At 60.9% G+C, this 115,343-nt stretch carries 96 protein-coding genes (2 of these 96 cut by a window edge); 47 read left to right on the forward strand and 49 right to left on the reverse strand.

All coding sequences use genetic code 11. The features are described 5' to 3' along the window. From EJ076_RS12565 to EJ076_RS12575, 3 genes are all read left to right on the forward strand, one after another. A protein-coding gene (locus EJ076_RS12565; protein ID WP_164548618.1) for a GMC oxidoreductase crosses the window boundary here: on the forward strand, positions 1–348 show its final stretch. It extends 969 nt beyond the left edge of the window; the window shows 348 of its 1,317 coding nt (coding positions 970–1,317); its start codon lies beyond the left edge, outside the window; the stop codon is at positions 346–348. Positions 349–850: 502 nt separating this feature from the next. Beyond that, entirely contained in the window at positions 851–1,624 is a 774-nt protein-coding gene (locus EJ076_RS12570; protein WP_126068050.1) for a response regulator transcription factor, read from the forward strand. 128 nt (positions 1,625–1,752) lie between these two features. Next, positions 1,753–2,517: a Crp/Fnr family transcriptional regulator gene (locus EJ076_RS12575; RefSeq protein ID WP_126068051.1), complete on the forward strand. Its 765-nt coding sequence runs from the start codon at positions 1,753–1,755 to the stop codon at positions 2,515–2,517. Positions 2,518–2,549: 32 nt separating this feature from the next. Here the strand turns inward: EJ076_RS12575 and EJ076_RS12580 are convergent, their stop codons facing one another. Then, the gene (locus EJ076_RS12580; protein ID WP_109672163.1) at positions 2,550–3,734 is read right to left on the reverse strand and encodes an acyltransferase; all 1,185 of its coding nucleotides are present in this window, start codon (positions 3,732–3,734) and stop codon (positions 2,550–2,552) included. Between the two features lie 464 nt (positions 3,735–4,198). On the opposite strand from EJ076_RS12580, the gene EJ076_RS12585 reads away from it, so the two are divergent. Beyond that, positions 4,199–6,169, forward strand: coding sequence for an acyltransferase family protein (locus tag EJ076_RS12585; RefSeq protein WP_164548619.1), 1,971 nt, complete (start codon positions 4,199–4,201; stop codon positions 6,167–6,169). 14 nt (positions 6,170–6,183) lie between these two features. Here the strand turns inward: EJ076_RS12585 and EJ076_RS12590 are convergent, their stop codons facing one another. The 7 genes from EJ076_RS12590 to EJ076_RS12620 are packed head-to-tail and all read right to left on the reverse strand — an operon-like array spanning position 6,184 to position 13,123. After that, a complete protein-coding gene (locus EJ076_RS12590) occupies positions 6,184–7,233 on the reverse strand; it encodes a NeuD/PglB/VioB family sugar acetyltransferase (RefSeq protein WP_164548620.1) in 1,050 nt (349 codons plus the stop codon). Between the two features lie 60 nt (positions 7,234–7,293). Further along, positions 7,294–8,226 carry a transketolase C-terminal domain-containing protein gene (locus EJ076_RS12595; protein WP_126068054.1) on the reverse strand — a complete coding sequence of 311 codons (933 nt, stop codon included), beginning with the start codon at positions 8,224–8,226 and terminating at the stop codon, positions 7,294–7,296. 3 nt (positions 8,227–8,229) lie between these two features. After that, positions 8,230–9,237: a thiamine pyrophosphate-dependent dehydrogenase E1 component subunit alpha gene (locus EJ076_RS12600; RefSeq protein ID WP_126068055.1), complete on the reverse strand. Its 1,008-nt coding sequence runs from the start codon at positions 9,235–9,237 to the stop codon at positions 8,230–8,232. Beyond that, entirely contained in the window at positions 9,237–10,412 is a 1,176-nt protein-coding gene (locus EJ076_RS12605; RefSeq protein ID WP_126068056.1) for a DegT/DnrJ/EryC1/StrS family aminotransferase, read from the reverse strand. The genes EJ076_RS12600 and EJ076_RS12605 overlap by 1 nt, the downstream gene beginning before the upstream one ends. Before the next feature lie 19 nt (positions 10,413–10,431). Further along, the gene (locus EJ076_RS12610) at positions 10,432–11,109 is read right to left on the reverse strand and encodes a PIG-L deacetylase family protein (protein WP_109672179.1); all 678 of its coding nucleotides are present in this window, start codon (positions 11,107–11,109) and stop codon (positions 10,432–10,434) included. Beyond that, positions 11,106–11,768 (reverse strand): sugar transferase, encoded by a 663-nt coding sequence (locus tag EJ076_RS12615; RefSeq protein ID WP_126068057.1) that lies wholly within the window; start codon positions 11,766–11,768, stop codon positions 11,106–11,108. The genes EJ076_RS12610 and EJ076_RS12615 overlap by 4 nt, the downstream gene beginning before the upstream one ends. Continuing rightward, entirely contained in the window at positions 11,765–13,123 is a 1,359-nt protein-coding gene (locus tag EJ076_RS12620) for a polysaccharide biosynthesis/export family protein (protein ID WP_126068058.1), read from the reverse strand. The genes EJ076_RS12615 and EJ076_RS12620 overlap by 4 nt, the downstream gene beginning before the upstream one ends. 219 nt (positions 13,124–13,342) lie before the next feature. Here EJ076_RS12620 and EJ076_RS12625 point away from each other — a divergent pair, with 219 nt between their 5' ends. Then, positions 13,343–14,494, forward strand: coding sequence for a glycosyltransferase (locus EJ076_RS12625; RefSeq protein ID WP_281038499.1), 1,152 nt, complete (start codon positions 13,343–13,345; stop codon positions 14,492–14,494). Between the two features lie 9 nt (positions 14,495–14,503). Further along, positions 14,504–15,691 (forward strand): glycosyltransferase family 4 protein, encoded by a 1,188-nt coding sequence (locus EJ076_RS12630; protein ID WP_245463032.1) that lies wholly within the window; start codon positions 14,504–14,506, stop codon positions 15,689–15,691. A 21-nt stretch (positions 15,692–15,712) separates the two neighbouring features. Here EJ076_RS12630 and EJ076_RS12635 read toward each other — a convergent pair whose 3' ends face one another. After that, positions 15,713–18,016 (reverse strand): polysaccharide biosynthesis tyrosine autokinase, encoded by a 2,304-nt coding sequence (locus EJ076_RS12635; RefSeq protein ID WP_126068060.1) that lies wholly within the window; start codon positions 18,014–18,016, stop codon positions 15,713–15,715. A gap of 199 nt (positions 18,017–18,215) precedes the next feature. On the opposite strand from EJ076_RS12635, the gene EJ076_RS12640 reads away from it, so the two are divergent. Then, positions 18,216–19,556: an O-antigen ligase family protein gene (locus tag EJ076_RS12640; RefSeq protein WP_126068061.1), complete on the forward strand. Its 1,341-nt coding sequence runs from the start codon at positions 18,216–18,218 to the stop codon at positions 19,554–19,556. 95 nt (positions 19,557–19,651) lie between these two features. Here EJ076_RS12640 and EJ076_RS12645 read toward each other — a convergent pair whose 3' ends face one another. The 9 genes from EJ076_RS12645 to EJ076_RS12685 form a co-directional block, all read right to left on the reverse strand. Continuing rightward, a complete protein-coding gene (locus EJ076_RS12645; RefSeq protein WP_126068062.1) occupies positions 19,652–21,100 on the reverse strand; it encodes a hypothetical protein in 1,449 nt (482 codons plus the stop codon). 19 nt (positions 21,101–21,119) lie between these two features. Beyond that, on the reverse strand, positions 21,120–23,216 hold the full coding sequence (locus EJ076_RS12650; RefSeq protein WP_245463033.1) for a nucleoside-diphosphate sugar epimerase/dehydratase: 2,097 nt from the start codon (positions 23,214–23,216) through the stop codon (positions 21,120–21,122). A 309-nt stretch (positions 23,217–23,525) separates the two neighbouring features. Next, positions 23,526–24,374 (reverse strand): sulfotransferase, encoded by an 849-nt coding sequence (locus tag EJ076_RS12655; protein WP_126068064.1) that lies wholly within the window; start codon positions 24,372–24,374, stop codon positions 23,526–23,528. A gap of 17 nt (positions 24,375–24,391) precedes the next feature. Next, entirely contained in the window at positions 24,392–25,606 is a 1,215-nt protein-coding gene (locus EJ076_RS12660) for a glycosyltransferase family 4 protein (protein WP_126068065.1), read from the reverse strand. Positions 25,607–25,612: 6 nt separating this feature from the next. Further along, the gene (gene cysN / locus EJ076_RS12665; RefSeq protein WP_126068066.1) at positions 25,613–27,544 is read right to left on the reverse strand and encodes a sulfate adenylyltransferase subunit CysN; all 1,932 of its coding nucleotides are present in this window, start codon (positions 27,542–27,544) and stop codon (positions 25,613–25,615) included. Continuing rightward, entirely contained in the window at positions 27,544–28,509 is a 966-nt protein-coding gene (gene cysD / locus EJ076_RS12670) for a sulfate adenylyltransferase subunit CysD (protein ID WP_245463034.1), read from the reverse strand. The genes cysN and cysD overlap by 1 nt, the downstream gene beginning before the upstream one ends. Beyond that, positions 28,510–29,931 carry a lipopolysaccharide biosynthesis protein gene (locus EJ076_RS12675; protein ID WP_126068067.1) on the reverse strand — a complete coding sequence of 474 codons (1,422 nt, stop codon included), beginning with the start codon at positions 29,929–29,931 and terminating at the stop codon, positions 28,510–28,512. A gap of 333 nt (positions 29,932–30,264) precedes the next feature. Then, positions 30,265–31,131 (reverse strand): sulfotransferase domain-containing protein, encoded by an 867-nt coding sequence (locus EJ076_RS12680; RefSeq protein ID WP_245463035.1) that lies wholly within the window; start codon positions 31,129–31,131, stop codon positions 30,265–30,267. After that, a complete protein-coding gene (locus EJ076_RS12685) occupies positions 31,125–32,330 on the reverse strand; it encodes a glycosyltransferase family 4 protein (RefSeq protein WP_126068068.1) in 1,206 nt (401 codons plus the stop codon). Before EJ076_RS12685 ends, EJ076_RS12680 begins: the two co-directional genes overlap by 7 nt. A 194-nt stretch (positions 32,331–32,524) precedes the next feature. Between EJ076_RS12685 and EJ076_RS12690 the strand changes: the two genes are divergently transcribed. Next, the gene (locus EJ076_RS12690) at positions 32,525–33,424 is read left to right on the forward strand and encodes a formyltransferase family protein (RefSeq protein WP_126068069.1); all 900 of its coding nucleotides are present in this window, start codon (positions 32,525–32,527) and stop codon (positions 33,422–33,424) included. A gap of 107 nt (positions 33,425–33,531) precedes the next feature. Here the strand turns inward: EJ076_RS12690 and EJ076_RS12695 are convergent, their stop codons facing one another. From EJ076_RS12695 to EJ076_RS12710, 4 genes are all read right to left on the reverse strand, one after another. Then, positions 33,532–34,563, reverse strand: coding sequence for an NAD-dependent epimerase/dehydratase family protein (locus EJ076_RS12695; protein WP_126068070.1), 1,032 nt, complete (start codon positions 34,561–34,563; stop codon positions 33,532–33,534). Next, positions 34,560–35,909: a UDP-glucose/GDP-mannose dehydrogenase family protein gene (locus EJ076_RS12700; RefSeq protein ID WP_126071039.1), complete on the reverse strand. Its 1,350-nt coding sequence runs from the start codon at positions 35,907–35,909 to the stop codon at positions 34,560–34,562. Before EJ076_RS12700 ends, EJ076_RS12695 begins: the two co-directional genes overlap by 4 nt. Before the next feature lie 252 nt (positions 35,910–36,161). After that, positions 36,162–36,791: a peptidoglycan-binding domain-containing protein gene (locus EJ076_RS12705; protein WP_164548621.1), complete on the reverse strand. Its 630-nt coding sequence runs from the start codon at positions 36,789–36,791 to the stop codon at positions 36,162–36,164. 85 nt (positions 36,792–36,876) lie between these two features. Continuing rightward, positions 36,877–37,554 (reverse strand): hypothetical protein, encoded by a 678-nt coding sequence (locus tag EJ076_RS12710; protein ID WP_109672220.1) that lies wholly within the window; start codon positions 37,552–37,554, stop codon positions 36,877–36,879. A gap of 164 nt (positions 37,555–37,718) precedes the next feature. Between EJ076_RS12710 and EJ076_RS36025 the strand changes: the two genes are divergently transcribed. From EJ076_RS36025 to EJ076_RS12725, 4 genes are all read left to right on the forward strand, one after another. After that, on the forward strand, positions 37,719–37,850 hold the full coding sequence (locus EJ076_RS36025; RefSeq protein ID WP_281038507.1) for a hypothetical protein: 132 nt from the start codon (positions 37,719–37,721) through the stop codon (positions 37,848–37,850). A 226-nt stretch (positions 37,851–38,076) separates the two neighbouring features. Beyond that, the gene (gene cysT, locus EJ076_RS12715) at positions 38,077–38,943 is read left to right on the forward strand and encodes a sulfate ABC transporter permease subunit CysT (RefSeq protein ID WP_126068072.1); all 867 of its coding nucleotides are present in this window, start codon (positions 38,077–38,079) and stop codon (positions 38,941–38,943) included. After that, positions 38,936–39,820 carry a sulfate ABC transporter permease subunit CysW gene (cysW, locus tag EJ076_RS12720; protein ID WP_109672947.1) on the forward strand — a complete coding sequence of 295 codons (885 nt, stop codon included), beginning with the start codon at positions 38,936–38,938 and terminating at the stop codon, positions 39,818–39,820. The genes cysT and cysW overlap by 8 nt, the downstream gene beginning before the upstream one ends. A gap of 68 nt (positions 39,821–39,888) precedes the next feature. Then, positions 39,889–41,025 carry a sulfate/molybdate ABC transporter ATP-binding protein gene (locus EJ076_RS12725; protein WP_126068073.1) on the forward strand — a complete coding sequence of 379 codons (1,137 nt, stop codon included), beginning with the start codon at positions 39,889–39,891 and terminating at the stop codon, positions 41,023–41,025. A 24-nt stretch (positions 41,026–41,049) separates the two neighbouring features. Here the strand turns inward: EJ076_RS12725 and EJ076_RS12730 are convergent, their stop codons facing one another. From EJ076_RS12730 to EJ076_RS12740, 3 genes are all read right to left on the reverse strand, one after another. Continuing rightward, positions 41,050–41,283: a hypothetical protein gene (locus EJ076_RS12730; protein WP_126068074.1), complete on the reverse strand. Its 234-nt coding sequence runs from the start codon at positions 41,281–41,283 to the stop codon at positions 41,050–41,052. A 169-nt stretch (positions 41,284–41,452) separates the two neighbouring features. Further along, a complete protein-coding gene (locus EJ076_RS12735) occupies positions 41,453–42,478 on the reverse strand; it encodes a sulfate ABC transporter substrate-binding protein (RefSeq protein ID WP_126068075.1) in 1,026 nt (341 codons plus the stop codon). Positions 42,479–43,100: 622 nt separating this feature from the next. Then, positions 43,101–43,607, reverse strand: a complete 507-nt coding sequence (locus EJ076_RS12740) for a transglutaminase-like cysteine peptidase (protein WP_245463085.1) — start codon at positions 43,605–43,607, stop codon at positions 43,101–43,103. Positions 43,608–43,954: 347 nt separating this feature from the next. Here EJ076_RS12740 and EJ076_RS12745 point away from each other — a divergent pair, with 347 nt between their 5' ends. The 4 genes from EJ076_RS12745 to EJ076_RS12760 all read left to right on the forward strand — a co-directional run bounded on the left by EJ076_RS12745 (position 43,955) and on the right by EJ076_RS12760 (position 51,486). Further along, entirely contained in the window at positions 43,955–44,347 is a 393-nt protein-coding gene (locus EJ076_RS12745; protein ID WP_126068077.1) for a hypothetical protein, read from the forward strand. A 216-nt stretch (positions 44,348–44,563) separates the two neighbouring features. Beyond that, complete coding sequence (locus EJ076_RS12750; RefSeq protein WP_109661470.1) at positions 44,564–44,935, forward strand: metalloregulator ArsR/SmtB family transcription factor; 372 nt, start codon at positions 44,564–44,566, stop codon at positions 44,933–44,935. A 406-nt stretch (positions 44,936–45,341) separates the two neighbouring features. Continuing rightward, positions 45,342–47,114, forward strand: coding sequence for an adenylate/guanylate cyclase domain-containing protein (locus EJ076_RS12755; protein WP_126068078.1), 1,773 nt, complete (start codon positions 45,342–45,344; stop codon positions 47,112–47,114). Positions 47,115–47,253: 139 nt separating this feature from the next. Continuing rightward, positions 47,254–51,486 (forward strand): cytochrome P450, encoded by a 4,233-nt coding sequence (locus EJ076_RS12760; RefSeq protein WP_126068079.1) that lies wholly within the window; start codon positions 47,254–47,256, stop codon positions 51,484–51,486. Positions 51,487–51,508: 22 nt separating this feature from the next. Here EJ076_RS12760 and EJ076_RS12765 read toward each other — a convergent pair whose 3' ends face one another. The 8 genes from EJ076_RS12765 to EJ076_RS12795 form a co-directional block, all read right to left on the reverse strand. Next, a complete protein-coding gene (locus tag EJ076_RS12765; protein ID WP_109661476.1) occupies positions 51,509–52,195 on the reverse strand; it encodes a Crp/Fnr family transcriptional regulator in 687 nt (228 codons plus the stop codon). A 376-nt stretch (positions 52,196–52,571) separates the two neighbouring features. Then, a complete protein-coding gene (locus EJ076_RS35195) occupies positions 52,572–52,757 on the reverse strand; it encodes a hypothetical protein (protein ID WP_109661478.1) in 186 nt (61 codons plus the stop codon). A 1,339-nt stretch (positions 52,758–54,096) separates the two neighbouring features. Next, positions 54,097–54,375 (reverse strand): hypothetical protein, encoded by a 279-nt coding sequence (locus EJ076_RS12770; RefSeq protein WP_109661480.1) that lies wholly within the window; start codon positions 54,373–54,375, stop codon positions 54,097–54,099. A 471-nt stretch (positions 54,376–54,846) separates the two neighbouring features. Next, positions 54,847–55,539 carry an N-acyl homoserine lactonase family protein gene (locus tag EJ076_RS12775; RefSeq protein ID WP_245463036.1) on the reverse strand — a complete coding sequence of 231 codons (693 nt, stop codon included), beginning with the start codon at positions 55,537–55,539 and terminating at the stop codon, positions 54,847–54,849. Positions 55,540–55,643: 104 nt separating this feature from the next. Then, complete coding sequence (locus EJ076_RS12780) at positions 55,644–56,567, reverse strand: NAD(P)-dependent oxidoreductase (protein ID WP_126068080.1); 924 nt, start codon at positions 56,565–56,567, stop codon at positions 55,644–55,646. A gap of 69 nt (positions 56,568–56,636) precedes the next feature. Then, positions 56,637–58,592, reverse strand: coding sequence for a (Fe-S)-binding protein (locus EJ076_RS12785; RefSeq protein WP_126068081.1), 1,956 nt, complete (start codon positions 58,590–58,592; stop codon positions 56,637–56,639). Between the two features lies 1 nt (position 58,593). Further along, positions 58,594–59,562, reverse strand: coding sequence for an electron transfer flavoprotein subunit alpha/FixB family protein (locus EJ076_RS12790; RefSeq protein ID WP_126068082.1), 969 nt, complete (start codon positions 59,560–59,562; stop codon positions 58,594–58,596). 3 nt (positions 59,563–59,565) lie between these two features. Then, the gene (locus tag EJ076_RS12795; RefSeq protein ID WP_126068083.1) at positions 59,566–60,330 is read right to left on the reverse strand and encodes an electron transfer flavoprotein subunit beta/FixA family protein; all 765 of its coding nucleotides are present in this window, start codon (positions 60,328–60,330) and stop codon (positions 59,566–59,568) included. A 315-nt stretch (positions 60,331–60,645) separates the two neighbouring features. Here EJ076_RS12795 and EJ076_RS12800 point away from each other — a divergent pair, with 315 nt between their 5' ends. The 11 genes from EJ076_RS12800 to EJ076_RS12850 all read left to right on the forward strand — a co-directional run bounded on the left by EJ076_RS12800 (position 60,646) and on the right by EJ076_RS12850 (position 72,857). Then, positions 60,646–61,857, forward strand: coding sequence for a substrate-binding domain-containing protein (locus EJ076_RS12800; RefSeq protein WP_126068084.1), 1,212 nt, complete (start codon positions 60,646–60,648; stop codon positions 61,855–61,857). Positions 61,858–61,932: 75 nt separating this feature from the next. After that, a complete protein-coding gene (locus EJ076_RS12805; RefSeq protein WP_109661492.1) occupies positions 61,933–63,474 on the forward strand; it encodes a sugar ABC transporter ATP-binding protein in 1,542 nt (513 codons plus the stop codon). After that, positions 63,471–64,421 (forward strand): ABC transporter permease, encoded by a 951-nt coding sequence (locus EJ076_RS12810; protein ID WP_126068085.1) that lies wholly within the window; start codon positions 63,471–63,473, stop codon positions 64,419–64,421. Before EJ076_RS12805 ends, EJ076_RS12810 begins: the two co-directional genes overlap by 4 nt. A 47-nt stretch (positions 64,422–64,468) precedes the next feature. Continuing rightward, positions 64,469–65,392 carry an ABC transporter permease gene (locus tag EJ076_RS12815; protein WP_245463037.1) on the forward strand — a complete coding sequence of 308 codons (924 nt, stop codon included), beginning with the start codon at positions 64,469–64,471 and terminating at the stop codon, positions 65,390–65,392. Between the two features lie 36 nt (positions 65,393–65,428). Then, on the forward strand, positions 65,429–67,102 hold the full coding sequence (locus EJ076_RS12820; protein WP_109661497.1) for a GMC family oxidoreductase: 1,674 nt from the start codon (positions 65,429–65,431) through the stop codon (positions 67,100–67,102). Position 67,103: 1 nt separating this feature from the next. Then, the gene (locus tag EJ076_RS12825; RefSeq protein WP_126068086.1) at positions 67,104–67,511 is read left to right on the forward strand and encodes a hypothetical protein; all 408 of its coding nucleotides are present in this window, start codon (positions 67,104–67,106) and stop codon (positions 67,509–67,511) included. A 29-nt stretch (positions 67,512–67,540) separates the two neighbouring features. Next, positions 67,541–67,918 carry a carboxymuconolactone decarboxylase family protein gene (locus EJ076_RS12830; protein WP_109661499.1) on the forward strand — a complete coding sequence of 126 codons (378 nt, stop codon included), beginning with the start codon at positions 67,541–67,543 and terminating at the stop codon, positions 67,916–67,918. A gap of 35 nt (positions 67,919–67,953) precedes the next feature. Further along, the gene (locus tag EJ076_RS12835; protein ID WP_126071041.1) at positions 67,954–69,414 is read left to right on the forward strand and encodes an aldehyde dehydrogenase; all 1,461 of its coding nucleotides are present in this window, start codon (positions 67,954–67,956) and stop codon (positions 69,412–69,414) included. 25 nt (positions 69,415–69,439) lie between these two features. Then, complete coding sequence (locus EJ076_RS12840) at positions 69,440–70,942, forward strand: aldehyde dehydrogenase family protein (RefSeq protein ID WP_126068087.1); 1,503 nt, start codon at positions 69,440–69,442, stop codon at positions 70,940–70,942. 12 nt (positions 70,943–70,954) lie between these two features. Continuing rightward, a complete protein-coding gene (locus EJ076_RS12845; protein WP_126068088.1) occupies positions 70,955–71,869 on the forward strand; it encodes an SMP-30/gluconolactonase/LRE family protein in 915 nt (304 codons plus the stop codon). A gap of 58 nt (positions 71,870–71,927) precedes the next feature. Further along, positions 71,928–72,857 (forward strand): LysR substrate-binding domain-containing protein, encoded by a 930-nt coding sequence (locus EJ076_RS12850; protein WP_109661505.1) that lies wholly within the window; start codon positions 71,928–71,930, stop codon positions 72,855–72,857. A gap of 194 nt (positions 72,858–73,051) precedes the next feature. On the opposite strand, the gene EJ076_RS12855 is transcribed toward EJ076_RS12850, so the two are convergent. Next, positions 73,052–73,909, reverse strand: a complete 858-nt coding sequence (locus tag EJ076_RS12855; protein ID WP_126068089.1) for a LysR family transcriptional regulator — start codon at positions 73,907–73,909, stop codon at positions 73,052–73,054. Between the two features lie 97 nt (positions 73,910–74,006). On the opposite strand from EJ076_RS12855, the gene EJ076_RS12860 reads away from it, so the two are divergent. From EJ076_RS12860 to EJ076_RS12915, 12 genes are all read left to right on the forward strand, one after another. Next, complete coding sequence (locus EJ076_RS12860) at positions 74,007–75,344, forward strand: aspartate aminotransferase family protein (RefSeq protein WP_126068090.1); 1,338 nt, start codon at positions 74,007–74,009, stop codon at positions 75,342–75,344. Continuing rightward, on the forward strand, positions 75,341–75,826 hold the full coding sequence (locus EJ076_RS12865) for a cobalamin B12-binding domain-containing protein (protein WP_245463038.1): 486 nt from the start codon (positions 75,341–75,343) through the stop codon (positions 75,824–75,826). Before EJ076_RS12860 ends, EJ076_RS12865 begins: the two co-directional genes overlap by 4 nt. Then, on the forward strand, positions 75,823–76,824 hold the full coding sequence (gene meaB / locus EJ076_RS12870) for a methylmalonyl Co-A mutase-associated GTPase MeaB (RefSeq protein WP_109661514.1): 1,002 nt from the start codon (positions 75,823–75,825) through the stop codon (positions 76,822–76,824). The genes EJ076_RS12865 and meaB overlap by 4 nt, the downstream gene beginning before the upstream one ends. After that, positions 76,821–78,512, forward strand: a complete 1,692-nt coding sequence (locus EJ076_RS12875; protein WP_164548622.1) for a methylmalonyl-CoA mutase family protein — start codon at positions 76,821–76,823, stop codon at positions 78,510–78,512. Before meaB ends, EJ076_RS12875 begins: the two co-directional genes overlap by 4 nt. 10 nt (positions 78,513–78,522) lie before the next feature. Beyond that, entirely contained in the window at positions 78,523–79,272 is a 750-nt protein-coding gene (locus EJ076_RS12880) for an enoyl-CoA hydratase/isomerase family protein (protein WP_126068091.1), read from the forward strand. An 8-nt stretch (positions 79,273–79,280) separates the two neighbouring features. Beyond that, entirely contained in the window at positions 79,281–80,909 is a 1,629-nt protein-coding gene (locus tag EJ076_RS12885; RefSeq protein WP_126068092.1) for an AMP-binding protein, read from the forward strand. Positions 80,910–80,928: 19 nt separating this feature from the next. Further along, complete coding sequence (locus EJ076_RS12890; RefSeq protein WP_126068093.1) at positions 80,929–82,014, forward strand: AraC family transcriptional regulator; 1,086 nt, start codon at positions 80,929–80,931, stop codon at positions 82,012–82,014. Between the two features lie 75 nt (positions 82,015–82,089). After that, entirely contained in the window at positions 82,090–82,845 is a 756-nt protein-coding gene (locus EJ076_RS12895) for a 3-hydroxyacyl-CoA dehydrogenase (protein ID WP_126068094.1), read from the forward strand. Between the two features lie 110 nt (positions 82,846–82,955). Next, on the forward strand, positions 82,956–84,551 hold the full coding sequence (locus EJ076_RS12900; protein WP_164548623.1) for an ABC transporter substrate-binding protein: 1,596 nt from the start codon (positions 82,956–82,958) through the stop codon (positions 84,549–84,551). A 9-nt stretch (positions 84,552–84,560) separates the two neighbouring features. Then, positions 84,561–85,670, forward strand: a complete 1,110-nt coding sequence (locus tag EJ076_RS12905) for a serine hydrolase domain-containing protein (RefSeq protein ID WP_126068095.1) — start codon at positions 84,561–84,563, stop codon at positions 85,668–85,670. A gap of 11 nt (positions 85,671–85,681) precedes the next feature. Continuing rightward, a complete protein-coding gene (locus EJ076_RS12910; protein WP_109663199.1) occupies positions 85,682–86,872 on the forward strand; it encodes an acetyl-CoA C-acyltransferase in 1,191 nt (396 codons plus the stop codon). 136 nt (positions 86,873–87,008) lie between these two features. Then, positions 87,009–88,127 (forward strand): branched-chain amino acid ABC transporter substrate-binding protein, encoded by a 1,119-nt coding sequence (locus EJ076_RS12915; RefSeq protein WP_109661524.1) that lies wholly within the window; start codon positions 87,009–87,011, stop codon positions 88,125–88,127. A gap of 114 nt (positions 88,128–88,241) precedes the next feature. On the opposite strand, the gene EJ076_RS12920 is transcribed toward EJ076_RS12915, so the two are convergent. The 7 genes from EJ076_RS12920 to EJ076_RS12950 all read right to left on the reverse strand — a co-directional run bounded on the left by EJ076_RS12920 (position 88,242) and on the right by EJ076_RS12950 (position 96,044). Next, positions 88,242–89,720, reverse strand: coding sequence for a M81 family metallopeptidase (locus EJ076_RS12920; protein ID WP_126068096.1), 1,479 nt, complete (start codon positions 89,718–89,720; stop codon positions 88,242–88,244). A gap of 67 nt (positions 89,721–89,787) precedes the next feature. Next, entirely contained in the window at positions 89,788–90,747 is a 960-nt protein-coding gene (locus tag EJ076_RS12925; protein WP_126068097.1) for an oligopeptide/dipeptide ABC transporter ATP-binding protein, read from the reverse strand. Next, entirely contained in the window at positions 90,744–91,703 is a 960-nt protein-coding gene (locus tag EJ076_RS12930) for an ABC transporter ATP-binding protein (RefSeq protein WP_164548625.1), read from the reverse strand. Before EJ076_RS12930 ends, EJ076_RS12925 begins: the two co-directional genes overlap by 4 nt. Further along, positions 91,700–92,551, reverse strand: coding sequence for an ABC transporter permease (locus EJ076_RS12935; RefSeq protein ID WP_109661533.1), 852 nt, complete (start codon positions 92,549–92,551; stop codon positions 91,700–91,702). Before EJ076_RS12935 ends, EJ076_RS12930 begins: the two co-directional genes overlap by 4 nt. Beyond that, on the reverse strand, positions 92,548–93,477 hold the full coding sequence (locus EJ076_RS12940) for an ABC transporter permease (protein ID WP_109661535.1): 930 nt from the start codon (positions 93,475–93,477) through the stop codon (positions 92,548–92,550). The genes EJ076_RS12935 and EJ076_RS12940 overlap by 4 nt, the downstream gene beginning before the upstream one ends. A 48-nt stretch (positions 93,478–93,525) precedes the next feature. After that, positions 93,526–95,112, reverse strand: a complete 1,587-nt coding sequence (locus EJ076_RS12945; RefSeq protein ID WP_126068098.1) for an ABC transporter substrate-binding protein — start codon at positions 95,110–95,112, stop codon at positions 93,526–93,528. 47 nt (positions 95,113–95,159) lie between these two features. Next, positions 95,160–96,044 (reverse strand): MurR/RpiR family transcriptional regulator, encoded by an 885-nt coding sequence (locus EJ076_RS12950; RefSeq protein WP_109661539.1) that lies wholly within the window; start codon positions 96,042–96,044, stop codon positions 95,160–95,162. A gap of 213 nt (positions 96,045–96,257) precedes the next feature. On the opposite strand from EJ076_RS12950, the gene EJ076_RS12955 reads away from it, so the two are divergent. Together EJ076_RS12955 and EJ076_RS12960 are read left to right on the forward strand one after the other, a co-directional pair. After that, complete coding sequence (locus EJ076_RS12955; protein ID WP_109661541.1) at positions 96,258–97,376, forward strand: FAD-binding oxidoreductase; 1,119 nt, start codon at positions 96,258–96,260, stop codon at positions 97,374–97,376. Between the two features lie 277 nt (positions 97,377–97,653). Beyond that, positions 97,654–99,216 carry a GMC family oxidoreductase N-terminal domain-containing protein gene (locus EJ076_RS12960; RefSeq protein ID WP_126068099.1) on the forward strand — a complete coding sequence of 521 codons (1,563 nt, stop codon included), beginning with the start codon at positions 97,654–97,656 and terminating at the stop codon, positions 99,214–99,216. Positions 99,217–99,336: 120 nt separating this feature from the next. On the opposite strand, the gene EJ076_RS12965 is transcribed toward EJ076_RS12960, so the two are convergent. The 8 genes from EJ076_RS12965 to EJ076_RS13000 all read right to left on the reverse strand — a co-directional run bounded on the left by EJ076_RS12965 (position 99,337) and on the right by EJ076_RS13000 (position 109,543). Next, a complete protein-coding gene (locus EJ076_RS12965; RefSeq protein WP_109663202.1) occupies positions 99,337–100,863 on the reverse strand; it encodes an aldehyde dehydrogenase family protein in 1,527 nt (508 codons plus the stop codon). Further along, positions 100,863–101,669, reverse strand: coding sequence for a creatininase family protein (locus EJ076_RS12970; RefSeq protein ID WP_126068100.1), 807 nt, complete (start codon positions 101,667–101,669; stop codon positions 100,863–100,865). Before EJ076_RS12970 ends, EJ076_RS12965 begins: the two co-directional genes overlap by 1 nt. Continuing rightward, positions 101,666–102,640 carry an ABC transporter permease gene (locus EJ076_RS12975; protein WP_126068101.1) on the reverse strand — a complete coding sequence of 325 codons (975 nt, stop codon included), beginning with the start codon at positions 102,638–102,640 and terminating at the stop codon, positions 101,666–101,668. Before EJ076_RS12975 ends, EJ076_RS12970 begins: the two co-directional genes overlap by 4 nt. A gap of 13 nt (positions 102,641–102,653) precedes the next feature. Further along, the gene (locus EJ076_RS12980) at positions 102,654–103,673 is read right to left on the reverse strand and encodes a Gfo/Idh/MocA family oxidoreductase (RefSeq protein ID WP_126068102.1); all 1,020 of its coding nucleotides are present in this window, start codon (positions 103,671–103,673) and stop codon (positions 102,654–102,656) included. Then, positions 103,670–106,228 carry an ATP-binding cassette domain-containing protein gene (locus tag EJ076_RS12985; RefSeq protein WP_164548626.1) on the reverse strand — a complete coding sequence of 853 codons (2,559 nt, stop codon included), beginning with the start codon at positions 106,226–106,228 and terminating at the stop codon, positions 103,670–103,672. The genes EJ076_RS12980 and EJ076_RS12985 overlap by 4 nt, the downstream gene beginning before the upstream one ends. 116 nt (positions 106,229–106,344) lie before the next feature. Continuing rightward, entirely contained in the window at positions 106,345–107,364 is a 1,020-nt protein-coding gene (locus tag EJ076_RS12990) for a sugar ABC transporter substrate-binding protein (protein ID WP_126068103.1), read from the reverse strand. Positions 107,365–107,523: 159 nt separating this feature from the next. Next, the gene (locus EJ076_RS12995; RefSeq protein WP_126068104.1) at positions 107,524–108,462 is read right to left on the reverse strand and encodes a threonine/serine dehydratase; all 939 of its coding nucleotides are present in this window, start codon (positions 108,460–108,462) and stop codon (positions 107,524–107,526) included. Continuing rightward, complete coding sequence (locus tag EJ076_RS13000) at positions 108,452–109,543, reverse strand: succinylglutamate desuccinylase/aspartoacylase family protein (protein ID WP_245463039.1); 1,092 nt, start codon at positions 109,541–109,543, stop codon at positions 108,452–108,454. Before EJ076_RS13000 ends, EJ076_RS12995 begins: the two co-directional genes overlap by 11 nt. A 107-nt stretch (positions 109,544–109,650) precedes the next feature. Between EJ076_RS13000 and EJ076_RS13005 the strand changes: the two genes are divergently transcribed. The 6 genes from EJ076_RS13005 to EJ076_RS13030 form a co-directional block, all read left to right on the forward strand. Next, positions 109,651–110,436 carry an IclR family transcriptional regulator gene (locus EJ076_RS13005; RefSeq protein ID WP_126068105.1) on the forward strand — a complete coding sequence of 262 codons (786 nt, stop codon included), beginning with the start codon at positions 109,651–109,653 and terminating at the stop codon, positions 110,434–110,436. A gap of 130 nt (positions 110,437–110,566) precedes the next feature. Next, positions 110,567–111,316, forward strand: a complete 750-nt coding sequence (locus tag EJ076_RS13010) for a GntR family transcriptional regulator (RefSeq protein WP_126068106.1) — start codon at positions 110,567–110,569, stop codon at positions 111,314–111,316. 68 nt (positions 111,317–111,384) lie between these two features. Further along, on the forward strand, positions 111,385–112,932 hold the full coding sequence (locus tag EJ076_RS13015) for a putative N-acetylmannosamine-6-phosphate 2-epimerase (RefSeq protein WP_126068107.1): 1,548 nt from the start codon (positions 111,385–111,387) through the stop codon (positions 112,930–112,932). A 53-nt stretch (positions 112,933–112,985) separates the two neighbouring features. Continuing rightward, positions 112,986–114,311: a sugar ABC transporter substrate-binding protein gene (locus tag EJ076_RS13020; protein WP_126068108.1), complete on the forward strand. Its 1,326-nt coding sequence runs from the start codon at positions 112,986–112,988 to the stop codon at positions 114,309–114,311. A 56-nt stretch (positions 114,312–114,367) separates the two neighbouring features. Continuing rightward, on the forward strand, positions 114,368–115,234 hold the full coding sequence (locus EJ076_RS13025) for a sugar ABC transporter permease (RefSeq protein ID WP_126068109.1): 867 nt from the start codon (positions 114,368–114,370) through the stop codon (positions 115,232–115,234). Positions 115,235–115,236: 2 nt separating this feature from the next. Next, positions 115,237–115,343: the 5' portion of a carbohydrate ABC transporter permease gene (locus tag EJ076_RS13030; protein WP_126068110.1), read on the forward strand. Its footprint extends 715 nt past the window's final position; the window shows 107 of its 822 coding nt (coding positions 1–107); the start codon lies at positions 115,237–115,239; its stop codon lies off the right edge, out of view.

The following is a 115,343-nucleotide window of genomic DNA, read 5'->3' on the forward strand; positions in this document are numbered from 1 at the left end:
AGGGTGGGACCTCTCGTTCGGCGCACACTTCAGCGAGTGCAGACGATCGTCACCGACGAGATGCGGATGTTGGGGCACAGAAGCGATGTCCTAGCTTGCGCCCACGGGACCCCAGCCTACGGGGACGATATCCCATACCGATGGGTCAGGCACCACATGGGCACAACGAGGATGAGCAACGACCCGCGGACTGGCGTGGTCGATGCCACGTGCCAGGTGCACGGCCTCGCGAACCTTTTCGTCGCCGGGAGTTCCGTCTTTCCCACCGGGGGGAATGACATGCCCACCCTGACGATTGTTGCACTCGCCATTAAGTTGGGCCGGCACCTTCAGCAGTGGCTCGAGTAGGGATCAATTTCGCGTTCGCAGAGCCAAATTGACGGAGGCTGCGCGCGGAGGCGTCACCCGTCTCTCGGCTCGTTGCTTGAAAATCGAATGCACGCGATTCCAAGGATAAACTTTCGTATCACAATGATACAACTGCAAGTTTACTTGATATACTTTGAAGGCAGATGCGAGCGTTTACAACTCTGAAACTCGCTTCGAGTGAGATTCCTGCCGGCAGTTGGTTACAGACAGCATCGGGTGCAGCCCGGTACCCTTCGGGTTGATGGTACACCTTTTGGTGGAGCCGGCCACAACCTCACGACATCTGCCTTTCTCCGGTCTAATCCTATCAAAAATATGCGATTATATTCATGCTGTGCGTTTTGTCACACCGCCTCTGGAATCTGCAAGTTATTACTAATGCATTAAGGAGGTCATTAAGGAGGTGGGTTTTCGAAGGCGGATTCTCCGTTGGGGTGAATTCCGCTCGTGTTGAGTTGAACCTTTGGGTTGGGGATAAGCCATGACAATTCTGTCCAATACCGATCAGCCGGTCAAAATCGATCTGGCTGCTTATTCACCTGTTGCCAATGTCAATCATGTCGGACCTGCCCCCTTCCGGGGGGAGTTGGAGATCGCGATTATCGATGACAGGCCGCTGATGTGCGACTGCTTCGCCAGTAGTCTTGAGCTCATCGAGCCATCCTTTCGCATCCAGCGCTATCCGACCGTCGAAGCGTTCGACGCCGCCAGTCAAGAGGAGACCGAACGCGTTTCCACCGTCCTGCTCTGTGTCATGTGGTCGAACTCTCAAGCAGACTATCATCTTTCGCGGATTGCCCATCTCAAGGCGACGAGACCATCTCTGGGAATCGTGATGCTGTCGGATATCGAAAGCCTTGATGATATTCTCAAAGCAGTAGAAAGCGGCTCGCGCGGCTACATCCCAACGAGCGTCAGCTTGCAGGTTGCGGCAAAGGCGATTCAGCTTGTCGCCGCCGGTGGCACTTTCATACCGCCCAGTGTTCTCTTTAATTCGGGCCAGGCGATCAAGGACAGCCAACCAGCCAAGCAGCCGCAAGGCGACAATGTTTTCACGTCACGCCAGATGGCGGTGATCGAAGCGTTGCGTCGAGGCAAGGCCAACAAGGTGATCGCGTACGAGCTCAACATGTGCGAAAGCACAGTTAAGGTGCACATTCGCAATGTCATGAAAAAGCTTCGCGCGAGGAACCGGACCGAGGTAGCCTACATCCTTAACACAACGCCTTATGAGGGTGTGAGCATACGGAATTGAGGCATGGCTGCGCCTCGGTCAAGAAGTGATGAGTTTTTTGCCCGCGGCAACGATGCCGGTTGGCGTCAGCAGGCCCTCGATCTAGAGGGCCTGCGTACGACTCGACATTTTGCAGGGGGCAAGAAGAAGTGAAACAACCGTCCGATCGTTTTTCGGCTTCGCAGACGGAGAGGGAGACCACTCCCGCAGCCGACAGAAACACGTCACAAAATCCGGATCTGAGCGATATCGAGCATTTCCACGCTGTTCGTCCTTCCACGCTGGCCGAGATGAACCGCCGCTGTCACTGGTTCCACCTTGAAGACGGTGATGTCTTGATCCCGGCCGGTGAAAGGGTCGATCGAGTCTTTTTTCTTTTGACGGGCGAGCTTCGCTTCCCTGTCTATACCCGTACAGGCAAAATAGTCTGGCTCCCGTCAGCGCACCAGGGATCACTCGTCAATGGAGTGGCGTTGAGCGGTGATCTTCTTGTGGTGCCTTATTCGATTGAAGCCGCGGGACCGTGCACCATCGCCTCCATCGGAAATCGGGCCTTCCTGGATATTGTCAAGAACGATCCCGAGGCGCTTCAGGCCATCGTCCAAATGTTGGTCGAACGCCAGCATGCGCTTGTCGAGCATATCGTCGAGCTCTCGACGCTCAGCGTTCGATCGCGCGTGCACAGCGAATTGCTGCGCTTATGTGTCGAACATATCGACAATGACGGTTCGGCTGTGATTTCTCCTATTCCCACGCATACGGATTTGGCCAATCGCATCGGCACGCATCGCGAAGCCGTAGCCCGCGAACTCAGCTACCTGCAGAGTGTCGGGATAGTGCTGCGCCGCGCAAAAGAGCTTTATGTGCCCGATTTGTCCCGGTTGACGGATTTGCTGTCCAAGTCTGACGATTAATCAGTTGTGCCATGGACTGCGCAGCGACGGCGTTACCCTCGCGGCCATGCGAATCGTTTGGTCCCTAAGCCAAGCCACGACCGGACTGCATTCGGCTGCGATGTCGAGCGGTAGATCTTCTGACGATAGACGAACTCATAGGGCCATAGCTCCAGGGTGCGGTTCGCGAAATGCGTGAGTATCCACGTGATCGCGCTCGCCACCACAACGAAGGCGCCCATCGAGACGACGACGTTGGCGGTGAAGAGGTGAGCGTGCGAAAAGATGGAGCGGGTCAGAAAATAGGTATAGGGGTGCACTAGGTACAGGCTGTAGCTGACCGTTCCGAAGTAGCGAAGAAGCCGATTGCCGAGAACCAGCGCCGTCAAGCTGTTTCGCGACACCGCAAGGCAGAAGTACAGCGCTGTCGCGGCGACCAGCACTGGCACTTCGGCATTCTGGAAATCGGACCAGTGATAATCGTAGTGGCCGCGGGCGGATAGAAGGACACAAGTTGCCAGGGCCGCGCTCTCGGCGAGCCGATGGTGACCAACACGCACCCATTCATATCGATCGAAGGCGAGTCGGATCAGCCCGCCCGCGACGAAATACAAGGCAATCGGGTATCTGGCGATAAAGAACGCTGCAAGCAGACTCAAAACGGCGATGCCGAGCTTGCTGGGGCGATGAATCGCGAGGAACACGAAGGCGCCGGTAAACACATAGAACCAGACCTCGAAGGTCAGGCTCCAGGCATTCGGCGTCAGCTGCTCTGTGTGGGTGAAAAGATTCAGGAACGTCAGTCCCGCGACAATTGCGGTGAAATTGTTGGTGTCGGGATAAAGGTTCGTTGCGGCGTTCAGCGCGACGTACAGCACGCTGAGAACGAAGAACAGCGGATAGACGCGCAGGAACCGTCGGGCAGCAAACTCACGCGGACTGTAGTGCAGCGCACTAGGAAGGATAACGAAGCCGCTGATGGCGAAGAAAAGGCACACCCCGAAGGTGCCGAAATTCCAGAAGGGGCCAATGGCAGCGACATAGGCCGAATTCGAGGCGTAGATGTGCTCCGCCGTGCCCCCTAGGAGATGCGCGAAGAACACCATCAGCGAAGCAACACCGCGAAGCCCGTGCGCAGCCACATTGAATGACTTGTCGGAAGTTGGCTTCTCGGAGGCTTCGCGCAGAAAATGCTGCGCATCCGATGAATTCCGAGGATGGGGATGCACAACAGCCATTTGAGCCTCAAATTGGACCCCGCAGACCGCTACACCCTACATCAATCCAGGTTTCGCACTGCTTGGGAATTCGAAGGACACCCCTGCCCAAAAGTAGTGGGCTGCCACAGAAACCTTCACCGGATGATCAAATAGCGGCCTGCGGCACCCGACGCCGACGCAGGCGTCATCCTCGTTGCTGGAGAGAGCCGAACCGCAACCCAGGCACCCTGATTGCCTCGAACAGTTGCGCGCGGGGGAAATTCTTCGATCTGCTCGCATCCTGCTGTTCCAGGCGCAATTTAGACTGCAAACCTAGTACGATTTAAGCCGCAGGCTACCCCTTATGGCGGGCGCACATCGGCGCAAGAGTGCCGTTATACAGGATCGGTATGTCACACTCTCAGGCTCATCCGCGCAGCCTCGCTGCAGGCGTGATGTTGGACTGTCGAAAACCCTCGCGCCCAGCACCGCACCATACAGCATTGGCGACACCAACCTATCGACCCGACATCGATGGTTTGCGCGCCATCGCCGTCGTTTCGGTTGTGCTGTTCCACGCCGGTTTCACCATGTTCAGCGGCGGGTATGTCGGTGTCGACATTTTCTTTGTCATCTCCGGCTATCTGATCGCCCAAATGATCGCCAGGGATCTGCAAGCGGGCGAGTTCTCGGTCTGGCACTTCTATGAGCGGCGTATACGCCGCATTTTTCCCGCGTTGTTCGTCATGCTGGCAGTCTGTACGCTCGCATGCGCCTTCATCTTCTTGCCCGACGACTTCAGACGCTTCGGTCGCAACTCCGTCGCGACGGCTCTCTTCTCGTCCAACATCGGGTTTTGGCTGAAGACGGGCTATTTTGACGGGGAAACCTACGACCAGCCACTCATCCACACCTGGTCACTGGCGGTGGAGGAGCAGTTCTACATCCTGTTTCCTCTGTTTCTGGCGTCCATTTGGTGGTTGGGCCTTCGCAATGTCCGCTTTCTCCTGGCGAGCGCTGCAGGAATTTCGTTTCTCGCAACTGTAGCGGTGATGCAGTACGACGCCGCTGCTGCCTTTTACCTCACTCCGTTCAGGGCGTGGGAGCTGCTGTCGGGCAGCCTTCTGGCACTTGGAGTCTTCCCACGCCTCACCAAGCGTTGGCAGTGCGAAATGGCGACCGCGGCCGGATTGCTGCTGATCACGATTGCCGCGCTGAGCTATTCCGATGTGACTTCATTCCCCGGCGTCGCGGCACTCCTTCCATGTGTTGGCGCTGCCCTTGTCATTCACGGAGGCAGTGACGCGAGTTGCTCGCTCACACGGCTGATTTCAACGAAGCCATTCGTCGGTGTGGGGCTGATAAGCTATTCCCTGTATCTTTGGCATTGGCCCCTGATTGTCCTGGTTGGTTATCTGGCAATCAATGAGCTCAGTTCTCTTCAGTCAGCCGCTCTGGTGGCTGTCTCGTTCATGATGGCGCTCATATCCTGGCGATACATCGAACTCCCGGCGCGGGCAGCCCGCCGGCTACCAGTCCTGGCTGGGGGTGCTTTGGCCATCGTCGCCGTGGCGATCACCGGCGCAGTCATCTACTTTGATAACGGCTGGCCGACGCGCTTTTCCAAAGATGTGAATGTGTTGTCCAGCTACGCTTTGTCCGCCAACCCTGAAGCGGATGAATGCGCGAATGTGTCGCTTCAGCTCGCTGCAAATTCCCCCTGTACGATAGGCTCATCCGCAAATGCCCGGATCTTTCTATGGGGAGATTCTCACGCGGGGGCGATGTTCGGTGCGATGTCCGACCTGGCCGCACACGGCGCAAGCACGGTCTATGGCGCGACCCCCCGCTGTCCTCCTCTCCTAGGCGTCGGAACGGACCGAGATTGCATCCGAGGAAACGATCTGCGGCTTAGGTACGCACTCAGCCGTCCCGAGCTGAAGACGGTCATAATCGCTGCCAGATGGTCTCTCTACCTCGAGGGGCGCGCGATCGAACTTGGACCAGCAGAACGAAACGGCAATCTGCCGCAGTTGCAGGATCGGGATGGCGTTCAATTCGACCGATTCTCCACCGAGGCGCGCCACGCGTTCGAAACATCTCTAAGGAGAACCGTGGGTCGGCTGCTGCAGGCCGGGAAAAAGGTGGTCATCGTCTATCCTGTCCCGGAGGTGGGTTATGACGTCCCCTCTACGGCTGCCCGGCTCGTTGCGCAGGGCCATGACCTGTCCAGCTTCAATATGCCCGAGGGCCTCTATCGGGAACGACAGCAGATCGCATTTGGCATCTTGAACAGACTCGGCCGGCATGTCGGCCTCATTCGCATATATCCGACACAGGCACTTTGTCCGCACAATCGGTGCGTTGCCATGATGGATGGGAAACCGCTGTACTTTGACAGCCATCACCTTAGCATTCCGGGTTCCATGACACTCGTGCCGTTGCTCGCAAGAGCTCTGCGACAAGGCACCTGATGCCTCAATGGGATCTAGCGGAGATGTCGGCGGCCCTGAGCGTCAACGATGGTATTGTCTCCGACATTTGCGCTGATGTGCGCGCCATTGTGGATCAGGCAGCCGGAGCCGATCTGGACGCCCAGCAGCACCGTAGCGCCCATTCCCACGACAGTCATGGCTCCGACGCTCACCGCGCCGGCGAGGATGGCGCCGGGAGTCAGGTGTGCATTGTCCTGCACAATGCTGTCGTGGCAGACGATACTCCCCTGATTGACGATGACGTTGTTGCCGATCGTACAGCGCGGACCGATGCTGGCGCCGGCCAGAATATGGCAGCCATGTCCGATACTGGTCGCCCTGGAGACGATCGCGGATGGGTGGATCACAGGCGGCAGAACGAAGCCCATGGCCGAGGCGCGTTCAAACATTGCCCGCCTCGCCTCACTTGACTGGGCTCCCCCGATGCCGATGAAGGCGTAGCGCGTGCCTTCGGCAAGCAGACGCTCCAGGCTCTCTTCCGTACCGATCACCGAAATGCCACCGCAGACCTGGTGGCCAACGGGCAGAGCCTGATCGGTACAACCGAGGATGTCGTATCCGGACCCATCGAGAGCATCGATCAAACAGGCGGCGTGGCCGCCGCCGCCGATGATAACAGCCCGCCGCATGGACGCGGATGGGACGACGGACTGCGCTCCGTCCGATCCTGCGGCTATGGCCCCGGATCGGCGGCTGGCCGCCGCGCGCACCTCGGCTTCGCCGATGCGGCCGTTGGAGGGACTGACATCCGCCAGGTCGACGCCGAGTTCGGACGCGGCCTTGCGGGCCTTGGCCGTAATCGCGATCTCGTTGACCGCGATGTCGGCCGGGCTGGCCATTCCGGATGCGGCGTCCGCATTTTCGTTGACGATTTCGCACAGTGTTGAGCCGACAGCGACGAAATCGCCGACGTTGACGTCGAGCCGGCCGATAACCCCTGCCTGGGGGGCCTCAACCTCGACGGCAGCCTTCGTGGTCTCAACGACAAAGAGAATAGCTCCTTGCTCTACGCTCTCACCCTGCACGACCCTGATCTCGATCAACTGAAGATTGTCCTCGTTGGCGTTAACCCGCGGGGCTTCGACAAGCACACTCATGAAAGCTTAGCCCTTCTTGAACAGATCGATGCAGGCCGCCTGGATGGCGTCCACGCCTGGCAGCAGATCATCCTCCCATTCGCGGCTCGAGGGAATGGGGTGGTCCGGTCCGGCCAATGCGCTGAAGTGCCTGACCCGACCGATCAGAGCGCGAGCGCATTCGGACGCGAAGCCCCAGCCGGGAGAGCCTTCCTCCACGGCGACAACGCGGCTGCAGCGGCCGACCTGGCTTAGGACATCCTCGCAAGGAAAGGGCGACAGCTGTTCAACGGCCACCACGGTGGTCGCAATTTCCTCCTCTTCGACGAGCTTTTTTGCGGCGGCAACCGCGTGCTCGACGCAACCCCCATATGTCAGGATCACGATGTCCGCATCCGGCGGGCGTGGAAGGGCGGCTGCGCCGAAAACAGGCCTCGAATACATGACCTTGTTTTCGATAATCAGGTGAGGGGACCGAGACGCGAGGGCCCGATGCAGAAGCGCACCCGGATCCGCATACTCGTGCGTTGCAGACACCGTGAGGCCTGGCACGCCGCAAAAATGCTTTTCCAGACTTTGCGAGTGCGTCGGCCCGTAGCCGCGCCGTCCACCCATGGGCGCGCGAATAATGACGGGCACCTCAACCTGATCGTTGTACATCCAGCGAAACTTGGCTGCGTGGTTGATGATCTGGTCGGCAGCAAGGGCGATGAAATCTCCGAACATGAGTTCGACGATAACAGGCCTGCCCTTGAGGGCCATGCCCGTCGCCATGCCTACAATGCCGCCCTCGCTGATCGGTGTGGTCCAGACACGATCCTGATAGGCCGTGGACAGGCCCTTGGTGACTTTGAAGGCACCGCCATAGGGATCGAGGACGTCCTCACCCATGACCACCAGCCGGAGATCGGCTTCCATAAGATCGTGTAGCGCGCGATTGATCGATTCGACGACGCGCATGGGTCAGCCTCTCGCCATGGCAGCCGCAGCTGCCGATTCGACTGCGCGGTCCACGGTAGATCGACAAAAGGCGTCGATCTCCTTGAAATCCGCGACGCGCTGGCGCATCGGGGGGATCGGATCCCGGGCTCGAGCCTGCTCAAGCCGCAAGGCCGGCCGGGTGTCATCTCCCTTGCTGTGGGGACCAATCCGTTCGGTCCGCAAATAGAGCCAGCACGGGCGGCCCTCGGCGCGGACATAGCCCACAGCCTCTTGGGCAAGCTCACATATTTCGACTGGATCATTGCCGTCATAAGCGAACGTGCGGATGCCGAAAGGTTCAGCTCTGGCGATGATCGACCCGGAAACGGTGAGATTCTTTGGGGTGGTTTGGGCGATTTCGTTGTCCTCGACCACAAAAAGCACGGGGGCACCGAAAACCGACGCGAGGTTCAAGCTCTCGTAAACGGCTCCCTCTCCCATCGTGCCGTCGCCAAGGAAAACCACTGCCACGGCGCCTTCATCCTTTCGTGCCAGCGCGCAGCCAACCGCCACGGGTGCTATGCCTCCCTGGATCCCATTCGAGTGGAAGTTGCGGAAACACAGATGCTGACTGCCGCCGCGTCCTCCGCAAATACCGGTTACACGCCCCATGATCTCGGCGATCAGGCCTTCGACTTCACCCGAGTAGGCAATGAAATGACCGTGGCAGCGGTGGTTGCTCCAGACAATGTCGCGATCCCGGTCAAGAGCGTTGATCACCCCCACCGCATTGGCTTCCTGTCCAATGGATGTGTGCGTCGTGCCGAACAGGAGACCTTGGGAAAAAAGCTCGAGCAGGCGCTCCTCGACGAGCCGGATGAGGATCATCTGCTGATAGAGTCGGGCCACAGTCGGCAATTCGAACCCGAGCAGCGTCCTTTCTGCTTGAGGGAGGGTAAGGTTCTGTAGTGCTGAAGGCGGCACCAATTTCAGCTCTCCAAAAGAAGACGCTGGAATGTCTCCATCTTTCCGGATCGCAAGCTCGTTCATCAAGCCGCCTCGAGCTGGCGCGAAGCCGCAACAAGGATGGAGCGCGTCGTCGACGCTGCCGCCGTAGTCTCCTCGATCGTCCAGGACGGGTCGACCAGGAACGCGATGCTCGTTTCACCCATCTGCCGCGCGACTGGCAGTCGTTCGGGCGGCGCTACGCCGGCATCCGCGAAGGCATGCTCCAGATAAATCTCGGAGCAGCTACCCGAGAAGCATGGAACGCCGGCCGCATTGACGGCCGCAATCAGCTCGTCCCGCGACCATCCCGAAGACAACATCTCCGGCTTGATATAGAAATAGCATCGGTACCAGGCATGCCTGTGAGCCGGATCGAGCCGGGGCGTGTGTAGCATCGGCAAATCGGCAAGCGTCCTTATCCAGATGTTGGCGTTGCGCTCGCGTTGGCGAACCCAGTCTGGCAGACGTTCGAGCTGCCGCAAACCAAGCACGGCCTGGATGGACGTCATGCGCCAGTTCGTGCCGACGCTGTCGTGCAACCAGCGGAACCCGGTCGGCCGATGAGGGGCAAAGACCACATTGTAGTTCTTGCCGTGGTCCTTCAGGCTCCATGCGGCGAGCCACAATTTCCTGTCGTCCATGGCGACAAGTCCGCCCTCGCCGCCGGTCGTGATGATCTTGTCCTGGCAGAACGAAAACGCCGCGATATCACCGAAGGAGCCGATCGGTCGTCCGTTGTATTCGGCTCCATGCGCCTGAGCGCAATCCTCGATGACCTTGATGCCAGTGCGCTTTGCAAGCTCCATGATCGGCGCCATGTCGCACGGCCATCCGGCGATATGGACGACAATGACCGCCCTTGTTCGCGCTGTTATCTTCGGCGCGATCGTTTCAGCGGAAAGATTGCCCGATGTCGGGTCGACATCCGCGAAGACAGGTGTTGCGCCGGCGAACATGACGCAAGCGGCTGATGCGACGAAACTGCGGGGCGTTACGATGACCTCGTCGCCGGCGCCGATATGGAGGATCTTCATTGCAAGATCGAGCGCGAGGGAACCATTGGCCAGCGCCACCGCATGGCGTCGGCCGAGGCTGCGCGCGTAGGCTCGTTCGAATGTCTTCACATGGTCGCCGGTCCAGGCGTTCACCCGGCCAGACCGCAGAACATCCACAACGTCGGCTATCTGTTCTTCATCGTAAATCGGCCAGCGTTTCATCTTGGAGCACTCCTAGAATTCACATGACATTTCTCAGAAGGACAAAGGCCTCGGCCGCCCTCAGATGGACAGCGGTGCCCCTGACAATCGCCAGCGCCCGTAATGTTTCGATCGAACGCTCGTGCGGGAAATTCTTCATCTGCGAACCGAACATCGACGCAGCTTCGAGTTTGCGGTCGAGTGTCGATTCGATGTCTATGAACACATTCGGCACGAAGGTCGGCGTGACATAGGGTGCATTCCAGTTCGTTTCCGACACCGTCTCGTAGGCCATGATCGTCCGTGGGTAGTGAGCCTGGGTGGGACGAGCCGCGACCAGCGACGACAGGAAGATCAGTTGGTGATCCATATGCACATCGCCGACGAAGGGGATCAGCAGCGTGTCCGGCTTGACCTCCTGCAGCAGAGCCTGCAACGCCGCGTTGACGGTCGAGTGTGGTGTCTGGGCGATCTGCGCCGCAGGCAGATCAAGCCAATGCGTCTGTCGCACGCCCAAACAGGCATGGGCCGTTTTTGCCTCACAGCGAACCCGTTGCGTCATCTCTTCCGTGAAGGCAGGTGGGCAGCCTCGTGTAACCACTGCAACATGGGCTTCCCCGCCTTCGGCAGCGATCCGGGCTATCGTGCCGCCACACCCCAGGACCTCATCGTCAGGATGCGGCGCGATCACCAGGATTCGACCAAGGGCTGGGCTCATGACCGAACCGTCCCGGCGGGCATCGCCTTCAGAGCGTGATCGACATGGCGGCGGTCAACATGTTCGCCCAACAGTGCCACCATGACGGTCAGAACCAGTATCTGCAGATCAAGCCACAGGCTGCGGTTGCGCACATACCAGAGGTCAAGCGCCAGCTTTTCATTGTTGGTGAGGCGAGTGTTGCCGTTCACCTGTGCCCAGCCGGACAGGCCGGGCCGGACCGTACTGCGAATGCGCCCCAGCTCGCCGAACTCGGCGACGGTGGCCGGAAGCAACGGGCGCGGTCCTATGAACGCCATATCGCCTGTGGCTATGGAGAGAAGTTGAGGCAGTTCATCGATACGGATGGCGCGCATCAACCGAGTGGCAGATGTCTCACGCAAAGTGTCAGGGAGCAGCGCGCCATCTGCATCTCGCCTCTCGTGCATCGTTCGAAACTTGCAGATGACAAAGGGACGAGTTCCCAGCCCGCTGCGAGTCTGCCGGAAGAATAGCGGACGGCCCACACTCAGCCAGACAACCGCGGCAGCCACGATCCATAGCGGCAGGCTGAGAACCAAAAGCACTACCGATGCGATCCTGCTGGGCATCGCCCGGCCGATCGGCACTCGAGCAGTCCACTCGCTGGTGCGAGCGATCGGGTTGCTGAGGCCGATCATTGCGACGGTCCGACCTGGACGGAAGGGGGAGCCGCCAAAGGAGCGTCCAGACGGCTTGCCAGATCCAGGGCATTGTCCAGGCGGTTTATCGACACCAAGATCGTATCGCCGGCCACAACCGCATCGTCGAGGGTCGCCACTTTGGTGGCGACCTGGCCGTTTAGCTTGCGGCGGATCTGGTAAGTGAACGCGATGGTGTTGTTGGTCCGTGTCTGCTCCGCAGCCAGTGAGCTCAGCAGCAGGATCTGCTCCTCGGTCGACTCGCGGACTGCGATCAGGCGTTCGATTTCAGAGTTGTGGGCTTGGAGGTCAGTCAGCGCGGTGTGCGTCCAGGTCTGAGTGGCGTCATCAAGGTCGCGCTGCAACTGGCTCAATTCTCGGCGCACTGTCGACGCCTGATTGTAGATTTCAAGCAGATGCGATTGCTGCGTGGTCGCCTCGCGCTCGGCGTTCGAGAGGTCTGTAAGCGTGACCAGACCTTTTTTGTTGAGGGCCCTGATGCGCTCGAGATCGGCTTGCGACGAAGCGATCACCGTCTTCTGTATCTCCGAAAGCTGTTGAATATTGGCGAGGGCGACATTCACTTCGTCGATCCCCGCCGAGAGCTGCTTGCGACGTGTGGTCAGCGCGTGTTGATCTGTCTCAAGGATGCGCTGTTCCGTCGGGAGCAGCGTTGCGATCAGATTGGCGTTCATGAGGCCCTTGACCTTGGCGGGCATATCCAGTTCCGAAATCTTGTCGTTGTTTGCCAACTGGGCCTTGATGCGCGCAGCGGCGATTGCTTCCTTGGCAATCTGGACCACGCTTTCGTCAAGCGTTCCGCGCAACCGGGCGCGCGTCACGACGCGGTCCTCGGCAGTGGCTCCGCCAGTCGATTGGCCGCCGGCAAGCGCCACTGCCTGCTCCACAGTCAGTGCTGGTTGATATGGAAACGAGCCCGGCGCCTTGACGTCCCCAAGGACGAAAATTGGACGGAAGCTGACCACCGCCAAGGCTATATGCGGGTCATTGAAGAACTCGCGATCGATGAACGCCTTACGGATATGGTTCAAGGCGTCGGGGATCGTCAGGCCGCCAACCTCGAAGCTGCCGATCAGCGGAATGTTGACTGCGCCATCACTGGCTACCGTCAGCTGTTCGGCAGGAAGCGAATCGTCGATGAAGTCGAACGACACCACATCGCCGACCGAGAGCTTGTAGTCATCGTTCGCCGCGGCCCAGGCAGCACTATGGCAAGCCAGGATCGTTGCAATCGCGGTAACCGCAATCCCTGCAGGCCCTAACGCCTTCACAAGGATACCGACCCAGGCGCCTATCGATCGCCCGCTCCGCGCCGCATTGCAACAAGACGCCATGGAAGCCCACCACAGTAATTTCCTGTGAAGACCCTAGCGACACCTGCGCGAGGACCATGAGTCATACCTTTGGTGGAGCAGTGATAACCTTCGGTCTCGTGCCCACCCAATTTGGCTAACTGGATGTCGGCCGCAACCAACGTATGGTGCGGCTGGATACTGTCGGCCGATTGAACGCTTCCTCGTGACGGAGCGCCGCAGGCAGCTGGGAAGCTTTGCGTGCACACAAGTGTTCTACACACAATCACCAGTCTCGACGTTGGCGGCGCCCAGGTCATGCTCGCCCGCTTTCTTGGCCGGGTCGACCAAAACCGCTTCTCGTCTTCGGTTCTATCGCTGCTTTCACCCGGGCCGTTGGCCGCACAGGTGGAGCATACAAAATCGGGGCTCGTGTCGCTCAGCATGACGGAACGACCGCGGCCGCGCGATGTCGTTCGGCTGACGCGATCAGTAAGCAGGGCCGCCCCTGATCTTCTTCATGGATGGATGTATCACGGCAACCTCGCGGCAACGCTCGGCTCGGTGCTGGGGCTCAATTTCTCGCCGGTAATCTGGAGCATCCATCACACAGTTCGCGATCTCGCCGACGAGAAGCCGTTAACGCGCCATCTGATCCGGCTCTCTGCCCGTCTGTCGGGTCGCGCCAGCGCGATTTCATATTGCTCACGCGTGGCCGCCGACGATCACGAGCGTCTGGGCTTTGATCCGCGTCGGAGGGTGGTCATCCCGAATGGCACGGACTGTGATCAATTCTCTCCCTCGGCCGATGCCGGTTCGAAATTGCGCCGCCTGTTTGGCTTGCCGGCCGAACGGCTGATCATCGGCCACGTGGCCCGGTTTCATCCCATGAAGGACCAGATCAGCCTGGTCCGGGCCATCAGCCGTGTCCTGGCGCAGGGGTACGATGTTCAGGGCGTGTTTATCGGGGAGGGGCATGTCGACGGCCCGGTGCGGGTTGCTGCCCGCGAGCTCGGCATAGACGACCGGATTACAACGCCGGGCATCCGCAGTGACGTTGCCGACCTCATGCCGGGCTTCGATGTCTACGCGCTTTGTTCAGCCTGGGGCGAGGCCTTTTCCCTTGCCGTCGGCGAGGCGATGGCAAGTGGCGTACCGGCGGTGGTCACGGCAGTCGGCGACTCCGGCTGGCTGGTCGGTGACAGCGGAGTGGTCGTCCCACCGGGGGATAGTGATGCACTGGCCGCCGGGCTGATCAGCCTTGTCCGCCTTGAGCCGGCCGAGCGCCGCGCTCTGGGCCAACAGGCGCGTCGCCGGGTCATGGAGAACTTCTCGCTGTCGCTTTACGTCGATAGGCACCTGGAACTCTACGGAACGGCTCTGGGCCGTCGTCGCCATATCTCGGTCCGATAGGAGCGACTGGTGGTTGTTACGCATGCGAATGGAAGAGATCATTTTCCTGCTGCCGGGGATGGTGCGATGCGCCGCAAGCGGATCGTCGTCATCGCCAGTCTGACGCGTTCGCTCGTCAATTTTCGCCTCGAATTGTTGAAAGCCATGGTCGCCGCCGGGCACGAGGTCATCACACTCGCCCCCGATAATGACGAACAAGCCATCGCCAGGCTGGGTGCTATTGGCGTGAGCTTCCAACAGATTCCAATGGCCAGGACAGGCACCAATCCGCTGGCAGATCTGCAAACGCTCAAGGCGCTTTACAGGCTAATGCGCCGCCTGGCTCCGGACATCGTCCTGCCGTACACGATGAAGCCTATCATCTATGGTGGACTGGCGGCCCGGCTCGCAGGAGTACCTCGGCGGTTTGCACTCTTTACAGGGTTCGGCTTCATATTCAGCGGCAGCGTCACCGGATTGCGCGCAACTGTTCTGCGCCGGTTGAGCATTGCTCTCTACCGCTCGGCCTTGATCGGTTGCGAAGCTGTTTTCGCCTACAACGAAGCCGACGCTTCCGACATCCGACTCCATAGGATGGTTTCTGCGAAAACGCCGGTGATCAAGGTTGCAGGTTCCGGGGTCGATCTGACGCTGTTTGCCGCCAGCCGTCCACCGCCGGGGCCGCCCGTCTTCCTTCTGATTGCCCGCTTGCTTCGTGAAAAGGGGATTGCCGAGTTTGCCGCCGCCGCTCGCATCCTGAAGACCAAGCACCGTGCCGCGCGGTTCCAGATTCTCGGGCCATTCGATCCCAGTCCTCTCTCCATCTCGAAAGCCGAAATGGACCAGTGGACCAGGGAAGGAGCCGTGGAGTATCTCGGCGAAACGCACGATGTCAGCCCCTATCTGACCGCATCGACGGTGTTTGTACTGCCTTCCTACTATCGCGAGGGCATTCCTCGCAGCGCGCTGGAGGCCTTGTCGACAGGGCGGCCGATAATTACGACCAACGCACCTGGCTGCCAAGAAACCGTCATCGACGGGGAGAACGGTTTCCAGGTCAATCCGCGAGATGTAGATGCTCTGGCCTCGGCGCAGCGCGCCTTTCTTGAAGATGAGGAGCTCGCCGTGAAAATGGGCGCCAACTCAAGAAAGCTCGCGGAAGAACGCTTCGACGTTCACAAGGTAAACCATACCCTGCTCGAGGCGATGGGACTATAGCCGGTCGGGCCTTCACGACAGTCAAACGGGGAAATAGCGCCGGATCTGCTGCCGTCTCAGATAGGCTTTCCGGAACGCACCATGAGCCTGTTGGAAAGGGTCCACCCGGTTGAACACCCAGCCGATCGATGGGCCGCCGGTGAACCGCAGACGCTCGACGACCTGGGAGAGAGCCTCTTGCGTTGTGCTGTCGCACGCGGCCACGACCACGACAGTGTCCACAGAGGCAGCAATCCTGACTGCGTCCTCCAGAACGAGCATAGGCGGTGCGTCGATGATCACCACGTCGTACTCCAGCCGGAACGCTTCCAGTAATTTGGCAAGCTGGCTGGAGTTGAGGAATTCCGGCGAGGTCTGGTCGTCGGTACGCGGCGCCATCACATCGAGCTGCGGAATTTCAGGCAGGGTTTGGACGATTTCCGCCAGACCGCAATCTCCACGCAAATAGTCATCGAGTGTCTTGCTGGCGGAGCCGAGCCCCATGGAGGTGTGGAGGTGGCGGGTTCGCAAATCCAGATCGATCAGCGCAGTCAAGGCGCCATCCATTCCAGCGGCCATGGCAAGGCCCATCGCTGTCGTTGTCTTGCCTTCCTGGGGCAGGCCGGAAGTGACCAGAACAACATGTTTGACCCGCCCGCCGTTCATCCTGGTGCAGGCACTGTAAAGCGATCGGAAAGCGTCGGAAAAAGCCGACCGTGGTTTTGACAACAGGGTTTCGAGAGGGGGCAGGGCGGGACGCAGGAACTTCCGGGGCAATCGCGGGATCGACGCTAGCAGGGGCGCGCGGATCAGCTTCGATGCCCGTCGCAAATCTCGTATCCGAACATCCATGCTTTCAAGTGTCAGCACCAGAATCAACGCCAGCACAAGTGATGTGGCGAAACCGCCCGCAACCATCAAACGAAGCTTGGGAAAGGAAGGGCTGGTCGGGATCTCAGCCATGGAGACGGTTCGCACGCCGGGCTCGACCGCGTCCGAAAACGGGTCGAGGCTGCCAAGTTTGCCGGACACGAGGTCGTAGAGCTTCTGCTCGGTCGTCAGATTGTTGTTCAGTTCACGCAGCTTGGCTTCCGCCAGGCTCCGTTGCCGCAGTTCCTCGTTGGAAGCCTGCAAGGTCCTGGTGAGTTGGTCCACCCGGCCCTCGTCGACGCGTACGTCATTTTCCAGAATTGCAATCGTTCGCAGCATCTCTTGAGAAATCATCGCACGGACGGCAGCTACTTTTGCATCGGCCTCTTGGACCAGAGGATGATTTCGACCGTAGTTGCCGGCCAATTGCGCGCGATCCCTCATCGCCGTCGCTTCGTCGTTGCGCAGGGAGGTCAGGAAGTCCGATGAGAGGAGAGGATCGACGTCGGCGCCCGCGTCGCCGGTCTTGGCCGCCAGCTTGACCTGGGCGAGGCGCGCCTGCGCTTGCGTGTATTCACCTCTAGCGGTGCTGAGTTGTTCGTTGGCCTGCTGGATCGAGGCGCGCAGCAGATCATCGCGCGGATCGCTGGATACGCCGTGTTCTCTCGCATATTTGGCGATCTCGCCTTCTATCGCCGCAATCCGCGACGCAAGCTCGGTCGACTGCTGTCTCAAAAAGCCGACGGCGTCCTTGATGTCCTGCCGCTTGTTGTCACGAGACCATTCCACGAACAGTCTGGCCGTTGCATTGGCTATCCCGGCCGCGGTTGCTGCGTCGTCGTTGAAGAACGAGATCGTCATCGCCGCGCTTTCGCCGGAGCGATCGACTGACAGGCTTGCCAGATACGACGATATCGCTCGATCCTGTTGAACATTCGTGGGCGGCAGAGACGCATCCTGTGCGTTGGCGCCGACAACCAGCGCCAAAATCTTTTGCGGTATCGAGAGGATTGAAGTTCCGCCCACGGCTGCTGGCGGCAGGTAGGTGTTGAAGTCCGGATCCTTGATGAGGTCGAGCCTGTCGACGACCAGGCTGGCAAACACGCGAGAGGTGATCAAATCCGCCTCGGTGTCCATCCGCGACTTGTCAGGCTGCTGGTTCGGCTGCGCCTGGGTGGTGTCGAGAGGATTAGGATCGTCGGTTTCGACAACGATCATGGAACGAGCCGTATATGTCTTGGGAAGCTCCACGGAGGCGATGAATGCCAATGCGGTGCCAACAATGACGATCGCAACGATCAAGAGGAGGCGTCTACGGAAAAGACTGTAAAGTTCGCGCGCGCCGAAAGTCCGCTCCTCCACCGGCTCGAGCGGCTCTTGAAGGAATGGTCCCAGCCGATTCCATACGCTGTTTTCGTCTACCAAGCTCACCGATCGCGCCCCTGAGGTTTGTTTGTCGTTCTCATAGGTCTTCAAGCCGAGTTCGAGACCCAACCCAAGCGACAAGTTTTTAGCACGGTTGCACAGACGCCAGCCCGCTCAAGAGGCTTAGTCGCAGCAACGGCAATTATCCGAAAGGATAGCGTAAGTGGCCGGGGGCCTATCTTGGCAGATGCACCGAACTGCATGTCCATGATGGCGGTGAAAAGAACTCAAGTAGATTTCAGGAGTGGGGATGAATCACGCCGGGGTCCCTCGCGGGTATTGGGCAAAGCCCGACCGCAGGCCGGCTGCAGCGTCGTTGCCAAGGGCGACCGAAAAGATCGGGCTCTGGTTGGCTGCGGCCTCTGTTTTCCTCACGCCCTGCAACATCCTTCGCGTCGACACATTCTACTTCACCGCCAGTGATGCCTTTGCTCTAGCGGCCGTTTTGGCGATGGTCCTGGGGAAATCCTTTTCGCCGGCCCCCTTGGGAGCCGGGACGTTTCTGTGGAACGCCGGCGTGGCGCTTCTGTGTGGCATGCTGCTGCTCAGCAGCCTGATTAATGGGGATCCGCAAAGAGGGTTCATCATTTCTGCACAATATCTGTATGCCTACTTTCTCCTGGCCTTCATGCTGGCGTCGAGGCCCTGGAGTGAAACAGTTCTCCTCATAAAGGCGCTTATCTGCTCGATCGGCTTGATGTGCCTGCATGGCATACTGGTCATCGACATCCTCAGGCAACAAGGCTCAAACCTGACCAGCGGCAATGGCCGCTTTATCGGCTGGGTCGAACGTGAAAACGAGTGCGCGACGCTGATTGCACTCGCGGTTCCGCTGTTGTTGTGGCTGGTCGCATCGGGGTGTGCGCGGCCCCGCTGGGCCTGGATCGGAGTGCCGCTCTTGGCGTACGGCATTGTTCTGACGGGTTCCAATACCGGCCTGATTGGCCTTGTCTTCGCGCTCACCATCTTCGTTGTCATGACGGGCTCGTGGCGCCGTATCATCTTGTTGACTGTGTCGTCGCTCGCCACGTTCTTTATCATCGTTACATGGGGCCGCGACTTCCTGCCGCCCATCTTCCAGCGCCGTGTGCTGAACGCGTTGCAGAATGGCGACATCGATGAGGCTGGTACGTTCGCCGACCGCATGCGGCTTATCCACGAGGCCATCGGCAAGGCGGACAGCAGTTCGCTGCTTGGCATCGGTGCGGACCAGTATCGACATTTCAGCGAGCTGCATGCTCCGGTCCACAACGTTTATCTTCTGATATGGGTCGAGGCAGGGCTGCCTGGGTTGATAGGCTTTCTGCTCCTGCTGGTAGCCGGCATAGTCATCGGCATGCTTGCTGCCCGGCTTCGCGAAGGACGAGTGTCCGCCATTTGCACGCTGGCGACGGTTCTCCTCTTCGCTGCGTTGGCCAATGCGCTGCCGCATCTCTACAGTCGTTTCTTTGTTGTGCCTCTCATGCTGGGGATAGCGCCCAGTGTTGCGATCTTGCGCGAGGGTCCGGTTCCAAGAACGGTCGCACGCTTCCTTCGTGGTGCTCGCTCCGAGCGAAGGCGTTTGCGGTCGCTACAACGCGGACCGGTCTAGGGCACATCAGCTGAGCCTGCCGGCTTCCCAAGGCCAATCGGCGCCTCCAGAAACCCGGTCAGGATCTTCCTGTAGCAAGATAGCGACGTGCGGAACTACTTTGCCAATTCCGATGCTTCCGGGGAGATAAAACGAGCGAGAGCGAACACGCCGTCGACAAAGTCTTCTCCTTGGATAAACCGATCCTCAACCCAGCGTCCCTGGTCATCCTGGCTATCGATGAGTTGACGCACCTTCGAACTCAGTTCGTCAGCGCTCAACTCATCCGCGGCACTGATCCACAGCTGCTGATGGGAAACTGTCGAGCCGTGCTTGGCAAGCTCCAGCCGGGCGAACACCGGCTCGATCTCGGCACCAGTTTTCATGCCGTAATGTTGCCAGAGGTTCTTGTAATCGAAGGTCACCTGGCCACCATCATCAATGTAAAGCGGCCGATTGGTGTTGAGTTCGTAGAAACGTGCCCATCTGCCGTCGGGCAGGCGCGCCGCTTTCAGCCAAATGGCCGCGGACACCGCCGCGTCAAGCAATCGCGCATCCTTGTCTTGTTCGTTCAACTCGATCAGGTAATCGATATTGCCGGCGGTTTCGCGCGAGACGACGCCTGGCGGCTCGAACTTGCGGCCCCAAACCGGCTGCATGGAACGATCGTACTCCTGAGCCCAACCCTGTTGTGGCGCGGGCAACTGGGCTGCAAGGAGAAAATCACCGACCTTCTCCGCCGCCTTGAGATATGCGGGATCATGATATGTGCGGTAGGCGTTGAGAAAGAGACGACCCATATCGCGGGGGAGATTGTCGTTGACGATGAAGTAGGGCGGGCGATCAGGCTTCTGCCACTCGTGCGACCAACTGGCGGGGATACTCGCCTTGGCTGCTGTCTCTACGTCCGCACCAGGCGCGGATCCTGTGAAGAAGACTGGAAAGGCCCCATTCGGGTACTGCACTTTCATCAGTCGATGGAGCGCCTTGTCGATGCAGGTACGGACGTCCGGATCCGAACCGCCGCTCGCCTGGTCGAACCACATCAGGAAATTGAGCACGCTCTGTGTGTTGTTGTCGTCGAGTACGGTCTCGTTGCGATGCGGATTGTCCTTGATATCGTGACAAGACTTCCCGCTCACCTTCAGTGCGCGGTAGCACCATGTCGCCGCCTTTTGCGGGTCGGTCTCGATCTTGTAAAACCATCCGCCGGACTCCAGCTGCGTATTCACCAGGGCCGTTGCCACAAGCTGGGCAGACTGAAGCCATTGCTTGTCGCCGGTAACCTCGAAAATGCGCAGGAAGGCAGCTCCGACTGCCGGTGTGCCGGGCGGCTGCACCCAGCCGATGCTTGCGGGCACGGCCCCGCCTTCGCCCACCCTCTTTTGGCCATCAAGCGAATATTTCCATACATAGGTTCCTGCCACACCGAGGTGATCGCGGAAGTAGGCGCCCGCGCGCTCGATCGCGCCTCGTGCCTCGACCACGGTCGGTTGAGGTCCGCCAGCCAGTGCAGTACCGCACGACAGCGCGACAAACAGAACCGGGGCAAGATGTTTTAGCACCACAGCGCCTCCACCGGCATCAAGCGGCCGCCTCGCGTGGAGGCGGGGTTGCCTTGGGCGAACCGACTATCACATGAGGCACGAATGGCGCTGACGTCGCCACCACAGGCCTTGCTTCTTCTCTGCGGTAACTGGGAAGCAGCTCGGCAATAAGGCTCAGCACGCCCCCAGTGTCGCCAGCTCTCGCCAGGCGGCGCAATTGCGAAAATGCCTTGCGAAGCGTGTCAAGCGGCACCGGGTTGGGCACAGCACCCAAGACCCCGGAAATCGGGACGTCGACACGCCTTTCCCTTTCGTCGAAAAGTTCCTCGAACAGCTTTTCTCCGGGCCGGCATCCCACAATCTTGATCTTGATGTCTTCATCCGGCCGAAACCCCGCGAGCTTGATCATGCGGCGCGCCATGTCGATGATCTTGATTGGCGCTCCCATGTCGAGAACGAAGATTTCGCCCTGTCCCAGGCTCTTTTCCAGGCCATGGGCCGATGCCTGCAAGGTGAGCTCGACCGCCTCCCTTATCGTCATGAAGAAGCGCTTCATCTCCATGTCGGTTACAGTCAGCGGGCCGCCGTGGGCGAGTTGGCGCTTGAACAGCGGGATCAGCGATCCACTTGAGCCCAGAACATTGCCGAAACGAACGGTCATGAAGCGGGCGGGGGTGTCGCTGGCGACAAAAGCGAGGTCCAGGGACTGGCAATAGAGTTCAGCCAGACGCTTGGTGGCGCCCATGACGTTGGTCGTGTTCACAACCTTGTCCGTAGATATCTGGACCATTGCCTTTGCACCGCAAAGGCGCGCCGCCTCTGCGACGTTCATTGTCCCGATGACATTGGTAAGAACTCCCTCACAGGGATTCAGTTCGACCATCGGCACATGTTTGAGTGCCGCCGCATGGAAGACCAGGTCGACGCCATGCCGTTGGAAGATCTCGCCCAGGCGAACAGGGTCGCGCACGTCACAGATATATGGCTTCCGGCGCACATTCGGGAATTTCTCCGCCAACTCCAGATCGATGGCGTATAAATTGTATTCGCTGTTATCGATCAGGATCACTTCAGCCGGACCAAGCGCGGCAATCTGCTGTGTAAGTTCGCCGCCGATCGAGCCGCCGGCGCCAGTCACAACGATGCGACTGTTTTCGATCATGCGCGACAACGCACCCTTATCAAGCACCGCCTGCGGCCTTTCCAGCAGGTCGGTAAGTTCGATCGGGCGCAATTCGAAGCGACTCTCGTGTTTGGGATTGCGCAGTTCCAGGACGGGGGCAGGGCGAGAGACAGCGATGCCCAGACGTTCGGCCCGGTCGATCAGCGCTTCGAGCGTCGGATCGACAAGACCAGGCACTCGTTCAGTGAAGATCACGTGCCGGGGCTTGATACCGCGGCCCTCCAGATCGCTAATCACCGCGTCGAAATCAGCGATGTCGCCCAAGATCGGCACGCCACGTAGAAAATAGCCCTCCGTGGCCGCACCTTTTTCGAGCAGGCCGACTGGCCAATGGCGTGCATCCGGGTCCCGCTGCAGCGCGCGAATGTAAAGATCAGCCGCATCGCCTGCACCGATCAGCAGGACAGGGACCATGTCGCGTCCATTCTTTGCTCTGCTCGCGGCCGGGCCAAAGCGGCTTACTTCAAGGAGCTTGGATCGGATTCGAACCGAGATGAGCAGCGGCACGAGCAATAGAACCTCGATCACCATCACCGAGCGCGGGATCGAATCGAGCCGTGTTGCCACAAACATCACAAACACGAAGGCGAGCGATGCGACTATTACCGCGCGAAGGATACCGAGCATGTCGTCGACGGATGCATATCGCCAGTTGCGGGTGTAGAGGCAAGTCACCGGGAAGATCACGGCGCATGTAAGCAGGAAACAGGGGAGGGCGAAAAGCAGCGAATGGTAGCTTTCCGGACTGGTCGCTTCTCCGTCAAGGCCCAGTCGCATGAATGAAGCAAACGACAGGGCCGCGACCGCCATCGCCAGATCAAAGACATAGAGATGAAGATTCTTGCCAACGGCCTTGGCGCGCGCGATTACCCGTCGACGCAAGTACGACAGGACATGAACAATTGTGCGCGGTTTGCTGACAAGACGGCCGAGAGCGATTGCAGTGGCCATCAAAAGGGATTGGCCTCCGAGTGGACCGACTGCCTCAAACGGCTGATCTAACTGGCTCATCCTAGGACCTCGACAAAGCTTAGCCGCCGCGCACCAAGAGGGCGCGTCAAGATACGCGGCTGTTTGAACTCGTAGACATAGATCCACGCCTGCCGATCCCTTGTTCATTCAAGAACAGGTTGGCCTGCGATCGTTCGGACTAGAGGCTACGATGTTATGGTTGCTATGGAGCGCTTTGCTCGCTTTTGACGCAACACATGCTTTTGTGCATGGAGTACCTATCAGAACCGCAAGCGGAACTTTTCCGAGTTAATCCAAAGAGGTACTTCCGCCAGTCTGGACCAGCCAGCCGGACAAGTCCCGCCGCACCAGTGTGCCAAGCTGCTCGACATCGGCTGCATAAAAGTCAACGAGCTGGGATCGCAGCTTTGGGGTGAAAGGCGGATAAGCAATCCTTCCGGCCAGGGCACCCCGTGCTGCTCCGAAGAGCGAACTGTTCCGGAAGGGGCGAACCAGAGGTTTCAACGGCCTCATCATCTTGCGCAGTTGCGGGCCAACCATAGCTTCGCTGCGATCCTTCACCTTCTTGGCCACAGGCAGGGCAATTTCGCTCGCCGGGAGGCCTAAAAACTCCCTAACCCTGCTTAACTGCTCAGCAGGCTTTGCGACCGTTTCCTCGAAAAACAAAACAAGGAGCCGATCCTTCGGATAAAGGTCCAAATACGCCTGCAACTGTGCGCAGTAGAGGCCGCCGGCGAGAAAACGCCCAGGCGAACTCCTCCCCACGTCAAGGTAAGAGTCTATGTCGCGGTCCACCTCGCCGCGGCGGAAGAGCATGCAGTAGTCCGAGTATGCACGTTCGACCGGATTGCGAAGCTGCACGATCAGCCTGACATGAGGGAGCAGTCGGTGAACCCGTTGCGGTGCCGATGGCGTATCCAGGTAGGAGTTCGACTTTTCGCCGATCAACTGTCCAGGACCAGTTTTGTCAAACTGGCGGAAATACCAGTCGTCACCACGGTCGTAGTGGCGACTGAAGTAGTGCAACTCTGGGTCCGGCATGCTGACGGCCGGATCGGCCTGCAGCGACTGCTGCAGCCAGGTCGTGGCGCATTTTGCAGCGCCGATAATTAGGAAGTCGATATCCTCTGCCTGCATTGTCGAACCCTCTTGGATCACTTCTCACCTATCGTACCGCACGCCAACCTGGCCGTTGCCCGGGCGTTGAGCGCTTCCCCGTAGACTTCCATGACCCTTTCGACGTGTTGCTGCGTGCCATAGGAAAAGCAGGCTTTCTTCCGGGCTGCCTGGCTGATGCGTGCCCACAGTGGCGGGTCCGAGAGCAACCGCCACAGCGGCTCCATGAAAGCTTTGGTGTCTTCCGGAGCGACCAGAAATCCTGTCCGCCCATTCTCGATGGCTTCCGGATTGCCGCCATGATTGGTCGCAACCACCGGCGTGCCAAGAAACATCGCTTCGATCAGCGTTCTTCCAAAGGGCTCCCCCATCGCGGGAACGACCAGGACATCCGTTGCCGCCAAGAACGGCTCGATAGGGCTACGAAAACCCATGAAACGCACGGTTTGATCCAGCCCGCGCTCGACGCAAAGCGTGCGAGCGGCCGATTCAAGATCAGGCGAACCTGCCGGCGAGTTGCCGAACACGCAGCCGACGATCGGAATTTGCGGATGCTCGCGTAGGAAACGTTCAATGATGCTGATGAAGAGAAGTGGCCGCTTTCGTTCGATCAGACCGCCAATGAAACTGAGAACCCGTGTGCCTGGTGCGAGGCCTAGCTCTTCCAGAAGCGTGGCCTTGGCTGCGGCCCTGTCAGGAATGACCGATGGATGATCGAAGGGACTATGGATAACGCTGAGGCGCCCATTGAAGGATCTGATCGGATGCTTCGGCCGCGAGAATCGCGACACTGTCACCATTTGATCTGCAATCAATGGCCCAAGAATATTGGCACCCTTTGCATCGGGATCGCCGCGATGATGCCAAACCAGTCGGGCGCCCGCAAGCCGTGCGGCAATTCCCCAGTTGATATGCGTTCTCCCATCATTGGTATGGATGATGTCGAACCTCTGCTCTCTGATAAAACGGCTCAAGTGCGGTAGCGTGCTGGTCAGATAGGTGGCGACACCGCCCAAGGTTGTTCCTTTCGCGGGCAATGTTGTCAAAGGAGGTAGACCTATGAAGGGTTGGCTCTCCCGTTTCAGAAAGGCTGCGAGCGGCCCCATGGTTTCCTGCAGCACCAAAACCGGAACGACCCTTGAGGTGTCGAGATTCTGGACGAGCTTAAGTGCTGAGATGTGACTTCCGCCGACATCGTCACCAACAAATGGAAAGCAAACCCGTATCGGCTCTTGGCCAGTGCCGTCACTCATCGCCCACTACCCGGTTGCGCTTCCAAGATAGCTGCCGCGATCGAGATAGCTGACGATCAGTTCCGCAGCCTCCTCGGCGCTCAAATCTGGAGTGATCGTGACATGAGCAGCCTCGGGACGCTCATAGGGACTGCCAATGCCAGTGAAATTCTGGATCAGTCCGTTTCGGGCGCGTTGATACAGACCCTTCGGGTCACGACCTTCTGCCACCTCCAGCGGCGTATCGATAAAGATTTCGATAAACTGCCCCTCGGCAAAGAGGTCGCGCGCCATCCGGCGTTCCGCCCGGAATGGTGAAATGAAGGAGGCCAGCGCAATCAACCCCGCATCGACCATCAGCCTGGCGGCTTCAGCCACACGACGGATGTTCTCGACGCGATCAGCGTCAGTAAAGCCGAGGTCCCTGTTCAGGCCGTGGCGGACATTATCGCCATCCAGAAGGTATGTGTGCTTGCCGATTGCGTGAAGGCGCTTCTCCACGAGATTTGCGATCGTCGACTTACCGGCACCTGAGAGGCCTGTGAACCACAGCACCGCCGGCTTTTGGCCTTTGGCGATCGCTCGCGCGTTCATGTCCACGTCCAGCGCTTGCCAATGAATGTTGCTTGCCCTGCGCAGACTGAAGTCGATCATTCCGGCACCAACCGTGTGATTGGTCATTCGGTCGATGATGATGAACGCACCGGTTTCATGCACCCGGGAGTAGGGATCGAAAGCAAGAGGCGCCTGTGTCATCAGGTTGATGAAGCCAACCTCATTCTTTTCGAGAGTTTTTGTGGCGAGCTTTGCAAAATTATTGATATCCAGCCTGTGTTTTATGTGGGTGATGCTTGCACCGACGACGCTGGTGGCAAGCTTGATCAGATAGGGACGACCGGGGATCAATGGCTCGTCATGCATCCAGAGCACATGCGCCGCAAACTGATCGGAGACTTCCGGTCGCTCGGCTGCGGCTGCCAGAACATCGCCGCGGGAGACGTCAATCTCGTCTTCGAGCGTTAGCGTGATCGCCTCGCCGGCCCCGGCTTCGGGCAAGTCTCCATCAGCGGTGACAATTCGCTTCACCAAGGTTGTGACGCCTGAGCGCGCCACCGCCACGCGGTCGCCCGGTCTCACCACCCCGGCTGCGATTGTGCCGGCAAATCCGCGAAAGTCGAGATTGGGACGATTGACCCATTGCACCGGCATGCGGAAGGGGGCCGCACGGCGGTCACTCTCCACCTCGATAGACTCCAGATACTCGATGAGTGTCGGGCCTTGATACCAGGGGAGTTTCGCGCTTCTGGAACGGACATTGTCGCCATAACGGGCAGACAAGGGAATGGCCTGTAACGAAACGAAGCCGAGCGGTTCCGCAAAACTTCGATAGGACGCCTCGATCTGATCGAACACCGCTTGCGAATAGCCAGTCAGGTCGATCTTGTTGATCGCGAGAACGACATGTCGGATTCCAAGCAGGGAAACGATGAAGGAATGCCGGCGGGTCTGAGTGAGGATGCCCTGCCGTGCATCGACAAGAATGACCGCGAGGTCGGCGTTGGATGCGCCGGTGGCCATGTTGCGGGTGTATTGCTCATGGCCGGGCGTGTCGGCGACGATGAACTTGCGTTGCTCGGTGGCGAAGAAGCGATAGGCCACATCGATCGTAATGCCTTGTTCGCGCTCACTGGCGAGGCCGTCGACCAGAAGCGCGAAGTCGAGATCGTCGCCAGTCGTGCCGTGTCGCCGTGAATCGGCCGCCAGGGCCGCAAGTTGATCTTCCATCAGCAACTGGGTGTCGTAGAGCAACCTGCCGATCAGTGTCGACTTGCCGTCGTCCACGCTGCCGCAGGTAAGAAACCGCAACAGGCTTTTCCGCTCATGCGCATTAAGGTACTGCGAAGTGGTCTCGCGCTCCAAGGAAGCTTCGAGGTCCGCGGTTTGAGCAAAACCCAGCATCAGAAGTACCCCTCACGCTTTTTCTTTTCCATTGACGCCGCCTCGTCATGATCAATCAGGCGGCCCGATCGCTCGGAAGTCCGAGTGGCAAGCATTTCCTGGAGCACTTCGGGAAGAGTTGCAGCCGTGCTCTCGGTGGCCGCGGTTAGTGGATAGCAACCAAGGGTACGGAAGCGGACCGAACGCATTTCGGGCACTTCACCCGGGCGTAGCGGCAGACGATCGTCATCCACCATGATCCACTGTCCGTCGCGCTCCACCACTGGGCGCTTTGCGGCAAAGTAGAGCGACACAATGGGGATTTGCTCCCTCATGATGTATTGCCAGATATCGGTTTCGGTCCAATTCGAGAGCGGGAAGACGCGAACGGATTCTCCGGGCCTCAGCCGGCCATTATAGAGGTTCCACAACTCCGGACGCTGGTTCTTCGGATCCCAGCCATGGTTCTCGCTGCGAAGCGAAAACACCCGTTCTTTCGCGCGGCTTTTTTCTTCATCTCGCCGCGCCCCGCCAAAAGCGGCATCGAAGCCGAACGAGGACAGTGCCGATTTCAACGCCTCCGTCTTCATGATCTGTGTGTAGATCGATGAGCTGTGCGTAAACGGTGTGATGCCCTCGGCAAGACCAGCTTCGTTGCGGCGCACCAGAAGATTCAAACCAAGCCGCGCAACGGTTTCATCGCGGAAGCGGATCATTTCCTTGAACTTCCAGGTGGTATCGATGTGGAGCAGGGGAAACGGCAGTGGCGATGGATGGAAGGCCTTCATCGCGAGATGCAACATCACCGCCGAGTCCTTGCCCACGGAATACAACATCACAGGGTTACGCAATTCGGCTGCGACTTCTCGAATGATATGGATCGATTCAGCCTCGAGCCGCTGCAGATGAGTAAGGGACGGCGATGAGGGACCGGGGCGTCGCGACGCTATGGGCACGGTGGCTAGAGCTTGGGGTGCAAGGGTCATCTAAATTGCCTTTGAAGGGGAAAGACTTGCCTGATCGAGGCAGTCCACTGGCCGTGTCTGCCTGTCGGGCTGGGTGGTCTTCAACGCTTGTTTCAATGAAAACGCCAAGCCTGCGGTCCACAATATGCCCAGCACGATGTGGGCGATGTTGCCGCCCATTGCGCCGATCCGCGGGATGAGCAGAAGTGCCGTCACGTGGAAGGCGGCTGTCGCAACGACAACAATTCGCAACACCTCGCGTTGTTTGCCCATGGCCAGCAGTGCGGAGCGGGCAGCAGAGCCCGAAAGCACGAACGCGACCGCCACCATCTGCACGATGACGAGGTTGGCCGCGCCGAGAAAATCGGGCCCTGCGGTCCAGATGAGCAGCGGCCGAATGAACGCGGCGACAATCAATATGCAAAGGATGCCAAAGCCGAGCAGCATGGCTTCGGCTTGAAAGATCGCCCGTTTGAATTTTCTAACGCTTCCCTGCGCCCAAAGCCGGGCCACATCAGGATAGAGGACATTCTGCACCTGGGGACCGACCTGCTGGCCGACGCGTCCTATGCGCTTGGCGATTTGATACAAGCCCGCTGAAGCCGGGTCGGCGAGCAATCCGACCAGCAGCGTATCGAGTTCCTGCGCACTCACACGCAATGTAAGCGAAATGTTTGAAGACCAGGCGAAATTCCAGATGCCGGGAAAGCGGCTTGTGATTCCAGCCAGAGGCGCGCGCAGGATATTGCGGACGCCCTGCCTGTGCAGCGCCCGCATAGTCAACGTCAGAAGTGTCAGCGACCCGAGTATCTGCGTTCCTGCCCAAACCAGCGTGAAATAGGCCAGATCAGCCTTGAGCAGCACCCCGAGAAGGCACAGCAATACCCGCAGAACCGCATTGAGCAGCTGCCCGTAGGCGAGGAGGCGGAAGTTGCCGGCCATGCGCTGCACCGCGACCGGAACGCCTGAGATCTGGAACAGCAGGACGCTGGAATACAGAACAAGAAGTTGCACGATCTCCGCGGACCAGCCGAAGAATGGCGCCACGAGAAGTGCTGCACCCATGGCGATGACCCAGGCGCAAACGGCGGCGCCAACATCGATAAGCAGGCCAAATTTCATGAGCATGCGCAGGGCATCGCGGTCCGAGGACGCGTTCAGGCCCGCCGCATATTTGATGATTGGCTGCCACGACTGGAAACTGACAACGCGCTCGACGACCCGCGTGAACGCGATGATCAATGCAAGCTGGCCATAGTTGGCCACGCCAAGGGCTCGCGCCGAAAGCGCAAAGGCTACAAGCCCAAGCAATGACCCGAGGAAATTGCCCGTCACAAGGTGTGCGATGTTGGCCAGGCGCGTGCGGCCGGCGCTCCTGCGTTTGAGGGCCTCCATCGCACGTCTGGTCAGTCCTCTGGTCATCGCAATGGTTGCCAAACTCACACCACTCCCGGTCCTTGCGGAGCAATACAGATCCGTATCCGCGCCAGATCACTGCTGACGTCATCCATCATCGGCGGAAAAGAAGAGCCCGCCACAACCAAGTTTGGCTCTGTTGCAACCTCAATCAGTCAGGATCTGATTGCTGCTACAACTGATGGCCTAGCCCATTAGCGGTAAGGAGTTCACGGCGCGCCGGGCCTGGCCACGCATCTGCCTTCGATCGCGTCTGTCACCCGCGCGGCAGTCTGCCTGCGCGCCGCTTCAAGAACAAAAGAAGTGTTTGCATGATGCGCGCACGATGCTCCCTCGGAGCTTAACTGCGATGGCAGATCTTTAATTGTAACGCGAGAAGTGGGTTCCGCCGCGGCAAAGCAACTCCTTGGCAGCCGGCGTCAACCACTCGGAGCAGGTCCGCTCGATCAGTTCAGCTTGCGCGTCACTGAGATAGTCGGCGAAGCCACCGACCTTGCCACGACGCATGCGACGGCTTTCCGCATCCGCCCGATCATATGAATGCGCCGGCAGGCCCCCCGCCACCTCATGTTCGCGCATCGCTTCAAAACGAGAAGCTTCGATAGCCCCCTCAAGATCTCGCACCGATGGGGCGTGCCCCAGAAATCTCAAAATACGCGAGGACGTACCGACTGGGTCGTCGGTCAGTTCTTCATAGCTCAAAACTTCATGCCGGTGATGCGTCAGGCCTTTCGCCCAGCTGTTCAGATGCATGATAAGGGCCGGCAGGCCTTGATGATAATCGTAGATGAACGCATCCATATCGCCTTCGAAGCGATGCTTGTGGCGTGTCGCGTGGAAGTACGCCGACACGACCACGTCGCGCGGATCGCGAACCATGAAAATGACCGGCCGGTGCAAGAACAGCATTTGTCGGTAGCCAAGGTGCGAAACGAGGATAAGCGGCACCTGAGGGCGCTGTTCCGCGTAACGGAAAGCAGGAATCCCACGTTCGGGATCAAGGTCGAAGTTTGGAAGAACACCGAACATGCGGAAGAGATCGACATTTCCGTCGTGAGCCGTCCGACTGAAGTAATCCGCCAGGATATGCCTGAACCAGGTTCGCCCCGACTTCGGATAGGAAACCAGGAACGCATCTGCCCCGGAGGCGGCCCAGGTCATCTTGATGCGTGTTTCCATTTTGCGCAAAGCGCGATGGGTGGTCAGCATGGGATGGGTGGTCAGCATGGCAAGAGCTCTTCATTGTCGCGCGCCGCCAGGGCAGCATGAATGACTTGGTCCCAGTTTTGCATCACATATTCAGGCGTGAACCTCGCGGCACTCACCCCTGCGGCCGCGCCCAGCCTCTTGCGGAGATTTTCATCGCCGAGCAGTCGCCGCAGGCCTGCCGCGAGCGCATCGACATTCCCGTCTTCGACGAGAAGTCCATCCTTCTCATCTTCGACCATCTCCCGAGGGCCCCACTGACAATCGAAGGATATGACGGGCAGGCTGGCTGCCATGGCCTCCAGCAGCACAATCCCCCAACCTTCGTAGCGGGACGAAAGTACAAAGGCGTCGGCGGTCTCCACCCAGATGCCGGGCTGGCTGGTTATCCCGGGCATTTCAACGCAACCGTGCAGGCCCAGGCGATCCCGCTCGGCTTCCAGCTCGGCACGATCGGGACCCTCGCCCCAGATGACCAACTTCCATTCGGGGAAATCGCGGCGGACACTGGCGAATGCCTTTAGCAGAAGGTCGAAACCTTTCTGCGGGACCAGCCTGCCGACGGCGACAAGTACGTTGCCGCCCCGGCGCGGTTTGCCTTTTGCGGGAAGATCGACCGCGGGAAGATCGACCGGGTTGGGGATAACCCAGCTTCGCCTGCGCATGGCAGGGCTGAAGTAATTCAGCGCTCCGTTGGTCATGGTGACCAATCCGAAGGCGAATGGATAAAGCTTGGCCCGAAGAAACCGCCAGATCGGGCCTACGTCCTGCAGAGCAGGATTGTTGCGCTCCGAAACCACAACGTTGAGGCCGAGCCCTCGACTTGCCGCCAGCGACATCACGTTGGTGCGCGTAAGAAAGCTCAGGGTCACATCCGGAGCCAATATCTTGAGCGTTCGACGCAGAAGAAATATCCGACGCACGCCTGCAACAATTGCCCTTGTTCTGGACCTTTTCACCTGCGGCAATCCCAATCGCACGATCCTGACCGCAGGATCGAAATGGTAGTAGGGCGGGGGCCCCGGTGCCTCGAATGTAACCAGGGTCACCAGCCAGCCTCTTGCGGCCCACTGGTTGGCGAGGACATTGACGACATGTTCGGTGCCACCGGCGCCCAGTCCAGGCAGCACGATCAACACATGCGGCCGGCGCGAGCCAATGCGCGGATGTTCAGCCGTAATGGCATCGCGATCCAGAAGTGCCAAGCCGACGCCATCCATCGACCGTTCCAATCCCACAGCCCCGATCCGTTAACTATCCAGCTTTTTGCCGCTCGGAAGAACTGCACATTTGGGATGCATCGAAGACGATCGATTACCTCTAAAGGTGGACTTGGGCGTAGAATTGAACCGAACAATAGAAAAGGTCCGCGTCTCGCTGTCGCTTGCGGCACTTAAGCTGGAGTTCGAATTTGATGCGCATAGCCTTTGTCGGTGCGGTGGAAGGATCCCGTGTTGCTTTCGACGCCCTCGTCGAAGCGGGTATGACGCCGTCGCTGCTTGTCACCCTTGCGGCCGACGCCTCCACACGCCATTCCGATTTTGTCGATTTATCGGGTCCGGCGCACGCTGCGGGCGTTTCGGTCCATCTGACCAAGAACATCAACGCGCCTGATACAGTCGCCTGGCTCGAACAAGGCCGCCCCGATTTGACGCTGGTGATCGGCTGGTCGCAGATCTGCCGAACTGAATTTCGTTCGGTCGCCCGCCTTGGGTCGGTAGGCTTCCATCCGGCGCCGTTGCCGCGCTTTCGGGGCAGGGCGGTGATCCCTTGGACGATCATCGCGAACGAAAAGGAGACTGGATCGACATTCTTTCGGCTCGATGAAGGTGTCGACAGTGGCCCGGTTATCCTGCAGAAGCTTTTTGCCGTGGCGCAGGACGAGACCGCGCGTTCGCTTTACGAAAAGCACAAGCAGGCCCTGCGGGAAATGACACCCCTCGTTGTGTCAGCGATCGCCCGCGACAACAGCGTGGGCGTTGCGCAGGACGACTCCCTCGCCAGCTACTGCGCCAAGCGCTCGGCGGATGACGGATCGATAGGCTGGACGCAGCCGGCTGAGACCATTCTTCGCTTTGTCCGCGCTGTCGGCGATCCCTATCCAGGCGCCTTCACTGTAGGCGAGGGCAGCAAAATCGTCGTCGACAAGGCACGCATGTTTGCGGAGCGAGGGCGCTACATAGGGCTGACTGGCCAGGTCCAAGCGCATACCGACAGTGGTTTTGCCGTGCTTTGCGGCGACGGAGCAACCATTGAGGTGACATCCTGGCGCGGCGCCAGGCCCAAGATACACGCCAAGCTGGTGTCGGCCTGAGAGGGCTATGCTGGCCCGCTCTGTGCCACGGTCAGGGGCGTTGGCTTGCTTGGAAAGGGATCTGCCGCTTCAGCTATTTGTTTGGCCGCGTTTGAACGAAAGAATGCTCAGGCGGCGATTGTCGGCCGCGATGAGGGTCGTTCTTGCAGATACCAGCGTACGAAGGCAGCCACCCCGTCCTGGATGCTGGTCTTGGGGCGAAAGCCTGTAAGGGTCTCCAGGAGACGAGGATCAGCATAAGTCGCCGGCATGTCGCCTGATTGCATCGGCAAAATCTTCCGGATGGCACGTTTGCCGAGGCAATTCTCGATTGTCTCGATGAAAGACAACAGCTCCACCGGCTGACCGACGCCTATATTGACCACACGCCAGGGCGCCACGGGTGACAGCGTATCAAGGACACCTGGGCCAGACACCGGCCGGCCGGCCCCGGGCACGCATCCGATGAGCCGAACGATGGCTTCAACAAGGTCATCGACATAGGTGAAATCGCGTTTCATCAAGCCTTCGCCATAGACTTCAATTGGACGCTCGTTCTGGATGGCGTCGACGAACTTGAAGAGCGCCATGTCGGGTCGGCCCCATGGGCCATACACGGTGAAGAACCGGAAGGATGTCGTTGGAATCTGGAAAAGATGCGAATACGAGTGTGACATCGCCTCCGCCGCCTTCTTGGTGGCCGCGTAGAACGTTAGTGGCCAATCGGCCTTGTCAGTCTCAACGAACGGGATCGTTTCATTCGCGCCGTAGACCGAACTGGTGGAAGCAAGCAGCAGATGTCTGGGCTTCAGGTCACGGGCAAGTTCAAGGACGTTGAAAGAACCGACCAGGTTGCTGTCGGTGTAGCTTCGCGGATTGTCGATCGAGTACCGCACACCGGCCTGCGCGGCCAGATGGACAATCGCATCGGGCATGGCCGATTCTGCCGCCCGCCGGAGCGCGTCCATGTTTTCCAGCTGTCCGATGTGGAAGCGAAAGGTGTCGTATCGCTGAAGCAAGGCATTTCGGGATTGCTTCAAGGCAACATCGTAGTACGGCGTCATGCCGTCGAAGCCGGTCACGGAGTGACCGTCGTCCAGCAGGCGGCGCGCCAGATGAAATCCGATAAATCCGGCGGTTCCGGTGATGAAATACCTCATTCGGCGGCCGCTGCAAAAACAGATCTCTCCGCTGTCACGCCCTCGCCGACATTCACATACTCAAAACCGTGCTTGCAGACCTCTTCGCGCCTGTAGATGTTACGAAGGTCGACTACTACCTGCTTCGACATGCAGCGTGACAGCCGTTCAAAATCGAGAGCGCGAAACTGGTTCCACTCGGTGACAATCACCAAGGCATCGGCGCCCTTGGCGCATTCGTATACGCCCCTCGCATAGTCGACGCTGGCGCCAAGCATGAGCTTGGCCTGTTCCATGCCTTCAGGGTCATACACTCGAACAGACGCCCCAAAATCGATCAAAGCCTGGATGATCGAGAGGGAAGGCGCGTCACGGACATCATCCGTGTTGGGTTTGAATGTGAGACCCAGTACGGCTATCGTTTTTGCTCGCACATTGCCGCCGCAGGCGAGCACGATCCTGCGGGCCATGGTGCGTTTTCGCTGGTCGTTCACGGCGACCGTCGTTTCGACCAGCCGCAGCGGCGCGCCGCTATCTTGCGCCGTCTTGACGAGAGCCAGTGTATCCTTCGGAAAACAGGATCCCCCATACCCGGGGCCTGCATGCAGGAATTTCGAACCAATGCGGTTGTCGAGCCCGATGCCTCGCGCCACCTCCTGCACGTTCGCACCTACGTTCTCGCAAAGATCCGCAATCTCGTTGATGAATGTAATCTTGAGCGCCAGGAAGGCATTGGCTGCGTACTTTATCAGTTCTGACGTGCGACGTCCGGTAAACATGATCGGCGCTTGGTTGAGATAGAGTGGCCGGTAGACTTCCGCCATCACTTCGCGGCTGCGTTCGTCCGACGGTAGACCGATAACGATCCTGTCGGGACGTTTGAAGTCGTCGATGGCTGCCCCTTCGCGAAGGAATTCCGGGTTCGACACAACTGCTACATCTGCCGCCGGGTTGCAGCTGCGAATAATCCGTTCGACTTCATCTCCGGTCCCCACTGGCACCGTGGATTTGACAGAGACCACCGTGAAACCGCGAACCGCAGCCGCGATTTCCCGCGCCGCCTCGTAAATATAAGAAAGGTCTGCATGACCGTCGCCTCGCCTCGAAGGCGTCCCGACAGCAATGAACACCACATCCGCGTCTGCGACTGCTGGCCCAAGCTCGGTGCTAAAGGCGAGCTGCCCCGTCGCAGAATTCTTGCAGACAAGGTCTTCGAGACCTGGCTCATAAATCGGCATTCTCCCAGCTTGAAGATCGACGATTTTTGCCTCTGTCTTGTCGATGCAGACGACTTTGTGACCAAAGTCAGCCAAGCATGCCCCAGACACGAGACCGACGTAACCTGACCCAACAACCGCAATGCGCATGATCTCGCCACTCTGATGATGATTTTGTTCGATTAAGCCAGCGGCGATCAAGAAATTGGAGCGCGAAATCGGACATGGCATTACCTCTTCCGAGACCCGCCGCGTTCTGAACACCTCAGCCGGCGCCATTTGACTACTCTAAATGTTGATAGCCTCCCCACGGGATTAGACCTGAGCGATACCTCCTCGCCAAAACGACGGCGAAGGATCGGTTGCCTTCGGCACCCGTTGGCAAACGCTATTGGAACGGATTCACTGCCGTCCGTTTCCGTCCAGTGCCTTTACGAGCGTGCATTGAGACGAGCGGAACTTCGCGGTTGATGCGGCGGCGAACGCTTGGTCTATGGCTGCTTTCCGGCTCAAGCCATTGTGCAGGAACATCTGACCTTTCCTTCGAAACAGACCTCGCTGCTCGCAAAAGACGGCAGCTGACCACCCTGGGCCGCTCCGATCGACGGAATTGGACACGTACGAACAATCGTCGGGCCGAGACGATTTCTTCTGGCATCCAGCCAAAGCCTTTTTTGCTGCGTCTACCCCAGAACTATGTCCCCAAACCGCAATCCAGGTCCCGTCTATTGATCCGGAGATGGCTTCCCAAGCGTGTTTGCCAGGATCAAACCGCATCAACTGATCGAACTCCTTCTTCGTCAATTCTCCGGTCTGCGGCCGCTTCGTTTGTCGTTGCCAGGCTCTTAAAGCGTCCAATGTCCGCTGACCAATCCTGCCATCCGGAATGCGTGTCAGGAAATTACTCTCGAATAGCCTTGACTGGGCTTGATAGACTTCTGTTTGACTCAACTGGGACTGCGCAACGGAGTGTTCCGACATCATCATTAGGGCCAAGCACAGCGCGCCGACCCCAGCACGGTGACTTTCCATCGCTCTCTCCGCTCTGGCTGTAGCTACCCTCATTTCCGGTGGCCGCAATGGAGACCTGCCGTCAGGTGCGGCTCAGGCATCGAAATCAAAGCGCGTAATTGGGCGCCCGGTTTGTCTTCGGACCACGACCTGCAGCGGTGGCTGGTTTTGCGAAGAGGAAAGCTCCATCCTGGGAGAACAGATCCGCAGGCATCATTTGGAATTCGCGCTGCGAATGCGGTACGTCCAATTCCCTGTCGACGATACGCCAGAGGTTGTCGAAGAACGACCCGTCGGCAAGCCGTACACTTCCCCCCTTTAGCGGCTTCGTGGAACAGAAAACTGTTGCGGGATTGGCCCACATGTCGGCAATCGCCACGTCGTAGTAACCAGGATAGGCGGCGTTGGGCTTGATGATGGCAAAGGGCGTGTTCTTTTCAGGCCAGCCTATCCGTCCCACAGTCAGGCATTCGCCTGGCTCGGGCAATCTTGCCTTCACCAGATAGGCCAGTGCCGCATCGATGCCACCGATTTGCGAAACGACGTGTGCCGTCAATCCCGCGCGGGCCAGGTGCATCAATTCTTGGGCCTGTCGCTCATAGATATCAGCCAATGTCAGGAAAGCCTGCCATTGCTGGTTTGGGCAGTCATTCTTGGCCTGGCAGAGAAGCCGCCCCGCCTCCAAAGCGGCTTCGATCCTCCTTTTATCCGCTTCTGCGAACGCTTCGCGCGCAGGACGGATGTGTTCGGCCAGTTTCATCAGCTCTCTTGAAATGGTCTCCATATCTTCTACTCCCCGATCGATATCCGGCCAGCATCTTATTGTTACGCCGGTTTGGCCCCACGCAGAACTCCCCCAAGGGTATTGCACGAGATGCTATTGAGACTCATCACACCTATTCTGTTGGGGATGGCTCTACTTTCGGCTGCATCTGCCTGTTGGCTTTCATGCTGACATTCGACAGCGGAGCGCTGCATATCGAGCATGGTGAGGTCCACGGCAGGACGTTTCTTGAGACATCGCACCTGCATATGCAGGCACTTGTTCCAGCGGCGGAGTATGAGCTGATTGAAAAATGAGGCGACCTCATCATTTCGGGGAGGGTGCTTACCCGACCTGATCCAAAGTCCGCCCTCTAAGTGGTAGCTGCACGACCGCAGAATTCCCGAGTGGCGACGAAGGATGAAATTCCACTGAGCGAATAGACGTAGTGGGAGGGATCGTTCAACCAACTTGCGCACTCAGACCTCTTCGCGCCATAGCGGAGGCAAGCTTGGTTGAGTGGGAGGGACTCCCCTGAACTCCATGACCGCAACATTCGCGACCACAGCACCCGCGCAGGCTGGGTGGCGGTTCAGACAGCCGAGTGTCATTCCGGGTTTCGGATTGACGCTCGGCTTCTCGCTTGCCTACCTCACCCTCATCATCCTCATCCCGCTGTCGGGGCTGATCTGGCGCTCGGCCGCCTTGGGCTGGCCCGAGTTCTGGGCGATAGCAACCGACCGTCGCACCATCAACGCGCTTGAAATCAGCTTCGGCACCGCCTTCATCGCGGCTGGCGTCAACGTCGTCTTCGGCACGCTCGTCGCCTGGGTGCTGGTGCGCTACCGCTTTCCCGGCCGCCGCATCGTCGATGCCATGGTCGACCTGCCCTTCGCGCTGCCGACGGCGGTGGCCGGCATTGCGCTGACCACGCTCTATGCGCCGAACGGCTGGATCGGCAAATTGCTGATGCCGCTTGGCATCAAGGTCGCCTATACGCCGCTCGGCATCGTCATCGCGCTGATCTTCATCGGCCTGCCCTTTGTCGTGCGCACCGTGCAGCCGATCATGGAGGAGATCGACAAGGAGGTGGAGGAAGCCGCCGCCACGCTTGGCGCCAGCCGCTTCCAGATCATCACCCGCATCCTGTTTCCGGGCCTGGCGCCGGCCATCACTACCGGCTTTTCGCTGGCCTTCGCGCGCGGCGTCGGCGAATACGGCTCAGTCATCTTCATCGCCGGCAATTTGCCCTACAAATCCGAGATCGCGCCGCTTCTGATCGTCATCCGGCTGGAGGAGTACAATTATCCGGCAGCGACCGCGATCGCGGCGATCATGCTGTTTTTGTCGTTCCTGATGCTTTTGATCGTCAATCTCGCACAGTCATGGAGCCGCAAGCGCTATGGCTGATCCCGAGATCAAATCCTACGCACCGCATCACGAGAGCCGCTCGGCGGCGGTGACCGAGAGCCGGCCGGCGCAAGCCGTCCTGATGGCCATCGTCTTCGCCTTCCTTGGCGTCTTCCTGCTCTTGCCGCTGATCATCGTCTTCCACGAAGCGCTGGCCAAAGGCGTTGGTGCCTATACGCAATCGCTCAGTGACGCCGACACGCGCTCGGCAATCCGGCTGACGCTGCTGGTGGCGGCGATCTCGGTGCCGCTCAACATTGTCTTCGGCATCTCCGCCGCCTGGGCGATCGCCAAGTTCGAGTTCAAGGGCAAGGCCTTCCTGACCACGCTGATCGACCTGCCTTTCTCGGTCTCGCCGGTCATATCGGGCCTGGTCTATGTGCTTTTGTTCGGCGCCCAGGGGCTGCTCGGCGGCTGGCTGAAAGCGCATGGCATCGTCATCCTGTTTGCCGTGCCGGGCATCGTCCTGGCCACCGTCTTCGTCACCTTCCCCTTCGTTGCCCGCGAGTTGATCCCGCTGATGCAGGAACAGGGCAATGGCGACGAGGAGGCAGCACTCTCGCTTGGCGCCAATGGCTGGCAGACCTTCTGGTTCGTGACCTTGCCCAACGTCAAATGGGGGCTGCTCTACGGCGTGCTGCTGTGCAATGCGCGCGCCATGGGCGAGTTCGGCGCGGTCTCGGTGGTGTCGGGCCACATACGCGGCCTGACCAACACCATGCCGCTGCATGTCGAGATCCTCTACAACGAGTACAACGCCGTCGGCGCCTTCGCCGTCGCCTCATTGCTTGCCGGCCTCGCGCTCGTCACGCTGGTCTTGAAAACACTTCTCGAGATGCGCTACGGCGCCGAGATCGCCGCATCGCGCGGGCATTAATGCATGTCGCCCAAAAGTGGGACCCGGTTTTGGGACAACGACATGCATCGAATGAAAAGGTTCTGTCGATGGAAGTTCGCGTTGCCAACGTGCGCAAGGAATTTGACCGGTTTCCGGCCCTCCACGACGTGTCGCTCGACATCAAGTCGGGCGAGCTGATCGCGTTGCTGGGGCCGTCCGGCTCCGGCAAGACGACGCTGCTCAGGCTGATCGCCGGACTGGAGCGGCCGACGCGGGGAAACATCTTCTTCGGCGACGAGGACGCCTCGCACAAGTCGATCCAGGATCGCAATGTCGGCTTTGTCTTCCAGCACTATGCGCTGTTCCGGCACATGACGGTGGCCGACAATATCGGCTTCGGCCTGAAGGTTAGGCACGGGCCGTCACGCCCGCCGGCGCAGGAGATCCGCCGCCGCGCCTCCGAGCTTCTCGACCTTGTCCAGCTTTCGGGGCTGGAGAAGCGCTATCCGGCGCAGCTTTCCGGCGGCCAGCGGCAGCGCGTGGCGCTGGCGCGCGCCATGGCCATCGAACCCAAGGTGCTGCTGCTCGACGAGCCGTTCGGCGCGCTTGACGCGCAGGTGCGCCGGGAATTGCGCCGCTGGCTGCGCGAAATCCATGACACCACCGGCCACACCACCGTCTTCGTCACCCACGACCAGGAAGAGGCGCTGGAGCTTGCCGACCGCGTCGTGGTGATGAGCCAGGGCCGCATCGAGCAGGTCGGCACTGCCGACGATATCTACGACACGCCGAACTCGCCCTTCGTCTACGGCTTCATCGGTGAATCGAGCTCGCTTCCCGTCAAGGTCGAGAATGGTGAGATCTGGCTCGCCGACCGTCCGATCGGGCTTGCCGCGCCCCACGAACCGTCGGGCGATGCGACGCTCTACTTCCGCCCGCACGATGTCGAACTGCCGGACGGCTGCAGCGGCTGCATTGCCGGCACGGTGACCGCCAGCCGCCGCGTCGCCGGCACGCGCCGGGTCGAACTCGAGATCGGTGGTGAGCGCCAGCGCGTCGAAATCGAACTGCCGGTCGATCACCCGGCGGCGCAGAAAAGCCGGGTCGCATTCCGCCCGCGGCGCTGGACGCTTTTCCCAGCGTCGTCGATTGCGATCCAGAATCGCACGTTTGCGCTTGCGAACTGCAAGAAACGCGTTTCGGAAAGGCCTGAGCGGCTAAAGCCCACTACACGCGCCGCCTGAATTGAGCCTATCATTGCGTCGGCCTCAAGTTCGACGCTTCTTCGTATCTGGAGCCGGGGCCAGCATCGTGAAAGCACGCCCAATCTCGTGATCGCCTTCCGCCACGATAGTTGCCGAGATCAGTACGTGTTCTTTCTGCAGCAAGACTGAATGGGTCATTGTCCCAGCGGCCATCATTGTCGTCGAATAGCCCATGATGGACCAGCCTGAGGCAAGAAGGCGACTAAGCTTGTCGTCCGGTTGCTGTTCTCCAGCCATACGGTTTCTCCCGCGAGACCGAGAAGTTTGGAGGTGTGCAGACGCTGGCACTCCCTCGTTCTCGGTCCGGGGCCAATCCCACGTTACAATCGGGTCACCATTATGTTGATAAAACCGACCGCAAGGGCATCGGGGATGGAGAAGCCATCGGGAAGCTTCTCCTGTTCCCCTATTGAGGCTTGTAGATCTGGTCGAATATACCACCATCGCCGAAATGATAAGGCTGTGCCTTCTTCCAGCCGCCAAAAAGCGGATCGTCGATGGAGATCAGCTTGATATCAGGTGTCTTGGGCAGATCTGCCGGAGCCACGAGTTCGGGCTTGGCCGGACGATAGTGATTCTTGGCGATGATCGTCTGCGCTTCCTTGGAATAGAGCCAGCCCAGATAGGCTTCGGCGACCTTGCGCGTGCCCTTGGCGTCGACATTGGCGTCGACGATCGCCACCGGCGGCTCGGCCAGGATCGATGTCGGCGGGTAGACGATTTCGAAATTGTCGGCGCCGAATTCGTCGAGCGCCAGATAGGCATCGTTTTCCCAGCCGATCAGCACATCGCCGATGCCCTTTTGCGCGAAGGTCACGGTCGAGCCGCGCGCGCCGGTGTCGAGCACCGGGGCATTGGCGTAGAGCTTGCCGACGAATTCCTTGTTCTTGGCCTCGTCGCCGCCGTCATGGGCGTTGGCGTAGGCCCAGGCGGCGAGATAATTCCAGCGCGCGCCGCCGGAGGTCTTGGGGTTGGGCGTGATCACCTGGATGCCGTCCTTGACGAGGTCGCTCCAGTCGTGGATGCCCTTGGGATTGCCCTTGCGCACGAGGAAGATGATGGTCGATGTGTAGGGCGCTGAATTGTTTTCGAATTTCTTGCGCCAGTCGGGATTGATCTTGTTCGACTTCGAGACGATGGCATTGATGTCGCCTTCCAGTGCCAGCGTCACCACATCGGCATCGAGGCCATCGATCACGGCGCGGGCCTGGGCGCCCGATCCGCCATGCGACTGCTGGACGGTGACCGTCTCGCCGGTCTCGGCCTTCCAATGAGCGACGAAAGCTTCGTCATAGGCTTTGTAGAGCTCGCGTGTCGGATCGTAGGACACGTTGAGGATGGTGGTATCGGCAAACGCGAAACCGAGCGTGCCTGATAGAACAGATGTGGCGACCAGTGCGCCGAGCAGTTTCCTGAAATGAGGTTTGGTCATTTCTGCCTCCGTTGATAACGGACTTAATTCTATCAAATATATAGAAAAGAAATGCATTCATCCGAAAGGGCAGACGTGCCGCGTCAGATAATCCAAAAGGAGAATCTTGCCTGAGACCTGCCAAAAGTGATGCCGCACGCGATGTGGGGGTGTCCGCTGGCGTGTGATGGAAGCAGCCCGGTGCACAAGGTCTGACGAACTCCACCGCCATGAAGGCCATGCGCCGGCCGCGGACTTTTTTGTGGGAAGAACTTCCTCATTACAATCGTTTTTGGAGGGTTGAGCAACGGGGCTGGAAAGATGTCTCAGAATGACGCGGACCTGTGCGCCCGGGCGCGCGCACGGGGCATCACGATCTATCAGCGTTCAAAGACAGTATGGATTGCGGCAGGAGCCTATCGGGGGCGAGATTTTGAAGTGAAAGGACGTTCTCCAGGAATGGCGCTCGCATTCTGGAGGGAAGCCGCCCGGTATAGAGGGTCGGGCATATAGACCGATCCGGGCTCTGAAGCGCGTCGCACGGCAATGGATCCCGTCGATAGGCCTCAAGTCATCTTGTGCGCGTCGTTATCCGCCGCGCATTGGTCGATATGCATCGGTTGGGCCGAAGTTGTACCGAAGCTCAAGAACTGATCCGCACCCACTTCCCGTTGGCGGATTGCGACTGTCGGGCAAAGTAGCGATATGAAGTGCGTGACCAATCCCTGATGACACTGCCACGGTTGTCCAGGATCAAGTCTCCCTTGTCGGTTCGCACCGTAAGCACCGTGTGACCCTCGCCGCCGAGTGAAGCGACCGTCAGAAGCAGGGCGGAAGCAGGCCACCCGCGCTTTAAGAGCTCGCTCTTTTTCAGGATCGCAATGTCCTCGCAATCACCCTGTTTGGTCGGTAGACGCCAATCATCGGCACTGCCTGTCGTGACGAGGTCGCTACGCTCCTCGATCCGGCGATTGACGGACGTGTTCACGGCGTCGAGTTCGGCCTTGCGTGCTGGTGTCAGCGTCACCAGCTTGACCTGCCCGTTGGTGCTGCAGAGGCTTGGGTGGCTCGAACAGAAGACCCGGGCGGCCGGCGGTGGGAATGCATACCCCTTTGTGACCATCGCAGGGCTGGTTTTGGTTGTCTGCATGGTTTCACTGCAACCAGTTACCGCCACAGCTACGGCAACAAGCGTAGCGAAACGCATCACCTACCATCTCCTTTCGTTGTCAAGTCGCCAACAAGCCTCGCAGAAATTGGTAAATCAATCCTTAAAAAGGTATTTTCCGCCAATATACATAACAATATGTTACCAAACTGTGGAAATTGGTTGATAGCGCTTTGGTTTGGGGCCGGGTGCGTTTTCCGTTGGAGGAAGAAATGCTGCGATATATGGCTTGGAAGGGCAGGTGCCGCTCAGCTTTACTCATTTCATCTGCGCTTATAACTGCAAATTGGGTGAGTTGTACTCAAGCAGAGGAGAGTATTAGGCCGCGGTTGACGGCAGCTCAGTGTCAACCACTTACCGATGCCAACTATGCGCGGTGTTGTATCGCGATAAATCGCAGGAGTATCCTTTCCTCGGACCAAATCGAGCAATGCCCACCTATCACCACCTCGCTCATTGCGACCACGCTTGCACGTTCCGGCGACAACAACGGTCCTGGCGGTGGAGATGATCCGAGCGGTGGCGGCGATCCCGGTGGCAAGGGCGGCGACAATGGCGGCAAGACCGGCGACGATGGCGGCAAGACCGGCGACGATGGCGGCAAGACCGGCGATAACGGCGGCAAGAGCGGCGACGACGGCGGCAAGAGCGGTGATAACGGTGGCAAGAGCGGTGATAACGGTGGCAGAGGTGGCGACTCCGGGCGCGGCTCCGGCAACTAGTTTTGAATCCGGCGACTAGGCTCGGATGTTGCTGAAGCCCCTGTAATATCCGCTTCGCGCCTGACTGATGCGATCCAATTTAGTAAGGCGCGTCGCGTTCCAACCGGTTCAAGTGACGCGCTCTGGGACCAGCGTTGGCGCTTGGCCGGACAACAGGCCAAGTCGAACGGGCCAAGTCGAATGCAGCACAATCGCGAAGAATTTTCCATCAGGCGAATGCATCGTGCCAATGTTCTACAGGCGAACTCCCTGAATCCGGGGAGGTTCATTAGCCATGCGCAGCCAGTGGCTGCATTTCTGTCGCTTCTAGGCAATGAGAGAAGACTTCTGATTCTGAGCCATTTGACAGAAGGTGAAGTCTCGGTTGGTGAACTGGCTGTGCGAGTCGGACTTAGCAAGAGCGCTCTATCTCAACATCTGAGTAAGCTGCGCAAATACAAACTGGTCTCCACCAGGCGTCACCGACAGACCATCTATTATTCTTGTGACCTTGGCATCATTCAGAAAATCACCCAGATAACCGACGGGGCCGCGGGTCTGGCAGCAGTCGCGCGGACCGAGAAGCGTCGCGGGCCCTCCGCCGCATAAGTTGGTCACGTCGATGCCGGAACCCGTACCAGTCGTGATGGCGAGCATTCGAGTAATCTCGCAGGAATCGATCGGGATCGACGGCCTATGACGTGGCCAGCGCGCGCACACAGCAGATAGGGCGCGCGTATTTTCCGTTCAACGTCAGTCAGCAGTGCCAACGTGGCTTCCCGGCACGACGCCTGGTGCGTGATCCAAACCGGCGGTTAGGCATGCAACGATGCGGGTGGTCTGCGATCTATTAGTCGATCGTGGTAGAGCTTTTGCCGAGGCACTGTTAGAGTTCCCGACATGACAGGGCGAGATCGGCGCGGCGCATCTGCCAGGAAGACTCTTCCAGCAACGCGGCGAAGGTTCAGGAGCGGGTGGTCGCCTGTGCTGGGGCAAAAGGGACTGGGGCTCGAACATGGCTGAACGGAACTACACCCGTCAGCTGGCGACAATCATGTCTATCGATGCCGTGGGATTCTCGCGGCTGATGGGTCTCGACGATGAATCGGCCGTCGCTGCGTTCGAGGAACGGCGCGACATCATCGCCGACAGCTGCAGCACCTTTGGCGGCCGCACCTTCGGCGATGCCGGCGACAGCATCATGGCCGAATTCGGCAATCCGATCGAGGCGCTGCGCGCGGCGTTCGATTTTCAGGGCCGCATTGTCGCGCTCAACTCATCGGTCGACGAAGCCATGCGCATGCCCTTTCGCGCCGGCATCAACACCGGTGACGTCATCGTCCGGGACGGCCGGCTCTATGGGGACGACGTCAACATCGCCGCCAGGATCCAGGAGTTCGCGCCGCACGATGGTCTCGCCGTCTCGGAAACGACCTGGCACCATGTGAAGGACAAGACGGCGGCCGAGTTCACCGATCTTGGCGAATTCATGCTGAAGAACATCGCCCTGCCGGTGCGCGTTCTGATCGCCGGGCGCATTGGCAGCGGGGCATCACCGGCGTCGTTGGTCTCGGCCACGCTTCCCGTCAATGGTCACCAGAAGCTGTCGTCCAAAGGTCCGCCCGCGATCGCCGTGCTGCCGTTCCAGGGCCATGGAGGCGAGCGCGACGTCGGTTACATTGCCGACGGCATAGCCGAAGACATCATCTACGGCCTTTCCAACAGCAGGTGGCTCTCGGTGATCGCCAAGAGCTCCAGTTTCCAGTTTCGCGATGACACTTTGGGAACGCGGGTAATAGGCAACGCTCTTGGTGCGCGCTACATCGTCAGCGGCACGCTGACGCGCAATGGCGGGCAGATCCGTCTGAGCACCTCGCTTGCCGACGTCTCAAATGGGCGATTGGTGTGGTCGCAGCGCTTCGACCGGGCCCTGGTCGACATCTTCAGTCTGCGCGACCAGATCGGCGCCGAGATCGTTTCGATCCTCGATAAGGAGGTCGACCGGGCCGAACAGGCGCGGACCTTCCAAGTGCCGTGGGAAAGTCTGGAAACATGGCAATTGGTGCGGCGCGGACGCTGGCATATGAACCGGCGCACTCGCGGCGACACAGAAATCGCACTGGAGTTCTTCGAAAAGGCCTACCGGGACGATCCGAACTCGAGCGCGGTGCTGAACGAACTGGCATGGTGGTATTTCTGGCGGGCCTGGCTGCGGTTCGGCGACAGCGACGATCTGGACAAGGTCCAGCAGTATGCGCGCAAGGCCTTGCTGATGGACAGCCTGGATGCCCGCCCGCACGCTCATCTCGGCGTTATCGACATCATGAGGGGACGGCCCGGATCGGCGGTCGATCATCTCGATGAAGCGCTTCATATCAATCCAAGCTTCGCCTTTGCGCGCTCGGCGATGGGCAGTGCGCGCCTGCTGCTCGGCGATGCCGCTGGTGCGATACCGTTCTTTGTCGATACGGAGCGACTGAGCCCCTTCGACCTTTATCGGTTCCACAATCTGGGGGAATTGGCCGCCGCTTACAGCTTCGTCGAGGATTGGCCATCCGCGATCTCCACTGCGGATCGCTCGCTCGATCTGTCGCCCGGCTATTTCTATTCCCGGTTCCTGAAGATCGGCGCCTTGACGAGAAGCGGGCGCATGCAGGAGGCCATGCGGGAGCTGGCCATATTCATGACCAGACATCCGGATTTTTCGGAGCAAAGGGTGCGCTGGATACCGTTCGCCGACAAGGCGGCAAACGAATTTCTCATCGCCAATTTCGAACTGGCCAAATGACATGCAGCGAGCGGTGCGTAATCGAGGTGGCGGAACACCGACAACTGTGAAAACATTCACATACGCGAGACGGCTGCAAACCTAGGCCTTGGGTAGCCGGCATCGCAATGACGTGGACAGCCGGGGGGCCAGACCGCGCATGATCAGGATAAAGTATTTCGATGCCATCCGGGCAGGACAGAAAAGCCAGCGTCCGCTGTCTGAAATGCCGCCATTTGACCTGGGACGCCTCCGCTCCAAGGGCGTCGCGTCGCGCATAGCTGGCTTTCTCTTCAATGATCCGCGCTGGGCGCTGGCACTGCTGCGCCGGTTCTGGCCCAATCTCGCCATAGGCAATTTCCTGCTCGTGACCAGGAACGCCGACGTTCGCGACATATTGGAGCGCGGGGATGAATTCGAGACGCCATACGGGCCGGAGATGACCGAACTGGCGCGCGGATCGAACTTCATTCTCGGCATGCAGGACGGCGCCGACTACCGGCGCATGAAATCGTCGGTGCTGAGCGCTTTCCCCCCGGCAGAAATCGAGGCCTTGGTCAGGCCGATCGCCGCGCAGCATTCACAAGACATCATGACACGCGCCAGCCCCGGCTTCGACGCGATCGCGGATCTTATGAAGATCGTTCCGGTGCGCATCTGCCGCGATTATTTCGGCCTCGAGATCGATGATGAATCCGAGTTTGCCGATTGGGCCATGGCGTTGAGCGCGCTGTTCTTTTCGGATCCAACGGCGAGCCCGGTCACGCGCCAGCTTGCGGTGGTGGCCGGCGACCGGCTGATCAAGATCATCGACCGCTCCATCGATGCGATCCGGGAGAAGGGGGCCAAGGATGAGCAGCCGCTGGCAAGGCTTGTCCGCCTGCTGGATCAGGATCGCCTGTCGCTGCCCGACATTCATTCGATCATGCTCGGCATGATCGCCGGCTTTGTTCCAACCAATGTGCTCGCTGGCAGCAACTGCCTCGACGTGATCCTGTCCCGCAGTGATGCGCGGCAGGCTATCGATGCAGCCTTGGCCAGCAACGACACCGGCGGACTGGACAAGGCCATTCTGGAAGCCATGCGCTTCAAGCCAATCTGGATTGGCCCCTGGCGCTACACCGTGCGCGACGCAACCATCGCCAGGGGCACGCGCCGCGAGCGTCTGGTGAAGGCCGGGACGGTGGTCATGCCGGCAACGCTGTCGGCGATGTTCGATCCTGAGGCGGTGCAGAGGCCCAACCACTTCGACACGTCGCGCCCGCATCGCGATTACCTAGTCTTCGGCTACGGCATTCATCAATGCATTGGCGCCGAAATCGCCAGGATCCAGATTGGCGAGAGTCTTCGCGCCCTGTTTCAGAAGGACAATGTCCGACGTGTGCGCGGCAAAGCCGGCAGGATGACGCATGTCGGCGCGTATCCGGACGGCCTTAAGGTCGATTTCGAGCGGCCCGCTCTTTGCCGCACGGTCACCCACTCTATGGTCACGGTGATATGCCCGATTACCCGGTCGGCGTCACTGGACGCCATCCGCGGCCAGGTCGCCGGATTTGGCAATCCTGCCAGCGACGAGATCCGTGCCGCGCTCAATACCGCCGGCACCATCCATTTCGCCAGCTTGGCTGTCGTCCCAACTGGCGAGGCGGGCAATGCCTCGGCTGATGGGGAAGGAGCGCTTGTTCTGGAGATATCTGGCGACGGCAGCACCGACGACGTCATCAACGCCATTACCCATGCCATCGGTCATAGGCTGCGGCCGATCTTCAAGGACGTGTGTGATCTTCGTGACGAAGACACGCTGGACAATTTCCTGCGCAAGCACAATGTCGAGATATCCCCGTCCTTCGGCAGCAACGCCGGATTGGTCTTTTCCGGCACGCCGGGCCATTCGGTGCAGCGCATCCTGGCCGAAGCCGAACTTGCTGATGCCGTTCGGCCTGTGGTCGAGCAGCCGGGCGCCGCCCATGGCGGGGCGGCCGCCATGCTTGACGAAGCCCGCCGGCATGTCCGATCCCTGGGAAAATTCGACTGGGCATTCGAGCCTGCCGAAAGCCTGCTCGAACGGCCGCCCGGAAAATGGTGGCAAGCCATAACGACCACGCTGCTGGCGCCGGCCGTGCTGGCCACTGTTGCTTTAATGGTGCTTGCCTATTGGCGGATGACCTACGTGCTGGTGTTCGGCGATCCGCCAGGTGTCACTTTCGGCAGCGTTGTCATAGCCGGCACGGCGCTTTTGCTGACTGTGCTTGGAATTCTGGCGCTGGCAGCCCTGATCCTCGGCCTGTGCTTTCTCGCCTTGCGGCGCCTCGAAGACATTGATCGCCCGCACAGCACGCCGGTCGACCTCGGCGCCCTCGACAAGATTCTGGCCCACGAGGACCAGCCTGGACAAGCCCAGAACCATCTGACGGCGATCTCGACAATGAAGGTTGGAACGTTGCGCAGGCTGGCGCTCAGGCTGTCGTTCTACCTGATCTCGATCTCGGCACAGAAGGTCTTCAAGCCAGGGTTCCTTGCCACCATCAACACCATCCACTTCGCCCGCTGGGTGCTGTTGCCCGGCACCAACAGGCTGATGTTCCTCTCCAACTATGGTGGTAGCTGGGAGAGCTATCTCGAGGATTTCATCGCCAAGGCCGCTGCCGGTCTGACCGGCGTATGGAGCAACACCGAAGGTTATCCGCGCACACGCTGGCTCTTCCTCGATGGCGCGCGCGACGGCGACCGTTTCAAGCGCTGGGCGCGGCGGCAGCAGGTGCCGACCTTGTTCTGGTATTCGGCTTACCCTGGTCTCAACACGACGCGCATCCGCGCCAATTCCAGAATCAGGCTTGGCATCGCCTCTGCAACGAGCAGTGAAGCCCGTGACTGGTTGAGCCTGTTCGGATCCCTGCCGCGCCCGCAAACAAGGAAGGCAGAGGCCGGCAGCCCCGCTGCGTCCACCCCGTTGCCTCTCGAACAATTAGAAACCGGCGAGATACAGTCCCTGTTCTTCGGCCCGTTCGGATCGCTGGGGCATGCCCATATGCTGGCGATCGCCGTGCCCGAGAACCTTTCCAGGGCCAGGCGCAAGGCCTGGCTGGAGTTCATCGTCGAGCAGACCAGCTTCGGCGACGGCGTGCCGTCGGCGCGGGCGATGACGGTTGCGTTCGGTCCCGATGGTCTTCGCCGTCTCGGACTGGATGGCGGCGTCGACGACAAGCCGCTGGACACATTCCCCGTCGCCTTTCGCCACGGCATGGGCAATCCCGAGCGCAGCCGCATTCTGGACGATGTCGGCGAAAGCGTGCCGGACAAGTGGCAGTGGGGTTCGCCGCAAAAGCCCGTTGACGTGGTGGTGGTTTGCTATGCCGAAAGTTCGGAGAAGCTGAAGACGGAGATCGGTACCGCAAAGAGAAAGATGACAGCCGCAGGCATGAACCTCGTTTCGGACCTGCCGCTGGCGGTAAAGCGCGACGGCAAACGCGCGGTCGAGCATTTTGGTTTCGTCGACGGTGTCTCGCAACCGATCGTCAGGGGAACCGCCCGCGCCAACATCGGTGCCGCACCCATGCATCTTGTCGCGCCCGGTGAGTTTTTGTTCGGCTATCGCGACGAGCACGGTTTCTATCCGGCGTCGCCCTCCGTCGAGGCGTCGCTCGACCGGACGGGCATCCTGTCGGCGGTGCGCCGCAACCGGCAGATACCCGGCCTGCCGCCGCCACCGCGCGACTTCGGCCGCAACGGCACCTTCCTCGTCATGCGCCAGTTCGAGCAGCACGTCGACACCTTCAACGACTATTGCAAGGCAGCGGCTATTCAGGCGGCCAGCGAAACCGACAACCCGGCGATTACCCCGCGCTGGGTCGCCGCCAAGATGCTTGGCCGCTGGCCCGACGGCACCTCGCTGGTGCGCAATCCGGACGGCCGCCCGGGTCGCAGTGCCGATAATGATTTTGCCTTCGGCATCGAAGATCCCCAAGGACACCGCTGCCCGCTGGGCGCCCATGTTCGGCGGTCGAATCCTCGCGATTCGCTGGGGGAGGACCGTGAAACGCAGATCAGGATCGGCAAGCGCCACCGGATCATCCGGGTGGGCCGCAGCTACGAGAAACAGGACAAGAAGGGCAAGGTCGAAAAGGGGCTGCTCTTCATGTGCCTCAACGCCGATATCGAGCGGCAGTACGAATTCATCCAGCAAACCTGGGTGTCGTCGACTTCATTCCAGGGGCTTGTTGCCGAAAAAGACCCGACGATTGGTTCGCGCGACAGTGCCGGCAGGTTCACCATTCCATCCTGGGAAAAGGTCACGGTGCTGAAAGGCATCCCTCAATTCGTTACCACTCGGGGAGGCGGATATTTCTTCATGCCGAGCCGGTCGGCACTACGCTTTCTGATTTCGCGACTCTGATTCGCCCCCGGCGCCTCCGCTGTCAGTCGTCGTCCTGCGATTCGGCGATATGGCGAAGTGCGCCGGCGTCGACTATGCGCAGGCCGCCGCGCTTGATGGCGATGATCTGCCGGTTGCGCCAGTCGTTTAGCGTCTTGTTGACAGATTCGCGCGTGGCGCCGAGGAACTCACCCAGTTCAGACTGCGAGATCGGTATCCAGCCTGCGCCGTCGGCCAGCACGCTGCCCAGAAAGACCAGTCGTTTTGCCAGCCTCGCTTCGATGCCGAAAAAGGCCTGATCCCCGAGTTCACCGCTGACCCAACGCAGCCGCGCGCACAAAAGTTCGATCATGGCGCGCGCCAGAGATGGGTTTTTCTCAATTCGATCAAACAGTTGTGTTCGGCTGAGCGAAACCAGCTCGCATGCAGTAAGACAAATCGCTGTGGCCGTTCGTGGGTGTCCGTCAAGTGCTCCGATCTCTCCGACCAAGCTGCGCGACAGCTCAATATTGGCCACCAGCTTCTGGCCGCCAGGCGAATAGATCGAGATCTCCACCGTGCCGCTCATCACACCATAGATGCGGTCGGCGGCATCTTCCTGGACGAACAAATGCTGGCCGGCGGCGTAGCGTTCGAGTTTGCAACCGGTGAAAAGGAGATCAAACTGTCGAGGATCGATCCGCGCCAGGCGCGGCAGATCATGTCTGGCATTCGCGCTGGCGGTTGGCATGACGGCTTTCCCGATGTTGTCGTGACAGGATGACTGTACGGCAACGGCGTGATCGATCAAAGCTAATGTGATTTTGAGCGCTGCCCGCTTGTCAAAAGAAAGGGGACCGGAAAAACCGATCCCCTCCACCCCAACGCCCAGCTTGAATCGCGACCGATCGGCTCAACCAACGGCTATGCGAGAAGACCCAACCGCGAATGATCTCTCCCTCGCCTTGTTTGTGGAAGGCCGTCTGCACGCATGGCTGGAGGTAGGCCTAAAGCGTGCAGACGGCAGCGGCGGAAATGATTGCGTGATCGAAATCCTTGCACTCGCAATGCTGCCGTACCAACCGAAAATCTCTGTTTGAAACGGCTCCGCCAAAATTCAAAATGATTCAGTATTGTTTGACCACAATTGACCACGCACGAGCATCCACAGCGTGATGGGCAAAACCCCAATTGGCGTCGACGACAGCGCCGGGGATGGTCTCGATAAAGACATACGCGTCGGCGGTCGCCATCGTCGGAACAGCGAAAGCCGCTGCGGCAAGAAGCGAGTCGAAGGCAAACAATATCCGCATCTGTTCGCTCCAGGTTAAAGACACATTTTCAAATTGGCGGCAGGCCGGTTGAAGGTGGCCGGTTCCGCCAGGTCACACATTTGCCAGGAAACCTCATCGCGGTCTGTGAAACAGGCTACAGAGGCTGCAGACAGATGGCGCGACCTCGAACGGCCATCTCAAGACGTGCCGGCCACACTAAGGGTTCAGAATCTGGCGGTTGACTTTGGCCGAGCGTCCAGCCGACAACCGCGCTAGGTGACCGTGCGTGACGTTGCAATCAGCAAAATGCTGCAGGCGGCAGGCTTCTTTATTGAGGTGCCAGTCCTTCGTATTGGACCGTGCTTCTGACAACAATTGGCATGCCTTGGCCAGGCGAACTCGAAGCGCGCGCTTTTGCCATAACCCCGATGCTCGCGTGATTTTCGATGCGGTGCCGCTGGCGCGGCGCTGGCACCACGCCCCAATTGGAGCGGCCGCATTGGCGCATGGTGCCGACTATCCAGACGTGGCACTGGCGAAGGATGTCGGCGATAGGTGCAGATCGAAGAGATTAAGCCGACCGTTAAGCTCTGGGCGGCCCAGCGGTTAGGGTCGTAGGGGGACGTTTTGCATCGGCGACCGCTGGGCCTGACCAGTCTAGCTAGAGGAGAGCTATGCTGGCTAGCTTGAAATATGCGCTCTCTCTAATGCAAGAGCCAGAGGCATCGGCATGAAGGGATACCCCAAAAAGGTGTACTCACAGCGACGTCGGGCCGCTTGGCAGCCATCTGGCCGCTGATGCGCGAGCGGCTAACCGCGTCCACACCACTATCTTCGCCAAAACGCCTCTGGCGGCCTCCACACCAGGTGAGGGCGTCGGGCGCTATGGGTGAGGCGCCGGGGCCCAAGCGTGCCCGAGTCGAGAGCGGCTTGGCCTTCGCTGCCAAGAGGCGAGATGGCCTCGAAGCAGAGCCCGCATCGTTGGATTCGAAGGCATGACTGGATCGGCCGTCCCGGGGGAGTGCCCATCGAGGTGCGAGACCTCGTAGCAAAGATATCAGCGAAACTGCTGAAGAGCTCTGCCAATACCCGATGGCCACCATCAAACCGATCCCCGCAACTTCGGCCGATATACCGTTCAACCGCGGCAGGCAGCTACGCATCGACCGTCGCCTCCGATCCGACCAGCTAGCAATATGTAACTCGTTTTCGCCGCGCGATGCGCGATGGCCGGCGCCTGTCAGGCGGGGGGCTGGTTGGGGAAAGGCGCCGGCCGGGCGGGTTGGGGGCCGCCGACTACCAACATATCTATTTAGTATCGCTGGGTTATGGCGTGATCGCGGAAGAGGTTCAGGCGGGATCCGGGTCTCGCGACATCTTAGAATCGATCATTCGCCGCCGTGAATCTGGCATGTGCGAACAGGAGAGACGGGTTACGCTCCAGCCGCACGATCGTGGGAGGCTTTATGTGGATCCTTTGGTTCTCTGCGAACGCCATGGCAAAAGATTTCAGCACAAAAGAGTAGGTGCGCTCCTCGTCGCGTTCGATGATGCGCACGAACCATTCGCCCTCGGCCTCAAACACCTCAACTCGGGTTGCCAAAGGCCCGCCGTAGCCGGTCAGATAACCGCGCATGTCGCGCTGTGGACGAGCCACGGCTTTCCTCCTGTGTGACAAAATATGCAACTATGCTAATGAAGATACGCTTCGTGTCGCATTAAACTATGAGGTAATTCACACGGATTTTCGACTAACCGCGCAACGCCTATGGGCTTAGGCACAATCGTGTGTGACGCGTCCGCGTTGCTGTCTGCAGCGCTTTCTAAATGAGGCGCGGGTCACGCCGGCAACCGTTTGCCCGCCGGCCAGCGATGCAAGGTCGAATTCGACACCAAATCGAACTGAAGCGTTCCGGCCGCAACCGAAGTCGGCCGCTGTCACGCGCATTCGGCCAGCGGGGAAGTTTCTGATTATTGTACAGAAAAGATAATAAAACCAATACAATAGATGCGCCCCCAAGCCTGTTCAGTCGCATATATGCGGCCTGGAGCCCAGTGCGAGGATAGGCCTTCGCGTCATCGTCGTCGCCTGAAAGCCACCAAGCATGCGGTCCTTCAGGATCGGCGCTCAGGGCAAAGGATGGGCAAGACTTACGATGTCTTCGACGCCCCGGTGGGTGCGCGCGAAGCGCTTGAGAACCAGCGGGTCGTGCCCTGGCACGATGTGAGCCGGGGAGCTGGCGAGTTGTTTCATACGCTCCACGCCGAAGATGACATCGCTCAGCCGATCGAAGACGGGAAACGGCTTCTGGCGTTCCATATTGGCGTAAAAATGAGCTGCGTCGGACGCGATCACGACCGCCCCGTTGTCGGTTTCCACCCGCACCACCTGCAATCCGCGCGAGTGGCCGCCAACCTTGTGGAGCGTGATGCCGGGCGCGATCTGCGACTCGGGGTCGTGGAAGCAAACCTTTCCGGCAAAGACGCGCCGCACCATGGTGGTGACGTCTTCGGCCTCGAAGGGATGGCGCATGGCATGGTGGCACATGCAGCGGCCGGTCGCGAACTCCATCTCCGCATCCTGCAGGTGAAAGGCCGCGTTCGGGAACAGGTGATGGTTCCCGCAATGGTCATAATGCATGTGGGAGATGATGACGTCGCTGACGTCGGCGTGGTTGATGCCGATTGCCGCCAGGCCGTCATCGACGGGCCTGACGACACTGCGTCCGCGTTTGTCGCCGGTCGGCTTGTCGAAACCGGTATCGACGATGAAGGTGCGTTTCTCGCCAACGATCGCCCAGACGAAGTAGTCGAGCGGCATCGCAACATCGTGAGTGTCGCCACCGAGGAAATTCTCACCCGAGCGGCGTTCGAAATGGCCGTAGCGAACGGCATGGATTTCATAACGTTCGGAATCACCCATGATCAGCTCGCTTTGGCGACATCTGTGGTCTGGGCTGAGCCGACCTCCACATGCGCCCATGTCTCAACCGTCTTGACCATACAGGTAAAATCGGAATCCGGCCCGTAGAGCTGGTTGGTCACGCTCAGCAACTGGCGCACGGCACTGCCCACCACCATGGGCACGCCCATCGCCTCCGCCTCATCCACGCACAGCCGTACATCCTTGAAGGACAGGCCTGTCGCGAAACCGAAATCGAAGGTGCGCGGCAGGACGGATTTTGGGAACTTATCCTCGGTGGCGCTGTTGCGGCCGCTCGAGGCGTTGATGACGTCGATCATCACCTTGGGATCGAGGCCCGCCTTGACGCCCATCACGACCGCTTCGGAGGAGATCGCAAGTGCTGCCGCCGCAAGCAGGTTGTTGGCAAGCTTCATGGTCTGGGCGGAGCCCTGAACCTCGCCCATGAAGAATATCCGGCCGAAATTCTCGATCACCGGCCTTGCCAGGTCGAAGGCAGACTTCGGCCCCGACACCATGACGGCGAGCGTGCCATTGCGCGCGCCCTTCAACCCTCCGCTGACGGGCGCATCGATCATGGCGATGCTCCTTGCTGAAAGACCTTCGGCAACCTTGGCGGCCATTCGCGGACCGGTCGTCGAGATGTCGACGAAGATGCGAACCGCCTTGCCCTCGGCGATGCCGCCGTCGCCGAGCACGACCTTTTCCAGGATCTGCGGGCTGGGCAGGCTGGCAAAGACGATCTCCGCAACATCGGCAACATCGCGCGCACCGGCGGCGGCTTTCGCGCCCGCGTCGGTCAACTCCGCAACGGCTTTGCTGTCGACGTCGTAGACAGTCACTTCGTAGCCGGCCTTGATGAGACGGGTCGCCATCGGCGTGCCCATTTTTCCGATGCCAACAAAGCCGATTTTCAGGGTCGACATGATCGCTCTCTCCTTCGTCGGGGCCAATTGCCCATGGTGCTTGGTCTCGATCTCCTGGATCGCATTCCGTCAGCTCGTTTCCACTGGGGGCATTTCGAGCGCCTGGCTTGTGCGCGGCACCAGAAGTTCCGCTATGTCCACGGCCTTCAACCTGTCGGCCACGCCGAGCGCATCGATCGCGGCGGTGTACATCACCTTGTCCTTCGGGCAGGCGACGACAAAATAGGCGACATCGCCCAGGCTTAGTGCTTCACGGATGCGGTTCTCGCTCGGCCGCTCGGTCACACCGTCGTCACCTTGCCAGATGCGGCCGCCGCCGGCGCCGCAGCAAAAGGAATTCTCGCGGCAGCGCGGCATGTCATGAAGCGTATATCCGGCGGCGCGGATCAGCTCGCGCGGCGCGTCGAAGCCGCCATTGTAGCGTCCAAGATAGCAGGGATCGTGATAGGTGACCCTGGCGCCGTCGGCGACGTGCAGGTCGAGTTTTCCCGCCGCGATGAGTTCCGCCAGCAGCGCCGTATAGTGCAGCACCTCGAACGCCGCGCCGAAATGCTGATAGTCGTTCTTCAGCGCATTCAGGCTATGCGGATCGGTGGTCATGATCCGGTTGAAGCTGCACGCCTTGATCTCATCGATGTTGGACTGAGCGAGCGTCTCGAACAGACCTTCTTCGCCGGCACGCCGCACATCATTGCCGCTGTTGCGCTCGGCATCGAAGAGAATGCCGAAGTCGACACCGGCCGCGGTCAGCAGTTCGGCAACCTTGCGCGTGATTTCCTGGACGCGCGGATCGTAGGATGCGTAGTCTCCGACGAACCACAGGACGTCGACGGGTTCCTCGCGCGCGTCCTTGACCGGAAAGCCGAGTTCCCTGGTCCAGCGGGCCCGCATCTTGGAAGGCTTGCCCATGGAATTGCCGAGACGGATCAGGTTCGATAGCGCCTCCTGCAGACCGGGGCTGACACGGCCTTCGTCGACCAGATGACGGCGCATGTCGATGATCTTGGGCAGATGCTCGATCTCGACCGGGCATGCTTCCATGCAGGCACGGCAGGTGGTGCAGGCCCACAGCGTCTCCTCGGAAATCACGCCGCCGACCAGCGGGGCCGCCGATGGTCCCGCGGCAAGCGCATCGCGCATGTCGGTGATCAGCAATTTCGGGCTGAGCGGCAGCCCGGCCGCATAGGCTGGACAGACCGCCTGGCAACGGCCGCATTCGGTGCAGGACAGAAGGTCGAGTTGCTGTTTCCAGTCGAACTGTCCCAGGCTGTCGATGCCTGGAGTTTTTCGCGCTGGCGGAACAGCGGGCGCCAGGCCGCGCGGTTCGAGGTTGCGGAAGTAGATGTTGGGCGCGGCCAGGAACATGTGCCGGTGCTTCGAACCGGGGATATAGACAAGAAATGCCAGAATGGCGCCGACGTGAACCCAGTAGAACAGCTCTTCGCCCATATGTGCCGGCATGCCGGCGCGATCGAGCAGCCCGGCGAGCAGGGAAGCGACAGGCCGCCACGAGCCGTCGGCGCCGCCCAGTATGCGCGCCGCCGCCTCGAAAAGCAGCGACGCCACGATCAGGACGATCAACACATAGATGATTGCCGCATCACTGCCGCTCGAGCCGTCGAAACGGGCAGGCCGCAGCACGTAGCGCTGATAGAGTGCAAGTCCGACGCCGACCAGCATCAGCACCGAAAAGATATCCTGCAGAGCGGCAATCCAGGTTTCGCCGCCGATGGGCGCAAGTGAGAACCCGCGAAACAGCCGCGAGCCGAAGGCATCGATCGTGGCGGTGAACAGCACGAAGAACGAAATGAAGATGATTGCGTGGAGCACGCCGGAAAGCGGCTTGCGGAGCATTTTCCGGTGCATGCCGATGGCGACCATCACGCCTTGGAGACGCAGCATCGAGCGATCGAAGCGGGCCGCTGCCGGTGCATTGGCAAGAGCAACCGCGTAACGGCGCGAGCGCCAGGCGGTCAACGCGAGTGCTGTGATGACCAGGATCCAGAGTGGAAGGGTCGATGCCATCTCAACGGCCAGAGCCGGCCCGCAGCCTGTCGCTCAAATTGGCGACGAGATCGAACAGGTCACAGGTCGCGCCGTAATGCGCGACATTGAAGATGGGGGCCTTCGGATCGGTGTTGACGGCAATGATGAGGTCGGCCTGCGACATGCCCTCGAGATGTTCGGGCGCACCGGACACGCCGAGCGCCAGGTAGAGTTTCGGCTTCACCTTCTGGCCGGATTTGCCGACCTGGCGCAGCTTGGGCAGCCAGCCATTGTCGACGACAGGACGGCTGCCGGCGATCTCCGCTCCCAGCATCGTCGCCAGATTGCGGGCAAGGTCGATGCTTGCCTCGTCGCCGATGCCGCGGCCCACGCATACGATCCTCTCGGCTGTCGTCAGATCGACGTCGGCATAATCCGGCACGTCGATGGCCACCATCTTCACCTTGCCGCTGGTCAGCGCGGGGTCGGCATCGATCGTCTGCACGCTCACGGCGGCGATCGCGCCTGGCGCTGCCTCCGCGAAGGCCCCCGGGTTGATCATCAGAATGGCGGGCAGCTGCATTTCGCATTCGGCCAGTATCTTGCCGCCATACATCTGCGCGACGATTGTCAGGCTTTCACCATGCCGCTTGATTTCATTGACATAGGAGACAAGTGGCCAGCCGGTTCGCGCCGCGATGTCGGCTGCCACATCCAGTCCGTTTGCCGAATAGGGAACCAGGACCAGGCCGGGGCTCTCGGCGGTGATGACATCGCGCAGAAGCAGCGCATAGGTCTCGGCGGGAATGACATCTGATTTTGTCGCGCGGGCCACGATCAGGCGATCGGCGGCACCGAAGGAAGCGGACGCGCCTTCCGCGTCACGACCGGCGAAAAAGGCGACGACCTCGTCGCCGGCCTGGGCGATCGAACGCGCCGCGGCGATCATTTCGAGGGAGAAGGCTTCGATCTTGCTGGAGTGGCCTTCGGTACAGGCAATCAATTTCATGACTTAGTTCCTCGCCAGGCCCTTGGCCGCCAGGATGCTGACCAGCCGATCCGCGACTGTCTCGGCATTGCCGCCGAGGTTCTCGCCGGAGCCGCCCTGGACTGGCAGGCGCAATGTGATGATCTCGGCGGAACGCTCGAAGCCTGACGATTCGGGCGTGGCGCGGCCGATGGGCGTCTTGGATGCTTCGCGAAGCTTGCTGCCGGAGACATAGCGTGGCGCCTTCGACGCTGTCTGAACGCCCAACACCGCCGGCGTGGCCAATTCATAGGTGACGGCGACACCCGCGCCGCGCTCTTGCGTGACCCGAAGCACGGCGCCGTTCGCAACGATACGGTTGGTTCCCGACACATGCGGCCAGTCGAGCAGCGCGCCGACATAGGGCGCGAGCTGGCCGAAGACATCCTCGCTCGATTGGACGCCGCACAGAACCAGGTCGGCCGACTTTGCCCGCGCCATTGCCGCGATGGAGGCGGCGATCTCGCGTGAGGAGATCATGGCGTCCTCCTCGGACTGAAGCGCCACGACTTCGTCGGCGCCGCGCGCGGCAGCCATCTGCAGGACACGGTTGGCGCCTTCGCCAACGGCCACCGCCGTCACTTTCGCGCCGCCGGCTTCCTTGAGCAGGATTGCTTCCTCCAGGGCATGATCGTCGAAATCGTTGAGCTGGAAGTCCAGCCATTCCCGATCGATGCTGCGCCCGTCCTCGGCGAGCTGCAGCTCGCCCGCGGAATCCGGGATCATGCGCAAGACAACAAGAATATTCACGGCCTCTCCTCCGACGGAACGCACCTCAAGCGCCCGGCACCGGCTGCTAGATAAGTCGTATTCTTCGCCGTCCCCAATGGCGAAAAAGGTAATAGCAGCTATTACAAGACGGCAGATTGACGATCGTGGGTAATCGACTGCTAATTTGCGTCAAATCGCTTTCAATCGAATTTTCCTGAATTGGAGGTTGTCAGGAAAATAGTCGTGCGATTTGCCCGGGATATAAACATCTATTGTTTGTTTATACTGTCTCGTGTGCGCGAATATCTGAGGAGAATTTTAGGCGCTCTGTCGAGCGTTCAGGAGGAGGAACCAATGTCAATAAAGAGCATACTAGACCACAAGATCTCGCGTAAGAGCTTCATCCGCGGCATGCCGGCCGTGGCGGCAGCCATGGCCGCCGCACCGGCCATCCAACTCGCCCAGACCAGCGCAGCCGTCGCTTCAGAGCCGGAAACGAAGCCCGGCTACTATGGCGCGCCGCGCACCTGGATGTGGAACCCCAATGCCAACACAATGGTCGACACGTCGAAATGGAAGAAGGCGGGTCCGTATACGATCGGGTTCTCCAACGCTTCGATTTCCAATGCCTGGCGTGTCGCCTTCCAGCATGGCGTCCTCTGGTCCGCCGGCCAGCATCGCGACGAGATCGCCCATCTTCTCGTCACCGACGCCAATGACGACCCTTCCAAGCAGATCGCGGACATCCAGGATCTGATCAGCCAGGGTGTCGACATTTTGCTCATTGCGGCCTCGACCGAGGACGCGCTCGATTCCGTCGTCGGCCGCGCAACCGAACAAGGCATTCCCGTTGTCATGGTCGATCGCAAGGTCAAGACGCCGGCCAACTACATCACCTACGTCACGGCATCCGACTGGGCACTGGGCCGTCTCGAGGCGCAGTGGTTGTGCGAGACGCTCGGCGGCAAGGGCAACATCGTGATGCTGCCCGGCATCGCTGGGTCGAGCGTCGCGGAAATCCGCATCAAGGCGAACGAGGAAGTGTTCTCGAAATTTCCCGACATCAAGGTGCTGGAGAAGCAGTATTGCGACTGGAACCCGGCAACCGGCAAGTCGGTGATGGCCGCGCTGATCCAGAAGCACGGCAAGGCCATCAACGGCGTCCTGGCCGACAGTGCGCTTCAGGGCTATGGCGCGATCGAAGCGTTTCTTGACGCCGGCTACAAGGACGGCGAATTTCCACCGATGACCGGCGGCGACGTTGCCCGGATGTATCAGCTGGCCAACCAGCACAACATCAAGATGGTCGGCATCGACTATCCGACGTCGATGGGCATCACCGGCATCGAGACCGCGCTCGACGTGCTCAAGGGCATCTCCGTCCCGGACAAGGTGGAGGTGAGCTTCCAGGTCGTCACGTCGCCGGGTGCGGATACGATCTCGGTCAAGGGCGACAGGCATCTGCTCGACCATGTCAGCATGAGCGATCCGGGTGATCTGTCGCCAAGCAACGGGCTGCCCGCCGGCTACAATCCGAGCACGTTCAATCCCGACTATCCGAAGTAAGCTTCCCAAGCGACCCTGTGTGCGCCCATCCTGGGCGCGCACCGGGCGTGCATTGAACAGTTCGAGCACCGGGATATGTCAGCGTCTGTTATTGAACTCAGCCAGATCGAGAAGGACTATCCTGGAGTCAAACCCCTGGACAAGGTCGATTTCGCCGTGCGGCCGGGCGAGATTCACGCCCTTCTCGGCGAAAATGGCGCAGGCAAGTCGACGCTGATCCGCGTCATGGGCGGCGTGACCAAACCGAATTCCGGGACCATGACCTATCTCGGCAAGCCGGTTTCCTGGCAGTCGCCGAAGGAAGCACGCGCTGCCGGCATTCACGTGATCCATCAAGAGCTTGCGCTTTTTCCCGAGCTTTCCGTTGCCGAGAACATTCTGGTCGATACGCAGCCCCGCGGCATGTTTGGTCTCATTTCGAACCGCGCCCGCCACGTCCGCGCCGCTGAAATCCTCGCACAACTCGGCGTCGATATTCCAACCCACGCCAAGATCGACGAATTGCCGCTTGCCGATCAGCAAATGGTCGAGATCGCGAAAGCCCTGGTCGGCAGGGTGCGGCTTCTCATCCTGGACGAACCGACAGCGGTCATCGCAGGCCGCGAGGTCGATCTCTTGTTCGAGAACATGCGCAGGCTGCGCAACGAAGGCGTCGGCATCGTCTACGTCTCCCATAGGCTCGAGGAGATATTCGAGATCGCCGACACGGTGACGATCCTCAAGGACGGCCAGCTCGTCGGCACGAGCCCGGTAAGCGCGCTCACGCGTGAAGAGATGATCACACGCATGGTCGGTCGCCGGCTGAGCCAGATCTATCCGCCGCGGCGTACGGCGCCGGCGGGCGGCCCGGATGTGCTCACTGTGCGCAATCTCAAGGCTGGTCCGCGCGTCCGTGACGTCAGCCTCAACGTCAAGGTTGGCGAAATCGTCGGCGTGGCCGGCATGGTTGGTTCGGGGCGCACGGAGGTCGCCGAGGCTATCTTCGGCACGCGTGCCGTCGAGAGCGGGGTGATCGAATTCGATGGCAAGCCATTCGAGACAAAGCTTCCGAAGGGTTCGATCGGCCATGGGCTCGGTTTCCTGACCGAGAGCCGCAAGGACGACGGCCTGTTTCTCGGCCTGCCGATTTCCGCCAATATCGTGGCGCCCGACCTGGACGGCATAACCAAACATGGCCTGATCGACCGGAAGCAGGAACGGGCATTGGCGATGCAGCAGATCCAGGACTTTTCGGTCGCGACGCCGTCGCCTGACGCGAAGATCGGCAATCTCTCCGGTGGAAACCAGCAGAAGGTGCTGTTCAGCCGCTGGTCGCGGATTGCCAGCAGGCTGCTTATCCTCGACGAACCGACGCGCGGGGTTGATATCGGAGCCAAGGTGGAGATTTACCGTATCGTGCGCCGGCTGGCGGATTCTGGCGTCGGCGTGCTGATGATCAGTTCAGAACTGCCCGAAATCGTCGGCCTCTCCGACAGGGTCTTCGTCATGGCGCAAGGCTACGTCGTCGGCGAAATCAAAGGCGATGCCCTCGGCGAGGAGGCGATCATGGATCTCGCCGTGCGATCTGTCGGGCACCGCGAGGCGAAAATGGATCAGCGTGCGGAGCCGGTCGGATGAGCGCGATCACGGTGGATCTTCGCCGCAACCGGCTGTTGCTTTCCTATCTGATCGTGGCAGTGCTGCTGGTACTGCTTGCCGTCGCCGGCGGCTTGTTGTCCGATCGGTTCCTGACCTGGCGCAACATCGGCAATCTGTTCCAGCAGCTCATCGTGCTGGGCATGGTCAGCTTGGGCCAGACGTTCGTCGTGCTGATGGGCGGCATCGATCTGGCGATCGGTTCGCTGGTTGGTGCGCTCACCGTCTTTCTGGCGAACTTCCTCGAATGGCGCCCTGATCTGGTCTGGCTTGCACTGCCGCTGGCCTTGGTCGCCGCCACCGCCGTCGGCGCGCTCAACGGGTTGCTGACGGTCGTGCTGCGCGTCCATCCCCTGATCGTCACGCTCGGCATGTCTTCGATCATCTTCGGCGCAACGCTGATGTACCGTAAGGAGCCCGGCGGCTCCGTGCCGCGCGCCTTCGCGGATATTGCCTATGCAAAGGTCGGCGGCATTCCGTTCAGCGCCGTCGTGCTCGTCGTGATTTTCGCACTAGCCGGGCTTTGGCTGCAGCGCACGCGCACGGGCCGCAGTATCTACTTCGTCGGCGGCGATCGGGAAGCGGCGCGGCTGAATGGGTTGCCGGTCGATCGTATCGTGGTGCTTGCCTACGCGCTGTCGGGCCTGTGCGCCGGTATAGCTGCGATTTTCCTGACCGCGCGCACCGGCGTTGGCGACCCGCGCATCGGCGCCGCGCTGACGCTGCAATCGGTGACGCCGGTCGTGGTCGGAGGCACTATTCTGGCCGGCGGAAGAGGTGGCGTGCTTGGTACCTTCCTCGGCGTGCTGCTCGTCACCATGCTCAACAGCCTGCTCAACTTCGTCAATGTCTCATCCTACTACCAGTGGGTCATCCAGGGTCTCATCATCATCATCGCGGTCGGCATCCACACCACGAGGCGGAGATAACGATGGCGCCTCTCGATACCCCGATGCCGCGATCGCAAAGCATGTCCATGGCGTCTGTTTTCGAGCGCTACGGGCTGCTGGTCTTCCTGGTCGCGCTGATGACCGTTGCGGCTCTCGCTTCACCGACCTTTCTGCGGCCGGCCAACCTGGTCAATGTGCTGACGATCGCGGCACCGCTTGGCATGGTCGTCGTCGGCCAGACCTTTGTCATCCTGGTGCGCGGATTGGACCTGTCCGTGGCCTCGCTGATGGCGACGGTGGCCGTGCTGGCGACCGCTTTCAAAGCCACGACCAATGAGGCGATTCCGATGATCTTCATCGCCGCGATCGCCCTGTCGGCCGTGGTGGGCCTGGTGAATGGCTGGCTCGTCGCCAAGCGCAATGTCAGCCCGTTTCTCGCAACTCTGGCGATGATGATCATCCTGCAGGGCATCCGTTTCGCCTATACTGGCGGAGCGCCGATCAGCACCTTGCCGCCGGGCATGGGCTTTCTGGCCTCCGGCCGGATTTTTGGCGTGCCCGTCAATCTGATCACCCTGGCATTTCTGGCCATCGCGTTCGGCATCGTGCTGCACCGGTCACGCCTCGGCCGTGAGATATTCATGGTCGGAAGCAATCCGAAGGCGGCGTTCCTCAACGGTGTCGCGCCCGATCGCGTGGTCATCCTCTGCTACGTCATCTGCTCTGTCTGCGCGGGAATAGGCGGGCTGTTCCTGCTCGGCTATGTCGGCACCGTTTCGAACTGGGTCGGCCAAGGCTACGAACTGGACTCCATTGTTGCCGCCGTGATGGGCGGGGTCGCGCTTACCGGTGGGCGCGGCAACATCTTTGCGGCGCTGCTTGGCGTGGCCGTTCTGGTGGTGATCAACAATCTCGTGCTGCTGCTCGGATTTCCGATCGAGATGCAGCTCATCATCAAGGGTGTCATCATCATCGGCGCGGCGGCGTTTTATCGGACGCGGCTCGCCTGACCCGATGCTGCCGTTGGACCCCAAGGGAGGAAGAGAATGACCGTTGAAGTTCTGGCGGATCGCGGTGCACGGGCAAGGCGCGACGAGGAAGTGGATGTCGTGATCGTCGGGGCCGGCCCATCCGGCTCGGTCGCTGCGCTTCATCTGGCGCGCGCCGGCATTTCCGTCGTCGTGCTCGAGCAGGGCGAATGGCCGGACTACGCCGACTATACCGGCGCGCGTCCGGAGCACGAGCTTGTCAGCACCAAGCTCTGGCATCCCAATCCCAACGTTCGCGACAATCCCAACGACTATCCCGTCGATACGTCGACGACGGACATCAACCCGCTGATGTTTGCCGGTGTCGGTGGCAGCGCGACGCTCTACGGCGCGCAGTGGATGCATTTCCTGCCGTCCGACTTCCGCGTGCGGTCGATGGATGGCGTGGCCGAGGACTGGCCGTTCACATATGAAGACCTGCTGCCTTACCAGCTTGAGATCGAACGCGAGGTGGGCGTCTCCGGTCTCGCTGGCGATCCGGCCTATCCGCCGCGCGGAGCCTATCCCTTTCCGGCGCTGCCGATGGGCTCCGTTGGCCAGCGCGGTGCGCTGGGCATGGAGAAGATGGGCTGGCACTGGTGGCCCGGCAGCAATGCCATCCCGTCGGAGAAATTCGGCGAACTCAATCCGTGCGTGCGCCGAGGAACCTGTCTTACCGGTTGTCCGGAGGGTGCGAAATCCACGACAGACCGGTCGCATTGGCCGCTGGCCCTGAAAGCCGGCGCGCGGCTCGTCACCCGTGCTCGCGTGAAAGAAATCGAGACGAACGAGCAGGGGCTGGCGACCGGCGTCGTCTATGTCGACGCGAACGGGCGCGACCGGCGCCAGCGCGCCAAGGTGGTCATTCTGTGCGCCAATGGCGTCGGCACGCCTCGGCTGCTGCTGATGTCGGGAGGGTCCAGAACTCCGGACGGCCTCGCCAACTCGTCCGGCCTGGTCGGCAAGCGGCTGATGATGCATCCCTTCGCAAGTGTACTTGCTTCTTACCAGGACCCGCTCGATTCCTGGCGTGGTCCCTTCGGTCAGCAAGTCTATTCGCTGGAATTCTATGAGACCGACGAAAGCCGTGGCTTTGTGCGCGGTTCGAAATGGAACTGCATGCCGTCGGGCGGACCGGTCGGCGTATCCGGCGCGACCGGGTCCAAGGTCTATGTCGCCGAAAGCGGCCGGTTCCAGGATTTCTGGGGTGCCAACCTGCATGAAAATGTGGCGCGTCGCTTCGGCCATTCGCTGATCTGGGGCATCGTCGGGGAAGATCTTCCGGAGGAAAGCAATCAGGTGGTGCTGTCGAAGGATCTGGTGGATTCCGATGGCCTGCCGGCACCGCAGATCATCTACAAGGTCAACGAGAACTCCAACCGGCTGCTCAAGTTCAACATCGACCGTTGCCTGGAATCGGTACGCGCCGCCGGCGCCATCGAGACGCTGGTTTCGACGCCGGTGCGTGAATCCGGCTGGCACCTCATCGGCACCACCGTCATGGGCGACGACCCCAAGCGCTCGGTCGTCGATCAATGGGGCGCCTGCCACGACGTGCCGAACCTCTATGTCATGGATGCGTCGACCTTCCCGACCTCGGGGGCCACCAACCCGACGGCGACCATCATGGCCGTGGCGCTGCGCAACACGCGCCGCATGATCGCCGAGCGCCGCAACCAGAAGGTGGCCTGACATGTCGGACGAGAACGCCTTCCTTGCACTCGCAGACTTCCTGATCCCCGCGCATGGCAAGATGCCGAAATTCAGTGACGTCTGCGGTTACGCCGATGTCGAGAAGTCCCTGGATTTCCGTATTGATCTGAAGTCGGGCTTCGCGCGCGGCATCGCGGTCGGTCCGGCCACCGGCGCCGAAGCTCGCCTGGAAAGCCTCAACAAGGAGGATGGTGAAGCCTTCTCGGCGATCACAACCATTGCCATCGCCACCTACTATATGAGCCCACGCGTGCGCGAGCTGATCGGCTACCCCGGCCAGGAGAACGTTCCCTACGATTCCAAGGCGACGCAAATCTACCTGACCAACGGCTCGCTCGGCCAGGTGGTCGCGCGTGGCCGCAAATATCGGCCGACCCCCGGCCTTTGATCTCCTAAGCAACTGGAAAGGACCATCCAATGGGCAAAGACGTGTTCGACAAGGGTTTTGAAATCCGCAAATCGGTTCTGGGCGCCGAATTCGTCGAGAAATCCTTCGCCAGCGCCGACGATTTCAATCGTCCGCTGCAGGAACTCGTGACGGAATATTGCTGGGGCGCTGTCTGGGGCCGCGACACGCTCGACAAGAAGACCCGCAGCATGCTGAACCTCGCCATGCTTTCCGCGCTCAATCGTCCGCACGAGCTGAAGATGCATGTGAAAGGCGCGCTGACCAACGGTGTGACCAAAGACGAAATCCGCGAAGTCCTTCTACAGGTCGTGATCTATGCCGGCGTGCCCGCAGGCGTCGATTCCTTCCGGGTGGCGCGCGAAGCCATGCAGGAAGTCGGAGCATGACAACCCGTCCGCCGCTGGCCACGGAAAAGCTCTCGATGCTGATCGGCGGCCGCTCGGCCGCCGCGCAGTCGGGGGATTTTTTCGAATCCTTCGATCCCTTCACCGGCAAGGCCTGGGCGCTCGTTCCGCGCGCCGGCGTAGCCGATGTCGATGCGGCCGTTCAGGCAGCCGCCGCCGCGTTCCGCGGCGAGTGGCGGACGATGACTCCAAGCGCGCGTGGGCAGATCATGACCCGCTTTGCCGATCTCGTGGCGGAGGAGGCCGAAAACCTGGCCGTTCTCGAAACCCGCGACAACGGCAAGCTGATCAATGAAATGCGGATGCAGTGCAAATACATTCCGCAATGGTTCCGCTTCTTTGGCGGCCTTGCCGACAAGATCGAGGGGCGTGTCATCCCGATCGACAAACCGGGCGTGTTCAACTACACGCGCCGCGAGCCGCTCGGGGTTGTGGCCGCGATCACGCCGTGGAACTCGCCCTTGATGCTGGCGACGTGGAAGCTTGCCCCGGCGCTCGCTGCCGGCAACACGATCGTCTGGAAGCCGTCGGAGTTCTCGTCGGTGTCGGCATTGTTCTTCGGCCGGCTTTTCGAGAAAGCGGGGTTTCCCAAGGGCGTCGTCAATATCGTCACCGGCTTCGGCCATGAAATCGGCGACCGCCTCGTCACGCATCCCGATGTCGCGAAAGTGGCGTTCACCGGTGGTGATGCAACCGGCCGCCGCGTCTATCAGGCTGCCGCCGGCGGGCTCAAGAAGGTCACACTCGAACTCGGCGGCAAATCCGCCAACATCGTTTTCGCCGACGCCAAGATGGATGCCGCCATTCCCGGCCTCGTTTCCGGAATCTTTGCCGCAACCGGCCAGACCTGCATCGCCGGCTCGCGCGCACTCGTGCAGCGCTCGGTCTACGACCAGGTGACGGAGAAGCTGGTCGCCTTCGCCAGGACCGCGAAGATCGGAGATCCGCTCGACCCCGAGACCCAGGTCGGTCCGATCACCACCCTGCCGCAGCGCGCGAAAGTGCTCGACTACATCAGCATCGCCAATGGTGAGGGCGCCGCGCAATTGCTCGGCGGCAAGATACCCGAGGACAAATCGATTGCCGACGGCTGGTTCGTGGAACCGACGATCTTCGGTAACGTGAAGCAGTCCATGCGCATCGCCCAGGAAGAGGTCTTCGGACCGGTGCTGTCGGTCATTCCCTTCGAGGATGAGGACGAGGCAGTGGCCATCGCCAACGACACCATCTACGGGCTCGCGGCCGGGATGTGGACGCAGGACCTCGGCCGCGCAATCCGCCTGCCCGAGCGGCTCGAGGCCGGCAGCGTGTGGGTCAACATGTACCGCGCCACCAGCTATCTCTCGCCTTTCGGCGGCTACAAGCAGTCGGGCATCGGCCGGGAGAACGGCCAGACCGCCATCTACGAATATCTTCAGGAAAAGAGCATCTGGATCGATGCCGGGAATTCCATTCCCGCGCCGTTCGTCCAGCGCTGATCGAAGCGACCCTTCGGAGGAAATCATGAACATACGTTTCGATGCCGTGCCGCCACTAGATCCCAAGGTGGCGGCGTTCGTCGGCGGCAAGCATGCGATGCTGATCGGCAGCGCATGGCTGCCGGCGGCCTCCGGACAGTCGCTCGACGTCATCGATCCCTCGAACGGCCGGGTCATCGCGCAGGTGCCGGCCGGCGATGGCGCCGACGTCGATCTGGCGGTCAGGGCCGCGCGGACGGCGATCGACGGTCCTTGGTCGAAAATGGTGCCCGCCGCGCGCGCCAGGCTGATCTGGAAACTCGCCGATCTGATCGATGCCAATGTCGATATGCTGGCAACGCTCAATTCCTATGAGAGCGGCAAGCCGATCGGCGATTCCCGCAACGGCGAGGTGCCGTTCACGGCCGAGACGTTCCGCTACTATGCGGGGTGGGCCACCAAGATCAATGGCGAGACGATGACCATCAACGCACCGGGTGATTGGCACGCCTACACCCGCCGCGAGCCGGTCGGCGTCGTCGGCCAGATCATCCCGTGGAACTTCCCGCTCAGCATGCTCGCCTGGAAGGTGGCGCCGGCACTGGCGGCCGGCTGCACCATCGTGCTCAAGCCGGCCGAGCAGACGCCGCTCGGAGCGCTCTACTTCGGCAAGCTGGTCCAGGATGCCGGCTTTCCGGAAGGCGTGGTCAACATCCTGACCGGCTTTGGCGAAACGGTTGGCGCGGCGATGGCGGCCCACCCCGATATCGACAAGGTGGCTTTCACCGGTTCGACCGAAGTCGGCCGGCTGATCGCGCGCGCCGCGACCGGCAATCTCAAGAAGGTCAGCCTGGAACTTGGCGGCAAGGCGCCGACCATAGTGCTGGGCGATGCCGATATCGACATGGCGGTGGCGGGCGCCTCGAGCGCGGCATTCTTCAATGCCGGCCAGAGCTGCGGTGCGGGAACGCGTTTCTTCGTTCACAAGAAGATCTACGACAAGGTCATGTCCGGCATTGCCGAGCGCGCCGAGGCGCTGAAGCTAGGCGCCGGGCTTGATCCTGCGACCGAGCTCGGGCCCGTCGTCTCTCAGCAGCAGATGGAACGCATCACCAGGCTGATCTCGGAAGGCCGAAACGACGGTGCTGAAATCGTCACCGGTGGCGCGCGCGCCGGCGACGTCGGCTATTTCGTCAAGCCGACGGTCATTTCCAGGACGCGCCCAGACATGTCGGTGATCCGCGAAGAGATATTCGGGCCGGTGGCCTGTGCGATGCCCTTTGACGACGAGGACCTGGACAGACTCGCCAAGGACGCCAACGACACGGAATATGGCCTTGCCGCATCGATCTGGACCAACAATCTGGGCGCCGCGCATCGGCTGGCCGCGAAGATCAAATCCGGCACGGTCTGGGTGAACTGCCACAACTTCAACGACGTCACCATGCCGTTCGGCGGTTTCAAGCAGTCGGGTTGGGGGCGCGAACTTGGCGAGCAGGCGCTCCAGCTCTACACCGAGACCAAGACCGTCGCGATCCGGCTGCCATAGGCGAGGCGGTCGATGTCCTGCTACGAGACGATCGACGCGCGGTTCGGGGACCTGATCGATCCGGTCGCATTCCTCGAAACCATCCATACGGGAAATCGCTGGGCGGAGGGACCGGTCTATTTCGCCGACCTTCGCTCGTTGATCTGGAGCGATATTCCCAACGATCGGATGCTGCGCTGGGACGAGGAGACAGGGGCGATTTCGCTTTTCCGCGGCCATGTCTCCAACCCGAACGGCAATACACGCGACCGGAACGGAAGACTGGTCACCTGCATGCAGGGGGAGCGTCGCGTCGTGCGCACCGAATGGGATGGCGCGATCACCGTGCTGGCCGATTCGTTCGATGGCAAGCCGTTGAACTCGCCGAACGATGTGGTCGTGAAGTCCGACGGCAGCATCTGGTTCACCGACCCCAATTACGGGATCATTTCGGACTATGTCGGGCGCAAGGGCGTGCAGGAGCAACCGGGCTGCCGCGTCTACAGGATCGATCCCGGCTCGGGAGCGATCACCGTCGTTGCCGATGATTTCTCCATGCCGAACGGCCTCGCCTTCTCGCCCGACGAGAAGCGCCTTTATATTTCGGACTCCGGCTTCCTCACCGACCGCAGTGCCCCGCATCACGTCAGGCAGTTTGACGTTGACGGCGACAAGTTGGTAAATTCCCGCATCTTCGCCGACATATCGCCTGGCATTCCGGATGGTTTTCGCGTTGATGTCACGGGCAATCTCTGGATCAGCGCATGGGATGGCGTACAGTGCCATACGCCCGACGGTGAGCTCATCGGGAAAATTCAGGTGCCGGAAATGGTTGCAAACCTGGCCTTTGGTGGGCCGCGCAACAATCGGCTGTTCATCACGGCGACAACGTCGGTCTATGCCGTGTTCCTGAATGTCCGAGGCCAGAAATACCCGTTCGGCACGTGACACGGACACCACTGGGTCAGCCTGGAAGCTCTGCAGCAGCGGACGGTTGGGGTGAGAGTTGGACACGAAGCAGCTACAGGTATTCATCGCCGTCGGTGCGGCTGGCAGCTTCTCGAAGGCCGCGCTCGACCTCAACGTCACCCAGCCAATGGTCACGCGCCATATTCGCGGGCTTGAGGAGGAACTCGGCGTCGAGCTTTTCTATCGCAACGGTCGCGGTGTCGTGCTGACCGAGGCCGGCGTGCTTCTGAAGGCCCACGCCGACGAGATCGTCGAGCGGATGCGGCTGGCGCAGAATGCGGTCTCGAACCTCAAATCCTCGCCGAAGGGGAGGTTGGTGCTGGCCGTGCCGCCTTCGGTCGGCACCGTGCTGACGGTGCCGCTGGTCAAGAAGATCAAGAACGAGTTTCCCAATGTCGCGCTGCAGGTGATCGAAGGCTTCAGCGGCCATATCCTGGAATGGCTTATTGCCGGTCGCATCGATGCCGCCGTGCTCTACAATTCGCCGAACCATCCTTCCGTACTGACCGAACCGCTGGCCGATGACGAGCTGTTTCTGATCGGACCGGTCTTGTCCGAGCGCGTGCTGCCGCGCGGGCCGGTCGGCCTCAACATTTTCGCCGAGCTGCCGATGATCCTGCCCAGCCGCCCGCACGGACTGCGGCGGCTTATCGACAATACCCTGGCGGAGCATGGCATCTATCCGCGTGTCGAGATGGAGCTGGAGGCAATGCCTTCAACCTTGCTTCTGGTCGAGGAGGGCACTGGCTATACGGTTCTGCCCTATGCTTCCGTCCATCTCCTTGTTGAGGCTGGCCGCATCGAGGTCTGGCCATTCGACCCGCCGATTACCCGACAGCTGATCCTCGCGACCTCCTCGCAGCGACCGATGTCCTCGAATTTTCGCCCACTCTTCCGTGCGGTGCGCACGGAACTGCGGGACATCATTTCCACCCACATCTGGAAACCGACAGCCTATCCTGAATGAGTGTGCGAAAAGAATGCATGGCTCCAAGTTGGCTGGCGGTTTGCGCGCCCAAGGCTGGTTTGATCAACTGAAATCCTCCCGTATTCGGGTGAATCAACAGCCGTGGCGAGAACCGCAACCGTCGCGAGCTCCGGTCCGGGACATCCGCCAACCGGTCGGCTACGTGCGGACGACACGTGTGGATATCGGCCGTCTTAGAGGGATGGAAGAACGCTTCGGATGTGATTGGCAAATGCCTCTACCGCAGGCGATCGTTCGGATTCGGCAAAAGCGATCAGGATTCCAAGGCGGGGCAATTTGGGAAAAGGCGTGTTCAGAATATAGAGGTCGGATGGGACGGCCTCCTGGGTCATGACGCTTATCGCCAGACCGGACCGCGCGACCGCAATCAGTCCAGCAAGGCTATTGCTCGCATATGATATTTTGTAGCGTATCCCGGCGCGGGCCATGGCCTCGCAGGCTGCCTTGTGGTCCATGGCGTTCGACGCCGGCAATGCCATTGGCACAGTGTCGCCAAAATCGTGAAGCTCCAGGGTCGGCTTGCTACCCACCCATACGAGCGGTTCTGTCCGAACGACATCCTGCGCATCGCTTGGGTTCGGAGTCGAAACAAGCGCCAGGTCGATCTGGCGCGAGTGCAGAAGCGTTCGCAATTCAACTGTCGGCGCCGAAACGACCTTGATCTCGACATCGGGGTATCTGGTTCCGAAGCTCTTCAAGAGTGCAGGGAAGAACGCGCTCAAATAGTCTTCGGGGCTGCCGAAAGTCATCGAACCGTGCAAGCCCTTGTCCGAGAGCGCCGAAATCGCTTCGTCATGGATTTTGAGAATGCGCTCGGCATAGGCCAGGAAGCGCTCTCCGCTGCCGGTGAGGCGGACCCCGCTGCCGCTTCGATGAAACAGACTCTGGCCGAGAGCTTCCTCAAGCCGTTGTATCTGCATGGTCACCGCCGACTGCGTACGTCCGACCTGTACCGCTGTCGCACTGAGGGTTCCCGAATGGGCCGCACGAACGAATGTTGCCAGCAGCCTGAGATCAAGTGGAGCCTGCATATCAATTCCGCTGATATCTGAATCCGATTACTATCAATTTTACTGCACCCCTGCCAGCCGCTAATTGTCTGGTTGAACGCTTTAGCGGGGCTGTGAGATGTCAAGGAACTTGGATAGCGGTTTTTGGGCTTCGGCGCAGAAGCACCTCATACGATATGGCGGCACCTTTGAACCTGCCATCATCGAGCGCGCTGCGGGCTCATTCGTCTACGATGCGGACGACAGGGCCATCCTCGACTTCACGTCTGGACAGATGAGCGCACTGCTCGGGCATGCTCATCCCAAGATCGTTTCGACGGTCAGCCGGCAAGTCGAAAGGGTCGCGCATCTTTTTAGCGGCATGCTGTCGCGTCCGGTCGTCGAGCTTGCGCAACGCCTTGCGGCGCTGGCGCCTGGCCTTGACAGGGCGCTGTTGCTTTCGACCGGCGCCGAGTCGAACGAAGCGGCCATCCGGATGGCGAAGCTGGTGACCGGCAAGCACGAGATCGTTGCCTTCTCGAAGAGCTGGCATGGCATGACGGGAGCCGCGGCGTCGGCGACATACAGCGCCGGCCGCAAGGGGTATGGACCTGCGGCGGTCGGATCGCTCGCAATCCCCGCGCCCAACAGTTTCCGGCCGCGCTTCAAGAATGCCGACGGATCTCTCGACTGGTTCACCGAACTCAACGATGCGTTTGATCTCATCGACAGCCAGTCGACAGGAAACCTGGCAGCCTTCGTCGCTGAGCCGATCCTGTCGAGCGGCGGCATGCTCGAACTGCCGCCAGGCTATCTGGCAGCGCTGCAGCAGAAATGCCGCGAGCGTGGAATGCTGCTTATCCTGGACGAGGCACAGACCGGTATCGGCCGCACTGGCGATATGTTCGCCTTTCAAAGGGACGGCGTCACCCCGGACATACTGACCCTCTCTAAGACCATCGGCGCGGGCCTTCCCCTGGCAGCTGTCATGACAACAGCTGAAATTGAAGAGACGGCGCACGACAGGGGTTTCCTGTTCTACACCACGCATGTTTCCGACCCACTGCCGGCGGCTGTAGGCCTTGCGGTGCTCGATGTGGTCGAAGAAGAGAAACTCGTCGAACGGGCACGTCATCTCGGGGCGAGATTGTTCGACGGACTGTCGGCGCTGAAGCAGCGATACGAATGCGTCGGTGACGTGCGTGGCCGTGGCCTCATGCTCGGGGTCGAGATCGTCAAGAACGGCGAGCGCAGGGATCCAGACCACGAGCTTGGCGCCAGAATTGCGGCTGAAGCGTTCAGACGCGGCCTGAGCATGAACATAGTCAAGCTTCCCGGAATGGGCGGAGTGTTTCGCATAGCCCCTCCCTTGACGATCTCCGAGGAGGAATTGGACCTCGGCTTGAGGATCATTTCCGAGTCGATCGAAGCCGGGCTTGCCGCCGCCGCAGGCCTTTCCGGCATCGCCGCAGAGTGAAAGCGCTCGGACCCATGACCGAAACGAGCACGGTAGACCAGGACTCCAATCCCGGAGCGGATGCCGAAGTGCATTCGCCTGGCACCATTCGGGTGCTTGTCGCCAAACTCGGGCTCGATGGCCATGACCGCGGGGCCAAGATCGTCGCCCGTATCCTCCGCGATGCTGGCATGGAGGTCGTCTACACCGGTCTCTACAAATCGCCCAATGAGGTCGTCAACGCGGCAATACAGGAAGACGTCGATGTTATCGGGGTCAGCCTTCTGTCGGGCTCCCATGTCCCGCTGTTTCGAGAATTGGGACGTTGCCTGCGGGAGCAAAAGGCCGAGCACATTTTCGTTGTCGCGGGCGGCGTGATTCCCGAGCAGGACTATGCCGCTTTGTCGGATAGCGGGGTCGATGCCATCGTTCCACAGGAGGCACGGGCCGATCTGATTGTCACGACAATCAGGAACCTGATCGCAGCCCGTGGTCGCATATGACCGCATACACCTCTTCGAGACAGGCGAAGCGCGCTGCCTACATACCCTCGATCGAGCTTCTGTCCGGCGTCCTGGCTGGCAGCGTTCCGGCCATTGCCAGGATGATTTCACGCGCCGAAGGCGGATATGCAGAGGCATCGGATGCTTTGGCGGAGATCTACAGGCACACCGGGAAGGCGCATATCGTTGGCATCACCGGTGTGCCGGGCGCTGGCAAATCCACCCTGGTCTCTTCGCTCATCAAGGCCTTCGCGTCGGACGGGTACAAGGTCGGGGTCATTGCCGTGGATCCGAGCAGCCCGTTTTCCGGCGGTGCCATTCTGGGCGACCGGGTGCGGATGAACGATGCGGCGCAGTCCTGCCAAGCCTTCGTCCGGAGCATGGCAACGCGCGGCCATCTTGGCGGCCTAGCCCGCTCGACCCTTCAGGCGGTCGATATTCTGGACGCGGCAGGGTACTCGCCAATCATCATCGAAACCGTCGGCGTCGGCCAGGACGAGGTGGAGGTGGTGACGGCGGCACACACGATCGTGGTTCTGTCTGCCCCGGGGCTCGGCGACGACATCCAGGCGATCAAGGCAGGCATCCTGGAAATCGCCGACATACATGCCGTCAGCAAATGCGACAAACCGGAGGCTTCGGCCACGGTCTCAGCCTTGAAGGGCATGATGGCCCTCGGAACGGTCAAGGCAAGCGCTGGCTGGAATCCCCCAGTTCTTCCGGTCAGTTCAGTTTCAGGCGAACGCATCGGCGATCTGAAAGACGGCATCGGCCAGCACTGGGCGCATCTGCAGGAAAGCGGCGAGCTGGCGGAGCGCCAGCGCAGCATGTGCAGAACGCGGATACTCGGCACCGCCAGGCACCTGTTCCAGCTCAAGTTCAATGAGGACGTCGAGGAGATGGAGAAACACATTCAGGCAGTGGTGAACAGAGACGTGGACCCGCTCGTCGCCGCTTACCGCTTGTTGGGTTGGGACAGCGAGGCGCGGGTCGCATGAATCTGTTCTCGGCGCAGGCAATCGAAGACGTCAGGGAAAAGCAGGCCGAGTGGGAAGACGGGGAACTTGCGGCTGCCTTGAAGAGCAGGCCCGAGGAAAAGCCGGCATACGAAACGGAATGCGGGATAGCGCTGAAGCGGATTTACACCGCGGCCGACGTCGCCGATATCCCCGCAAGCGACCTGGGCTTTCCGGGCGCCTATCCTTTCACGCGGGGCGCCTATCCGACGATGTATCGCGGGCGGCCGTGGACCATCAGGCAGGTTGCGGGCTTCGGCAATCCGGAAGCCACGAACCAGCGCTACAAATACATGATCCAGACGGGTCAGACCGGACTCTCGACCGATTTCGATCTGCCGACGCTGCTTGGCCTGGATTCGGACAACCCGATGGCGTTCGGCGAAGTGGGGCGTGTTGGCGTCGCAATCGACACGGTGGACGATGTCGACCGCCTCTTCGACGGCATCGACCTTGAAAAGATTTCGGTCTCCCTGACCATCAACCCCTCTGCCTGGGTGATCTATGCGATGTTCGTCACCGTCGCCGAACAGCGCGGCTATGACCTGTATAAGCTGACGGGGACGCTGCAGGCGGACCCGCTGAAGGAATATGTCGCCCAGAAGGAATGGATCTATCCGGTGCGACCCGCGGTCAGGTTGCTGCGCGATCTGATCATGCACAGTGCGAGGACGACGCCGAAGATCAATCCGATCAGCCTGAGCGGCTATCACCTGTCCGACGTCGGCGGGAATGCGCTCCAGGAGATCGCGTTCATCATGGCCTTCACCATCGCTTATTGCGAAGAGGTCATTGATGCCGGCATGGATATCGACGACTTCGCCCCCAGGCTGTCGTTCTTCTTCATCAGTCACCAGGATTTCTTCGAACAGATCTGCAAGTTCAGGGCGGCCCGGCGCGTCTACGCCAAGATCATGTCCGAGCGGTTCAAGGCTAAGAAGCCGGAATCCATGCGACTGCGGGTGCATGTACAGACCGCGGCGATGAGCCTCACCAAGGTCGAGCACCACAACAATCTCATGCGAACCGCCATCCAGGCGCTCGGTGCCGTTCTGGGTGGATGCCAGAGCATGCACACGAACGGTCTCGACGAGGCCTTTGCCATTCCGACTGAAGAGGCGATGAAGCTGGCCATCCGCACCCAGCAGATCATCCGTGAAGAAATCAATGTGACATCCGTGATCGATCCTCTCGGCGGCTCGTACTTCGTCGAGCGCCTGACGAGCGACATGGAAACCGAAATCTGGAAAGTGCTGGACGAAGTGAATGAGCGCGGCGGCGCTATCAAGCTGGTCGAGGAAGGGTGGTTCCAGCAGAAGCTGGCGGACTCGGCCTATGCCACGTTCAAGAAGATCGACAGCGGCGAGAAGATCTCGGTCGGCGTCAACCGGTATGTCGACGAGACTAGCGGTTCCGCGCAGGTTCACATCCATCCCTACGACGATCATTGCACGCAGTTGCAGATCGATCGCTTGAATGCGGTGCGAACAAATCGCGACAACGGTCGCGTCCGGCGACTTTTGCAGGAGCTCGCCCAACAAGCCGAATCCGATGACATCAACCTGCTGCCGAAGACGATCGAACTGGTGAAAGCAAGAGCGACACTGGGCGAGATTTGCGGCGCGCTGCGAGATGTCTGGGGCTCTTACGCCGAACCGATGATCGTCTGAGGAGGATGTCATGACTGCAGCAGTCATTTCCAGAAACGACGGGGCAATCGCCTGGGTCAAGCTGAACCGGCCGGAACGGCTCAACGCCATGAACAGGCAGCTTGTCGATGAACTCGCCGAAGCGCTTGTACGAGCCGAGGCGGATGAAGCCATCCGTGTCGTCATTCTCCACGGCGAAGGACGAGCCTTCTGTTCCGGAGACGACCTCAGGGACCTTGATGCGCAGACCTCCTCCGAAGCAGCGACGCAAGCCTGGGTCGAGGCCATTCAGAACATCACCCTGCAGATCATGCAGTCCAGGAAGATCGTCATCGCGGCGGTGCATGGCTGGTGCGTTGGGGGCGCCCTCGAATGGGCCATCAACTGCGATTTTCGGCTGTTCGCCGACAACACCCGCTGGTTTTTTCCCGAGGTCAGCTATGGGCTTTTCGTGACCGGCGGCGTGACGGCGCTGTTGACCAAGCAGGTCGGGCCGCAGGTTGCCAAGGAACTGATGATCCTTGGCGAACGTCACGACGCCAGGAAGGCGGTCGAAGTCGGTATCGCGTGGAAGCTGGTCCCGGAAGCCGAATTGCTCGACGAAGCAAGAAAACTCGCGTTGAAGATCGCGGAGCGCCCCACTGGCGCCGTATCCGACATCAAACACGCCATCAACGAGGGCTTTCACTCGTCCCTTGCCGAGGCAATGAGCCTTGAGACCAAAGCCACGGTCAGCGGCTTTCTGTCCCCAGAAGCCCAGGCCCGAGCAAAAGAGTTTTGACCGCCTCCATGACGATGCTTGACGTGTCATCTCCCGCCCACATTCCCGGCAAGCACGAAGACGACATCGTGGACCGGGCACTGCCCCGGATCCTGTTGAGGCAGGCCGAGAGGCTGGGCAGCAAGAAATTCATCGAAGTTTGCGGACGTTCCGCGAGCTTCGAGGACATGCTGCATATCTCCAGCCGGCTGGCGGTTGGCCTGCGCAAGCTCGGTGTCGGCCGATCGGATCGCGTGGCGATGTTGCTGCCGAATTGCTTCGAACTCGTTGCGATGTGGTTCGCGACATCAAGTCTGGGTGCGATCGAGGTACCGAGCAATCCCGGGCTAAAAGGGGACTTGCTTTGTCACAACCTGAACAATTGCGGGGCGGAAGTGCTCGCTGCGGACGCCAATGCACTCGTGGAGCTTGCAAAGGTCCAGGATCAGCTGCCCAATCTGCGGACACTCATCCTCGTGGGAGTTGATCCGGGGGAAGCGCGGGCGGCAGGCATCAGGATCGGCCGGATTGTCCGTTTTGAGGAATGCCTGGCGCCGCAGCCGGATTTCGATCTGGTCGACGTCCATTATTCCGATCCGATGGCTATCCTGTTCACATCGGGTACGACCGGTCCCGCCAAGGGCGCATTGATGTCTCACCATCATTGCTATTCCTGGGCAGCGGCAATGGCATCCAATCTGGGTTACACGACCAGCGACAGCTATTTCTCGGCGTTGCCGCTGTTTCACACCGACGCCCAGATGTTCGGCGTGTTTCTGCCCTTGATCTACGGCACGCCAGCAACGCTGGTCGATAGTTTCAGCGCTTCAAGATTCTGGAATCAGGTTCGCGCGAGTGGCGCCACGGCGACAAATCTGTTGGGCGCCATGGCCGTCATCCTCATGCGCGCGCCGCAGTCGGACAACGACAGCAGCAACCCCATCAAGGTGTGCCAATGCATTCCCATGGTTCCCGACAGGGAAGCATTCGAGCGCCGCTTCGATATGAGACTGGTAACAGGCTACGGGCAGACGGAAACCAGTTTTGTGACGTTGGACACGGTAGACGAAACGAGACCGGGTTCCTGCGGCCGCCCTCATCCGGACTGGGAAGTGGCGATCGTCGACGAGGCGGACAGGCGCCTTCCGCCCGGCACCGTAGGCGAGATCGTGTCGCGTCCAAACAAGAGCTGGAGCATGTTCTCCGGTTACTACAGGGCAGACGCGAAGACGGTGCAGACGCTCAGGAACCTTTGGTATCATTCCGGTGATGCAGGCGTCATGGATGAAGACGGCTGGCTCTATTTCAAGCATCGCCTCAACGAGGCAATCCGGCGTCGGGGCGAGAACATTTCCGCCTACGAGGTGGAAACCGTCGCCGAGAGACACCCTGACATCGTTGAGAGTGCCGCTTTTGGAATTCCGTCAGAATTCACGGAAGAGGACATCATGGTTGTGGCGCAGCGGAGGGCAGGGGCCACCCTGGAGCCAGCCGATCTGCTCGACCACTTCAGGCAACTCGCGCCTCGCCATATGGTGCCGCGCTACATCGAGATTACCGATATCCCACTGCCGCGAACTCCGACGGAAAAAGTCGCCAGGAACACCTTGCGGCAACGAGGTGTGAGCGCTGCCACGTTCGATCGGGGACAGCGCTAGCACCGGGGAGTTTCAAGCGATGGAACGTCGGATGATCGCTCCTTGTTTCATGGACGATACGCTTGAATGCCTTCGCCGCCACAACGTGCCGGTCGAGCCGCTGCTGGCGCGGGTGGGGCTGCCGCCAGTCATTTCCGAACCGATCTCCGCGCAGCAATACGGAGCCCTTTGGCATGCCGTAGCCGAGACCATGGATGACGAATTCTTCGGCGAAGGAGCCCGGCCGATGCGAGCGGGCAGTTTTGCGCTGCTATGTCATGCGCTCCTGACGACCGAAACGCTGGAGCATGCGTTGCGGCGAGGCCTGCGTTTCCTGCGTGTGGTCCTTGACGATCCTCATGGTGAACTGGTTGTCAGGGATGGGCTTGCCGAGGTCACCTTGAAGGATGCCGGTCCGCTGCGCTCCGCCTTTGCCTATCGTACATTCTGGATCATCGTCCATGGCGTGAACTGCTGGCTGGTGGGCCGGCGCCTTCCGATCCGCTGGGTCGATTTCAAATGCCCTGCGCCACCCACGGGAACCGACTACCGCCTGTTTTTCGGCGCACCGGTGCGGTTCGATCAGCCGGAAAGCCGGCTTGTCTTCGATGCCGACTTTCTGAAGCTGCCGACTATCAGGGATGCGGGCGCATTGCGGGAATTTCTGCGCCAGGCGCCAGCCAACATTCTGGTGCGGTATCGCCATGATGCAGGGCTCTCCGCCGCCATTCGCGGGCGTCTTCACATGACGGTTCCGTCCGCGTGGCCAAGCTTCGGAACACTCGCTGCGGGAATGCGCATGCAAGCACCGACCTTGCGCCGCCGATTGCAGTCGGAGGGGCAGACCTATCGTTCCATCAAGGACGAAATGCGCAGAGCCTTGGCGATGGAAGCCCTGCTTGGCGGCAGCCGAAGCGTGGCCGATCTATCGGCCGATATCGGTTTTTCCGAACCAAGTGCCTTTCATCGGGCATTTCACAAATGGACCGGCAAAAGCCCCGCATCGTTTCGCCGAGAGGCCGCATCGAGGCTCACTGCACAGGACCGCGCGCCCGCAACGTCGGCGGGGCCGCAAGCACAGCGCGCATCGAATGGCAAACATTGCAAAATCGATCACCAAATCTGAGCGCCTCGGTCATCGTATGCCACTTTGCTCCGTTGCAACATGTTCGGGCGAGGAATTCTCGCGCGGACATGAACAATGCGGATCAAGGATAAAGTTTTTTTGGTCACCGGCGCGGGCTCCGGGTTGGGAGCGGCGGTCGCGCGCATGTTCGCGGCTGAGGGCGCGAACGTTCTTGCCATCGATTTAAACGCCGCGGCCGGCGAAAAAGTCGCCGCGGAACTGGGTAGCGCTGTGCGCTTTCACCGTGCCGACGTCACCAGCGAAGCCGCGGTGGATCTTGCCACGAAGATGTTTGGGCGCATCCACGGACTGGTGAATTGCGCGGGTATCGCGCCGGGTGAAAAGGTCCTGGGGCGGGACAAGCTTCACAGCCTCGAAAGCTTTGCGCGCACGATTGCCGTCAATCTTGTCGGCACCTTCAACATGTTGCGGCTTGTCGCCGACCGGATCGTGAAGGGAGAGCCCGACGCCGGCGGCGAGCGCGGGGTTATTGTCAACACCGCCTCTATTGCAGCGTTCGACGGACAAATAGGCCAGGCAGCCTATGCCGCCTCAAAGGGTGGCATCGCCGCGCTCACGCTTCCTGTGGCACGGGAACTCGCTCGCTATGGCGTGCGCGTGGCCGCCATAGCACCCGGCATCTTTGAAACACCGATGATGGCCGCCATGTCGCAGGAGGTCCGGGATGCTCTCGGCGCGAGCGTGCCGTTTCCGCCGCGCCTGGGCCGCCCGGATGAATACGCCAGCCTGGTGAAGCACATCTGCGAGAACACGATGCTGAATGGCGAGGTCATCCGCCTCGACGGAGCGCTGCGCATGGCGCCGCGCTGAGTGGCGACGGCCTCGTCGTCCTGGCGCTCGGCGGCTGAAATTTCGATGCGGGTCAACGGCCCTGCGTTTCGCAGCCGATGACCCGAAACCCAAACGGGAGAGTTCTTGAGATGAAGCCCTTGTCCCTCATGTGTGTTGCCATCCTTGCATCGTCGGTCCTCGCGGCAGGACAAGTGTCGGCAAAGACGCTTGTCTACTGCTCGGAGGCCAGCCCCGAAACCTTCACTCCGATGACCAGCACCGCCGATTCCACCATGGATGCGGCGGCCAAGACCATCTTCAATCGGCTGGTCGAGTTCAAGCCGGGCTCCACCGAGATCGGGCCGGCGCTGGCCGATAGCTGGGAGGTCTCGCCGGACGGCAAAACCTACACGTTCCACCTGCGCCACGGCGTCAAGTTCCATTCGAGTGCGCATTTCACGCCGACGCGCAACTTCAGCGCCGACGACGTCCTTTACACCTTCAACCGCCAGCGGGACCCGAACAATCCCTACCACAAGCTCGGTAACGGTTCTTATGAGATGTTCGCCGCAGCCGGCCTCGGCTCGATGATCGGCGCGCTCGAGAAGATCGACGACTACACGGTACGCTTCACCTTGAACGCTCCCAACGTGACCTTCCTGTCCGGCATCGCGCTCGACGCCATGTCGATCCTCTCGCTGGAGCAGACCGAGAAGATGGTCGCCGCCGGCACGCCGGAGCTGATCGACAGGGAGCCTGTCGGCACGGGTCCGTTCGTGCTTCAAGCCTATGTTGCCGACAACCAGATTCGCTACGCCGCCAACCAGGATTATTGGGGCGGTCCGCCCAAGATCGACACGCTGGTATTCGCCATCACGCCAGAGCCGACGACGCGGGTCGAGCGGCTGAAGGCCAATGAATGCCAGGTCGCCGCATTGCCGCCTCCATCCTCGGTCGCCGAACTGAAGAGCGATCCCGACATCGACGTCCACCAGATCGAGGGGCAGAACGTTGGCGTTCTCGGCTTCAACGTCGAACACAAGCCGTTCGACGATGTGAGGGTGCGCACCGCGCTTGCCAAGGCCATTGACCGCAAGGCGATCGTTGAGGCGGTCTACCAGGGTACCGGCAGGTTGGCCGGCAGCATGGTGCCACCGACGCAGCTCGGCGCCATCAAGGATGCCGCCATCGACTACGACCCCGAAGGCGCGAAGAATTTGCTGAAGGAATCCGGCTATGAAAGCGGCCTGTCGATCAGCCTCTGGGCGATGCCGGTCTCGCGGCCTTACAATCCCAATGCCCGGCGCATGGCCGAGATGATTCAGGCCGATTGGGCCGCGGTCGGCGTGAAGTCCGACATCGTCTCGTACGAGTGGGGCGAGTATCTCAAGCGCACCTCCGCCGGCGAACACGACAGTTTCCTGCTCGGTGGCAGCAGCGACAACGGCGATCCCGACAACCTGCTCAGCTACATGCTGAGCTGCGAAGGTGTCACCGGCGGCTCCAACCGCTCGCGTTGGTGCAACCCGGATTTCGAAAAGCTGTTGCAGGAAGGCCGCGTTGAGGCCGACCCCGCCAAGCGCGCCGAGATATATCGCCACGCGCAGAAGATTGTGCAAGCCGAGGTTCCCGGCGTGCCGATCGCGCATTCCGTCGTGTCGGTCCCGGTGCGCAAAAGCGTGCTGAACTATGTGATGGATCCGTTCGGCCGCCAGAATTTCGCCCGCGTCGACATCGCTGAGTAGGACGCGCGAATGACCGGAAAAGTGGATGAGATCGGCCGCTTGCTCGCGGACTATATCGACCGGGGCGCGGTGGGTGTCTCGCTTGCCTTCGCCATGGGGGGCAGGTCTGCAAAAGTCGTGACGGCTGGGGTGGCGGACCGCCGCGATGGCACGCCCGTTACCACGGACCGGCTCTTCAAGATCGGGAGCTGCACCAAGACGTTCGTCGTCGCCGCGCTCGTCCGATTGGCCGAGGACAGCAAGATCGACCTCGGCGCACCCATCTCGCACTGGTTCCCCGACCTTCCTGGCGGGGAACAGATTTCGGTGCGGCAACTGGTCAATCATCGCAGCGGCCTGCCGGAATTCGAATACGACATACCAATGGATCCGAGCCGGGTCTGGATACCCGCCGAGCTAATCGACATGGCATTCAAGGCTGGCGTACGGAAGGCGCCCGGCGGCCCGGCCATTTACAACAACACCGGCTATGTTCTGGCGGGTCTGCTGATCGAACAGGTCACCGGCCAATCCCTCGGCGCCTATGTTCGCCAGGCCGTGCTCGATCCCCTGGGATTGCACGACACCTGGTCGCCGTCCACCGAGACCTATCCGGCCGAACGGTTGGTGCGGGGCTATTACCATCGTCCACAGCCGCCCGCTGGCGCAGCCAAGGACATCGCCTCAGGGGGCGAGATGTGGCGCATGGATGGGGTGTTGCCCTATTCGGAAGCATTGCAGGATTCGTCCGATACCTTTCCCTATTCAGCCGCATATGGCCTGGGCGATATGGTCTCCACTCCCAGCGATCTTGTCGCCTTCATGCGCGGCTTGTTCGCGGGCAAGGTGATTTCGCCACCTTGGTTCGAGGAGATGTCTGGCTCTCGTATGCCGGCTTCCTTCCCTGGCACCCGCATGCGCGAGACCGGCGCCGGCCTGTTCCAGAGCAGCTATGACGGTCGCCCGTTCTACGGTCATCAGGGCAGCATCCCCGGCTACGTCTGCGTCATGCAGCACGATCCGGAAAGCGGGCTGACCATTGCCATGACCAGCAATGTCGGATCTGGCAACCGCCTGTCCTTCCAGGCGAGTGGACTCCATGAGGTCGTCGACACGGTCATCCGAGCGATCCAGCCATGACTGGGAGTCAGGTGAGCACTCATGACCCAGTGGTAATCGTCGGGACCGCAAGGACACCGATTGGCGCCTTCCAAGGGAACTTCAAGGACGTCACCGCCGTAGGACTTGGCGCGGTCGCCGTCCGCGCAGCCTTGGAGCGGTCCGGGGTCGAAATGGATCTCGTTGATGAGGTCCTGCTTGGATGCGTTCTGACCGCGGGTCAGGGACAGGCACCAGCGCGTCAGGCAACCCTGGAAGCAGGCCTGCCGTTGGGCGTTGGCGCCACGACCGTAAACAAGATGTGCGGGTCCGGCATGGTGTCGGTCATGCTTGCCCACGGCCTGATTGTGGCGGGGGCCGGTGCCGTGGTCGTCGCAGGCGGCATGGAGAGCATGACCAATGCGCCTTATCTGCTCGACCGTGCCCGCCCCGGCTATCGTATGGGGCACGGCAAGATCATCGACCATATGTTCCTTGATGGCCTGGAGGATGCCTATGACAAAGGGCGTCTCATGGGAACCTTTGCCGAAGATTGCGCCGAGGCCTACCAATTTACCCGCGACGCTCAGGACGCATTTGCCCTCCGCTCTCTTGAGAAGGCTCGCAAGGCCATCAGCGACGGCAGCTTTCTTGAAGAGATTGTCCCCATTGCTGTGACGGAGGGAAAGGCCGAGCGGTCCGTCGGTGAGGACGAACAGCCGGGAAAGGCTCGGACGGACAAAATTCCAATCCTGAGGCCTGCCTTCCGGGAGGGCGGCACGCTAACGGCGGCGAATTCTTCGTCGATCTCGGACGGCGCGGCAGCACTCGTCCTCATGCGCCGTTCGCAGGCTGACAAAAGGGGTCTTACCCCGCTTGCGGCGATCCGCGGTCATGCCACGCACGCGCAGGCCGCCAATCTCTTCACGACCGCGCCTATTGGCGCCATCCGAAAGCTCCGCGACAGGATCAATTGGGATCTCAAGGATGTGGATCTCTTTGAGATCAATGAGGCTTTCGCGGTGGTGCCCATGGCAGCGATGCGCGACCTCGATCTGCCACCGGATAAAGTGAATGCCCATGGCGGCGCCTGTGCGCTCGGCCATCCGATCGGCGCTTCGGGCGCCCGTATCATCGTCACGCTGGTTTCGGCCCTCCGAAAACATCGTCTGCGACGAGGGATCGCATCCGTCTGCATCGGTGGCGGCGAAGCCACCGCCCTGGCGGTGGAACTCATGTCTTGAACGACCCGGAGAGCTATTGGCATCGCAGAACAGTGAACAGCGGCGGCGCTGATCTCGATCCGTCAGCTTCATGCGCCAGACGTGGGTATCGCATGAGGCATCACCAACGCCCACGATGCTTAATGGGAGCCATCACATGAAGAAAGCACTCTTGCCCGCGCTTGCCATGACCGCGCTCGTCGCGTTCGGCGGCAACGCCTTCGCTGACATTCTGATCGGCGTTGCCGGCCCGATTACCGGACCGAACGCCGCCTTTGGCGCGCAGTTCCAAAAAGGTGCCGAACAGGCGGCCGCCGATATCAATGCCGCCGGCGGTATTCTCGGCCAGCAGATCAAGATCGAGGTCGGGGACGATGTCTCCGATCCGAAACAGGGTATCTCGGTCGCCAACAAGTTCGTCGGTGACGGGGTCAAGTTCGTGGTCGGCCACTTCAACTCGGGCGTCTCGATCCCGGCATCGGAGGTCTATGCGGAGAACGGTGTGCTCGAGATCAGTCCCGCGTCCACCAACCCACAGTTCACCGAGCGCGGCCTGTGGAACACATTCCGCACCTGCGGCCGCGACGACCAGCAGGGCAAGGTGGCCGGCGGCTACATTGCGGCAAACTTCAAGGATGCCAAAATTGCCATCGTCCACGACAAGACGCCCTACGGGCAAGGACTCGTCGACGTAACGAAAGGCGTGTTGAACGCCAACGGGATCAAGGAAGTACTCTATGAAGGTATCAATATCGGAGACAAGGACTTCTCGGCGCTGATCGCCAAAATGAAGGAGGCCGGCGTTACGTTGATCTACTTCGGTGGCTTGCACACTGAGGCCGGCCTGATCATGCGCCAGTCAGCTGATCAGGGTCTGAAGGCAACACTGTTCTCAGGCGACGGCATGGTGTCGAACGAACTCGCCGCGATCGCCGGGGACGCCGTGATCGGCACACTCAACACCTTCGGCCCGGATCCACGCAAGAACCCGGCCGCCAAGGGTATCGTCGAGAAATTCCGCGCTGCCGGCTTCGAGCCTGAAGCTTATACGCTGTACTCCTACGCCGCGGTCCAGGTTCTCGCCGCCGCAATCGCCAAAACCGGCTCCGCTGACGACGCGACGAAGGTAGCCGACGCCATCAAAGCGAACGGTCCGTTCAAGACCGCCATCGGCGATTTTGGCTACGACGCCAAGGGCGATCCGACGCGTCCGGACTACGTCATCTATGAATGGAAGAAAGGTGAGGACGGAAAACCCACCTATTTCGAAAAGTAAGAACTCGGGATCCAATGATCATTTCTAGAGATGCCCGGTGTCATAGCCGGGCATCTTGTGGATGGGATCAACCCGGAAGAGTCCCGAGCAAGCGCATGCAGCCGGTTGGTGCCGTCATTCCCGATCGAGTGGAAAGATCGGCCGCGGTACATTCCGGTACGGCATCCGCTCGTAGCGAGGCGTACAAAGCGCGCCACTGTCGCAGACGATGATCTTGCCGGCAATCTGCGCGAACGCGGCACGGAAGTGCTGCATGGATTTCAATGCGACCACCCGCTTTGCCGCCGGGTCGATGCCGAATGCCCTGAACTGCTGGAGGTCCAGCATCTGCTGGGCGATGGTCACGACCAGGATTTCGATGCCGTGGACGCGCAGCACCGCGCTTGGACCGAAGTTGCCGGGAAGTCCGCCGATCATCGGCCCGTCTCCGACGAAGTGGCCATCGCTCAGCGCCACGATTTCGACATTGAGCTCGAGCGGACCGCCGCCGAAGCGGGCGTCGGTCTTGCCGCCGAGCGCGATCTCAACGCGTTCGCCAACGGCCGACCCATGCAAGGCCGCCGCAGCCTCGCCATCGACCATCGGACCGAAGCAGGCGTCGGTCACGCCGGCATCGAGCATCGCCTTCAGCAGATTGGTCGAGTCGCCATAGCCTCCACCACCGGGATTGTCGGCATAGTCGGCGATGACAAGCGGGCCATCGTCTGACTTGTATGCCACGGCGACGGCTGCCGCCGTTTCGACGCTGACATACTCGTTCAGCACCTCGTGGCGTCTGTCCCAGATGTCGTCGGCGATCGTTTCGGCAAAGGCCTGGTGCGCATCGAAATCGCCCTGGCCGGTGACCAGAACGGTCGGCCCGACCTCGGCAATATCGGCGCTGGCGAAGCCGCCATTGATGCTGACGGCAAACACGTCGGCTTGTGCTTCGTAGGCTCGCGCCGATGCGAGCCGCTCGAGCATCGGACCGATGTCGGTGCGCCCGCCATTGACCTCCTCAAGCATGGGTCGCCTCGCGCTGATCGTGCGCGGTTTGATCTCGCCGGCCATCGTGCGCTGCAGGATTTCGCCGGCCTGCCGGCCGATCTCGCGCATGTCGACATGAGGATAGGTCTTGAAAGCGACGATGATATCGGCGAGCTCGCACATCTGCCGGCTGACATTGGCGTGCGGGTCAAGCGTAATGGCAATCGGCACGGCCTGGCCGACCACGGCGCGCAGGCGCCGAAGCAGTTCGCCTTCGCCGTCCTCGCAAAAGTCGGGAACCATGGCGCCGTGCAGTCCAAGCAGAATCCCGTCGAAATTTCCAGGTTTCGCGGCAGCAATCAATGGTTCGCATAACCAGTCGAACGCAGCGCGCGTGACCCTGCCGCTTGGACCGGCGGCAGAACTCAACACATGCTCGACCTCCCAGCCATGAGCGCGTCCCACATCGAGGAAACCTGCAAGCTCGGTGTTGGCGTCGCGCCGCTGGGTAATGGCTTCCGCTCCCGTCAGAAAATAGCGGTCGCGGAACGCCTGCTCGTCGGTCGGATGACGGCTGAACGTGTTGGTCTCGTGGTAGATTTCCGCAGTCAGGACTTTGAAGGTCATAAGTTACTCCAGGGATGCACAGATTCGGGCGCGGCAACCGCAAAGGGGCGGCAATTCGGCGCGTGGGTCAGTCCGGATGGTGGCAGGCTACGGCGTGGCCTCCTCCGGACGCGGCCAGAAGCGGCGTTTCCACCCGGCAGCGTTCACTCGCCCTTGGGCAGCGCGCCGCGAAGGCGCAGCCCGGTCCAAGATCGAACGGACTCGGTACCTCTCCGGCCAGGGGCTGGATGCGGCGACGCAGCTTCGGATCGGGCTGGAACGTGCTGTCGAGCAGCGTTCTGGTATAGGGATGGCGTGCCGGCGCGTCGGTATCGGGCAACGCCTCGACGACGCGGCCGAGATACATCACCAGCACTTCGTCGCAGAAATACTTTACCAGCGCGAGGTCATGGGAAATGAACAGGTAGGTCAGGCCCATTTCTTCCTGCAGCCGTTCGAGCAGGCCAACGATCTGGGCCTGGATCGAGACGTCCAGCGAGGCCGTCGGCTCGTCCAGCACCAGAAGTGCGGGCTTCAGCGCAAGCGCACGGGCGATGCCGATGCGCTGCTTCTGGCCGCCCGACAGCTGATGCGGGTAGCTCGATGCTGTCTGAGGGTTGAGCCCGACCATGGTCAGCAATCCGCTGATCATGTCGGATCTCGCGGCTGACGAAAGGCGTACCCCCTGGATCTGGAACGGCTCCATCACCGCATCGGCAACGGTGTAGCGGGGGTCGATCGCCGAATAGGGGTCCTGGAACACCATCTGCATGCGTGCGCGCAGACGGCGCATCTCGCGCGGGCGCTGCTTCAGCAAATCCAGCCCATCGAAACGAACCGCACCGCTCGATGGTTCGATCAGGCGCAGGATGAGGCGCGCGAGCGTGGACTTTCCACAGCCAGATTCACCGACGACGCCAACAACCCGGCCCTTCGTCATCTGGAACGACACGTCGTTGACCGCGTACATCGAGCGGGCCGCGCCGAACAGGCCGCGCTTGCTGGTGTATCGTTTGGACAGCCTGCTGACTTCCAGGAACTCGCTCATCCGACCGCTCCGGCAAAATGGCATGCGGCCGCGCCATCACGGCTGGCTATGAAAGGTGGTGACACGGCAGCGCAGATTGCTTCGGCACGCGGGCAGCGCGGGTGAAAGCGGCAACCCTGCGGATAGTGGGCGACGCTTGGGACGGTACCCTCGATGCCCTTCAAGCGCTGTGCGCCCGCCAATCCGCGTGGGATGCAGCCGATCAGTGCCTTTGTATAGGGATGGCGCGGATCATCGAAAATCGCCGCGACCGTTCCATATTCGACCGCGGTCCCGGCATACATCACCACGACCTTGTCGCAGGCTTGGGCAACAACGCTCATATCGTGGGTAATCAGCACCATGCTTAGATCGCGGTCGCGGATCAGGTCGCTCAGCAATCGGATGATCTGCGCCTGGACGGTGACGTCCAGCGCTGTGGTCGGTTCGTCGGCGATCAGCAGGTCAGGGTCGGCGGCAAGCGCCATGGCGATGACGATGCGCTGCTTCATGCCGCCGGACAATTGGTGGGGGTAAAGGTGATAGATGGAAGCCGGTTCCGGAATCCGCAGTTCGCCAAGCAGTTCGACGGTGCGGTTGCGTGCGGCGGATTTGTCCAGGCCAAGATGCAGCCGTGCCACGACATCGATCTGCGATCCGACCTTTTTCAGAGGATCGAGCGACGTCATCGGATTCTGCGTGATCAGGCCAATGCGGCCACCGCGCAGTTTCCGGTAGGCCGGTTCAGGCAAAGCGGTCAAATCGCTGCCGTCAAAGACCACCGAGCCGCCGGTGATACGCCCGCCGATCAGCGGCAGCAGCCCCATGATGGCCATGGCGGTCAACGACTTTCCCGATCCGGATTCGCCAACCAGTCCCAGCGTCTCACCTTTCTCGAGCGAAAACGATACGCTGGACAATGGCGTGAGCGCGCCGATCGCAACGCGCAGAGCTTCCACTTTCAGGATCGTGCTCATGTTCCGCGCAGCCGTTCGCGGATGTCGAGGGCGCGGATCAACGCATCGCCGAACAGGTTGATGGCAATCACGGTTACGGCGACGACGAGACCGGGAAAGATGATGACCCAGGGTGCCAGGAAAAGCTGCGCGGTGCCGCTGCTCATCATGGCACCCCAGCTTGGCGTGGGCGGCTGCGCGCCAAGGCCGAAGAAGCCGAGCGTCGCCTCCAGGATGATACCGTCGCCGATGGCGAGCATGCCGACCACAATGACTGGCGCAACGGCATTCGGCAGCAGGTGGCGCGATAGGATGTGGGCGGGCGTGGCACCCAGGTTGATGGTTGCCTCTATGAACGTCTCGCGCTTCAGCTGGACGATTTGCGCCCGGGTCAGCCGGGTGAATTGCGCCAGGTAGGCGACGGCTATGGCGAACATCGTGCTGGACAGGCCGGGGCCGATGATCGCCACCAGCATGAGCGCGATCAGGATGTCGGGAAACGACCATGTCAGATCGACGACCGTCATCACGGCGCGTTCGAACAGGCCACCGAAATAGCCGGCGGCTGCGCCGAGCGCCATGCCGACGATCATCGAGAACCCGATGGCTGTTGCGCTGACCGACAGCGAGGTGCGCGCGCCGTACATGACGCGCGAGAGGACATCGCGGCCGAATTCATCGGTGCCCATCAGATGCGGCCAACCCGGCGCGGCGTTGCTGTTGGCCAGATCCTGGATGGTGACATCGAAGGGCGTGATCCACGGCGCCGTTAGCGCGACCACCAGGAGGATCAGGATATAGCCACCCGAAAACAGGCCGAGCGGCGTGGTGAAGGCGCGACCGACGCCGGATTGAGCCAATGCGTTCATGTGGTGGCCTCCCTGACACGAGGGTCCAGCGCGGCCTGGGCGACGTCGCCGATCAGCGTTCCGAGCATCACGGCAAGCGCCAGCATGAGCAGGCATCCCTGCACGACGGGATAATCGCGCTGACCGAGCGCACGGATAAGCAGGCTGCCGAGGCCGGGCCGGCCGAAAACGAATTCGACGGTCACCGCGCCGCCGAGGATCCAGCCAATGCGCAGGGCCAGGATCGTGACGACCGGCAGAAAGGCGTGCGGCAGCAGATGGCGAAACAGGATGGTTGAGCGGGACAGCCCCTTCGCGTGCAAAAGCGTGACAAAATCCTGGCGTGCGATCTCGACCAGCGCCACGCGGGTGACACGGGCCACCAGCGCGATGCCGCCGAAACCGATCGTGAGGACCGGAAGGACAAGAGCCGTCCAGGTCTTGGCGCCGGAGACCGGAAACCAGCCGAGCGTCACCGAAAACAGCAGGATCATCAGCAGCGCCAGCCAGAAGCTGGGCACCGTCGAACCGAGCAGGATGAAAGCCTTGACCACCTGTTCCACGACCGGGTTCTTGGCAACCGCGGAGACGGTGCCGGCGATCATGCCGACGATCGAAGAGAAGGCGAAGGCCAGGGCGCCAAGTGTCAGGCTGTAGGGCAGGTTCTGCCAGATCAGGGCCGAAACCGGGCGGCGCAGTACGATTGCCTCGCCGAAATCTCCGCTCAGGATGCTCCTGATCCATAGCAGGTATTGCTCGACCAGCGTCCGGTCGAGCCCGTATTTCACGGTCATTGCGAGCCGGTCCTCCGGAGACGAGCCGACGCGCATGAGGTTGTCGATCGGATCACCGGGCAGGAGATGAACGACCAGGAAGATTACGACGGAAATTGAGAGGGACACCGGAATGAGCATCAGCAGACGTTGCAGCGTGTATTTGATGATCATCCCGGCTCCTCCGGTGCTTCACTGTTGGTCAAGCGCCGGTAGCGCTGGTTACTGCAGGACCTGCATGTCCATGATGGTCTGCGACCGGAAACGCGGGCCGCGCACCTTTTCTGGAACGCTCACCGTCTTGGGGTTGAAGGCGATATTGGTTGCCGGTTGGTAGATCGGCACGAACAGGAACTGGGACAGAAGATATTCGTGATAGGTCCTGAAATTCGCGATCCGCTCGGCCGAAGTCTTCGAGTTGGTCATGGCGGTTTTGTTCAGTTCGTCGGATTTGGCGTCTTTCCACATCGAGATGTTCGGGTAGCCGAGCCGCGCGCCGCTGAAGAACCAGTCGAGGATGTCGGCGTTGTTCCAATCGTAGCCGCGCACGGCGAGCTGATGGTTGTTCTTCTTGTACTCGTCGCGGATCGTGCTGGAATCGAGCACGGTGATCTCGGCATCCATGCCGATATCCTTGAGCTGCGCCTGCACGACCTGGGTAAGCCGCTTGAACTCCGTATCGTTTTGCGTGAAGAGCTTCACCTTCAGGGATTGGCCGTCCTTGGCGCGCACGCCGTCGTCGGCCCTTTTCCATCCGGCCTCGTCGAGCAGCGCATTGGCCTTGGCCAGGTCGAAACTGACGTCGAGGCCGGGCTTGACCTGGGATTCAGGAAGCGAGCTGATGAGGAAGTTGTGTGCTTCCTGGCCGACGCCGGCATAGACGCTGTCGAGGATGGCCTTCTGGTTGATCGCCAGGGCTGTGGCCTGGCGGACTTTGATGTCGGTGAACGGCGCCACGGACGTATTGATCGGCATGTAATTGATGCCGGTTCCAGGCATCGTGATGATGGTGGCGGCTTTTTCGCTCTTGATGATCGACAGGAAATCGGTGGGCACGCCGAGCAGCACATCGACGCCGCCGGTCTTCAATTCGAGGAATGCGGTCGACTGATCGGGAATCTCGCGGAAGGTGATCTTGGCGATCTTCGCCGCGCCCTGGTTGACCGACAGGTCCGAATCCCAGGCGTATTCGTCATTGCGGACCAACACGGTCTCGAGCCCTATCGAGAAGCTTTCCAGCTTGAATGGTCCCGTGCCGACAGCGGTGGTGACGCCGTAGTCCTTACCCAGCGCCTTGTAGGATTTGGGGCTGGGCACGCCCATGAAGGAACTGGCGAGGTTGTACAGCATGTTCGGCTCCGGCCGCTTCATGACGAATTTGATGGTCAACGGATCGACGACCACGACCTTGTCGATTGCCTCGACCATGAAGGCATTCTCGGTGCCGGCGAAAGTCGGAATCCAGGCTGCGATCGTCTCGGCGTTGAAGGGCTCGCCGTCATGGAATTTGACGCCGGGATGCAGCTTGAACTCCCAGGTCATGCCGTCAGGGCTTTCCTGCCATGACGTGGCCAGATGCGGGTGGAACGACTGATCGGCATCCTGCTCGATCAATCGGTCGTAGATCAGCGACGTTGCCGAATTGAGGTTGCTGGAGGTGACCGGATTGTACGAGGTCGCGCCCAGTTCGCCGGCAGGAAGTGCGAAAGTCGCTTCCTGGGCCATCGCCGCCGATGGCAGGCTTGTCATGAAAAGGCCGGCGGACAGAAGCGCCGAGCCTGAGAGAAATGCCTTGGTCATGGTACGCATGTCATTGTTCCCTGTTGTTATGGTTATGGGCTGCGGTAGGTCTCGGATCAGTCTCCCATCGAGGGTCCGGTCGGGTCGCCGACATATCCGGTGAAGCGGCTGTAGAGGCGCGATACCTCATTCATGCGCTGCTCCACCTCGGGGCCAAGCTCGATGAACACGCCGTTGACGAGCAGGTTTGTCAGGCTCGCCATCTGGGCGGTCGATTCCCAGAACAGATTGAATTCCGTCGGGACCACGAACATCTCGTCGACCAGCTCGCGACCCCAGTCGCAGAAGGCGTCGGTGATCAGGGTGGTCGGTATGCCGAGCCCTCGCGCCTCCTGCGCCAGCAGGCGCGCCATGCGCGAGTAGCGCTTGGCCTCGAAGAGAACGAGACAGGACTGCTTGCTGTCGGAGGCCAGAAGTTCGCTGAAATTGCCGCCGGCCAGATCGAGAAGATGGACGCGGTCGCGCAGATACTGCAGCTGATTCACGAAGGTCTGTGCAACACCGCGCTCGGTCTGGAAACCGGAGACGAAGATGGCAGGTGTCGTGGCAAGGCGCTTGACGACACGCTTCCATTCCGGCGTGTGGGCAAGTTCATAGACGGCAACCAGGCCTGCTATTTCGAGCTGCAGCCCGCGCGCCAGCTGGTCCTCTCCGGCAAGCGTTCGGCGCTGCAAATCGCGCAGCCGATCGCTGATCAGCCATGGCCGGTCGCCCAGATCCTGTTTGAGATGATCCTTCAGGTCCTTGAAGCTGGTATAGCCGATGGAGCGGCAGAAGCGTCCGACGGTCGGTTCGCTGACCTCCACCTTGCTCGCGATGCTGCCGGCGGTCTCAAAGGCGAGACTGTTCAGCTGGGCGAGCATGAAACTCGCAATCGCCTTGTCTGCCTTGGACGCGCTGCCCAGGCAATCCGACAGCCGTTGGCGAACCGAACCGATCATGCGCAATTCTCCTCCGCCAATTACAAAGTTATAAATCTTACATGGTGTCAACATATTTTTGTTTTCTTGCATTCTTTGAGGAACTGCACTCTTGTGCGCCGGCGGCGACAGAGCGCCGGATCGAACCGCCAGAACAAACGCGGATAGTGGAGGATCGTCCGTCCGGCGTGCCACGGCACCTGGATAGCGACGCAAGCCAAAGGCCGGGCCGTCATGGACTACGACTATCTTGTCATCGGCGCGGGCATCTCGGGCTCAGCCGCCGCCTATGAACTCGCAGCCCTGGGGACAGTCGCGCTCATCGAGGCCGAATCGACGCCCGGCTACCACAGCACCGGAAGGTCGGCCGCGCTCTTCACACCCAACTATGGCGTCGCCACGGTCCGACGCATCAACAAGACAAGCCAGGCTTTCTTCCTGAACCCGCCAGCCGAATTTTGTGACGGGCCGCTTTTGACCCAACGCGGCATGTTGACGGTGGCCGCTCCCGGCGAGGAAGACCTGCTGGCGCCGATCCTCGATCTGTCGACGGACGGATACGAAATCCGGAAACTGGATGCGGCTGGCACTCTCTCCTTGGCACCGTTGCTTCGCCGCGAACGCGTCGCGGCGTCGGCCTTTGAAAGCGGCGTCATGGACATCGATGTCGCCTCCCTTCACCAGGGTTTCCTGAGCGGCATCAGGCGGCGCGGCGGGCTCGTCCTTTGCGGCAAGCGCATCACGAAACTGGATCACCGCGACGGCCTGTGGAAAGCTTCAGCGAGAGATTTCTCGGTGAAAGGGCGAATTGTCGTCAACGCGGCAGGTGCCTGGGCTGGAGAGATCGGCGACATGGCCGGCGCTGGCCCGATCGGGCTGGTGGCGAAGCGGCGCACAGCAATCATCGTCGACGGACCTCCAGGACTGGACATCGCCAAAATGCCTGCCGTCGACTACGTCGCCGCCGATGCCTACATCAAGCCGGACGCCGGCAGGATCATGGCATCACCGGGCGACCAGACGCCGATCGAACCGCAGGATGTCCAGCCTGACGAATGGGACGTGGCAGTGCTGGTCGATTGGCTGCAGCGCGAGACGCTGGCAACCGTCAGCCATATCGCAAAGCGCTGGGCGGGCCTGCGCTCCTTCGTGGCCGACCAGGCGCCCGTGCTGGGGTACGACGCTGCGGCGCCCGACTTCTTCTGGCTTGCAGGTCAGGGCGGTTATGGAATCATGATGGCCCCGGCCCTTGGCCGTGCCGCAGCCGACCTGATCGTTTCGGGATGCCTGCCTGCCGACCTGCTCGCGAATGGACTATCCGAAAGGGATATTTCGCCGGCGCGTTTGGCGTAGCCGTAGTCGGCTTCCTGGTTCAGGATCAATCCGGCGGTCATGAATTGACCGATCGAACCCGCTTGGAACGAATTTTGATTTCTGGCGGGTTCATATACGAAATCATATTTACATATAAAACAAACCATGGTGATCTTGCCGTCGTGCAATGGCGGCTCAATCGGTTCCGGCGTCCGTCGCTGAGCCTGAATGCCGGCAGATGATGGTGCACAAAGTGAAATCAACATGATGTCGCGGTCAAGCCAGCCGTGCATTGGTCGGATCCGGGGAGTGCGGCATGCCCTTTGATGTCATCGTTGTCGGAGCCGGCGCCGCCGGGGCTGTTCTTGCCGCCCGGCTAACCGAAGATGCGGCCACGACCGTGCTTTTGCTGGAAGCGGGGCCGGACTACCGGAGCGGCGAGCAGCCTGCCGAGATGGAGAGTCCAAATCCCTTCAACCTGCTGCTTCCCGATCATTTTCAGCAACAATACATGTATCCCGACCTGATGGCTCGCCGCACGAAGTGGCAGGAGCATCGGGTCTACTGGCGCGGCAAGGGGCTTGGTGGTTCGACGGCCGTCAATGGGCAGATTGCCATTCGCGGCGTGCTGCATGCATTCGACCGCTGGGAGGAAATCGGATGCAAGGGCTGGTCGGGAGCCGACGTGCTGCCCTTCTTCTGCCGCCTGGAGGATGACCCGATCGCGGCCAATTTTCACGGCAGCGATGGCCCGATTCCAATCTACCGCGCGCCCGTCGAAAGCTGGGGGAGTGTCGACAAGGCCATGCGGCAAAGCGCGATGGCTCTCGGCCATCCCTGGCATGACGATCTCAATGCTCCGGACGCCGAAGGGGCTTGCACCTATCCGATCAACAGTCGAGACAGTAAGCGCGTGTCGGTCAATGACGGCTATCTGGAAGCTGCCCGCGACCGGCCGAACCTCACCATCATCGGGCAGGCGACGGTCGACAAGGTGCTTTTCGATGGCAAGACGGCGATCGGCGTTTTGGCCATCGTGGCCGGTCAGGTTCGCAAATTCGAGGCGCCGCTGGTCATCCTCTCGGCCGGCGCCATCCACTCTCCGGTCATCCTGCAGCGCTCGGGCATCGGCCCGGCGGCTCTCTTGAACCGAAAGGACATCGAGGTGCTTGCCGACCTGCCGGTCGGCGAAGGATTTTTCGACCATCCTTATTGCCGCATCGAACTGAAGCTGAAGCCCGAATTCAAGGCGACCGATGTCGATGCGCGGCATACCAACTGCTGTGTGCGGATGAGTTCCGGCGTGCCGGGTGCCGAGCGCGACGACATTCTCTACGTCGCCATGAACCATGGCGGCATTGGTGTGGAATCCGACAGCGCCCAGTTCGGCGAGGCCATGGTCAATCTGATCCTGATGGAGGCCAAGAGCCGCGGCACCGTGCAGCTGCGCTCCGCCAATCCCTTCGACCAGCCGATCGTGGAAGAGAACATGCTGGACGATCCGATGGATATTCAGCGCATGCGTATCGCCTATCGCCACCTTGGCGAGATTGCCCGGCAGGCGCCGATCCAGGCGATCGCCGAGCGCGTCCTGCTGGGGGATTCCGATCTGCCTTTGTCATGGCTTGAAACGGCAAGTGACGAAGAGGTCGACAATTTCCTGCTGGCGCAGTCTTCCGATGCGCAGCATGGGATTGGCGGCTGTTGCATGGGACGGCCCGGCGAGGCCGTGGTCGATCCGGAATGCCGGGTCTACGGTTTTGAAGGGCTGCGGGTTATCGATGCGTCGATCATGCCGCTCGATTGCCAGGCAAACACCAACCTCACCTCGATCATGATTGGCGAGAAAATGGCCGACAGGCTGCGCCGATCCATCTGACAGCTCGCTGCCGAACGGCATACGGGCGCGAGGGCAGGCCCGCGCACAAGAGCATGATGCCGAAAAGTGCGAAGCGGTTTTCGGACGACATCATGCGGCTCTAGGCGCGGGCGTTGGGTGTCAGCGAGTGACATCCACGGTGATCGTCTTCAGGTCGCACATTTCCATCAGCGTGTGCCGACCCCCGGTGCGACCGAGGCCGCTCTGCGTCCCGGCTGCGCCGCCGGCAGGGATGTGCGGCTCCCAATAGCAGCTCATCTCGTTGATGTTGACGATGCCGACCTTCAAGCTTTCAGCATAGGCAAAGGCATTCTTGATGGTGCTGGTGAAGACCGCGGCCGACAGGCCGTAGGGGCTGGATGCCGCAAGTTCCATCGCCTCCTCGTCGGTCTCGAAGGTCAGCACGGGTGCAATCGGCCCGAAGGATTCCTCGATATTGAGCAGGCTTTCCCGGGTCAGTCCTGTGACGATCGACGGCTCGAAATAGAGATTGGTGGCAAAACCTGATGCCACATTGCCGCCAGTGACGATATCGGCGCCGCGCGCGCGGGCGTCGGCAATGTGGCTGAGCACCTTGTCGACGGCCACCGCATTGTTGATCGGACCCATCGTGGTCGCGGGATCGAAAGGGTCGCCCATTTTTACCTTCGAAGCCGCTTTCACGAGACCTTCGATGAAACGGTCATGGATGGATTTGTGCACCAGCACGCGTTCGGTGGCCGTGCAGATCTGCCCGGCATTGGCAAAGCAGCCGGCTCCCACCTGAGCGGCGGCCATGTCGATATCGGCGTCGGCCAGGACGATGGTCGGACCGTTGCCGCCCATTTCGAGCAGAAGCGGCTTGCCCGCGCCACGCCGGGCGATCGTCGCGCCGGTGGCGGAACTGCCGGTGAAGCCGATGGCATGGGTGCCCGGATGAACGACCGCCTCGTCGCCCACCTCCGCACCGTCACCCAGAACGAGATTGATGACGCCATCCGGCAGGCCCGCCTCGATGAAGCATTCGACGAGTGCCGTGGCAATCAGCGACGTCGTCGGTGCGGGCACCCAGACGACGGTGTTGCCCGTTGCGACGGCCGGTCCGAGATAATAGAGGCAGGGCAGGGCGAGCGGGAAATTCCAGGGCGTGATGATGGCGAAGACGCCCTTCGGCTGCAGGAAGCTGAAGGCGCGCTTGTTGGCATCGGCAAGCGGAAACGCCGCCGTCTCCAGCCACTTCATCTGCTCTGCCGCATTGCGGAAACCCAGAGCTGCTGCCGAGGCCTCGGCCTTTGCCTCGCTGTGGAAGGGCTTGCCCTGTTCCAGGCAGAGCAGGCGCGCCAGTTCCTCGGCGCGCCTGTCGATCGCGTCGGCAATGCGCATGCACAGTTGAGCGCGCGCGAAGGTCCCCATCTTGCGCATGGCCTCGCGTGCGCCTTCGGCGGCTTTCACCGCGCGGCCGACATCGGCGCGGGTGGAAAGTGAGAGATAGCCGAGATGCTCGCCCGTCGATGGGCTGTCGATTTTCAGGAACTTGCCGGAGCTGCCGGCAATCCACTCGCCGCCGATGCGGTTGATGCCGATGCGGGCGGCTGCTTCCGGCTCCGAGACGATCGCCATGCCGCGAAGGTTGGGACCGTCGAGAGAAGATTTGAAATGAACTGTCATCATGCGTTCCTTTGGCCGAATTCGGATTGGATGTTCAAAATGGCAACGCGGCTGCGCTCCACGGCTGCGATGAAAAGTCTGCTGCCGGCCTCTGCGCTCGCCTGCGATGGCGTGCCGATGACGCCGTTGTCGCGGATGGCTTCGAAACGGCGCCAGACGGTGACGGCCGGCGCGGCGTAAAGGTGAGGATCCGGCCAGGATGGCGGGGTGCCGCCTTGCGGGATGAGATCGCGGCGAACGCTGACGCCAAGCACATGCATCATCAACGACGTTTCAAGCGCGCAGGCATGACCGGTGCCCGTGGCGGCATCGGGCAGGGCCTGCGCCGCCACGTCGGCGATGAGATCGAAATACGAGAAACCCGCCGTGACGATGCCGCGCTGGCCAAGGGTGGTGATCGCCACCTGGATGGCGGCGCGGTTTCCGCCGTGGCCGTTCAGCATGACCGGCAGGAAGCCGTCTTCGGCAAGGCAGGTGCAGAGATCGACAAGAACGGCGATGAAGGTCTGCGGGCTGAGGCTCATCGTGCCGGAGAAGGAGCGATGATGCTCGGACGAGCCATAGGCGACAGGTTCGGCGACACGGATGGAGGCCTGTCCTTCCGCCGCGGCAAGAGCAACCGCTTCCGCAAGCCAGCAATCGACGCCGAGCGGCAGATGCGGGCCATGTTGCTCGACGGCGCCGAGCGGCAGAATGACGACGGGTTTATGCACGCCGGCTGTCGCGTGTCTTTCCGTATCCGGCGAGGTCATCAGCGCAAAGCTGGACCCGGGCGGGATCGGCAAGGCCGGAACTGGCTCGCTCATCGTGCGGCCTCGACAAGCCGGGCCTTGGCGTAGGTCATGCCGGAATCGGCCAGAAGAGCGACCATGATGATTGCCCCCTTGTAGAGTTCGAGGCTGGAAGGGTCCGTGCCGAACACCCGAAGCGCCGTCGTCAGCAGGCTGACGATCAGCGCGCCGACGACCGCGCCCCACACCGTTCCCCTGCCGCCGAAAATACTGGTGCCGCCAAGCACGGCCGCGGCGATCGCGTCGAGAAGCAGCGAGGTGCCGCCGATATTGGGCGTCACGACCGGTACCCGGCTGATCATGATCACAGCCGTCAGGAAGACGAAGGTACTGGAGGCGCAATAGACGAGGATCGTGTGTTTCCTCACCGGGATGCCGGCAAGTTCCGCGGCTCCGGCATCCGACCCGAGCGCATAGGTACGCAGCCCGAAGCGGCTGTGCCGCATCAGGATTGCTGCGACGGCGATGATCAGCAGCGTTGCGAAGATGACGTTGGGAATGCCGAAGCTGCGCTCGATGCCGACAGCGCGGAGCGTCGGATCCTTCAGCATCAGGACGCCTTTGGAGGCAACGGCAAGCGTTGCGCCCTGCAACGCGACCATTGTGGCCAGCGTCGTCACGAATGGTGGTATTTTCAACAGGGCAATAACGGCGCCGTTTGCGAGGCCGATCACGACCATCACGGCAAGGCCGATGAGAAGGGCAAGCGGCAGGCCGGCACCGCCGTCGATCAGGCTGGCGATGAAGACGGCACAGAAGGCGACGCCGACGCCAGCGGACAGGTCGATGCCCGCCGTCAGCAGAACGATCAGGGCGCCAAGCGCCAGGATGGCGATCGGGGTCGCCTGTGCGACGATGTTGATGAGGCTGGCAGTCGAAACGATGCGGGCGTCGATGAGCGCGAAGATCGCCAGCAGGATGACCAGCAGGATCAACGGCGAGAGATCGAGAAAGCGCCTGCACCAGATGTTCTGTTGGCGGGTCATGACGGTTCTCTCATCAGATGTGCCAGTCTTCGACCGGTTCGCGCAGGCCTGATTTGACGCTGCGCAGGATTGCATCGTTGACGGCGACGGCGCGCAGGGCATCGCCGACCGGCATCACGAAGGGGGTGTCGTCGCGAACCGCCGAAATGAAATGGTGGACCTCCTCGAAGAGATCCCCGGTGATACGGCCATTGACGGTCGGCCAATGCAGGGCGTCGGGCTGCGACCACTGTCCCCGCGACAGGATGCGCAGACCGTGGTCGCGCACGTCGAGGTCGATCATGCCCTCGGTGCCGATGATTTCCGTGCGGGCCCAGATGCCGGTCGGAGCGGTCGGTGGCAGCGTCCAGCCGAAGTAGAGCTGTCCGCTCATTCCGTTCGACAGCTCGACGGTGGAGAAGATTGCATCTTCGGATCGAACCCCGAGCGAAGGCATGAGCTTGGCGACCGGGCGGGAGTAGACGGCGATGATGTCCGAACCCGAGATCCACTGCAGCGCATCCACGTCGTGGACGCCGAGGTAGAAGCAGACGCTCGAGTTTCCGTTCATGCGAAGACCAACTTCGCGATTGGTGAAACGGCCGCTGCTGCCGTGGATCGGCTCGCCGATCCGCCCGGATTTCACCGCTGCCGCGGCTTCGCAATAGCGCGGGTCGAACCGCAGGATGTGGCCGACCAACAGGCGCGCGCCGCCTTTTTCAGCTGCTTTGGCGATCGCCTTCGCGGCCGAAAGTTTGTGGGCCATCGGCTTTTCGAGCAGCACCGGCTTTCCGGCATCGAGCAGCGCGCGGCAGACGTCTTCATGCAGCGTGTCGGGCGCCGCCACGATATAGGCGTCGGCGGCATTGGCAGTCAGCGCGGCGGCGGCATCGGTGAAATGCCGGACACCGAAATCGGACGCGGCCTTGCTTCCCGTGGCAGTATTCGGATCAACGAATGCCGACAGTTCCGCGACAGGGCTGGCGGCAACCACCTGAGCATGCAGGAGGCCCATGTAGCCGGCACCGACAATGGCGATCTTCAGTTTGCTCAAAGGGCTCTCCCTACAGGCAAGGTGCAAGGCTGGATGCTGGCCGGGGCCGTGCTGGCGGGTGGCGCGATCTTGCGATCACCGAAGGCGTGCATCATCACGTCTTCTTCCGTCGCCCCTCGCGCCAGCGTGCAGACAGAGTGGCCTTCGCGCATGACGACGATGCGGTCGGCAACGCCGAGAACCTCGGGCAACTCGCTCGACACCATGAGGATTGCCGCGCCCTCGGCCTTCAATTTTGCGATCAGGTGATGGAGTTCGGACTTTGCCCCGACGTCGACGCCGCGCGTCGGCTCGTCGAGCAGGATGATTTTCGGCTTGGTGGCAAGCCATTTGCCGATGACCACCTTCTGCTGATTGCCGCCCGAAAGCTCGATGGTCATCTTGTCGGGCTGGGCCGGCCGCACGCCGAGTGAGCCGATGAGATCGCGCGCGAGAGCCAGGATGCGGCGGGGTCTCAGCAGGCCGAAGTAACTGTTGTCGCGAATCCAGGCGAGAGACAGGTTGTCCTTGATCGACATCGCGCCGACGAAGCCTTCCAGGTGCCGGTCTTCGGGTATGTAGACGATGCCGGCGCGATTGGCGGCCTTGATGTCACCGCCGGCCTGCAGCGCGCCGAAAATTCTGATCGTGCCGCCATGCATTGTCTCGAGGCCGGCAATCAGCCTGAGCACCTCGGAGCGGCCGCTGCCCATCAGGCCGGCGAGCGCGACGATCTCGCCCCTGCGCACGCTGAGCGTGGCCGACTTCAAGAGCTTGCTGTTGGAGACGTTGCTGATCTCGATGGCGGTTTCGCCGATCTTTGTTTCGAGATAGGGGAAGATGTCGCCGACATCGCGCCCGACCATCATCGAGACGATCTCGGCCTCGTTGGTCTGGCGGGTCTGGCGCTCGCCGATGAAGCGCCCGTCACGCAGAACGACCACGCGGTCGCACTGGCTGAAGATCTCTTCCATCTTGTGGGAGATGTAGAGGATGCCGGCGCCGCGGGTTCTCAGTCTGTCGATCAGCTCGTAGAGCTGGTCGCGTTCGCGGTTGGAGAGCGCGCTGGTCGGTTCGTCCATGATGAAGAACCAGGCATCGGACAGAACGGCACGGGCAATTTCCACCATCTGCTGGCGCCCGACGGAAAGCGTTCGCAGCTCCGCGGCAATGTCGATATCGAGCGACAGCTCGTCCATGATGGCTCTCGCATCGCGCCGCATCCGGGCCCGGTCGAGAAATCCAAGGCGGGTGTGCGGTTCGCGGCCGATGAAAAGATTCTCCGCCACCGTTAGGTCCGGCGAAAGGCTGAAATGCTGATGGATGATGCTGATGCCCTTGGCGTCGCTGGGGGAGTGGAACTGGACGGCGTTGCCGTCGATGACGATCTCTCCCTCGTCCGGGCGATGCAGACCGGAGATGCACTTCACCAGCGTTGATTTCCCCGCCCCGTTCTCGCCGGCAAGTCCGACGACCTCACCAGCCGAGACGGCGAAGCTGACACCGTCGAGCGCCTTGACGCCCGGAAAAGACTTGCCGACGCCGCGCAACGCGATGCTGTGTTTGCCGAGCGGTGTCGCGGCACTGTTGCGGGGTGACGGGATGGACTTGCGGCCACTGGTCCTGAACAGGGCGGTAACACTCTCTGGCTGGCTGGTGAGAACAGCCACCAGAATGAGGCTCGCGGTCACGAAATAGATCAGGATCTGCGGCACCTGCAGGAAGGACAGGCCGGTGTTGATGACGCCCAGCAGCAGCGCCCCGATTGCCGTTCCCCAGATGGAGCCCTGGCCACCGGACAGTTTCGTGCCGCCGATGATCGCGGCTGTAATGGCTGTAAATTCAAGCCCGGTGCCAGCAAGCGGCTGTGCCGAACCAAGGCGACCGATGGTGAGGATCGCGCCAAGCCCGGCTGTCGCACCGGCAATCAGGTAGACGGAGATGCGCACGAGGTCGACGGGAACCAGAGAGGCCCGCGCCGCTCCCGCATTGCCGCCGATCGCATAGATCCAGCGTCCGTACACCGTGCGATTGAGCACGAACCACCAGAGGCCCAGGCAGATGGCGGCGATGATGACGGAGACCGGCAGGAGGCCGATTGTCTCGCGTCCCGCGAAGAGCAGGACCGGGTCGGCGACCGCGATGCTGGATGCGCCGGAGAGACTGAGCGCCAGGCCGCGCGCAAACGCCATGGTGGCGAGCGTCGCGATGAAGGGGGAGATACCGGCAAAGCCGATCAGCGCTCCGTTGAGCAGACCGATCGCGGCACCGCCACCGATCGCGGCGAGAAGGCTCAAGCTTGCCGAGCCGGTTGCCGTGTAGACAAGACCCGCGGCGATGCCGGAACAGGCGAGGTTACTGCCGACGGAAATATCGATGCCGCGCGCGATGATCACGGCCGTCATGGCAAAAGAGATGAGGGCGATGACCGCACTCTGCTGCGCGATGCTGACAAGATTGCCGGTCGACAGAAAGCGCGGATCGATCCAGCCGAAGACGGCGATGGCGACCAGCAGCACCGCGATGAGAACCGGTTCGTTGCGCCGCAGAAACGGAGAGGTCCAGGACTGGAACATGGGTCGGTCCTCTTGTCGAGCATCATGCGCGGTCACCGCGGAAGCGGCGACGGCGATCGTCAGGAAAAGGGGACGCCGGATGAAATGTCATCCGGCGCTTGAGCCGCTTTAGGCAGCTACTTTGCCAGGGTCATGGCGGTCGCCGGAACCTTGGGGCCGAGTTGCTCGGTATAGTTCTTGGCTTCCACCGCCTCCTTGTCGGTGTTGATATATTCGAAGGTGAGGCCATCCGCCTTGAGCTTCGCTGCCGTCGCATCCGAGGTCACGAAATAGGTCGGCATGAAGAGATCCTGCGGCAGCTTTTCTCCATTGGCCAGGCGAGCGGCAACGGCGATGTTCCAGTAGCCGACACGATAGGCGCCGGTCAGCACGTCCATCACCATCTTGCCGTCGTCGATCAGCGGCTTCATCTCGGCGTCGCCGTCATAGCCGCCGTAGAGCAGCTGGGTTCCCATCGAGCTGGCAACGGAATCGGCTGCCAGGCAAAGGCTGTCGGAGATGCAGCCGATGGCTTTCAGATCCGGATAGGTGGTGAGCCATGTCTGGGCGGCATTCGTTGCCTTCGCTGCGTCCCAGCCGGTCGGCTCGATGCCGACGACCTTGATGTCCGGAAACTCCTTTTTCAGGGTTTCGACGAAGCCCTTTTCGCGGGTGTCGGACACGAAGTTGCCACGCGAACCGACCAGCAGGGCGACCTCGCCCTTGCCGCCAAGCGACTTGCCGAGCGCGCGGGCAACCATCGACATGTTGTCGTAGTCCGGATAGAGCGTCGAGTAGTTCGAGCCGGCCTCGACCTTGTTACCCATGGTGATCACCGGAATGCCGGCGGCGGCGGCTTTCTTGATGACCGGAATGACCGCATTCTTGTCGATCGGATCGATCAGGATCGCGCTGACGCCCTGATTGATGAAATTCTCGATGATGCTGACCTGTTTTTCCAGGCTGCCCTCGGCGCTCTGCCAGGTGGATTTCACCCCGTAGTCAGCGGCAGCCACGTCGCCCGCTTCCTTCATGCGGACGAAGAAGGAATTCTGCAGGTCGATTGCCGCAAGCCCCAGAACCTTTTCCGCGGCAAGCGAGGGCGTTGCGATGGCGAGTGCGAGCAGAGCAATGGATGCTTTCAAGGAAATGCGCATGTTTCAGTTCTCCTCTTGTTGCGACAGGGCGATTCTTCGCCTCTTTTTCATGTCCCGCACGACGACTGTCCCAGCGACAGGCATTCCGGCGGTATTCCGCGGCACTCGTGCCGTATCCACTTTAGGGCCGCGTCCTCCGTGAACCGGCCTTTCTCAACCTCAGCCATTCAGGCCTTCGACGCCGGCGCCGCAGACAAGTCCGGCGATGCGGGCGCCGCGCGGTGGCTTGAAGGCTCCGCTCATCAACGCGGCCAGCGATGCCGCGCCGCTGAGGTCGGCGGCAATGCCGAATTCGAACCAGAGCAATTCAGCGGCCTTCTGCATGTCCGCATCCTCGACAAGGACGATATCGTCGACGTGCTTGGCGACGATCTCGTAGATGCTTTCGTCGGTGCGGCCGCAGGCCATGGTCGCCACCTTCGTGGTTATCTCGGGCAAGCGGACGACACGGCCGGCAGCCAGGGAGGCGTGAAGGGTCGGTGAACCGGTCGGCTCGACACCAATGATCCTGGCGTCGGGTTTGACGTGCTTCAGGACTTCGGACATGCCGCTGATGAGGCCACCACCGCCGATCGCGACGATGTAGATGTCGGCATCGGGAATCTGGTCGACCATCTCCAGCGCCACAGTCCCCTGACCGGACACGATCTGCGCATCGGCGAAGGGATGCATGTAGAAGGCGCCGCACGTCTTTGCGTCGGCCAATGCTGCCTCATGTGCTTCATCCCAGACATTGCCTTCGAAGCGAACGTCAGCGCCCCATTTGCGCAGCTTTTCCGCCTTCAGCGGGCTTGCATTGTTCGGCAGGTAGATGATGGCGGGGACGCCGGCCTGGGCAGCCACATAGGCGGTGGCCAGGCCGTGATTGCCGCCGGAGGCGGCGACCAGTCCGTTTTCGATCCGGCTCGGCTCGAGCGTTTTCACCCGGTTCGTCGCGCCCCGAATCTTGAAGGAGCCGCTCACCTGGAGGCATTCGAGTTTCAAATAGACATCATTTTGAAGGTTTGCGCCCGTGGCATGGTCGAGTTTGACGACTGGGGTGCGCCGTATGAAGGGGGCAATGCGCCGGGCAGCCGCTTCGATGTCCTCATGGCTCATCGGTCAGCGCCTCCGGATATTCGTTGGCAAGCACGAAGCAGCAGTTTCCCGGACGCACGCGGCCGGGCTGACGCTTGGCGAAAACGATGCCGTCGATGGGGTGAAGGAGATCGATGGGCGCGCGTGACGGCGTGTGGAGGAAGTGAATGCGTCCGGCAAGGTCGCCTTTGCTGACGGCACTGCCGAGCGGGCTCAAGGGTTCGAAGACACCGTCCTCCTCGGACAGGAGATAGCCTTCACTTCCGGGCACCTTGAGCACGCGTGCGTTGGCACCAGGGGCAATGTCAGGCGGGCCTTTCAGGACGCCTGCATGTTTCAGCACATTGCGGATGCCCCTGCGGCAGATGGCCAGCGCGTCCTGACTGACAAGGCCGCCGCCGGCCATCTCGCTGCCGATGACGATCAGCCCCTGGTGGTTGGCGGACGCGGTCGAGGTCCGGGTTTCACCGAGATTGTCGACCATGACGACGGTCGGCGCCCCGAAGGCGAGCGTTGCCTTGATGTTCTTGCGATGGCCCTGCGCGGTCGGGGAGGGCTCGATGATCGCGCTTGGCAGGATCATCAGGGACGAACCGCCGGAATGGAGATCCAGGAAGTAGTCGGCCTTCGGAAACAGGATGTCATGTACATAGGCCGCGATCTGGCTTGTCAGCGTGCCGTTGAAATCGCCCGGAAAACTGCGGTTGAAATTCAACCCGTCGACCGGGGAGGTGCGGGTGCCGGCCTCGACAGCTCGAATGTTGATGGCCGGGATCGCGATGATGCGTCCGGTAATATCCCGTGGATCGATCTCGCGCAGAAGCTCGCCGAGCGCGATCGGCCCCTCATATTCATCGCCGTGGTTGCCGCCCTCGATCAGGACCGTCGGACCGTCTCCGTTCTTGATGACGGCGAGCGGAACGCGAACCGTGCCCCAGGCATCGTCGTGCGGCGATTGAGGCACATGAAAGAAACCGATCTGCTTGCCCTCGCGATCGAAATCGACCGACGTGTAAACACTGTTGTTCCGGGGAGCGATGGTCGCGCGCATAGTGTTTGCAGGTCTCGGTACGGTCATCGGTTCGGCCTCGAAATTCATCATCCCGGGCATCATGTCAGTTTTATATATGGTGTCAAGTTTGGATATAAAACCAATGGCAATTCCGATTTCTTGTCTCTATCGTGCGTGGACCACCGGGGATTCTTCGAATGGCAGATGACGCAAAAGAGAGTGGCAAACCGACCTATTCGGCCCCGGCGCTGACCAAGGGCCTCGATGTCCTGGAGTTGCTGGCGGAGGCGCGGGCGCCCTTGACGATGAAGGAGATCGCGGAAGGCCTCGGCCGTTCGAAGAATGAGATTTTCCGGATGCTGATCGCGCTGCAGGAGCGTCAATATATCGAGCGCAACGCCGAGACCGACGCCTATTCGTTGACCGACAAGCTTTTCAAGCTGGGGCTGCACACGCCGAGTGCTCAGGATCTCATGTCCGCCGCCATGCCCGAACTGACGCAGATTGCCGCGGACTCAAATCAGTCGCCGCACCTGGTCGTCTTCAATCATGGCTTGACCGTCGTGACGGCGGCCGTTCCCGGCGGCGAGGACATGGCGTTCACGCTGCGCCTCGGATACGGTCGTCTGGCCACCGACGCGACCTCTGGCCATGTGATTCTTGCCTTCCAGCCGCCAAAGGTGGCGGCGCGGATGATCGATGAAAGTGCGGCGCATTCCCCGGTGCCGCTGGATCGTGACGCGCTGGAAAGGCAGCTTCGTATCATCCGCGCGGACGGCTACTGGATGCGCGAGAGCCGTGACTTCGTCGGGATCACCGATATCTGCTGTCCGGTCATCGGACCGGACGGCAGCGCCGTCGCCTCCATTATCGTCGCTTATATCAATCGCCATACGCGTGAAAGCCGCCATGCCTACGCTCTGGAGGTCCTGCGCGCTGCCTGCGATCGCATCTCCATGAAGCTGTCACCGCGGGTTCGCTGAGGGATCGTGGTGCGCTGAGGGCGCGCGCGAAGCACCGCCAGCGAGCCGTTTGCACCGGATTGATAATACCAGTATAGGTCCAGTCAGGAATATTTTGATCCTGGGTGCTTCTCGCGCAGGAGGAAGGGCAATGGCAACCGTGAACCTGATCGGGCTTGTCAGTCGGGAAATGGAAGCGACGGCGTCCGATGTGCCGCTTTACAGACGGTTGAAATCGGCGATCGAGGCAGCGATCCGCTCCAATGCGTTGAAAGCCGGCGCGGTTCTGCCGGGCGAGCGGGTTCTGGCGGAAGCCCTGTCGATCTCGCGTGTCACCGTGAGAAAAGCTCTGGCACTGCTCGAAGAGGAAGGGCAGCTCAATCGCCGGCATGGTTCCAAAACCGAGATTGGGTCGCGGGTCGAAAAATCGCTTTCGACGCTGACGAGCTTTTCGGAGGATATTCTAGCGCGCGGCCTGAAGCCTGGATGTCTATGGCTTTCCAGGCAGATAAGCCGTCCATCCCCAGCCGAAATGATGGCCCTGGGTATTGCCGGCAATGCCAATGTGGTGCGCATGCGTCGTGTGCGGACAGCCGATGGCGCGCCAATCGCCGTCGAGGTCTCGGCCGTGCCGGTTCGCTTCCTTCCTTCGCCCGAGATGGTTCAGGATTCCCTCTATGAAGCGCTTGATGCACGCGGCTTCCTGCCTCAGAGGGCAATCCAGCGCATGCGCTCGCGCGGCGCGTCGCTGGAAGATGCAAAACACCTTCATTGCGAGGCGGGCGCACCGCTGCTGATGACCGAGCGCCGCTGCTTTCTTGCCGACGGACAGATCGTCGAATACTGCGAGACACGCTACAAGGGCGACGTCTACGACTTCGTCTTCGAGCTGCAAAGGTAATACCAGTTATGAACTGGTTGTAATCTGGTATTTTCCATTTATCGTGATGGCGACAGGGGAGTGCCGACATGCAGCGAGAAGACATCGCCAACAGTCTCATCGTGTCCTGCCAGCCGGTTCCCGGCGGCCCGATGGACAGTGCGCTATTCGTGACGGGCTTTGCCAAGGCCGCTCTTGAAGCGGGAGCCAAGGCCCTGCGCATCGAATCCGTGCCCTATGTCGCTGCCGCCCGCCTGGCCGTGCGCGTGCCGATCATCGGTATCGTCAAGCGCGATCTCTCTGACAGCCCCGTGCGCATCACACCCTATCTGGCCGATGTCGAGGCCTTGGCCGAGGCGGGTGCCGATATCATCGCTTTCGATGCGACGGACCGTGTCCGTCCCGTTCCTGTCGAAGAGCTTGTGAAAGCCGTCAAGGCTAGGAACAAGCTGGCCATGGCCGATTGCTCTTGCCTTGACGATGCGCGCCGGGCCCTTGCCGCGGGTGTCGATTTCGTCGGCACGACGCTGTCCGGCTATGTCGGCGGGCCGGAGCCGGAGGATCCGGATATCGCCCTCATCGTTCAAATGCGAACCTTGACCCCTTACGTCATCGCCGAAGGGCGTATCCGGTCGCCGGAGCAGGCGGCTGCCGCCGCGCGCGCTGGCGCCTGTGCCGTGGTTGTCGGCTCGGCGATCACCCGGACCGAGCATGTCACCTCATGGTTCCACCAGGCGATTTCCGACGCCTATGCGGCGAGAGGCGCGCAAACCGTCCTTGGCCCAACTGTCCTGGGCCCCACCGTCCTGGGCATCGACATCGGGGGAACCAAGACCATGGCCGCGCTGGTGAGCGGCGGCACGGTGATCGAGGACATGATCGTGCCGACCGCGCGAGAGGCTGGACCCGACACCTGGCTTGCATCCCTGGCGCAAAGCACGTCAGCCTGGTCCGGCCGCTTCCATCGCATCGGCATCGCGGTGACCGGACTGGTGCAGGATGGACGCTGGTCGGCATTGAATCCGGCAACCCTAGGCATTCCCGATGGCTACCCGCTGGTCGAAAGGGCATCCGCTGTTTTCGGCAAGCCGGTCTGTGCGTTCAACGATGCCCAGGCGGCCGCCTGGGGCGAATACAAATTCGGCGCCGGGCAAGGCCGCGACATCGTCTTTCTGACCATCTCGACCGGAATTGGCGGCGGCATCGTTTGCAACGGCCGCTTGCTGTCCGGCCTTGCCGGTCACTTCGGTCTGATCCGTGGCCTGTCTGAAGACACGGCCCCGCTCGAAGACAGCACCTCCGGCCGCTGGATCGCTTCGCAAGCCCTCAAGGCCGGCTTCAAGGCCGATGCCGTCGATGTGTTCGGGCGCGCGCTGAAGGGCGAGGCCTGGGCCGGCGCCATCGTCTCGCAGAGCGCCTCGCGGGTCGCGACGCTGTGCCGGGACATTCAGATGATGCTCGATCCGAAATCGATCGTCATCGGCGGCAGTATCGGTCTTGCCGAGGGTTATCTCGACCGGGTGCGCGCGCATCTGGGCGAGGTTCCATCGCGCCTTTCCTCAGATCTCGTTGCGGCGAAGCTCGCAGGCCACGCCGGCGTCATCGGCGCAGCCGACCTCGCCGAATGGGCAAGGTAACGGCGCCGCGCAGTCATGCCATGCAAAAATCATCAAAAAAGAAGGGAACGATCATGAAACTGAACAGGACGTCTTTTGCGCTTGTGGCCACCCTCCTTGCCGGGACGGCTTTGCCGACCTTTGCCAACGCAACCGTGACCGTGCTCGGCTGGCCCGGCGGCTCCGAGGAAACCGCACTGCGGGCAACCGTGGAAACCTACAACAAGCAGGCAAGCGATGCCGACAAGGTGGAGCTGCTGTTCTTCAACCGCGAAGGCTTTTACGACAAGCTGCAGGCCGACATGGCGGCCGGATCCAGTGCCTTCGACGTGAACCTCGTCGCCACCTACTCGATCGGTCGCTACGCGCCCTATATGGAGCCGGTCGATCTTGGTGCGGACGCGGCCAAGGTTTTCGGCGAATCCGTTCTCAAGACGATGCAGTTCGACGGCAAGCAATACGGCGTGCCGACCGACCTTTCGCTGCACTTCATGTACTACCGCAAGGATCTCATCGACGCCCTGATGAAGGATGACGCCGCCAAGAAGACCTATGGTGAAATCGCCCAGAAATATCTCGGCAAGCCGCTGCAGCCCAAGGATCCGGACAGCTGGACCTGGGACGACTGGGCAGCCACCGCCCTCTACTTCACCAAGCAGGTGAACCCCGACAGCCCGGTGCGTTACGGCACGGTCCTGCAGATGAAGAACCTGCTGTTCAACATGATGGTCTTCCAGTCGCTGCCGCGCTCCTACGGCGCCGACTGGATGGACAAGGACGGCAATATCACGGTGGATTCCGATGCCTACAAGACCGGCCTCGAACTCTACAAGAAGCTCTATGATGCAGGTTCTTCGCCCAAGGATTCGCTGAGCTACGAATATGCGGAAACCAACGCGGCCTTCGCATCCGGCCAGGCTGCGACAGCGCTGCAGTGGAATGCCGCGGCGGCGGATCTGACCAGCACCGAAAAGTCCCCGGCCGTCGCCGAGGTCACCGGCATCGTCGCGCCGCCGGCAGGTCCCGACGGACGCGCTGATCATATCCACGGCCTTGGCCTGGGCCTCAACAAGAACGCCAAGAACAAGGAAGGCGCCGTCAAGTTCCTGAAGTGGCTCGCCACCGAGGATGCGGCCTTGCTCTATGCGCGCAGCGGCGGTTCGCCGGCATTGTCTCCCGATGTCGTCGCCAAGGTTGCGAAGGAACGTCCCGACCTCGTCAAGCTCGGCGAATTCGCCAGCAAGTACGGCTATGTCATGAGCGGGGCGACGTCCGCGAGTGCGCTCCCGGTCTATGAGCTGCAGGCAAAGGAGTTCACCGGCTACTGGTCCGGCCAGCAGAGCCTTGAGGATGCGCTCGCCCACACCAAGGCGGGCATGCAGGACCTCCTCAAGAAATAAACCATTTGCCGGACGCCGGGTGGAGGCTCGGTGTCCGGCGCGTTTGGCGGATCGATATGGCCCTTGTGACACGTGCCGAAGGCAGGATGTATCTGACGCCGCTGGTCGGCTTCCTGCTTCTGTTCCTCGGCTTTCCGGCGATCGTGAATCTGATCTATTCCGTTTCGACCGTCACATTCGAGACGCTGCGCAGTCCGGTGTTGAGCGGTCTTGGCAACTACGTCGCGGTGTTGAACGACCGGGAATTCTGGGGCTCGGCCTGGTTCTCTCTGCGCTTCGGTCTTTTGACCGCGTTGGCCGAATGTCTGATCGGTCTTTTCCTTGCCATTTTCCTGGCGCCGCTCCTGAGCAAGCGTCCGGTCCTGATGGCGCCGTTGATGCTGCCGCTGATGGTCGCGCCGGCCATGGTTGGTCTCATGTACCGGCTGGTGCTGCATGAATTCGCAGGCCCCGTCCCCTACTATCTCTTCGAATGGTTCGGCGACAGCCCAGCCTTCCTCGACATGAACAATGCTTTCCGCACCCTTGTCGTCGTGGAAACGCTGCAATGGACGCCTTTCGCCTTCCTGCTCTTCTACATGGCCTATTCGGCGATACCGCTCGACGTGCGCGAAGCCTCATCGCTCGACGGCGCATCACCGCTTGAGATCGTCCGGTGGATCGACCTGCCGTTGATGAAGCCGACGCTGGTCATCGCGTTTTTCATCCGTTTCATCGACGGTTTCCGGGTGTTCGACAATGTCTATGCACTGACTGGCAGTGGAGCTGGCGGCTCGACAACCTCCTTGTCGATCTACATCTACCAGGCCTTCTTCAAGGAAGGGGCTATCGGCAAGGCGGTCGCCGCTTCGGTTGTCCTGTTTCTGGCGTCGTTCATCATTCTCCACGGCCTTAACCGGCTTGCCGGCCGCAGGAAGGGTTGACGATGGTGAGGGCACTGCGCTGGATCGTTTTTGCCATCGCCGTGCTGGCGATGAATTTCCCCATTATCGTGACGCTGATCACATCGCTCAAAAGCCAGCGCGAGCTTTC

Origin of the sequence: Mesorhizobium sp. M7D.F.Ca.US.005.01.1.1 (genome assembly GCF_003952545.1) — a bacterium.
Taxonomy (GTDB): Bacteria; Pseudomonadota; Alphaproteobacteria; order Rhizobiales; family Rhizobiaceae; genus Mesorhizobium; species Mesorhizobium loti.

Coding starts and splice junctions, on each gene's coding strand:
- EJ076_RS13000 (WP_245463039.1), bottom strand. CDS start 109,543: ATGATGAATTTCGAGGCCGAACCGATGACCGTACCGAGACCTGCAAAC.
- EJ076_RS12680 (WP_245463035.1), bottom strand. CDS start 31,131: ATGCTGACCACCCATCCCATGCTGACCACCCATCGCGCTTTGCGCAAA.
- EJ076_RS12985 (WP_164548626.1), bottom strand. CDS start 106,228: ATGTTCCAGTCCTGGACCTCTCCGTTTCTGCGGCGCAACGAACCGGTT.
- EJ076_RS12935 (WP_109661533.1), bottom strand. CDS start 92,551: ATGAACGCATTGGCTCAATCCGGCGTCGGTCGCGCCTTCACCACGCCG.
- EJ076_RS12995 (WP_126068104.1), bottom strand. CDS start 108,462: ATGAGCCATGAGGACATCGAAGCGGCTGCCCGGCGCATTGCCCCCTTC.
- EJ076_RS12940 (WP_109661535.1), bottom strand. CDS start 93,477: ATGATCATCAAATACACGCTGCAACGTCTGCTGATGCTCATTCCGGTG.
- EJ076_RS12605 (WP_126068056.1), bottom strand. CDS start 10,412: ATGAAACGCTGGCCGATTTACGATGAAGAACAGATAGCCGACGTTGTG.
- EJ076_RS13005 (WP_126068105.1), top strand. CDS start 109,651: ATGGCAGATGACGCAAAAGAGAGTGGCAAACCGACCTATTCGGCCCCG.
- EJ076_RS12925 (WP_126068097.1), bottom strand. CDS start 90,747: ATGAGCGAGTTCCTGGAAGTCAGCAGGCTGTCCAAACGATACACCAGC.
- EJ076_RS12845 (WP_126068088.1), top strand. CDS start 70,955: ATGTCCTGCTACGAGACGATCGACGCGCGGTTCGGGGACCTGATCGAT.
- EJ076_RS12640 (WP_126068061.1), top strand. CDS start 18,216: ATGAATCACGCCGGGGTCCCTCGCGGGTATTGGGCAAAGCCCGACCGC.
- EJ076_RS12905 (WP_126068095.1), top strand. CDS start 84,561: ATGACCGGAAAAGTGGATGAGATCGGCCGCTTGCTCGCGGACTATATC.
- EJ076_RS12840 (WP_126068087.1), top strand. CDS start 69,440: ATGAACATACGTTTCGATGCCGTGCCGCCACTAGATCCCAAGGTGGCG.
- meaB (WP_109661514.1), top strand. CDS start 75,823: ATGACCGCATACACCTCTTCGAGACAGGCGAAGCGCGCTGCCTACATA.
- cysD (WP_245463034.1), bottom strand. CDS start 28,509: ATGACCCTTGCACCCCAAGCTCTAGCCACCGTGCCCATAGCGTCGCGA.
- EJ076_RS12890 (WP_126068093.1), top strand. CDS start 80,929: ATGGAACGTCGGATGATCGCTCCTTGTTTCATGGACGATACGCTTGAA.
- EJ076_RS12860 (WP_126068090.1), top strand. CDS start 74,007: ATGTCAAGGAACTTGGATAGCGGTTTTTGGGCTTCGGCGCAGAAGCAC.
- EJ076_RS12700 (WP_126071039.1), bottom strand. CDS start 35,909: ATGCGCATTGCGGTTGTTGGGTCAGGTTACGTCGGTCTCGTGTCTGGG.
- EJ076_RS12705 (WP_164548621.1), bottom strand. CDS start 36,791: ATGGAAAGTCACCGTGCTGGGGTCGGCGCGCTGTGCTTGGCCCTAATG.
- EJ076_RS12725 (WP_126068073.1), top strand. CDS start 39,889: ATGGAAGTTCGCGTTGCCAACGTGCGCAAGGAATTTGACCGGTTTCCG.
- EJ076_RS12885 (WP_126068092.1), top strand. CDS start 79,281: ATGACGATGCTTGACGTGTCATCTCCCGCCCACATTCCCGGCAAGCAC.
- EJ076_RS12580 (WP_109672163.1), bottom strand. CDS start 3,734: ATGGCTGTTGTGCATCCCCATCCTCGGAATTCATCGGATGCGCAGCAT.
- EJ076_RS12955 (WP_109661541.1), top strand. CDS start 96,258: ATGGACTACGACTATCTTGTCATCGGCGCGGGCATCTCGGGCTCAGCC.
- EJ076_RS12730 (WP_126068074.1), bottom strand. CDS start 41,283: ATGGCTGGAGAACAGCAACCGGACGACAAGCTTAGTCGCCTTCTTGCC.
- EJ076_RS12595 (WP_126068054.1), bottom strand. CDS start 8,226: ATGCGCGTCGTCGAATCGATCAATCGCGCGCTACACGATCTTATGGAA.
- EJ076_RS35195 (WP_109661478.1), bottom strand. CDS start 52,757: ATGCGGATATTGTTTGCCTTCGACTCGCTTCTTGCCGCAGCGGCTTTC.
- EJ076_RS12965 (WP_109663202.1), bottom strand. CDS start 100,863: ATGACAGTTCATTTCAAATCTTCTCTCGACGGTCCCAACCTTCGCGGC.
- EJ076_RS12815 (WP_245463037.1), top strand. CDS start 64,469: ATGGCGTCTGTTTTCGAGCGCTACGGGCTGCTGGTCTTCCTGGTCGCG.
- EJ076_RS12880 (WP_126068091.1), top strand. CDS start 78,523: ATGACTGCAGCAGTCATTTCCAGAAACGACGGGGCAATCGCCTGGGTC.
- EJ076_RS13025 (WP_126068109.1), top strand. CDS start 114,368: ATGGCCCTTGTGACACGTGCCGAAGGCAGGATGTATCTGACGCCGCTG.
- EJ076_RS36025 (WP_281038507.1), top strand. CDS start 37,719: ATGCTGACATTCGACAGCGGAGCGCTGCATATCGAGCATGGTGAGGTC.
- EJ076_RS12990 (WP_126068103.1), bottom strand. CDS start 107,364: ATGCGCATTTCCTTGAAAGCATCCATTGCTCTGCTCGCACTCGCCATC.
- EJ076_RS12915 (WP_109661524.1), top strand. CDS start 87,009: ATGAAGAAAGCACTCTTGCCCGCGCTTGCCATGACCGCGCTCGTCGCG.
- EJ076_RS12975 (WP_126068101.1), bottom strand. CDS start 102,640: ATGACCCGCCAACAGAACATCTGGTGCAGGCGCTTTCTCGATCTCTCG.
- EJ076_RS13020 (WP_126068108.1), top strand. CDS start 112,986: ATGAAACTGAACAGGACGTCTTTTGCGCTTGTGGCCACCCTCCTTGCC.
- EJ076_RS12760 (WP_126068079.1), top strand. CDS start 47,254: ATGATCAGGATAAAGTATTTCGATGCCATCCGGGCAGGACAGAAAAGC.
- EJ076_RS12895 (WP_126068094.1), top strand. CDS start 82,090: ATGCGGATCAAGGATAAAGTTTTTTTGGTCACCGGCGCGGGCTCCGGG.
- EJ076_RS12600 (WP_126068055.1), bottom strand. CDS start 9,237: ATGAACGAGCTTGCGATCCGGAAAGATGGAGACATTCCAGCGTCTTCT.
- EJ076_RS12950 (WP_109661539.1), bottom strand. CDS start 96,044: ATGATCGGTTCGGTTCGCCAACGGCTGTCGGATTGCCTGGGCAGCGCG.
- EJ076_RS12690 (WP_126068069.1), top strand. CDS start 32,525: ATGCGCATAGCCTTTGTCGGTGCGGTGGAAGGATCCCGTGTTGCTTTC.
- EJ076_RS12755 (WP_126068078.1), top strand. CDS start 45,342: ATGGCTGAACGGAACTACACCCGTCAGCTGGCGACAATCATGTCTATC.
- EJ076_RS12695 (WP_126068070.1), bottom strand. CDS start 34,563: ATGAGGTATTTCATCACCGGAACCGCCGGATTTATCGGATTTCATCTG.
- EJ076_RS12780 (WP_126068080.1), bottom strand. CDS start 56,567: ATGTCGACCCTGAAAATCGGCTTTGTTGGCATCGGAAAAATGGGCACG.
- EJ076_RS12655 (WP_126068064.1), bottom strand. CDS start 24,374: ATGCAGGCAGAGGATATCGACTTCCTAATTATCGGCGCTGCAAAATGC.
- EJ076_RS12775 (WP_245463036.1), bottom strand. CDS start 55,539: ATGCCGCTCGACTACTTCGTCTGGGCGATCGTTGGCGAGAAACGCACC.
- EJ076_RS13010 (WP_126068106.1), top strand. CDS start 110,567: ATGGCAACCGTGAACCTGATCGGGCTTGTCAGTCGGGAAATGGAAGCG.
- cysT (WP_126068072.1), top strand. CDS start 38,077: ATGACCGCAACATTCGCGACCACAGCACCCGCGCAGGCTGGGTGGCGG.
- EJ076_RS12785 (WP_126068081.1), bottom strand. CDS start 58,592: ATGGCATCGACCCTTCCACTCTGGATCCTGGTCATCACAGCACTCGCG.
- EJ076_RS12570 (WP_126068050.1), top strand. CDS start 851: ATGACAATTCTGTCCAATACCGATCAGCCGGTCAAAATCGATCTGGCT.
- cysW (WP_109672947.1), top strand. CDS start 38,936: ATGGCTGATCCCGAGATCAAATCCTACGCACCGCATCACGAGAGCCGC.
- EJ076_RS12650 (WP_245463033.1), bottom strand. CDS start 23,216: ATGGCCACTGCAATCGCTCTCGGCCGTCTTGTCAGCAAACCGCGCACA.
- EJ076_RS12800 (WP_126068084.1), top strand. CDS start 60,646: ATGTCAATAAAGAGCATACTAGACCACAAGATCTCGCGTAAGAGCTTC.
- EJ076_RS12900 (WP_164548623.1), top strand. CDS start 82,956: ATGAAGCCCTTGTCCCTCATGTGTGTTGCCATCCTTGCATCGTCGGTC.
- EJ076_RS12790 (WP_126068082.1), bottom strand. CDS start 59,562: ATGAAATTGATTGCCTGTACCGAAGGCCACTCCAGCAAGATCGAAGCC.
- EJ076_RS12805 (WP_109661492.1), top strand. CDS start 61,933: ATGTCAGCGTCTGTTATTGAACTCAGCCAGATCGAGAAGGACTATCCT.
- EJ076_RS12810 (WP_126068085.1), top strand. CDS start 63,471: ATGAGCGCGATCACGGTGGATCTTCGCCGCAACCGGCTGTTGCTTTCC.
- EJ076_RS12930 (WP_164548625.1), bottom strand. CDS start 91,703: ATGAGCACGATCCTGAAAGTGGAAGCTCTGCGCGTTGCGATCGGCGCG.
- EJ076_RS12835 (WP_126071041.1), top strand. CDS start 67,954: ATGCTGATCGGCGGCCGCTCGGCCGCCGCGCAGTCGGGGGATTTTTTC.
- EJ076_RS12750 (WP_109661470.1), top strand. CDS start 44,564: ATGCATCGTGCCAATGTTCTACAGGCGAACTCCCTGAATCCGGGGAGG.
- EJ076_RS12920 (WP_126068096.1), bottom strand. CDS start 89,720: ATGACCTTCAAAGTCCTGACTGCGGAAATCTACCACGAGACCAACACG.
- EJ076_RS12875 (WP_164548622.1), top strand. CDS start 76,821: ATGAATCTGTTCTCGGCGCAGGCAATCGAAGACGTCAGGGAAAAGCAG.
- EJ076_RS12710 (WP_109672220.1), bottom strand. CDS start 37,554: ATGGAGACCATTTCAAGAGAGCTGATGAAACTGGCCGAACACATCCGT.
- EJ076_RS12615 (WP_126068057.1), bottom strand. CDS start 11,768: ATGATCGGCCTCAGCAACCCGATCGCTCGCACCAGCGAGTGGACTGCT.
- cysN (WP_126068066.1), bottom strand. CDS start 27,544: ATGCTGGGTTTTGCTCAAACCGCGGACCTCGAAGCTTCCTTGGAGCGC.
- EJ076_RS12855 (WP_126068089.1), bottom strand. CDS start 73,909: ATGCAGGCTCCACTTGATCTCAGGCTGCTGGCAACATTCGTTCGTGCG.
- EJ076_RS12765 (WP_109661476.1), bottom strand. CDS start 52,195: ATGCCAACCGCCAGCGCGAATGCCAGACATGATCTGCCGCGCCTGGCG.
- EJ076_RS13015 (WP_126068107.1), top strand. CDS start 111,385: ATGCAGCGAGAAGACATCGCCAACAGTCTCATCGTGTCCTGCCAGCCG.
- EJ076_RS12610 (WP_109672179.1), bottom strand. CDS start 11,109: ATGAGCCCAGCCCTTGGTCGAATCCTGGTGATCGCGCCGCATCCTGAC.
- EJ076_RS12660 (WP_126068065.1), bottom strand. CDS start 25,606: ATGAGTGACGGCACTGGCCAAGAGCCGATACGGGTTTGCTTTCCATTT.
- EJ076_RS12830 (WP_109661499.1), top strand. CDS start 67,541: ATGGGCAAAGACGTGTTCGACAAGGGTTTTGAAATCCGCAAATCGGTT.
- EJ076_RS12825 (WP_126068086.1), top strand. CDS start 67,104: ATGTCGGACGAGAACGCCTTCCTTGCACTCGCAGACTTCCTGATCCCC.
- EJ076_RS12740 (WP_245463085.1), bottom strand. CDS start 43,607: ATGCAGACAACCAAAACCAGCCCTGCGATGGTCACAAAGGGGTATGCA.
- EJ076_RS12735 (WP_126068075.1), bottom strand. CDS start 42,478: ATGACCAAACCTCATTTCAGGAAACTGCTCGGCGCACTGGTCGCCACA.
- EJ076_RS12820 (WP_109661497.1), top strand. CDS start 65,429: ATGACCGTTGAAGTTCTGGCGGATCGCGGTGCACGGGCAAGGCGCGAC.
- EJ076_RS12945 (WP_126068098.1), bottom strand. CDS start 95,112: ATGCGTACCATGACCAAGGCATTTCTCTCAGGCTCGGCGCTTCTGTCC.
- EJ076_RS12960 (WP_126068099.1), top strand. CDS start 97,654: ATGCCCTTTGATGTCATCGTTGTCGGAGCCGGCGCCGCCGGGGCTGTT.
- EJ076_RS12685 (WP_126068068.1), bottom strand. CDS start 32,330: ATGGATGGCGTCGGCTTGGCACTTCTGGATCGCGATGCCATTACGGCT.
- EJ076_RS12620 (WP_126068058.1), bottom strand. CDS start 13,123: ATGGCGTCTTGTTGCAATGCGGCGCGGAGCGGGCGATCGATAGGCGCC.
- EJ076_RS12970 (WP_126068100.1), bottom strand. CDS start 101,669: ATGAGCGAGCCAGTTCCGGCCTTGCCGATCCCGCCCGGGTCCAGCTTT.